106 protein-coding genes, 5 pseudogenes and 1 riboswitch are annotated in these 93,727 nt (G+C 65.4%); of the genes and pseudogenes, 53 read left to right on the forward strand and 58 right to left on the reverse strand.

Going from position 1 to position 93,727, the window contains the following annotated elements; all coding sequences use genetic code 11:
- Nucleotides 1-437 (forward strand): IS30 family transposase (locus tag ACZYZ4_RS13210; RefSeq protein WP_463861555.1); only part of this gene is annotated, 437 nt, incomplete at its 5' end.
- A gap of 48 nt (nt 438-485) precedes the next feature.
- On the opposite strand, the gene ACZYZ4_RS13215 is transcribed toward ACZYZ4_RS13210, so the two are convergent.
- From ACZYZ4_RS13215 to ACZYZ4_RS13230, 4 genes are all read right to left on the reverse strand, one after another.
- Complete coding sequence (locus ACZYZ4_RS13215) at nt 486-830, reverse strand: YunG family protein (RefSeq protein WP_463861557.1); 345 nt, start codon at nt 828-830, stop codon at nt 486-488.
- 506 nt (nt 831-1,336) lie between these two features.
- Nucleotides 1,337-2,056 carry a GntR family transcriptional regulator gene (locus ACZYZ4_RS13220; RefSeq protein WP_463861559.1) on the reverse strand — a complete coding sequence of 240 codons (720 nt, stop codon included), beginning with the start codon at nt 2,054-2,056 and terminating at the stop codon, nt 1,337-1,339.
- 5 nt (nt 2,057-2,061) lie between these two features.
- On the reverse strand, nt 2,062-2,541 hold the full coding sequence (locus ACZYZ4_RS13225; RefSeq protein WP_463861718.1) for a PTS sugar transporter subunit IIA: 480 nt from the start codon (nt 2,539-2,541) through the stop codon (nt 2,062-2,064).
- A gap of 2 nt (nt 2,542-2,543) precedes the next feature.
- Complete coding sequence (locus ACZYZ4_RS13230) at nt 2,544-2,774, reverse strand: PTS sugar transporter subunit IIB (protein ID WP_058930899.1); 231 nt, start codon at nt 2,772-2,774, stop codon at nt 2,544-2,546.
- Between the two features lie 186 nt (nt 2,775-2,960).
- On the opposite strand from ACZYZ4_RS13230, the gene ACZYZ4_RS13235 reads away from it, so the two are divergent.
- Genes ACZYZ4_RS13235 through nagB form a run of 3 tightly spaced genes read left to right on the forward strand, consistent with a single transcriptional unit; the run spans nt 2,961 to nt 6,292 of the window.
- The gene (locus ACZYZ4_RS13235) at nt 2,961-4,241 is read left to right on the forward strand and encodes a PTS transporter subunit EIIC (protein ID WP_463861561.1); all 1,281 of its coding nucleotides are present in this window, start codon (nt 2,961-2,963) and stop codon (nt 4,239-4,241) included.
- The gene (locus ACZYZ4_RS13240; protein WP_463861563.1) at nt 4,231-5,499 is read left to right on the forward strand and encodes an N-acetylglucosamine-6-phosphate deacetylase; all 1,269 of its coding nucleotides are present in this window, start codon (nt 4,231-4,233) and stop codon (nt 5,497-5,499) included. Before ACZYZ4_RS13235 ends, ACZYZ4_RS13240 begins: the two co-directional genes overlap by 11 nt.
- The gene (nagB, locus tag ACZYZ4_RS13245; protein WP_463861720.1) at nt 5,480-6,292 is read left to right on the forward strand and encodes a glucosamine-6-phosphate deaminase; all 813 of its coding nucleotides are present in this window, start codon (nt 5,480-5,482) and stop codon (nt 6,290-6,292) included. The genes ACZYZ4_RS13240 and nagB overlap by 20 nt, the downstream gene beginning before the upstream one ends.
- Here nagB and ACZYZ4_RS13250 read toward each other — a convergent pair.
- Nucleotides 6,282-6,461, reverse strand: a pseudogene (locus ACZYZ4_RS13250) (aldehyde dehydrogenase family protein); the annotation flags it as partial. The gene nagB and the pseudogene ACZYZ4_RS13250 sit on opposite strands and share 11 nt — an antisense overlap.
- Here ACZYZ4_RS13250 and ACZYZ4_RS13255 point away from each other — a divergent pair.
- Nucleotides 6,450-6,596, forward strand: a pseudogene (locus ACZYZ4_RS13255) (NADP-specific glutamate dehydrogenase); the annotation flags it as partial. The pseudogenes ACZYZ4_RS13250 and ACZYZ4_RS13255 sit on opposite strands and share 12 nt — an antisense overlap.
- Nucleotides 6,597-6,668: 72 nt before the next feature.
- On the opposite strand, the gene ACZYZ4_RS13260 reads toward ACZYZ4_RS13255, so the two are convergent.
- Together ACZYZ4_RS13260 and ACZYZ4_RS13265 are read right to left on the reverse strand one after the other, a co-directional pair.
- Nucleotides 6,669-6,800: a hypothetical protein gene (locus tag ACZYZ4_RS13260; protein WP_463861565.1), complete on the reverse strand. Its 132-nt coding sequence runs from the start codon at nt 6,798-6,800 to the stop codon at nt 6,669-6,671.
- A gap of 289 nt (nt 6,801-7,089) precedes the next feature.
- Entirely contained in the window at nt 7,090-10,581 is a 3,492-nt protein-coding gene (locus tag ACZYZ4_RS13265) for a DEAD/DEAH box helicase (protein WP_463861567.1), read from the reverse strand.
- A gap of 192 nt (nt 10,582-10,773) precedes the next feature.
- Between ACZYZ4_RS13265 and ACZYZ4_RS13270 the strand changes: the two genes are divergently transcribed.
- A complete protein-coding gene (locus ACZYZ4_RS13270; protein ID WP_463861722.1) occupies nt 10,774-11,625 on the forward strand; it encodes a DMP19 family protein in 852 nt (283 codons plus the stop codon).
- Nucleotides 11,626-11,676: 51 nt separating this feature from the next.
- On the opposite strand, the gene ACZYZ4_RS13275 is transcribed toward ACZYZ4_RS13270, so the two are convergent.
- Nucleotides 11,677-11,958, reverse strand: a complete 282-nt coding sequence (locus tag ACZYZ4_RS13275; protein ID WP_463861569.1) for a hypothetical protein — start codon at nt 11,956-11,958, stop codon at nt 11,677-11,679.
- Between the two features lie 204 nt (nt 11,959-12,162).
- Between ACZYZ4_RS13275 and ACZYZ4_RS13280 the strand changes: the two genes are divergently transcribed.
- The 3 genes from ACZYZ4_RS13280 (at nt 12,163) to ACZYZ4_RS13290 (ending at nt 14,332) form a co-directional block, all read left to right on the forward strand.
- Entirely contained in the window at nt 12,163-12,789 is a 627-nt protein-coding gene (locus tag ACZYZ4_RS13280) for a protein tyrosine phosphatase (RefSeq protein WP_463861571.1), read from the forward strand.
- A 156-nt stretch (nt 12,790-12,945) separates the two neighbouring features.
- Complete coding sequence (locus ACZYZ4_RS13285; protein WP_463861573.1) at nt 12,946-13,509, forward strand: RNA polymerase sigma factor; 564 nt, start codon at nt 12,946-12,948, stop codon at nt 13,507-13,509.
- On the forward strand, nt 13,502-14,332 hold the full coding sequence (locus ACZYZ4_RS13290) for a hypothetical protein (protein ID WP_463861574.1): 831 nt from the start codon (nt 13,502-13,504) through the stop codon (nt 14,330-14,332). The genes ACZYZ4_RS13285 and ACZYZ4_RS13290 overlap by 8 nt, the downstream gene beginning before the upstream one ends.
- A 12-nt stretch (nt 14,333-14,344) precedes the next feature.
- On the opposite strand, the gene ACZYZ4_RS13295 is transcribed toward ACZYZ4_RS13290, so the two are convergent.
- On the reverse strand, nt 14,345-14,605 hold the full coding sequence (locus ACZYZ4_RS13295) for a COG4315 family predicted lipoprotein (RefSeq protein ID WP_463861724.1): 261 nt from the start codon (nt 14,603-14,605) through the stop codon (nt 14,345-14,347).
- On the opposite strand from ACZYZ4_RS13295, the gene ACZYZ4_RS13300 reads away from it, so the two are divergent.
- On the forward strand, nt 14,579-15,076 hold the full coding sequence (locus ACZYZ4_RS13300; protein ID WP_463861734.1) for a hypothetical protein: 498 nt from the start codon (nt 14,579-14,581) through the stop codon (nt 15,074-15,076). The genes ACZYZ4_RS13295 and ACZYZ4_RS13300 overlap by 27 nt on opposite strands.
- On the opposite strand, the gene ACZYZ4_RS13305 is transcribed toward ACZYZ4_RS13300, so the two are convergent.
- Nucleotides 14,994-15,476: a type II toxin-antitoxin system RatA family toxin gene (locus ACZYZ4_RS13305; protein ID WP_463861575.1), complete on the reverse strand. Its 483-nt coding sequence runs from the start codon at nt 15,474-15,476 to the stop codon at nt 14,994-14,996. The two genes, ACZYZ4_RS13300 and ACZYZ4_RS13305, sit on opposite strands and share 83 nt — an antisense overlap.
- A 58-nt stretch (nt 15,477-15,534) precedes the next feature.
- Nucleotides 15,535-16,377 carry a DUF1206 domain-containing protein gene (locus tag ACZYZ4_RS13310; RefSeq protein ID WP_463861726.1) on the reverse strand — a complete coding sequence of 281 codons (843 nt, stop codon included), beginning with the start codon at nt 16,375-16,377 and terminating at the stop codon, nt 15,535-15,537.
- Between the two features lie 220 nt (nt 16,378-16,597).
- Here ACZYZ4_RS13310 and ACZYZ4_RS13315 point away from each other — a divergent pair, with 220 nt between their 5' ends.
- On the forward strand, nt 16,598-18,184 hold the full coding sequence (locus ACZYZ4_RS13315) for a hypothetical protein (protein WP_463861577.1): 1,587 nt from the start codon (nt 16,598-16,600) through the stop codon (nt 18,182-18,184).
- 108 nt (nt 18,185-18,292) lie between these two features.
- Nucleotides 18,293-18,739, forward strand: a complete 447-nt coding sequence (locus ACZYZ4_RS13320; RefSeq protein WP_463861579.1) for a hypothetical protein — start codon at nt 18,293-18,295, stop codon at nt 18,737-18,739.
- 71 nt (nt 18,740-18,810) lie between these two features.
- On the opposite strand, the gene trmB is transcribed toward ACZYZ4_RS13320, so the two are convergent.
- Nucleotides 18,811-19,734 (reverse strand): tRNA (guanosine(46)-N7)-methyltransferase TrmB, encoded by a 924-nt coding sequence (gene trmB, locus ACZYZ4_RS13325; RefSeq protein WP_463861581.1) that lies wholly within the window; start codon nt 19,732-19,734, stop codon nt 18,811-18,813.
- A 296-nt stretch (nt 19,735-20,030) separates the two neighbouring features.
- On the opposite strand from trmB, the gene ACZYZ4_RS13330 reads away from it, so the two are divergent.
- A complete protein-coding gene (locus ACZYZ4_RS13330; protein WP_463861583.1) occupies nt 20,031-21,371 on the forward strand; it encodes an MFS transporter in 1,341 nt (446 codons plus the stop codon).
- Nucleotide 21,372: 1 nt separating this feature from the next.
- Nucleotides 21,373-22,755, forward strand: a complete 1,383-nt coding sequence (locus ACZYZ4_RS13335) for an MFS transporter (protein WP_463861585.1) — start codon at nt 21,373-21,375, stop codon at nt 22,753-22,755.
- Nucleotides 22,756-22,821: 66 nt separating this feature from the next.
- Here the strand turns inward: ACZYZ4_RS13335 and ACZYZ4_RS13340 are convergent, their stop codons facing one another.
- On the reverse strand, nt 22,822-23,547 hold the full coding sequence (locus ACZYZ4_RS13340; protein ID WP_463861587.1) for an SAM-dependent methyltransferase: 726 nt from the start codon (nt 23,545-23,547) through the stop codon (nt 22,822-22,824).
- A gap of 322 nt (nt 23,548-23,869) precedes the next feature.
- Between ACZYZ4_RS13340 and ACZYZ4_RS13345 the strand changes: the two genes are divergently transcribed.
- Nucleotides 23,870-25,798 carry a DEAD/DEAH box helicase gene (locus ACZYZ4_RS13345; protein WP_463861589.1) on the forward strand — a complete coding sequence of 643 codons (1,929 nt, stop codon included), beginning with the start codon at nt 23,870-23,872 and terminating at the stop codon, nt 25,796-25,798.
- Between the two features lie 85 nt (nt 25,799-25,883).
- Here ACZYZ4_RS13345 and ACZYZ4_RS13350 read toward each other — a convergent pair whose 3' ends face one another.
- The 6 genes from ACZYZ4_RS13350 to ACZYZ4_RS13375 all read right to left on the reverse strand — a co-directional run bounded on the left by ACZYZ4_RS13350 (nt 25,884) and on the right by ACZYZ4_RS13375 (nt 29,832).
- Nucleotides 25,884-26,534: an MBL fold metallo-hydrolase gene (locus ACZYZ4_RS13350; RefSeq protein ID WP_463861591.1), complete on the reverse strand. Its 651-nt coding sequence runs from the start codon at nt 26,532-26,534 to the stop codon at nt 25,884-25,886.
- Between the two features lie 10 nt (nt 26,535-26,544).
- Complete coding sequence (locus ACZYZ4_RS13355; protein ID WP_463861593.1) at nt 26,545-27,540, reverse strand: aldo/keto reductase; 996 nt, start codon at nt 27,538-27,540, stop codon at nt 26,545-26,547.
- A 166-nt stretch (nt 27,541-27,706) separates the two neighbouring features.
- Nucleotides 27,707-28,102 (reverse strand): DMT family transporter, encoded by a 396-nt coding sequence (locus ACZYZ4_RS13360; RefSeq protein ID WP_463861595.1) that lies wholly within the window; start codon nt 28,100-28,102, stop codon nt 27,707-27,709.
- Nucleotides 28,102-28,425, reverse strand: a complete 324-nt coding sequence (locus tag ACZYZ4_RS13365) for a DMT family transporter (protein WP_248763758.1) — start codon at nt 28,423-28,425, stop codon at nt 28,102-28,104. Before ACZYZ4_RS13365 ends, ACZYZ4_RS13360 begins: the two co-directional genes overlap by 1 nt.
- A 9-nt stretch (nt 28,426-28,434) precedes the next feature.
- Nucleotides 28,435-28,500, reverse strand: a riboswitch (guanidine-III (ykkC-III) riboswitch).
- Between the two features lie 75 nt (nt 28,501-28,575).
- Nucleotides 28,576-29,106 carry a ferritin gene (locus tag ACZYZ4_RS13370; protein ID WP_463861597.1) on the reverse strand — a complete coding sequence of 177 codons (531 nt, stop codon included), beginning with the start codon at nt 29,104-29,106 and terminating at the stop codon, nt 28,576-28,578.
- A gap of 84 nt (nt 29,107-29,190) precedes the next feature.
- On the reverse strand, nt 29,191-29,832 hold the full coding sequence (locus tag ACZYZ4_RS13375; RefSeq protein WP_463861599.1) for a HutD/Ves family protein: 642 nt from the start codon (nt 29,830-29,832) through the stop codon (nt 29,191-29,193).
- 53 nt (nt 29,833-29,885) lie between these two features.
- Here ACZYZ4_RS13375 and ACZYZ4_RS13380 point away from each other — a divergent pair, with 53 nt between their 5' ends.
- The 3 genes from ACZYZ4_RS13380 (at nt 29,886) to ACZYZ4_RS13390 (ending at nt 31,890) form a co-directional block, all read left to right on the forward strand.
- Nucleotides 29,886-30,725, forward strand: coding sequence for an aminoglycoside phosphotransferase family protein (locus ACZYZ4_RS13380; protein ID WP_463861601.1), 840 nt, complete (start codon nt 29,886-29,888; stop codon nt 30,723-30,725).
- A gap of 87 nt (nt 30,726-30,812) precedes the next feature.
- Nucleotides 30,813-31,412, forward strand: a complete 600-nt coding sequence (locus ACZYZ4_RS13385; protein ID WP_463861602.1) for a phosphoribosylanthranilate isomerase — start codon at nt 30,813-30,815, stop codon at nt 31,410-31,412.
- Between the two features lie 76 nt (nt 31,413-31,488).
- Nucleotides 31,489-31,890: a YccF domain-containing protein gene (locus tag ACZYZ4_RS13390; RefSeq protein ID WP_463861604.1), complete on the forward strand. Its 402-nt coding sequence runs from the start codon at nt 31,489-31,491 to the stop codon at nt 31,888-31,890.
- On the opposite strand, the gene ACZYZ4_RS13395 is transcribed toward ACZYZ4_RS13390, so the two are convergent.
- From ACZYZ4_RS13395 to ACZYZ4_RS13405, 3 genes are read right to left on the reverse strand one after another with little or no spacing between them, the layout of a single operon-like run.
- On the reverse strand, nt 31,887-32,321 hold the full coding sequence (locus tag ACZYZ4_RS13395; RefSeq protein ID WP_463861606.1) for a VOC family protein: 435 nt from the start codon (nt 32,319-32,321) through the stop codon (nt 31,887-31,889). The genes ACZYZ4_RS13390 and ACZYZ4_RS13395 overlap by 4 nt on opposite strands.
- Nucleotides 32,322-32,380: 59 nt before the next feature.
- On the reverse strand, nt 32,381-33,250 hold the full coding sequence (locus ACZYZ4_RS13400; protein ID WP_463861607.1) for a DUF4031 domain-containing protein: 870 nt from the start codon (nt 33,248-33,250) through the stop codon (nt 32,381-32,383).
- A gap of 40 nt (nt 33,251-33,290) precedes the next feature.
- Nucleotides 33,291-34,625 carry an FAD-binding oxidoreductase gene (locus tag ACZYZ4_RS13405; RefSeq protein WP_463861608.1) on the reverse strand — a complete coding sequence of 445 codons (1,335 nt, stop codon included), beginning with the start codon at nt 34,623-34,625 and terminating at the stop codon, nt 33,291-33,293.
- 179 nt (nt 34,626-34,804) lie between these two features.
- Between ACZYZ4_RS13405 and ACZYZ4_RS13410 the strand changes: the two genes are divergently transcribed.
- From ACZYZ4_RS13410 to ACZYZ4_RS13440, 7 genes are all read left to right on the forward strand, one after another.
- Nucleotides 34,805-35,215: a TOBE domain-containing protein gene (locus ACZYZ4_RS13410; RefSeq protein ID WP_463861609.1), complete on the forward strand. Its 411-nt coding sequence runs from the start codon at nt 34,805-34,807 to the stop codon at nt 35,213-35,215.
- Nucleotides 35,216-35,259: 44 nt separating this feature from the next.
- The gene (gene modA / locus ACZYZ4_RS13415; protein WP_463861727.1) at nt 35,260-36,027 is read left to right on the forward strand and encodes a molybdate ABC transporter substrate-binding protein; all 768 of its coding nucleotides are present in this window, start codon (nt 35,260-35,262) and stop codon (nt 36,025-36,027) included.
- Nucleotides 36,028-36,083: 56 nt separating this feature from the next.
- Nucleotides 36,084-36,947 (forward strand): ABC transporter permease, encoded by an 864-nt coding sequence (locus ACZYZ4_RS13420; protein WP_463861611.1) that lies wholly within the window; start codon nt 36,084-36,086, stop codon nt 36,945-36,947.
- Nucleotides 36,944-38,005, forward strand: a complete 1,062-nt coding sequence (locus ACZYZ4_RS13425) for a sulfate/molybdate ABC transporter ATP-binding protein (protein ID WP_463861613.1) — start codon at nt 36,944-36,946, stop codon at nt 38,003-38,005. The genes ACZYZ4_RS13420 and ACZYZ4_RS13425 overlap by 4 nt, the downstream gene beginning before the upstream one ends.
- Before the next feature lie 192 nt (nt 38,006-38,197).
- Nucleotides 38,198-40,402: a choline BCCT transporter BetT gene (gene betT, locus ACZYZ4_RS13430; RefSeq protein ID WP_463861614.1), complete on the forward strand. Its 2,205-nt coding sequence runs from the start codon at nt 38,198-38,200 to the stop codon at nt 40,400-40,402.
- The gene (locus ACZYZ4_RS13435) at nt 40,399-41,964 is read left to right on the forward strand and encodes an aldehyde dehydrogenase family protein (protein WP_463861615.1); all 1,566 of its coding nucleotides are present in this window, start codon (nt 40,399-40,401) and stop codon (nt 41,962-41,964) included. The genes betT and ACZYZ4_RS13435 overlap by 4 nt, the downstream gene beginning before the upstream one ends.
- A 6-nt stretch (nt 41,965-41,970) precedes the next feature.
- Entirely contained in the window at nt 41,971-43,551 is a 1,581-nt protein-coding gene (locus ACZYZ4_RS13440; RefSeq protein ID WP_463861616.1) for a GMC family oxidoreductase, read from the forward strand.
- 75 nt (nt 43,552-43,626) lie between these two features.
- Here ACZYZ4_RS13440 and ACZYZ4_RS13445 read toward each other — a convergent pair whose 3' ends face one another.
- Nucleotides 43,627-43,845, reverse strand: a complete 219-nt coding sequence (locus ACZYZ4_RS13445; RefSeq protein ID WP_463861617.1) for a YciI family protein — start codon at nt 43,843-43,845, stop codon at nt 43,627-43,629.
- Between the two features lie 62 nt (nt 43,846-43,907).
- Here ACZYZ4_RS13445 and clpB point away from each other — a divergent pair, with 62 nt between their 5' ends.
- Nucleotides 43,908-46,565, forward strand: coding sequence for an ATP-dependent chaperone ClpB (clpB, locus tag ACZYZ4_RS13450; RefSeq protein ID WP_463861618.1), 2,658 nt, complete (start codon nt 43,908-43,910; stop codon nt 46,563-46,565).
- Between the two features lie 57 nt (nt 46,566-46,622).
- On the opposite strand, the gene ACZYZ4_RS13455 is transcribed toward clpB, so the two are convergent.
- Nucleotides 46,623-47,018 (reverse strand): VOC family protein, encoded by a 396-nt coding sequence (locus ACZYZ4_RS13455; RefSeq protein WP_463861619.1) that lies wholly within the window; start codon nt 47,016-47,018, stop codon nt 46,623-46,625.
- Nucleotides 47,015-47,164 carry a ribbon-helix-helix domain-containing protein gene (locus tag ACZYZ4_RS13460; RefSeq protein WP_463861620.1) on the reverse strand — a complete coding sequence of 50 codons (150 nt, stop codon included), beginning with the start codon at nt 47,162-47,164 and terminating at the stop codon, nt 47,015-47,017. The genes ACZYZ4_RS13455 and ACZYZ4_RS13460 overlap by 4 nt, the downstream gene beginning before the upstream one ends.
- A gap of 132 nt (nt 47,165-47,296) precedes the next feature.
- Between ACZYZ4_RS13460 and ACZYZ4_RS13465 the strand changes: the two genes are divergently transcribed.
- Together ACZYZ4_RS13465 and ACZYZ4_RS13470 are read left to right on the forward strand one after the other, a co-directional pair.
- Nucleotides 47,297-47,398: a GNAT family protein gene (locus ACZYZ4_RS13465; protein ID WP_463861729.1), complete on the forward strand. Its 102-nt coding sequence runs from the start codon at nt 47,297-47,299 to the stop codon at nt 47,396-47,398.
- Nucleotides 47,399-47,481: 83 nt separating this feature from the next.
- Nucleotides 47,482-47,754 (forward strand): GNAT family N-acetyltransferase, encoded by a 273-nt coding sequence (locus tag ACZYZ4_RS13470; protein ID WP_463861622.1) that lies wholly within the window; start codon nt 47,482-47,484, stop codon nt 47,752-47,754.
- A gap of 624 nt (nt 47,755-48,378) precedes the next feature.
- On the opposite strand, the gene ACZYZ4_RS13475 is transcribed toward ACZYZ4_RS13470, so the two are convergent.
- From ACZYZ4_RS13475 to fadE16, 11 genes are all read right to left on the reverse strand, one after another.
- The gene (locus ACZYZ4_RS13475; protein ID WP_463861624.1) at nt 48,379-49,008 is read right to left on the reverse strand and encodes a DUF4166 domain-containing protein; all 630 of its coding nucleotides are present in this window, start codon (nt 49,006-49,008) and stop codon (nt 48,379-48,381) included.
- Nucleotides 49,009-49,895: 887 nt separating this feature from the next.
- Nucleotides 49,896-50,111 carry a hypothetical protein gene (locus ACZYZ4_RS13480; RefSeq protein ID WP_463861625.1) on the reverse strand — a complete coding sequence of 72 codons (216 nt, stop codon included), beginning with the start codon at nt 50,109-50,111 and terminating at the stop codon, nt 49,896-49,898.
- A gap of 86 nt (nt 50,112-50,197) precedes the next feature.
- A complete protein-coding gene (locus ACZYZ4_RS13485) occupies nt 50,198-51,016 on the reverse strand; it encodes a hypothetical protein (RefSeq protein WP_463861627.1) in 819 nt (272 codons plus the stop codon).
- 161 nt (nt 51,017-51,177) lie between these two features.
- On the reverse strand, nt 51,178-51,852 hold the full coding sequence (locus ACZYZ4_RS13490; RefSeq protein WP_463861629.1) for a TIGR04282 family arsenosugar biosynthesis glycosyltransferase: 675 nt from the start codon (nt 51,850-51,852) through the stop codon (nt 51,178-51,180).
- Nucleotides 51,849-52,055 (reverse strand): hypothetical protein, encoded by a 207-nt coding sequence (locus tag ACZYZ4_RS13495; RefSeq protein ID WP_463861631.1) that lies wholly within the window; start codon nt 52,053-52,055, stop codon nt 51,849-51,851. The genes ACZYZ4_RS13490 and ACZYZ4_RS13495 overlap by 4 nt, the downstream gene beginning before the upstream one ends.
- A gap of 401 nt (nt 52,056-52,456) precedes the next feature.
- Entirely contained in the window at nt 52,457-52,870 is a 414-nt protein-coding gene (locus ACZYZ4_RS13500; RefSeq protein ID WP_463861633.1) for an Rv1678 family membrane protein, read from the reverse strand.
- Nucleotides 52,867-53,424 carry a TQO small subunit DoxD gene (locus ACZYZ4_RS13505; protein ID WP_463861635.1) on the reverse strand — a complete coding sequence of 186 codons (558 nt, stop codon included), beginning with the start codon at nt 53,422-53,424 and terminating at the stop codon, nt 52,867-52,869. Before ACZYZ4_RS13505 ends, ACZYZ4_RS13500 begins: the two co-directional genes overlap by 4 nt.
- Nucleotides 53,417-53,542: a hypothetical protein gene (locus tag ACZYZ4_RS13510; RefSeq protein ID WP_463861637.1), complete on the reverse strand. Its 126-nt coding sequence runs from the start codon at nt 53,540-53,542 to the stop codon at nt 53,417-53,419. The genes ACZYZ4_RS13505 and ACZYZ4_RS13510 overlap by 8 nt, the downstream gene beginning before the upstream one ends.
- 142 nt (nt 53,543-53,684) lie before the next feature.
- Nucleotides 53,685-54,692, reverse strand: a complete 1,008-nt coding sequence (locus tag ACZYZ4_RS13515; protein WP_463861638.1) for an Rv1681 family radical SAM protein — start codon at nt 54,690-54,692, stop codon at nt 53,685-53,687.
- Nucleotides 54,683-55,495 (reverse strand): Rv1680 family SBP-like protein, encoded by an 813-nt coding sequence (locus ACZYZ4_RS13520; protein ID WP_463861640.1) that lies wholly within the window; start codon nt 55,493-55,495, stop codon nt 54,683-54,685. Before ACZYZ4_RS13520 ends, ACZYZ4_RS13515 begins: the two co-directional genes overlap by 10 nt.
- A 12-nt stretch (nt 55,496-55,507) precedes the next feature.
- Nucleotides 55,508-56,671 (reverse strand): Rv1679 family acyl-CoA dehydrogenase, encoded by a 1,164-nt coding sequence (gene fadE16, locus ACZYZ4_RS13525; protein ID WP_463861642.1) that lies wholly within the window; start codon nt 56,669-56,671, stop codon nt 55,508-55,510.
- A gap of 629 nt (nt 56,672-57,300) precedes the next feature.
- On the opposite strand from fadE16, the gene ACZYZ4_RS13530 reads away from it, so the two are divergent.
- The 3 genes from ACZYZ4_RS13530 to ACZYZ4_RS13540 all read left to right on the forward strand — a co-directional run bounded on the left by ACZYZ4_RS13530 (nt 57,301) and on the right by ACZYZ4_RS13540 (nt 59,164).
- Nucleotides 57,301-57,447 carry a hypothetical protein gene (locus tag ACZYZ4_RS13530; RefSeq protein ID WP_463861644.1) on the forward strand — a complete coding sequence of 49 codons (147 nt, stop codon included), beginning with the start codon at nt 57,301-57,303 and terminating at the stop codon, nt 57,445-57,447.
- Nucleotides 57,444-57,917 (forward strand): DUF1990 family protein, encoded by a 474-nt coding sequence (locus ACZYZ4_RS13535; RefSeq protein ID WP_463861645.1) that lies wholly within the window; start codon nt 57,444-57,446, stop codon nt 57,915-57,917. The genes ACZYZ4_RS13530 and ACZYZ4_RS13535 overlap by 4 nt, the downstream gene beginning before the upstream one ends.
- Before the next feature lie 785 nt (nt 57,918-58,702).
- Nucleotides 58,703-59,164: a P-loop nucleotide/nucleoside kinase family protein gene (locus ACZYZ4_RS13540; RefSeq protein WP_463861647.1), complete on the forward strand. Its 462-nt coding sequence runs from the start codon at nt 58,703-58,705 to the stop codon at nt 59,162-59,164.
- Nucleotides 59,165-59,227: 63 nt separating this feature from the next.
- Here ACZYZ4_RS13540 and ACZYZ4_RS13545 read toward each other — a convergent pair whose 3' ends face one another.
- A complete protein-coding gene (locus ACZYZ4_RS13545; RefSeq protein ID WP_463861649.1) occupies nt 59,228-59,683 on the reverse strand; it encodes a GNAT family N-acetyltransferase in 456 nt (151 codons plus the stop codon).
- 278 nt (nt 59,684-59,961) lie between these two features.
- Here ACZYZ4_RS13545 and ACZYZ4_RS13550 point away from each other — a divergent pair, with 278 nt between their 5' ends.
- On the forward strand, nt 59,962-60,099 hold the full coding sequence (locus ACZYZ4_RS13550) for a hypothetical protein (RefSeq protein ID WP_463861651.1): 138 nt from the start codon (nt 59,962-59,964) through the stop codon (nt 60,097-60,099).
- Here ACZYZ4_RS13550 and ACZYZ4_RS13555 read toward each other — a convergent pair.
- The gene (locus ACZYZ4_RS13555; protein ID WP_463861653.1) at nt 60,096-60,737 is read right to left on the reverse strand and encodes a septum formation family protein; all 642 of its coding nucleotides are present in this window, start codon (nt 60,735-60,737) and stop codon (nt 60,096-60,098) included. The two genes, ACZYZ4_RS13550 and ACZYZ4_RS13555, sit on opposite strands and share 4 nt — an antisense overlap.
- Before the next feature lie 275 nt (nt 60,738-61,012).
- Between ACZYZ4_RS13555 and ACZYZ4_RS13560 the strand changes: the two genes are divergently transcribed.
- The gene (locus ACZYZ4_RS13560) at nt 61,013-61,246 is read left to right on the forward strand and encodes a DUF3073 domain-containing protein (RefSeq protein WP_463861731.1); all 234 of its coding nucleotides are present in this window, start codon (nt 61,013-61,015) and stop codon (nt 61,244-61,246) included.
- 232 nt (nt 61,247-61,478) lie between these two features.
- The gene (locus tag ACZYZ4_RS13565; protein ID WP_463861655.1) at nt 61,479-62,258 is read left to right on the forward strand and encodes a VOC family protein; all 780 of its coding nucleotides are present in this window, start codon (nt 61,479-61,481) and stop codon (nt 62,256-62,258) included.
- Here the strand turns inward: ACZYZ4_RS13565 and purM are convergent.
- From purM to ACZYZ4_RS13600, 7 genes are all read right to left on the reverse strand, one after another.
- On the reverse strand, nt 62,255-63,415 hold the full coding sequence (gene purM, locus ACZYZ4_RS13570; protein WP_463861657.1) for a phosphoribosylformylglycinamidine cyclo-ligase: 1,161 nt from the start codon (nt 63,413-63,415) through the stop codon (nt 62,255-62,257). The genes ACZYZ4_RS13565 and purM overlap by 4 nt on opposite strands.
- Nucleotides 63,412-65,100, reverse strand: coding sequence for an amidophosphoribosyltransferase (gene purF, locus ACZYZ4_RS13575; protein ID WP_463861659.1), 1,689 nt, complete (start codon nt 65,098-65,100; stop codon nt 63,412-63,414). Before purF ends, purM begins: the two co-directional genes overlap by 4 nt.
- Nucleotides 65,101-65,185: 85 nt before the next feature.
- Nucleotides 65,186-65,500: a hypothetical protein gene (locus ACZYZ4_RS13580; protein WP_463861661.1), complete on the reverse strand. Its 315-nt coding sequence runs from the start codon at nt 65,498-65,500 to the stop codon at nt 65,186-65,188.
- 99 nt (nt 65,501-65,599) lie between these two features.
- Complete coding sequence (locus tag ACZYZ4_RS13585) at nt 65,600-66,025, reverse strand: ATP-binding protein (protein ID WP_463861663.1); 426 nt, start codon at nt 66,023-66,025, stop codon at nt 65,600-65,602.
- Nucleotides 66,018-66,350: an STAS domain-containing protein gene (locus ACZYZ4_RS13590; protein ID WP_104061561.1), complete on the reverse strand. Its 333-nt coding sequence runs from the start codon at nt 66,348-66,350 to the stop codon at nt 66,018-66,020. The genes ACZYZ4_RS13585 and ACZYZ4_RS13590 overlap by 8 nt, the downstream gene beginning before the upstream one ends.
- Nucleotides 66,340-68,310 (reverse strand): glycosyltransferase family 2 protein, encoded by a 1,971-nt coding sequence (locus ACZYZ4_RS13595; RefSeq protein WP_463861664.1) that lies wholly within the window; start codon nt 68,308-68,310, stop codon nt 66,340-66,342. The genes ACZYZ4_RS13590 and ACZYZ4_RS13595 overlap by 11 nt, the downstream gene beginning before the upstream one ends.
- A complete protein-coding gene (locus ACZYZ4_RS13600; protein WP_463861666.1) occupies nt 68,307-69,419 on the reverse strand; it encodes a PP2C family protein-serine/threonine phosphatase in 1,113 nt (370 codons plus the stop codon). The genes ACZYZ4_RS13595 and ACZYZ4_RS13600 overlap by 4 nt, the downstream gene beginning before the upstream one ends.
- A 224-nt stretch (nt 69,420-69,643) precedes the next feature.
- Here ACZYZ4_RS13600 and ACZYZ4_RS13605 point away from each other — a divergent pair, with 224 nt between their 5' ends.
- Nucleotides 69,644-69,946 (forward strand): hypothetical protein, encoded by a 303-nt coding sequence (locus ACZYZ4_RS13605; protein ID WP_463861668.1) that lies wholly within the window; start codon nt 69,644-69,646, stop codon nt 69,944-69,946.
- A gap of 214 nt (nt 69,947-70,160) precedes the next feature.
- Here ACZYZ4_RS13605 and ACZYZ4_RS13610 read toward each other — a convergent pair whose 3' ends face one another.
- Both ACZYZ4_RS13610 and bcp read right to left on the reverse strand, forming a co-directional pair.
- Nucleotides 70,161-70,733 carry a GNAT family N-acetyltransferase gene (locus ACZYZ4_RS13610; protein WP_463861669.1) on the reverse strand — a complete coding sequence of 191 codons (573 nt, stop codon included), beginning with the start codon at nt 70,731-70,733 and terminating at the stop codon, nt 70,161-70,163.
- A 40-nt stretch (nt 70,734-70,773) separates the two neighbouring features.
- Nucleotides 70,774-71,253 (reverse strand): thioredoxin-dependent thiol peroxidase, encoded by a 480-nt coding sequence (gene bcp / locus ACZYZ4_RS13615; RefSeq protein ID WP_463861671.1) that lies wholly within the window; start codon nt 71,251-71,253, stop codon nt 70,774-70,776.
- 304 nt (nt 71,254-71,557) lie between these two features.
- Here bcp and ACZYZ4_RS13620 point away from each other — a divergent pair, with 304 nt between their 5' ends.
- Nucleotides 71,558-71,956 carry a cupin domain-containing protein gene (locus tag ACZYZ4_RS13620; protein WP_463861673.1) on the forward strand — a complete coding sequence of 133 codons (399 nt, stop codon included), beginning with the start codon at nt 71,558-71,560 and terminating at the stop codon, nt 71,954-71,956.
- A 29-nt stretch (nt 71,957-71,985) separates the two neighbouring features.
- Here the strand turns inward: ACZYZ4_RS13620 and ACZYZ4_RS13625 are convergent, their stop codons facing one another.
- Entirely contained in the window at nt 71,986-72,567 is a 582-nt protein-coding gene (locus tag ACZYZ4_RS13625; RefSeq protein ID WP_463861675.1) for a dTMP kinase, read from the reverse strand.
- A 137-nt stretch (nt 72,568-72,704) separates the two neighbouring features.
- On the opposite strand from ACZYZ4_RS13625, the gene ACZYZ4_RS13630 reads away from it, so the two are divergent.
- Complete coding sequence (locus tag ACZYZ4_RS13630) at nt 72,705-73,091, forward strand: hypothetical protein (RefSeq protein WP_463861677.1); 387 nt, start codon at nt 72,705-72,707, stop codon at nt 73,089-73,091.
- Nucleotides 73,092-73,308: 217 nt separating this feature from the next.
- Here ACZYZ4_RS13630 and ACZYZ4_RS13635 read toward each other — a convergent pair whose 3' ends face one another.
- Nucleotides 73,309-73,647: a hypothetical protein gene (locus ACZYZ4_RS13635; protein ID WP_463861679.1), complete on the reverse strand. Its 339-nt coding sequence runs from the start codon at nt 73,645-73,647 to the stop codon at nt 73,309-73,311.
- A 243-nt stretch (nt 73,648-73,890) separates the two neighbouring features.
- Here ACZYZ4_RS13635 and ACZYZ4_RS13640 point away from each other — a divergent pair, with 243 nt between their 5' ends.
- On the forward strand, nt 73,891-74,253 hold the full coding sequence (locus ACZYZ4_RS13640) for a hypothetical protein (RefSeq protein WP_463861680.1): 363 nt from the start codon (nt 73,891-73,893) through the stop codon (nt 74,251-74,253).
- Between the two features lie 77 nt (nt 74,254-74,330).
- Nucleotides 74,331-74,660, forward strand: coding sequence for a hypothetical protein (locus ACZYZ4_RS13645; RefSeq protein WP_463861681.1), 330 nt, complete (start codon nt 74,331-74,333; stop codon nt 74,658-74,660).
- A gap of 135 nt (nt 74,661-74,795) precedes the next feature.
- Here the strand turns inward: ACZYZ4_RS13645 and ACZYZ4_RS13650 are convergent, their stop codons facing one another.
- Entirely contained in the window at nt 74,796-74,996 is a 201-nt protein-coding gene (locus tag ACZYZ4_RS13650; RefSeq protein WP_463861683.1) for an SRPBCC family protein, read from the reverse strand.
- A 179-nt stretch (nt 74,997-75,175) separates the two neighbouring features.
- Nucleotides 75,176-75,310, reverse strand: a complete 135-nt coding sequence (locus ACZYZ4_RS13655; RefSeq protein ID WP_463861685.1) for a hypothetical protein — start codon at nt 75,308-75,310, stop codon at nt 75,176-75,178.
- A 167-nt stretch (nt 75,311-75,477) separates the two neighbouring features.
- Here ACZYZ4_RS13655 and ACZYZ4_RS13660 point away from each other — a divergent pair.
- Nucleotides 75,478-75,755 (forward strand): annotated as a pseudogene (locus tag ACZYZ4_RS13660) (NADPH-dependent FMN reductase); the annotation flags it as partial.
- 82 nt (nt 75,756-75,837) lie between these two features.
- On the opposite strand, the gene ACZYZ4_RS13665 reads toward ACZYZ4_RS13660, so the two are convergent.
- On the reverse strand, nt 75,838-76,311 hold the full coding sequence (locus ACZYZ4_RS13665) for a sensor histidine kinase (RefSeq protein ID WP_463861687.1): 474 nt from the start codon (nt 76,309-76,311) through the stop codon (nt 75,838-75,840).
- A 483-nt stretch (nt 76,312-76,794) separates the two neighbouring features.
- On the opposite strand from ACZYZ4_RS13665, the gene ACZYZ4_RS13670 reads away from it, so the two are divergent.
- Together ACZYZ4_RS13670 and ACZYZ4_RS13675 are read left to right on the forward strand one after the other, a co-directional pair.
- Nucleotides 76,795-77,844, forward strand: coding sequence for a glycosyltransferase family 2 protein (locus ACZYZ4_RS13670; protein WP_463861689.1), 1,050 nt, complete (start codon nt 76,795-76,797; stop codon nt 77,842-77,844).
- A 5-nt stretch (nt 77,845-77,849) separates the two neighbouring features.
- Nucleotides 77,850-78,014, forward strand: coding sequence for a hypothetical protein (locus tag ACZYZ4_RS13675; protein WP_181577441.1), 165 nt, complete (start codon nt 77,850-77,852; stop codon nt 78,012-78,014).
- Between the two features lie 90 nt (nt 78,015-78,104).
- Here ACZYZ4_RS13675 and ACZYZ4_RS13680 read toward each other — a convergent pair whose 3' ends face one another.
- Nucleotides 78,105-79,142 carry a LamG domain-containing protein gene (locus ACZYZ4_RS13680; RefSeq protein WP_463861692.1) on the reverse strand — a complete coding sequence of 346 codons (1,038 nt, stop codon included), beginning with the start codon at nt 79,140-79,142 and terminating at the stop codon, nt 78,105-78,107.
- Between the two features lie 410 nt (nt 79,143-79,552).
- Between ACZYZ4_RS13680 and ACZYZ4_RS13685 the strand changes: the two genes are divergently transcribed.
- The 3 genes from ACZYZ4_RS13685 (at nt 79,553) to ACZYZ4_RS13695 (ending at nt 81,608) form a co-directional block, all read left to right on the forward strand.
- Nucleotides 79,553-80,371 (forward strand): response regulator transcription factor, encoded by an 819-nt coding sequence (locus ACZYZ4_RS13685; protein ID WP_463861732.1) that lies wholly within the window; start codon nt 79,553-79,555, stop codon nt 80,369-80,371.
- 186 nt (nt 80,372-80,557) lie between these two features.
- Nucleotides 80,558-80,728, forward strand: coding sequence for a hypothetical protein (locus ACZYZ4_RS13690; protein ID WP_463861694.1), 171 nt, complete (start codon nt 80,558-80,560; stop codon nt 80,726-80,728).
- 130 nt (nt 80,729-80,858) lie between these two features.
- A complete protein-coding gene (locus tag ACZYZ4_RS13695) occupies nt 80,859-81,608 on the forward strand; it encodes a hypothetical protein (RefSeq protein WP_463861696.1) in 750 nt (249 codons plus the stop codon).
- Nucleotides 81,609-81,851: 243 nt separating this feature from the next.
- Here the strand turns inward: ACZYZ4_RS13695 and ACZYZ4_RS13700 are convergent, their stop codons facing one another.
- Both ACZYZ4_RS13700 and ACZYZ4_RS13705 read right to left on the reverse strand, forming a co-directional pair.
- Entirely contained in the window at nt 81,852-82,226 is a 375-nt protein-coding gene (locus ACZYZ4_RS13700) for a VOC family protein (RefSeq protein ID WP_463861698.1), read from the reverse strand.
- Nucleotides 82,223-83,764 (reverse strand): MFS transporter, encoded by a 1,542-nt coding sequence (locus tag ACZYZ4_RS13705; protein ID WP_463861700.1) that lies wholly within the window; start codon nt 83,762-83,764, stop codon nt 82,223-82,225. Before ACZYZ4_RS13705 ends, ACZYZ4_RS13700 begins: the two co-directional genes overlap by 4 nt.
- Nucleotides 83,765-83,848: 84 nt before the next feature.
- Here ACZYZ4_RS13705 and ACZYZ4_RS13710 point away from each other — a divergent pair, with 84 nt between their 5' ends.
- From ACZYZ4_RS13710 to ACZYZ4_RS13720, 3 genes are all read left to right on the forward strand, one after another.
- Nucleotides 83,849-84,232 carry a MarR family winged helix-turn-helix transcriptional regulator gene (locus ACZYZ4_RS13710; RefSeq protein ID WP_463861701.1) on the forward strand — a complete coding sequence of 128 codons (384 nt, stop codon included), beginning with the start codon at nt 83,849-83,851 and terminating at the stop codon, nt 84,230-84,232.
- Nucleotides 84,233-84,267: 35 nt separating this feature from the next.
- The gene (locus tag ACZYZ4_RS13715) at nt 84,268-84,663 is read left to right on the forward strand and encodes a hypothetical protein (RefSeq protein WP_463861703.1); all 396 of its coding nucleotides are present in this window, start codon (nt 84,268-84,270) and stop codon (nt 84,661-84,663) included.
- Between the two features lie 110 nt (nt 84,664-84,773).
- Nucleotides 84,774-85,229: a nucleoside deaminase gene (locus ACZYZ4_RS13720; RefSeq protein ID WP_463861705.1), complete on the forward strand. Its 456-nt coding sequence runs from the start codon at nt 84,774-84,776 to the stop codon at nt 85,227-85,229.
- A 610-nt stretch (nt 85,230-85,839) separates the two neighbouring features.
- Here ACZYZ4_RS13720 and ACZYZ4_RS13725 read toward each other — a convergent pair.
- A pseudogene (locus tag ACZYZ4_RS13725) lies at nt 85,840-86,012 on the reverse strand (CsbD family protein).
- A 153-nt stretch (nt 86,013-86,165) separates the two neighbouring features.
- Here ACZYZ4_RS13725 and ACZYZ4_RS13730 point away from each other — a divergent pair.
- From ACZYZ4_RS13730 to ACZYZ4_RS13750, 5 genes are all read left to right on the forward strand, one after another.
- The gene (locus ACZYZ4_RS13730) at nt 86,166-86,429 is read left to right on the forward strand and encodes a GlsB/YeaQ/YmgE family stress response membrane protein (protein WP_463861707.1); all 264 of its coding nucleotides are present in this window, start codon (nt 86,166-86,168) and stop codon (nt 86,427-86,429) included.
- Between the two features lie 352 nt (nt 86,430-86,781).
- Complete coding sequence (locus tag ACZYZ4_RS13735; protein ID WP_463861709.1) at nt 86,782-87,924, forward strand: glycosyltransferase family 4 protein; 1,143 nt, start codon at nt 86,782-86,784, stop codon at nt 87,922-87,924.
- Nucleotides 87,925-88,160: 236 nt separating this feature from the next.
- The gene (locus tag ACZYZ4_RS13740) at nt 88,161-88,583 is read left to right on the forward strand and encodes a hypothetical protein (RefSeq protein ID WP_463861711.1); all 423 of its coding nucleotides are present in this window, start codon (nt 88,161-88,163) and stop codon (nt 88,581-88,583) included.
- A 47-nt stretch (nt 88,584-88,630) separates the two neighbouring features.
- Nucleotides 88,631-90,364, forward strand: a complete 1,734-nt coding sequence (locus ACZYZ4_RS13745) for an ABC transporter ATP-binding protein (RefSeq protein WP_463861712.1) — start codon at nt 88,631-88,633, stop codon at nt 90,362-90,364.
- Nucleotides 90,361-92,403 (forward strand): ABC transporter ATP-binding protein, encoded by a 2,043-nt coding sequence (locus ACZYZ4_RS13750; RefSeq protein ID WP_463861714.1) that lies wholly within the window; start codon nt 90,361-90,363, stop codon nt 92,401-92,403. The genes ACZYZ4_RS13745 and ACZYZ4_RS13750 overlap by 4 nt, the downstream gene beginning before the upstream one ends.
- A 242-nt stretch (nt 92,404-92,645) precedes the next feature.
- On the opposite strand, the gene ACZYZ4_RS13755 is transcribed toward ACZYZ4_RS13750, so the two are convergent.
- Nucleotides 92,646-93,530: a DUF2971 domain-containing protein gene (locus ACZYZ4_RS13755; protein WP_463861716.1), complete on the reverse strand. Its 885-nt coding sequence runs from the start codon at nt 93,528-93,530 to the stop codon at nt 92,646-92,648.
- 81 nt (nt 93,531-93,611) lie between these two features.
- Nucleotides 93,612-93,727, reverse strand: a pseudogene (locus ACZYZ4_RS13760) (IS5/IS1182 family transposase); the annotation flags it as partial.

Genomic DNA, 93,727 nt, shown 5'->3' on the forward strand with positions numbered 1-93,727 from the left:
GGCGGGCGGTCAGGCAGCCCTGCAGGAAAGCCGGTCAGCGGAAGAACCGGATCCCGGGCATGATCAACATTTCCGAACGTCCTCCCGAGGTTCAGGACCGGGCCATGCCGGGGCACTGGGAGGGGGACTTAATCATCGGCAAGGGGAACCAGTCCGCGATCGGGACACTGGTGGAAAGAACCACTAACTACACGATGCTCGTGCACCTGCCGGACGGGTACAGGGCCGAGCAGATGCGTGATGCGCTGGTCGCGAAGATCAAGACGCTTCCCGAGGCGCTGAGGCATTCCCTGACCTGGGATCAGGGCATCGAGATGCAGGACTGGAAAACCGTGAAGATGGACACCGGCATCGACNAGGAACTCAACGACCGGCCACGCAAAAGACTAGAGTTCAAAAAACCGATCGAACTGATCGAAGGCCTCCTGTTGCAATGACCGCCTGAAACCGCCGTTCCTTCAACGGACGTTCCATGAGCGAATGGATCAGAAGTTCAGTGCGGACAGCACTCCTGTGCGAAGCAGCTGGTACTCGCTGGCGTACGCTCGTGGCCCTCCTGGAGGTCGGACAACGACGCGGGGCTCCCCGATGACGCGGTGACTTCTGAATTGCTCTCGGGTGAGGTCGTCCTCCTCGTTGCCGCCGCTGACGTCTGCGATGAGGAGATCACCGCCGAGCAGGTCTTGAACGATGAGAGCTGTGGGTCCGCACTGGCCGTGTGCCGCATTGTCGGGGTGCCACTTCGCGAGGCTCTTGGCGTCGAGGCAGGTCGTATCTGCGCTCCAAGACAGACGGAATGCTCGCTCGAGCTCGAGCAACGTATGAGACATGGCGACGGCGTACCAAGGGACTACTGAACGGTGAGGGATCGGCTAACGGGCGGCCGGGGTGACATTTATCGCTGCGATTCACACTGCATTCCGAGGCTGACAGAAGAAAGCGTCCCGTAGAGGGTTCCCCAAAACGGGACGCCTGGGGTTGCCCGCGAGCTGGTGCAGACGAGTGCGGACATTCCGTGCAAAAGGCTTCTGAAGCTGACATCCGGATCCGTGGGAGTTTCTCATCAGGAGTGTCCCGGTTCCAAGGACGTGGAACGCACATTACAGCGGGCTTTTAGGAAGCACCGCAGTCCCCTAATTGGCGCCACCCGTTCCGTTTGCGCCGAGATGTTCAGGGTCCCGTTTACTGGACTACCGTTCCCGGACGAATTCCCAATTCAGACTGCCGTCTATCACCGAGGGCCTGACGGAGAATTCTGGTCGTCCTGTTAGCGGGCTGGACAGTGTATCGTCCAGGAGTTCTTCAACCGATTAGGGGGACGGTCAGCAGTCCTGGCTTAGCCCACGCCCAACCGCATGGCGACCTGGTACCGGTCGGAGCGGTACGTTGAGACGGCGTATTCGATGGGCGTGCCAGGGTCTTCCTGGCCGGTGAACGAACGGCGCCGGAAGAGCAGGACGGGTGACCCGGGTTCGATGTCCAGCAGCGCGGCGGTCTCGGCAGGGGCGGCGGCGGCCTCGACGGTCTGTTCCGCATGCTGCACCGGGTGCCCCGCGGCGCCGAGGGCCCGGTATAGGGACCCCGTCAGGTCTTCCGAGAGCAGCCCGGGGACCAGCGCGGGCGGCAGCCACGATTCGTCCACACTGACGGGCGCGCCGTTCGCGAGCCGCAGCCTGAGGACGCGATAGGCCGCTTCCCCGGGCGCCAAGCCGAGGTGATCGGCGGCCGCCGCCGGCGGCACTGCCGTGGAGGCGTTGATGACCCGTGTGCTGGGTTCGAATCCGGCTGCCCGCATGTCCTCGTTAAACGAGGCCAGGTGCAGGGTGGAACGCACCAGCCCGTGGGAGACGAACGTGCCCTTCCCCTTGATCCGCACCAGCGCGCCGTCCTGCACCAGATCCGAAATGGCCCGGCGCACCGTGATGCGGGAGACGCCGAACTGCTCCTCCAGTTGCCGCTCACCCAGCAGGGCGTCCCCGGGCCGCATTGTGGTGGCCACCAGATGCTGGAGTTGCCTGCGGACCCAGACGTGTTTTAGTTCCCCTGCCGTTTCCATGCCTCCTATTTTCCGGGAATTTTGAACAGGTGACCGCCAGCTTCCACGCGGCCACCGGAGGCCGGAGGTTCGATGGCGTCCGCCGCGCTGTCCAGGACGACCACGGGACTGCACATGCTCAGGTCCTTTGAGCGGACGAATGTGACGTCCACGGTGATCATGGGATCACCGGCACGGACCTGGTCGCCCTTTTGCGCGATCACGGTGAAGCCTTCGCCCTTCAGCCCGACGGTGTCGATGCCGACGTGGACCAGCACTGCGGGCCCCGACGCGTGCTGGACGATGTAGGCGTGCGGCATGACCTTGATGACCCGGCCGTCCAGCGGTGCGACGGCGGTGAGGACGCCGGCGTCGTCGTCGGGAATTACGGCGGCGCCGCCACCTACAAGCCCCTTGGCGAACACGGGGTCCGGCACCTCGTTCAGGGGAATGAGCCGGCCCGGCAGGGGGGAGACAACGCTGACGACCTGGGCCGGTGCTTCCATGCTCACATCAGGTCCTGGATGTCTTCGGCGAGGCTTTCGGCTTCCGGGCCCACAACCACCTGGACCACCGTGCCGGACATCATGACGCCGTGGGCACCCGCGGCCTTGAGGGCGGCCTCGTCAACGCGGGAGGAGTCCACCACTTCGGTGCGAAGGCGTGTGATGCACCCTTCGATTTCTTCGACGTTGTCGGCGCCGCCAAGGGCGGCGAGGATGATTTCTGCTTTGGACATGTCCACTCCTGGAGTTGGTTCGCGGTGAATGACGCCGGGTCCGGAAGCCTTTTTACAGCTTGAGGTTGACAACTGAGGCCGGCGCCCTTCACAGTGATGGTTGTCACTGGTTATAACCAGTTAGCTAGACTCTACTGAATCAAGCATCCCCACACAAGCACCGCCCTCTTCGAGACGAGGAACATCATGACCACGGAAAACCCATCAGCATCCGCCGGGGCCGGCCCGCTGGCCGCCCCGGCCCCGGGCAAGGGCAAGGGCAAGGGCAGCGGAAAAGCGCTGCAGAACATGCAGCGCTTCGGCCGCAGCCTTATGCTCCCCATCGCCGCCCTCCCCGCGGCTGCGCTCCTTCTGCGCCTGGGCCAGGACGACCTGCTTGGCAGCTTCGAATCCCTGACCACCGTCGCCCAGGTCATCGGCGCCGCCGGCGGCGCCCTGTTCGAGAACCTGCCGCTGCTCTTCGCCGTCGGTATCTCCTTTGGTTTCGCCAAAAAGGGTGACGGATCCACGGCCCTTGCCGCCGTGGTCGGATACCTGGTCCTGACCAACGTCTTCAAGGTCATGGCCCCGCTGGTGCTGGGAGCCGCCCCGGAGGGCGGCAAGGATCCCGTCATCAACTACGGCGTCCTGGCCGGCATCGTGATGGGCCTGACGACGGCCTGGCTGTGGCAGAAGTTCCACCGCACCACGCTGCCGGACTGGCTCGGATTCTTCGCCGGCCGCCGCCTGGTGCCCATCCTGACGTCCTTCGCCGCGATCGTGATCGGCGTGGCCATGGCGCTGCTGTATCCGCTGTTCAACACCGGGCTGACTGCCGTGGGCAACACGGTTGCGGACAACACCGTGGTGGGCAGCGGAATCTACGGCACCCTCAACCGGCTGCTCATCCCGCTGGGCCTGCACCACATCCTGAACTCCATCGTCTGGTTCATCATCGGGGACTACGACGGCGCCCACGGCGACCTGAACCGGTTCTTCGCCGGTGACCCCACCGCCGGCGTCTTTATGACCGGCTTCTTCCCCATCATGATGTTCGCCCTGCCCGCGGCCGCCCTCGCCATCTGGCAGGAAGCCAAGCCGTCGCAGAAGAAGATCGTGGGCGGCGTGATGCTCTCGACCGGCCTCACCGCCTTCCTCACCGGCATCACCGAACCGCTCGAGTTCTCGTTCATGTTCGTCGCCTGGCCGCTGTACATCGTCCACGCCTTCCTAACCGGAACCTCCATGATGCTGGTCAACTTCCTGGGCATCCACCACGGGTTCGGGTTCTCAGCAGGAGCCATCGACTACGTCCTCAACTTCGGCATCGCACAGAATCCGCTGTGGCTCATCCCCATCGGCCTGGGCTACGCCGCGGTGTATTACGTGGTGTTCCGCTTCGTGATCCGTCGCTGGAACCTGCGCACCATGGGCCGCGAAGATGAAAACGACGAGAACGGCTCGATGGCTAAAGCCGATGCCAGCTGACCGGCCGTTGACCCTGGACGCCGGCGGCGGGGTGGGGCTGCGGGGCCGCCTCGTTACCGGCCGCCCGGGTGACGAAATGATCGACGACGGCACCGTGGTGATGGCCGGAGGGAACATCGCGTGGTGCGGCCCGACGGCGGACCTGCCGGTGGGAATCGGCGTCGACATCCTCCAAGTGCCGCTCATCCTGCCCGGACTCGTGGACGTGCACTGCCACGGTGCCGTGGGGCACACTTTCTCCGCGGATGCGGACGGTGCACGCCTGGCTGCCGGCCACCACGCAGCGCAGGGCACGACGTCGGTACTTGCCTCGCTCGTCTCGGCGCCGTCGCAGGTGCTACTGGAACAGATCGCTGTGCTGCGGGACCTGGTGCAGGACGGCACCCTGGCCGGCCTGCACCTGGAAGGGCCGTTCATCACCAAAAGCATGTGCGGGGCCCAGGACCCGGCAGCCATCATCGACGGCGACCCGGCGCTCCTGCAGCAGTGGCTTGAGGCGGGACGCGGGACCGTGCGGTCGCTGACGCTTGCCCCCGAAACCCCGCACTTTGCCGAGCTGGTGCAGCTCTGCCGGGAACACGGCGTCGTGCCTTCCCTTGGCCACACCGCCGCTACGGCTTCCCGCACCCGGGAAGTCCTGGGCGGCGTACACGGTGGGGTTGGCGGCCCGTGGTCGGCCACGCACCTGTTCAACCGGATGCCCCCGCTGGGCCACCGCACGCCCGGACCCATCGCGGTCCTGCTGCAGGCGGCCGAGCAGTCACCCGGGCAGATGGTGCTGGAACTGATTGCCGACGGCGTGCACCTGGACCCGGAGATCGTCCGCATGGTCTTCAACCTGGTGGGACCGGGCTCGATCGCGCTGATCACGGATGCCATGGCGGCGGCGGGCATGTCCGACGGACACTACACTCTCGGCAGCCTGGACGTGCTGGTCCAGGACCGCGTGGCACGGCTGACCGGCACCGCTGACACCGGTCCCGGGGCGATCGCCGGCGCGACGAGCCGCCTGCTGGAGAACGTCCGCCGCTGCGTTGAGTGGGGCATTCCCCTGGCCGATGCCGTCATGGCGGCATCCTCCACCCCGGCGCGGCTGATGGGCCTGGATCGGCCTGGCCCCAACCGGGTGGGCGCCATTGCCCAGGGTTACCGGGCGGACGTACTGGTGACCACCGAAGAACTTGAACTCGTGCAGGCCTACCGCGTCGGCACGCCACAAACGCAGGAAAGGAATGACGTTGCAGATAGTTCTGTGTGAGTCCGTCGATCATGTAGGAACCCGGGCGGCGGACATCATCGAGGCCAGGGTCCGGCAGGGACCGGCCGTCCTCGGATTGGCCACCGGCGGATCCCCGAAATCCACTTACCAGGAACTCATCCGGCGGCACCGCGAGGAAGGGCTCAGCTTCAGCCAGGTCACCGGCTTCACGCTGGACGAATACGCGGGTCTGCCGCCGGAACACGAGCAGTCGTACTACTCCACCATCCGGCGGGAGTTCGTTAACCACGTGGACCTGCCCCTGGAACGGCTCTTTACCCCGAAGGGAGACGCGCCGGACCTGGTGGCCGAGGCTGACCGCTATGACGCAGCCATCACCGCTGCGGGGGGTGTGGACATCCAGATCCTGGGCATCGGCGCCAACGGCCACATCGGCTTCAACGAGCCGACGTCGTCACTGTCTTCCCGCACGAGGGTGAAGACCCTCGCCGGGGCCACGCGGGCTGACAACGCGCGGTTCTTTTCCGACGGCGATGTTCCGCGGCTCTGCCTGACGCAGGGTCTCGGGACCATCCGCGAAGCCAAACTGGCAGTGCTGGTGGCGATGGGGGAGAACAAGGCCGCCGCTGTCCAGACCATGGTGGAAGGGCCGGTCAGCGCCCACTGCCCCGCGTCGGTGCTGCAGCTGCTCCGCCGGGCAGTTGTCATCCTGGACCCCGGTGCCGCATCCCGCCTGTCCATGCTGGAGTACTACCGGGAAGCCCAGGAATTCAACGACAAGCTGGGCCAAACACCCACAAGGCCTTGGCTCCAGCAGCCCGTCAGCCGTTGATGACCTGCGGCGTGCCGAGGGCTTTGAGGCCTTCGACGCCGAACTCCAGGCCGTAGCCGGACTGCTTGGCTCCGCCGAACGGGACGCGGGGGTCAACGGCGCCGTGTTTGTTGCTCCAGACCAGGCCGGCTTCGAGGCGTGAGGCCACTTCGCGCGCGACGGCCTGGTCGCCGTCGGCGAAGGCGCCAACATGCCCTCCACCCGTGACGCTGTCTCGGTGTTCCAGGATTCCGGTGTGCTGTTCGGGCCGGGCAAGGCCGCCAACGCAGGCGGCGTGGCGACGTCGGCGCTGGAGATGCAGCAGAAGCGCCTCCAGAGAAGCCGCCCCGGCGGGGTCGAGGTTGGTGGTTTCGTCCACAACGATCCGGGCATGCTGTCAGGAAATCGTCCCGGCCTGCAGCGCGGACATCGTCAACGGCAGGCTGGTGGTGAGTTCGTGCGCCTCGGACAGGAGCGCCCCGGCAGTGCGTTCGCTTACGGTCAGGACGCAGGCGACCTCAGCTATCACGGCCATTTCCTGGGCGCTGCTCTCCCGCGGCGCCACGGTCGGCGCAGCGGATCAGGTTCGCACGCGTCAGAGTCGGACCAGCATCCGATCCGGCCGAGCACGGACACGGACGCGGCGACGGACTCGAAGGCGTCCCTGCACTCCGCACCCCAAGCTGCTCTACGTCCCATGCCCAAAGCATCTCAGGGGGCGCCGACATTTTGAGGTTCAAAGGGTTCGGCAAGGAAGGAGCCAGTTCGCGCATTTTTGTGAGGCACAGGGCGGCAGTGGCTTAAGTATCCGTTCGCGCTCAGTCCTTAAAGAGCCCCGCGAGGTCCTCGGCCGTGATCGAACCGCTGGACAGGGCGTCGCCCTCCATCACATCCGCGAACAGCTGGGACTTCCGGGCTTTCAGGGCCATGACCTTTTCCTCGATCGTGTCCTTCGCCACCAGCCGGTACACCATCACATTCCGCGCCTGCCCGATCCGGTGCGTCCGGTCCACGGCCTGTGCTTCCGAGGCCGGGTTCCACCACGGATCCAGCAGGAACACATAGTCGGCCTCAGTCAGGTTCAGGCCAAATCCTCCGGCTTTCAGCGAAATCAGGAACACCGGCGCGCTGCCGTTCTTGAATTCATTCACGACGTCGGTACGGTTCCGCGTGCCGCCGTCGAGATAGCAGAACTCGATCTTTTCCTCCACAAGGCGTTCGCGGACCTTGCCCAGGAAGCCGGTGAACTGGCTGAAGATCAGCGCGCGGTGGCCCTCAGCAACCAGGTCCTCCAGCTGCTCGAACAGCACGTCCAGTTTGCTGGAGCGGACACCGGACAGCGACGGATCCACCAACGACGCGTCAAGGCTGAGCTGACGCAGCAGGGTCAGCGACTGGAAAATGGTGAACCGGTTCTTGTTCACGTCCTCGATCAGGCCCAGGATCTTCTGCCGTTCACGCTGCAGGTGCGTCTGGTAGACCTTCTGGTGGCGCGGGTTCAGCACCACCTCCAGGATCTGCTCCTGCTTGGGCGGCAGGTCCTGGATGACCTGGTCCTTGGTGCGGCGCATCATGAGCGGACGGACCCGACGGCGGAGCTTGTCCAGCTGCCCCTTGTCGCCGTTCTTTTCCACCGGCTTTTGGTAGTACTCGGCGAACCGCTTGGGGCTCGAAAACAGGCCCGGCGCCACGATGGACGTCAGCGCCCAGAACTCCATGAGGTTGTTCTCCAATGGCGTGCCGGTGATGGCCAGCTTGAAGGCCGCGGGCAGCTTCCGCGCGCACTGGTAGGCCTTGGACTGGTGGTTCTTCACGAACTGGGCTTCGTCGAGCACCAGACCCGCCCAGGTCTTGGAGGCATAGGAGTCGTAGTCGATCCTGAACAGTGCGTAGGACGTGATCACGATGTCCGCGCCGCCGAGTTCAACGGCCGCGTCCTGGCTGTTCTTGGCAAAGGTTTCGCTCACGATGCGGACCGTCAGGCCGGGAGCGAAGCGTGCGGCTTCTGCCGCCCAGTTGCCCACGACGCTGGTGGGGGCCACCACCAAAAAGGGAGTCCCGCCGTCGGGAGCTGCTACTTGAGCCGGCGCACCGTCTGCTGTCCCCGAAGTGGTGCCAGCTGCCGCAAGCTCAGCAGCCTGCTCCTTTGCGGCGCACATCAGGGCGAGCGCTTGCACGGTCTTACCCAGGCCCATGTCGTCCGCGAGGATCCCGCCCAGGCTGTGACGGTACAGGAAGCTGAGCCAGTTGAAGCCCTCCAGCTGGTACGGCCGCAGCTCCGCATTGAGCGAGGCCGGCAGCGGCAGCCCGTTGATTCCGCCTTCGAGGAGCCCACCAACGGCCTCACGCCAGGCGGCGGCCTGCTCGTCCACGATGCCCAGCTGCGCGAGCTCGTCCCACAGCCCGGCCTGGAAACGGCTGATCTGCAGCGGGGCGTCCTTATTGTCCTGCAGGGAGCGGGCTTCCTCGATCAGGGCGCGCAGCTGGTGCAGTTCGGGGAGGTCCAGCGAGAAGTAGGCGCCGCTGGGCAGGAGCATCTTGGTCTGGCCCGAGGCCAGTGCAGAGAACACAGCCGCGAACGACACCGGCTGGCCCTCGAGCGAAATCTGGATGCCAAGATCGAACCAGTCGCGCTGCTCCGTGGCCTTCGTGGAGATGGAAACGACCGGCGCTTCCTCGGCCTCGCGGTAGTCGGCGATGTCCCCCGCAGTATCCACTGAAACGTCCGGCGCGTTCCGGAGCTCGGGGAGGACGTCTTCGGTGAAGGCCAGCGTGTCCAGGCCGCTGAGTTCGGCGGACGCTGACAGGCGGGGCGTGCCCCAGCCGCCGGTGGCCGATTCGCCCAGGGCCGGAACAACGTTCCACGGCTGGCCGATGCCCTCCAGGATGCGAGCCTCGGCGGTGTCGTCGCGGTAGCCGTGGTCGCCGGGGTGCCGCCACAGCGGTTGGGCCGTGACCAGGTTTCCGGACTTGTAGTGCCATTCCCAATGCAGCCGGACGCGGTGGTCCGCGCCGTAATTGGCCAGCAGGGAGAGGGTCGGAAGGGCCAGTGCGGGCAGCGCCACCGACTCATCCGTCGCCGTGACCCGGGCCGCCTGCTTGAGCTTCGGGTAGAAGCCGGTGAGGAAGCGCGTCTCGTCCTTTGCCGGGATGTGCAGGGTGCTGCCGGCTGTCACGAAGGTCAGCAGTTCCTCGCTCAGCCCGTTTTCCAGCGGGGCCAGCGTGATCACGTTGTCCGCGGAAACACCGGGCAGCGCCTCCCCGCCCGTGGTCAGGAAGATGCCGTGCGCGGGGTGGCCAATGGTCCCCACCGACGCCGGATCAACGTCTTCCCCCTCAACGGTGATGGTGGGCGCGAGCTCCAGCCCGCCGTCGTCGGCTGTTTTCGCCGCGACCTCCGGAGCGGCCGCGGCGGGATCGCCGGCGTCACCGGAAAGCGAGCCGTAACGGCTCAAATTAAGCCCGACGGCGGCGGGGGACTCCGCGAGCCGCACCGGCTCAGTGCCGCGGCTGTGAACCAGGGCGAGGCCGATCTTTTTGGCGTCGGTGAGCAGGCTCCACATGTTCTTCCCGGCGAACGTGTTCAGCCCCAGCCAAAGCGCGGAGGAGTTATGAACCCGGTTGGCAGCGGCGGTGTGTGCGGCCAGGAATGCCTGCATCCACTCGATGTGCGCCTCGTTGCATTCCCGGCGGAAGTTCAGGTAGCTCAGAGTGTTCCAGGAGACGTCGCCGCGGATCCACTTGCCCTTGGCGCCCATGATCATGGGCCGGGCCTTGAGCTGGCGCACGCTGCGGAGCGGGTCGCGGCGGCCTGTGTAGGAGAAGTGCGGCGCCGGTTCCTCGATCTCGAACTGGAGGGCCAGCGGGATGCCGCTGATGGACTGGGTGATGCCGGGCTGCGAAATCAGCGGGCTGAGGGCCTGCTCCCAGTCGGCCAGGTCCACGCTGGCGGGTTGGCGGGAAAGCCGGGAAACTTCAGCGGGGGCCAGGAGCTGGACGCGGATGGCCGGGTTGTCCTCGGCGGCGAACAGCAGCGCGGCCACGTGCTTGCAGTCCTTGCGGACAGGGCAGCTGCAGACGCCCACCGTGCAGCTCCAGCCGCCCGTTTTCCGGACCAGCTTGGCCGTGGTGGAGTAAGGGACGTCGGCACCTCCCCGGACCTTGCCCAGCATCAGCCCGGTGGCGGCGTCGAACGACATTCCGGAAACCCGGCTGCCCATGGCATACGCCAATCCGGCCGCGAGGGAGCGGTCGTTAATGGCGGGGGTCTGTATTGCCAGTGCCGCACTCTCGTCCGGTTGGGATGGCATGGTGCGCGCTACTTTCAGCTGGTCACGGGGGTGCCGTGTCCGATCGGAGGTTATCTGCTTCATCTTAGTTCGCCCGGCGGGAGCCTGAAACTTCGCCTGACGTTCACTTCCGCCTCAACACACCGCCGCCCCCGCCGACGTAGCGTGAAAGTGTCCTGAGCAGCACCGAAGCATTCAGCAGTGAGGAATCCCATGACCATGAGCCAGAACCCTGTCGTCCTGACCCAGGCCAGCATCGATGCAGGCAGCGAGGAGGTTGTAGATGCCAACGTTCACGTGGTGAACGCCATGTACGGGAAACTGCTCGACGCCGGCGAGATCGCGCCCGCGGCGCTCGGCAGCTACTACGTGGACTTCTACGTCACGCAGTCCTTGGAGGGCGGCTTCGCCCAGTACGTGTTCACAGCGGACCGCGACGAAGTGGACCCGCTCATCCGCGAGGGCCTCGCCGGTATGGGTGCAACGGCCCACCTGGAGCTCTTCAACCGGACCGTTACGGCGTTTGATGCCTTGTCCGAGGAAGACGAAGAGCGCTACCTCGACGGCGACCTGGACACTGAGGAAGAGTCCACCGACGCCGTGCGCACCATCGAAGAGCTCGACGGCGAGTTCGAGGAACTGTTCGAAACCGAAAACATCACCGCACTCAACGCCGCCTGGCTCCTGCGCCAGGAGGGGTTGCTGGTACTCGACGAAGAAGAGCTGGACGCCTACATCGAGCGTCAGGTTGCGCTCATCCCCAACCTCGAGGAGCGCCAGGCCGCGGCCGACGAGGAAGCGCTGGAGGACGCCCCGGATTTTGAGGTCATCATCCGTGAACTGTGCGACATCGCCGGCTACACGCTGCAGAAGATCACCATGGGTGACCCCAACTACATGCACGACGGTGAGAAGGCGCTGGCCTGGCACTTCACTACGGACCACGGCGACTTCATCATGGTGGAGGACGACGAAGAGGCGTTCATGATCAACCCGGAGACCCAGGAGATCGTCGCCGCCGTTGAGTTCGAGGAAGCGGACGACGACGACATGATCGACGCGTAGGACCCCTCAACACGGTCCCGGGCCGGGTTCGTCGGGGTCGGTTCGCCCGGTTCAGATCGCCCAGTTCGCGGGAAATGTGCGGGGTCGCTGGAAATTTCCGGCGACCCTGCACTGGCCATCGATAAGCTCGTCGGCTTCGCGCAGCATAAATTCCGGGTAGCCGAACAGCTCCCAGGAGACGGCGTACTGTGCGTAACCAGTGACGCCGTGCACGTCGCGCATCCGGTGGCGGAGCTCGGCGTTGTTCTTCAACCCGGCGGAGCGTGCCTGCCCGGCCCAGTCGGCGACGTCGTGCCCCGCCTTCCGCAGGAGCAGGGCTTTGTTGCTGTCCACATGGTCTGCCAGGTCTTGGCCGTTTTCTGGTGTTCCGGAGTGATCGCCATGCCTCGATGCTAGGGCGGTCCATGGGTCCGAAGCCGGGCCCTGGAAAGAAATTTAGGAGGCGCCGTAACTTTCCCGGTCCGGCCAGCGATGTAGGGGGTGATGGGTTCCTCACGGAGCCGGATCTGAATTGTTCTCTAGGTTTTGGAGTGTCATATGTCGTTGTTCACTGTTCTCGCCACCAGCAAAATCGCCGCCGGAGTTCTCGCCGCGGGCACCCTGGCCGTCGGTGGAACCGGCGTCGCAGCTGTTTCCGGCGCCCTCCCGACCGACGCACAGCAGACCGCCCACGAACTGCTCGGCGCCCCCGCCCCGAAGCTGGCCGCTGACGCCACCGAGTCGGCCTCCGCAAACGCTTCCGGCGATGCAGCAGTATCCGGCGAAGCAACCGTCTCCGGCGATGAGGTCGCAGCCGAGGCCAACGCCTCCGCCGCCGCCGGCACCGCAGTGGACGCTGCAGGTGCCGCAGCCTTTGGCCTCTGCACCGCCTTCACCAACGGTGGACTGAACGAAGCCTCCGAGGGCTTCTCGTCCCTGGTCATCGCCGCCGAGGGCGAAAGCAACGTTGACGCCTTCTGCACGGACGTCGTCGCGCAGGGTGCCGCTTCCGCTGACGCCGACGCGGCTGGCGAGGGTTCTGCCGCCGCCAAGGCCGAGCGCCCCGAGCTGCCCGCCGTTCCTGCTGTCCCCGCCGTACCGGCAGTTCCGGGTATCGACGGCGTTCCTGCCGTTCCCGCGGTGCCGGGCGACGTTGTAGACGTTCCGGCCGTTTCGGGCCGCTAGGACCTGCTCAGCTATTGTGGACGGCGGGAACCCGCTCCGGACGGACCGGATTCCCGCAGTCCACATGGCAGCCAGATAGCTGACCGACACCAGCGGAGCACACCGCACCGAATACCGGGATGAGCGAGTCCGCTGCCCGGGATAGAGGAGCCACTGGTGCTAGACACTTTGGCCGAAGAAGACATAGATACATTTGCAGACACCGCCGGCGCTGATCCGGCTGTGCTCTTCGGCGCTGTCTATCGAACCTTTTCCGGAGCAGTCCTGGGCTACCTCAAGGCCCGTGGCGTGGACGATCCCGAGGCTGTCACCCAGGACGTGTTCCTGGCGTTTTTCCCCAAGATTGGTGAGCTGACCGGCGGGCTGCAGGGTGCCAAGTCGTTGGTGTTTTCCATCGCCCACGCCCGGATGGTGGACTACTACCGGCGGGTTGAACGCCGGCCGGACTTCACTCCTTACGACCCCCTGCAGGACGGGCGCAGCACGGCGTCCGCCGAGGACCACGCCCTGGGCCACAGCGGCGGCGCGGCCCACCTGCTGGCGGGCCTGAGCGGTGAACACCGTGAGGTCCTGGCACTGCGGGTGGTGGCTGACCTCTCCATCGAACAGGTGGCCGGCATCATGGGTAAGTCCCACGGTGCCATCAAGCAGCTCCAACGCAGGGCGCTGCAAAACCTCAAGGACCAGACTCTTAGAAGAAACCAGGCAGATCATGAGTGACACCGCAGGCTCACGCAACGGTTTCCGCGACGACGTGTCTGTTGACCGGCTGCTGCTGGAGGCAGGGCTGGACGACGACGCCGGCCTCCGACCCGTTCTGCTGGAGCTCCAAGCGCTCGCCGCCGAGCAGCCGGCGCCCTCCGATGCAGTCGCCGCGCTCATGAGGCCTGCGGTGAACCAGCCGGTGATCCAGGCTGCGGACCAACCGGAAGCCACCCGCCATCTGGCGGTGGTTCCTGCAACGACGGTTATGCCTGCAACGACGGTTGTCCGGCAGCTCCCTGAAACCGTTACTTCCCCTCAGTCAGAGCCCGCCGTCGCCCCCGCCGTGGCAACGGATGAGCTCACGGTGGCGACCGACGAGCTCGCCGCCCGCCGCCGTGCTAGGCGCCGGGTCACCCTCACCACGCTGTCCGTGGCCGTCTCGCTGGCGGCCGGCGGCGCCGTTGCTGTTGCCTCCGACCAGGGGATCAGGGATTCCATCGGCCAGGTCAACCACGCAGTTACATCGTTCGTGTCCACCGTTGGCGGCGGGCCTGCCCCCGCGCTGGTGGAGACCCCGGCTCCGGGGCCGGTCCAGCCCGGCGTCCCTGCCGTAGGGCCCGCCGGGCCGGCCGTCACTGTGCCGGTTCCGGCCGCTCCGGGGTCCGGTTCGAGCCAGGCCACGCAGCACGCTCCCGCCCCATCGGGTTCAGCGCCGGCAGTTCCCCTGCCAGACCTTTCCCTACCTGAAAACGTCACGCCGGGTGGCCCGCTGAACGGCGAGGGACAGCCCCCGGCTCTGCCCCTGCCGCCAGTCCCGCTGCCCGGCATCCATCCGTAAGCGCTTAACCTGTCAGTAGCCTGACGCCGCTGTCCGGATCATTTCCCCGGCCGGGGTGGCCAGATACCAGACGTCGTTGACGCCCTGCCCCAGGATGTCGCCGGGATTCTTGTCCTGCTGGTAGTAGTACAGCGGCAGTCCATTCAGAGTCACCTGCTTGGCCCTGTCCGGCGTCGTGATCGTCCCGAGCGTGCCGGTGACCCCTTCAGCGGCCGGCGTGGCTGCGGTGGGGGAGCCAGGTCCTCGATGAACTGGCCGCCCGGCGTCGTAAATTACGACGGCGGTGGGCGGCGGTGGGCGGCGCTGGTGGGCGCCGTCGCCGCCGCGTGCCTTGCCTTGGGCCTGACCGCGGGGCCGCTGCTCAGCCGGCCGCCGGCGCCGGACGCCAGCTACTCGGTCCAGTCCGGCAACGGACTGCAGTTCAGCATCGACCTCGCCCGGAAAACGTGGGGCACCGAGCTGGCCGTGAACGGCAGCAAACTGCCGCTGGACGGGACCCTCTCGCTCTGGATCCGGGACCGCGACGGCGGCGAGGACCGGGCGTGTGCCTGGACGGCCACGCCCAGCGGAAGGGTGAAGGTCATGGGCGCGACGCCGGTTCAGCTGGCCAGCATCGCCAGCCTGGAGCTGCGGGATGACACCCAGCAGGCAGTTGCTGTGATCACGGAGTTTGGAGGGCGCGGAACTCGGCCACCAGCCCGGGGTTCTCGCAGGCCCGGGCAAACGCTTCGATCCTCTTGTTGATCTCACGGCCCAGGAGCCAGGCGCCCATCCGCTCCGCCACCGGCCGCAACCAGGCCGGGCGGCACGAAAAGGTGTACTTCCAGACGGCGCGGGTGCCGCCGTCGTCCGCGGTGAAACGCCAGCCTCCGCCGAAATTCGTGAAGAACCACGGTCCGGTCACCATGGTCATGCCCACGTTCTTGGGTGGCGCATACGAAACGTATTCGCTCACCATTACCAGGCCCAGGCGGGACACGGTCCGTGTCCGGACGCCCTTTCCGGCGGACGTTGCGCTGTTCAAGAAACCTTGGGCAGAGATGAACGGGTCCCATTTGAGCCGGAACGCACCGATGGTCTGGGAGAGGGCAAAGACTGTCTCCGGATCGAGGCGGATGTGGCGTTCTGCGCGTACCTGGGGCATGGACCCACCCTAACTGGGGGCGGGGTATTCCGGGCCGGTCCCGGCGAAGGTGCCAGCCCTACATCTTGGCCAAGCGCGACCGGACCACCATGAACATGCCGTAGCAGATGAGACCGGCACCCACGGCGGCCAGTAAATACACGCCGAAGGGCTGGTCGCGCAGGGCCCTGAGTCCGCCGTCCAGGCCTGTGGATTCATCCGGATGGGCGCGCAGGGTGGCGATGGTGATGAGCATCCCGGTCAGCAGCAGGACTATGCCCTTGGCGATGTAGCCGGTGACGCCCAGTACTGTGACGGCTGTCCGGGCGGAGGGAGAGGCGGGCATCGTCAGCTGTTTCTCGAAGGTCTTCTTGATGCCGCGGATGGCGTAAATGATCCCGGTGATGGCCATGCCCAGTCCCACGAGGACCAGCAGAGCTACGCCGCCGGGGGCCTTCATGACAGCGACGGTGAGGTCGCTCGCGGATTGCTGGTTGTCTCCTCCGGACCCGGTGCCCATGGCGAAGCCGGCCAGGGTCACCGCGAGCCCGGCAAACACCACGGCCTGCGCGGCCGCTTTAGCCTTCTTGCCGGTCTTTTCCTTGGTGGGCAGCCGGTTGTAGTCGAAGACGGCATCGCTGACCTGCCAGAGGGCAAGGCCCGCGCAGGCGGCGAAGCTGGACCACAGGAGGAACGTCCCGGCGGGCTGGCTGGCCAGTTCGGACACAGCTCCGCTGAAGTCAGCATTCCCGGAGCCGCCCATGGCGAGGCGGATGGCGATGGCCCCCACCAGGAAGTGTAGGAGGCCGCTCGCTGCGAAACCCGCCCTCGCCAGCAGCTCCAAGGCGCGCGAGTTGGTGACGTCCTCCGCCGTGTCGGCGGCCTGCCTGAGTTCTCTTTTGATGACGGTTCCTTCGGCCAGCGCCGCTGAGGCGCAGATTTGCGTGCCCCCACACAATCCCCATGGTGCCACGCCAAGCGAGCCGCGAACAGTCCCGATGTTCTCGTCCCGTACCATCCCGAACCTGGTGACTGGCTCGGGGCTCCCGCGATGGGGAGTGTTCCCCATCGCGGGAGACTTGCCGCCGTGCAACGATATGTCCAGCGATAGATCTAACTCTTATTACTCCCGGGGAGACACCATGACTTTTTACGGCGCGGACGTCAGCCAGCTGCGGGAGCTGGCGAAGGCCGTTGACAAAGCGGCAGCGCTGCTCAGCAGCCGGGCCAGCTCCCTGCAGGGCCAGATCCAGGCCGCGCCATGGAAGGGCACCGACGGCGAGCTGTTCCGGCAGGACTGGTCCGGCAACCACCGTCCCAGCCTGGAGCGGGTGGCATCCAGCCTTCGCCACAACTCCAAGCTGCTCCTGCAGCACGCAAACGAACAGGAACAGTCCTCTGCCGAGACCGGTGGCGGCAGCGGTGGCGGGTCCAGTGCCTTGGGCAGGCTCAAGGACCTGGGCAGCCGCGCGAAGAACTGGCTGGAGGAACAGGCAGAGAAAGCAGCAGCGGCCGAGGCCCACCGCCAGGAGCTGAAGCAGGGCCTGGATGACATGCTCAAGGCCAGCCCGGAAGACCAGGCCAAGTGGTGGGCCGGCCTGTCCGAAGCGGACCGGAAGTACCTGATCGAAGGCGAAGACGAGAACGGCCCGTTCGCTGAGGACCTCATGCGGATGGACGGCGGTATTCCCCAGTCTGCCCAAGATCAGGCAAGTGCCCACCTTAGGGAACTCGCCAAGACGGAAACTCCCGTGTACACGGAAGTCGGCAAGGCCTCCCTTGACGCCCGGGTTGCCTGGTTCCACGCCGGCGCGGAGGTTGGCGCAGCGGTGGTGGAGAATGCAGACGGTTCGGCCACCATGAAGATCTATGGAAACGTGGGCGTGGGAGTGAACGACACCACCGGCACGGCCGGGGTTACGCTCAACGGGGAGGCCTCGCGCGAGTTCAAATTCGGCAGCCTGGAAGAGGCCATGGCCGCCCGCAACCAGATGTACACGGATCTCCCGCCGGACAGCGTCGGAGAGATCAAGGATGTGGCCGGCAACCCGCCGGGTTACATCCTGGACACGATCAACAATGCTGCGGACGACAACGGCTCCACCGGCCACGACGACAAAGCCAAGGGAACCCTCTCCTTCGAAGCCAAGGGCGAAGCCGGCCCCGCTTCGGGCTCGGCGAAGCTGGATCTTGCCTACGAGCGGAACATGACGGACGGCACGGCAAAGGCCACCGGCGAGGTGTCGGCGCAGGGCAAGCTGGACCTTGACGGCAAGGTGTTCGAGGCCTCGGGGAAGAGCGGCCTGGAAGTCAATCTGGATAAGTACGGCAGCATGGAATCGATCGCCGTATCCATGGAGGGCACGCTTGGGGCGGGCGTCACCGCGGGTCCCGACCTCCAGGGCGCCAAGGCTGAGTCCAGCGTGACAGTAGGTGCGCAGGGCAGCGTGAAGATCGATGTTGAGTATTCGCCGGAGAACGCCGCCGTGATCGACAGCTACCTGCGCAACGTGGCATTGGGAGACACAGTTGCGGCCGGCAAAGACGCCGCCAAACTCTACGAAGCAGGGTCTGCCACCGTCCAGGAGAACCGCGTGGCGACAGCGTCCAACGAGTTCGGCATTGACCTCAAGGCCGGCGAGGTGGAGGTCAAAACGGAGAACCAAGCAACCACCAACGTGTCTACGTACTATAAGGTCCCGAACGACACGAACCTCGAAAAGCTCTGACGTCCCATGCCGAATCCATCCCACAGACCTTTCCCCGCAGTTCTTGCGGCACCATATTGGGCACTACCGCCAGCCAGCCCGGCCAAGACTTACCGCTAAGGAGCAACCATGTCAGTGCACATCGAATCCCCCTTGGGGTTCACGGCAGACTTCCCCGAGCACACCCAGGTTCTGGAGGACTCCGCCGCCGGGCCAAACACCGAGCAGTATGGCCTGCTGGGAGGGGTTCTGGTCACAGTCATCAAGGATGACTCCTCGGTCACCGATGCCCCGCAGGCCAACGGCTGGGCACACCTCATGTCCGGCTTCTACCTTGAAGACCGCGCAGGGACCCTCCTGACCGAAGGCGAACTGAACCTTCCCGGCAAGTCCTCGTACGCCGTCGTGGTTGGATACACGGATCACTCGGGTGAGGCCAGAGTCGCGGCAACTGTCGGTGTCTGGGAGAACAACCGGTTCATCGGTGTTGTGGTGATCTGGCCGTACACGAACCCGGAGATCGAGCCGCGGCTGGGGATGCTCAAAGAGATCGTCGCCTCCATCAGCGTGAGCTGACCCCACCTGGGTAGCAGTGGGTGTCGTTACGAGGGCTCGTAACGACACCCACTGCTACCAGTTTTCGAGGCTCAGCGCCGGCGGTAGCAGAGGTCGAAGATCAGCCGGCCGGCCTCGTGGGCCTTCGCCTCGAAACTCGTGCGGATCCGGCCTTCAAAGCGTGGCGCCCAGCCGCCCGTTTCATCCACGCCCTCGTTGGGGCCGGTGTGCGCGGTGCTCACCGGCGCCCGGCCTTCGCGGACGGGCGCGCCGCCCACCAAAGTTTCGACGCCGGATTGCCACACCTGGGTGAGCGGGCTTTCGGGTCCGTGGCGCTCGCCGGTGTGGAGGTTTTCGAAGTCCGGCGAGTCCGCGAGGACGTCGCGGACATGGACGGCGTAGTTGGACCAGTCCGTGGCGACCCGCCACAGGCCGCCCTTGGTGAGTGCCCGTGCTGCCAGTTCGGCAAACTCCGGCTGGATGAGGCGGCGTTTGTGGTGCCTTGACTTGTGCCAGGGATCGGGGAAAAACACCCACAGCTCGCTGACTGAACCTTCCGGCAGCATGGTGGCGAGGACCTCAGGCGCGTTGGCTTCCACCACCCGGACGTTGTTCAACCCGCGGCTGTTGATCTTGATGATGGTGTTGGCCAGGCCCGGAGTGTACACCTCCACGGCCAGGAAATCCGTGTCCGGGTTCTCCTCGGCGGCGTGGCAGATGGCATCGCCCAGCCCCGAACCGATTTCCACAATCAGCGGTGCTTTGCGGCCGAACTCTGCTTCGGCGTTGAACGTGTAGTCCGGGTGGACCGAGGTGTTGGCGACGTGCCGGGGAACGTCCAGGGCCCACCGGTCCGCGTGCTCTTCCCAGGCCGTCTGGCGGCGCCCCTGCAGGCGGGTTCCGCGGCGCACAAAGCTCACCGGCCTGCCACCGTAAGTGCCGAAAGACGCCTGGGATCCGGGCGTCACCGGGCGCGGGACACGCGGAGGCTGGGGAGATTCTGGGGATTCGCTCATCCCCTCCAGAATACCCGGGCCCGCGCCCACGGTTCGGACCCTGCCGGTGCACCCCTGAGGGCAGCAAGCGCCAGCATCACGGACAGGAAGCCGAAGAGCAACGGCAGGCTCCAAAGCACAAGCGGCGCAATCCAGGGCCGATCCGATGGTCCCTCGTCGGGGTACGTCAACAATGTGGCCAAGGTAGCAGGATAGGCCGTCATGACCACGCCGAAGGGAGCGCTGATCGCAAACACCAGGCTGGTGGTACCTTCGCCGGCGCTGCCGTGCCTGCGGTTGCATTGAAGCCTGACAGAATGGGTCCCGTGACCCGTGCTGACAACGTTGACGTGCCTGGATTGCTGGTCGACGCCGAAATCGACGACATCACCCCAGCGGCCCCGACGCGCCTTCCGGGGCAAGCCGGCAGCGGACCGGAGAGCCCGCGGAGCAGCCGCCGGGCCCTGGCCTACCTTGGACTCTGCCTGGTGCTCATCGGGCTGAACCTCCGTACGGTTTTCTCCAGTTTCGCCGCGGTTCTTCCGGAGATCACGTCCGACGCCGGCCTACCGGGCTGGGCCGTCGTGGTGCTCACCACCGTGCCCGTCACGCTCCTGGGTGTTTTCGCGCCGCTGGCCCCTGTCCTGGCCCGCCGGTTTGGCGCCGAACGCGTCCTGCTCGGCGGCATGGCAGTGCTCACGGCAGGGCTGCTGCTGCGGCCCGCGGACATCGGCGGCCTGGTGCCCGGTGCCGGCCACCTCCCAACCTTGCTGGCGGGAACTGCTGCCTGCGGTGCCGCCATTGCCCTGTGCAACGTGCTGCTGCCAGGGCTGGTGAAGCGCGATTTCCCGCACCGGCTGGGCCTCATGGGCGGACTGTACACCACGGCCATCTGCGCCTCCGCCGCCCTCGGAGCCGGCTTTACCTACCCCGTCTTCACGGCGACGGGGGAGTGGACCTCGGCGTTATGGTTCTGGGCGGTTCCTGCCGCCGTCGTACTTTTGCTGTTCCTTCCGGTGGCGCTGCGCCAGCATCCCGTCCGGCACCAGGCCGGCAATCTCGGCGTCAACGTGTGGCGTTCGGCGGTGGCGTGGCAGGTGACCATCTTTATGGTGCTGCAGGCCATGATGTCCTTCAGCGTCTTTGCCTGGCTGGCGCCGATCCTGCGCGAGCGCGGCGTGGACGGCGGCACGGCAGGCCTGATGGTCTCAATTTCGATCGTGCTTCAGATGCTGGGCTCGCTGTTTGCCCCGGCGCTGGCGGCGAGGTTCCGTGACCAACGGGCCATCAACGTGGTGGTGGCGCTGATGACTGGCGGCGGGTTCGCGCTGAGCATCTTCGGACCTCTGGACCTCATCTGGGTGTGGACCGGGTTGCTGGGGCTGGGGCAGGGAGGCCTCACCGCGGTGGCACTGACCATGATCCTGCTGCGGACCCGCGACGGGCACACCGCCGCGCACCTGTCCGGGATGATGCAGGGCGTAGGCTACGGCCTGGGTTCCACCGGCACGCTGATGGTCGGCCAGCTGCACCAGGCCACGGGATCGTTCACTGCCGCAGGGATGCTGTTCCTGGTGGTGGGCTCGCTGGCTGCGGTGTTCGGCTACCGTGCGGGGCGGAACCGGTACATCGGCGGCTCCAACCGATCGGGCGGATAACGTGCACGATTCCGCCCTGCCGGCTACGCATCCCGCCGCCCCAGCCGGGATCCTGCATCGACCGTACCTGTGGGTGACCATCGGCGCGTGTGCCCTGGTGTTCCTCGCGGCGTTCGAATCCCTCGCGGTGACCACCATCATGCCGGTTGTCAGCCGCGAGCTCGACGGCGCCAGCCTATATGCGCTGGCTTTCGCCGGTCCGCTGGCCACCGGCGTGATCGGCATGGTGGCGGCAGGAAACTGGTCGGACCGCCGCGGACCAACCGTCCCCCTGTATGCCTCCGTGGCCCTGTTCGTGCTGGGCCTAATCATTGCGGGCACGGCCGTGTCCATGCCCATGATGGTTGCCGGCCGCCTGGTGCAGGGCCTCGGCGGCGGAGCGCTGACGGTTGCGCTCTACGTGGTGGTGGCCCGCGTCTACCCGGCCGTCCTGCACCCGGGGATCTTCGCCGCCTTTTCCGCCGCGTGGGTGATCCCGTCCCTGGTGGGCCCGTTCGCGGCCGGCATCGTGGCGGAAGTCCTGAGCTGGCACTGGGTGTTCCTGGGCGTGGTGGGGCTGGTGGTTCCCGCCGTGGTGATGATTGTTCCTGTGCTCCGCGGCATCGACCGGCCGTCTGAGCGGGCCGCAGTCCCGCCCTGGGCGCTGGGCCGGCTGGCCTGGGCTGCGCTCGCCGCGCTCGCTGTGCTGGGGCTTAACCTCTCCGCCGGAGTCACTATCGCGGGCATTCCCGCAGCCCCGGCACTCCTGGCCGTCGCGGCCGTCGTGATTGCCCTCGTGGCCGTGCGGCCGCTGGTGCCCCGTGGAACACTGCTCGCCCGCCGCGGCCTGCCCAGCGTGATCCTGACCCGCGGCCTGGCGTCCGCCGCGTTCTTCGGCGCCGAGGTCTACCTGCCGTACCTGCTGATCGAGGAGTACCAGTTCCCGCCGACGTTCGCCGGCCTGGCACTCACCGGAGGCGCGTTGTCATGGGCAGCCGCTGCCGCCATCCAGGGCCGCCTCGGCACCCGGCTGCAGCACCAGGCGGCGGTGCGCATCGGGTCAGCGCTGGTGCTGGGAGCCATTCTCCTCACGTTGGCGACGTCGGCGCTCCACTGGCCCGCCGCCGTCGCGATTGCCGGCTGGCTCTTCGCCGGCGGCGGCATGGGTCTGCTGTATCCGAGGCTCAGCGTGATGACGCTCGCCATGTCCACCAAGGAAAACGAAGGCTTCAACAGCTCGGCAATGTCCATTTCGGACTCGCTGGGCGGGGCGCTGGCGCTCGCCGCCACGGGCATCGTGTTCGCGGCATTTACGACGACGGCGGAATCGTTCGCGGGGGTTTTCGCACTGACGGCGGTGGTGGCGGTCGCCGCGGTTGCCGCGGCGCCGCGGGTTTCGCGCTGACCCCGGAGTTATTGTCCAGATCATTCGAGCTGCGCGCCCCGGAAGGAGCGTTATCTGGACAAAAACTCAAGCCAGGCGGGTGGCGCGTAGTACTGTATCGCCGATGATGGCCTCCTCGCCGTCCGGGCCTGTTGCCGAGCGCTCGCGCGTAGTGTTGACCTCCAGCTGCCAGTGACGCGAGTCCAGGCCGAGCTCCGCCACGAGCTGCGCCGGGGTGTAGAACATCTCCGGTCTGGTGTGGTTTCCCCACGGCGGCAGGCGGTCCGGATGATGGCCGACGATCAGCAGCGTGCCGCCTGGCTTGACCGCCGCAGCCGCCGTCCGCAGCGGGCCCTGCCACGCCAGATGCGGGGAATGCAGGAACTGGGAGGACACCAGATCGAAGGTTGCCGGGGGCTGCCACTCCTCCAGATCACACTGTTCCCAGTGGATGCGGCTGGGAATTTCACCCGCTCCCGCGGCGTGCACGCTCTCCCGGGCCAGGGCAGCCTTTTCGTGGACGAGCGCCCGTTCCAGGGCGACGGCGGAAACGTCGACGGCGGTAACGGTCCAGCCCTGCTGGGCAAGCCAGATGGCGTCGGCCCCTTCGCCGCAGCCCAGGTCCAGTGCCTTGCCCGGCCTCAGTCCCGCGCCTTCGCGCAGCAACTGGGGGTTTGGCTTGCCGCTCCAGAATTTCGGCTTGCTCCGGTACCTTTCGTCCCACGCCTCGGCGGCACTGCGGTGCGGTGCATCCCCAAGCCGGGCGCCGCCGTCGTCAGTTGTGTGGTGGTGGTCCGCACCCTGTTGAGTCATGTCTCAAGCCTGCCCTTGCCCGGCTTCGAAGGCAACGGTCTGGTTCGCCTCCTACCCGGAATCAGGGCTGCCCTCGCGGGGATGGTACGCTTATGGGACTTGATGTGCAGTGATGCCCGTTCGTCCCTCTATTTGGGAAGCGGGTTTTTTCATGTGAGAGGCACATCCTGCGTCGATGAACGCGTTCCATTTGGTCCCAGCCGCCGCCCTGATTTGGGCAGCAGCACGGTTGATCACCTGACTTTTCTTCGGCGAAACCCTTGAGCCAACCGGCATCGGGGGCCGATATCCGCACGGATACCGCCTGAAAGACCTTGCATATATGACTACTTTTGCTGCCCTCGGCACGCCCAAAGAACTTGCCGACACCCTCACCGCCCAGGGAATTGTTGAGCCGTTCCCCATCCAGGTCAAGACCCTCCCGGACACCCTGGCCGGACGCGACGTCCTGGGCCGCGGGCGCACCGGCTCCGGCAAGACCATCGCTTTCGCCATCCCGCTTGTAGCACGACTCGCTGAGCGGGAAGCCAAGCACTTCCGCAAGCCCGGCCGCCCCATGGGCCTGGTGCTCGCACCGACCCGCGAGCTGGCCACCCAGATCAACGCCACCATCGAGCCGATGGCCAAGGCCATGGGCCTGACCACCACCGTGATCTACGGCGGCATCTCCCAGGCCCGCCAGGAAAAGGCACTGCGCGCCGGGGTCGACATCGTCATCGCCTGCCCGGGCCGCCTGGAGGACCTGATCCGCCAGCGCATCCTGACCCTCGAAGGTGTCGAGATCACCGTCCTGGACGAGGCCGACCACATGGCCGACCTCGGCTTCCTCCCGGTGGTCAAGAAGCTCATGGACATGACCCCGAGCCAGGGCCAGCGCCTGCTGTTCTCCGCCACCCTGGACAACGGCGTGGACAAGATCGTCCAGCGCTACCTGTCCAACCCGCTGACCCACGCCGTGGACGAATCACAGGCCGCCGTGACCACCATGGAGCACCACGTCCTGGTGGTCAACGACCAGACGGTCAAGAAGCAGCTGATCGTTGAGCTCGCCTCGGGTTCCGGCCGTCGCGTCCTCTTTATGCGGACCAAGCACCACGCCCGCAAGCTGGCCAAGACCCTGACCGACGCCGGGATCCCCGCCGTCGATCTGCACGGCAACCTCTCGCAGAACGCCCGTGACCGCAACCTGGCCGAGTTTTCCTCCGGTGACGTCCGCGTCCTGGTGGCCACCGACGTCGCAGCCCGCGGCGTCCACGTGGATGACGTCGAACTGGTGATCCACGTGGATCCGCCCACAGAGCACAAGGCATACCTCCACCGCTCAGGCCGTACGGCCCGCGCCGGTTCGGACGGCACCGTTGTCACGCTGACCCTCCCGGAGCAGCAGTCCGACGTCAAGAAGCTGATGAAGGCTGCCGGCGTCGAGGTTAACTTCGAGCGTGTTACCGCCAACTCCCCGCTGGTTGCTGAACTTGTGGGCGACATGGCCGACAAGATCGATCCGCGCACCCGCGCCGCTCTGCTGGCCAAGAAGTCCGCACAGCAGGGTGGCGGCACCTCCACGGGTGCCAACGCCGAGCGCAAGCGCGCCCGCCGCAGCCAGGATGCACCCACCGCGGGTGGCCGTGGCGGCCGAGGCGGACGCGGACGCGTCGCAGCCGAGGCTCCCCGCACCGATCTGCCCCGCGCCGAGCGCCGCGCTGTTGCCTACGAAGGCCGCACCGAGGCACGGGCAGCATTTGACCGTGTAGCTGAGCAGAACGAGGACCGCGCCATTGCAGCAGCAACTGCTCGCCGCAATTCCCGCGGCCGCGGCGCTACAGCCTCGACGCACCGCAACGACGTCCCCGCAGCAGGTGGCCGTGCAGCGGCTGGCCGCGGTTCAGACGGTCGCGCGGATTCACGCGTTACCCGCAGCGATGCTCCCCGTGGCGGCACCGGCCGCCCGGCTACCACCGGCGGACAGCGTGGCGGACGTCCGGCAACGGGCCAGCGCGCAGCCGGAGCACGCACTGCAGGCGCCGGTGCAGGTGCAGGTGCCCGCACGGGTGGGTCCGGCCAGCGCGCCGGAGCCTCCACGGGTAACTCGGGCAACGGCGGCAACGCCGGCAACAAGGCTGTTTGGTCCTCCAACACCGGTGGCACGTCCGGTGGCTCGTACGCCGATAACGGTGGCGGCAGTGGCCGTCCGGCACGCAGCGGTCCCCGCCGCGCGTCGGCTCCGGCCTCGAACGAACGCCGCAGCCGCTAAAGTCCCTTAACCACCATCGAGTGCTCCGTAACCGCCGTTTAGAAGGTTCATAACGGCAGTTACGGAGCACTCGATGAGTTAAGCCCTACCAGCCGCGGGCGCGCCACTCCTCCAGGTGCGGGCGTTCCGCACCCAGGGTGGTGGGGCTGCCGTGGCCCGGGTGTACCAAGGTGTCATCCGGGTAGGCCTCGAACAATCGCGCGATGACATCGTCCAGCAGCGACGTGAACCGCTCAGGGTCCTTCTGGGTGTTGCCCACGCCGCCCGGGAACAATGAGTCCCCGCTGAAAATGTGGGCCGGCCCTTCCGGGTCCTGGTACACAAACGCGATAGAGCCCGGGGTATGGCCGCGCAGGTGCACGGCGGTGAGCTCGAAGCCGTCCACGGCGCAGGTATCCCCATGCTCCAGGATCCGGTCCACGGGTACTGGCAGCGCCTCGGCGTCGTCCTTTCCGGCAACGGTTGGCGCAGCGGTCGCTTCCACCAACGCCGGCAGTGCGCGGACGTGGTCCCAATGCTGGTGCGTCGTTGCAATCTGCACCAGCTTGGGCGTGGCCGCAGTATCCGCGGCCGAGTCCGCCAGCATCGCCTGGATGGCCGGAAGGTCGTCCGCGGCATCAATCAGCAGCTGTGCTCCGCTGGCCTTCGCGGTCAGCAGGTACACGTTGTTGTTCATCTCGCTGACGGAGATGCTGCGGATGGTGATGTCGCGGAGGTCGTGAATGAGCGTGTCCATGGGCTTCAGTCTATTCACGCCCCTGAGACACCCAGTTGGGGTCCGCCGAGCGGGAGCCGACGACGGCGTCCGCAGCCTGGTCCAATGCGTCGAGTTGCGCCGGGGTGAGGTCCAGGGACAGGGCGCCCAGGTTCTCGTCGATCCGGTGCGTCTTGCGCGTGCCGGGGATGGGGACCACGGCGAGTCCCAGCCGTTTGCCCTGCTCCAGTAGCCACGCGAGTGCAACCTGGGCGGGCGTAGCGGACAGCTCTGCTGCCACCGACCGCACGGCCGCCACGACTCCCTGGTTCGCGTCAAAGGCGTCCGCGGCGAACCGCGGGATCCGGCGTCGGAAGTCGTTGGCTCCCAGGCTTGAAGCGTCCACCGTGCCGGTGAGGAATCCTCGGCCCAGTGGCGAATACGGCACAAAACCCACACCCAGGCTGGCCGCGGCCGGAACTACGTTGCGTTCCACGTCGCGGCTCCAGATGGACCATTCGCTTTGGACCGCGGCAATGGGGTGCACGGAGTGGGCTTCGGCCAGCTCCTGCGCGGTCACCTCTGACAGGCCAAGGTGTTTGACCTTGCCCTGCTGCACCAGCCCCGCCATGGACTCCACGGTTTCCGCAATCGGAACGCGGAGGTCACGGCGGTGCATGTAGTAGAGGTCGATCACGTCCGTGCCAAGCCGCTTCAGGCTGGCGTCGACGGCCTGCCGGACGTACGCGGCATCTCCCCGGATATCCGTATAGCCATCAGCCGGCGAGCCCACCAGGGAAAACTTGGTGGCGAGCTGCACTTCGGCCCGGCGCTCCTTGAGCAGTTGCGCGATGAGTTGCTCGTTGCTGCCTCCGCCGTAGATGTCCGCGGTGTCAATGAAGCTGACGCCGGCGTCCACGGCATGGTGCAACGTTTTTAGAGCCTCGTGCGGGTCGACCTCGCCGTAGACCGGGGTGAGGGCCATGCCGCCGAAACCCAGCGGGCTGACGTTGAGGCCGTCGCCGAGGTGTACCAATGGTGCCGTCATGAGCGCTCCGTTCCTTGTGGATTCGTGTCCCAGCCAAGAACCCCACGGCGGGCCGCGGTATTCCTAGCTCTGAGGCTTCGCTGTACCGGCAGCTGATTCTCCCCGGCTTTCGCACGCGCGGGTGGGATTCCGACGGCGCGTCGCCCGGACACGCCGTCGGCAGTCCTCAGAGGTGGGGAGACTCAGCGGGGGCAGCGTCGGAAGCGGCAGCGGAGGGGGCTACCGCTGGTGTGGCTGGCAGCGCCTTGAGCCCCGCCGCGCAGCCCACAATCCCGGCGATGAACAGCACCTTCAACAGGTTGAAGGGTTCGACGCCGGTGGCCATGGCCCAGCCCACCGTCAAGGCAGCCCCGATCCCCACCCAGACGGCGTAGGCGGTGCCGAGGGGGATGCTGCGGATGGCCAGGCCCAGGCCAATCATGCTGAGGGTGGCCGTTATGCCGAAAACAAGAGTGGGCAGGGGCCGGGTGAAGCCGTCGGACTGGCCCAAGGCGGTGGCCCAGACGGCTTCCAGCACGGCGGAGGCCAGCAGCATCAGCCAGGCAGCGGAACGCTTGTTCATCACGCCACCACCTTCAGGCCAACCACGCACGCGGCGATGCCGGTGAGCAGCAGGAGGCGCGCCGTCGTCGGACGTTCCGCCTTGGTGATGATCGCGTAGGCGGAGGTCAGCACCACGCCCACGCCCACCCACACGGCGTAGGCGGTGCCGGTGGGGATGGACTGCATGGCGATGGCGAGGCCGGCCATGCTCGCGAGGACGGAGACCAGGAAGAGGAGCGCGGGGGCGAGCCTGCGCCGGCCGGAGGCTTGGAACGTCCGGTGCAGAGCTGCGGCCCAGACGGCCTCCAGTGCCCCGGAAAGAATTAGAATTAACCACGACATGACAGATCCTTTGGCCAGTCTTGTCGCGTGCCGGGTACTGAACCGTCGTCCGGAGGGTCCTGTGCGGAGCCTTGATACCAGCTTAGCAACGCCCGACGGCGGATGGCCGGGTTGGTGGCCAACCTCACCGCCGGCGGGCGCGGCGGGTTTCTAGAGCGCGCCGCCGGCAGTTTCCGGGGCGGAGGAGTCGCGGCCTCCGTTGCCCACGGTTTCGCGGGCGATGAAGTTTTCGATGTCGAACAGGTTGTCCGCGCGCTCGGCGATGTTCAGGAGGGTGGTCATGGCGGCAACCTCCTCCACCTGCTCCTTGAGGAACCAGAGCATGAACTGCTCGCCCAGGGCGTCGTCCTCGGTGCGGGCCGCACGGAACAGCGCCTCGATCGCGGCCGTCACTTCCTTCTCCTGCTCCAGCGCCAGGGCCAGCGGCTCGGTCACGGAGGAGAACTCGTTGCGCACGGTGGGGACGCCCGGGATGGTGAACTCGATGTCGCGGTCCAGCATGTACTGCACCATCATCATGGCGTGGTTCCGCTCTTCCACCGACTGCCGGTAGAAGTAACGGGCCAGCTGCGGGAGGTCCTGGTTGGCGAACCAGGTGGCCACGGCAATGTACTGCTGCGAGGCCGCGAACTCGTTGCCGATCTGGGTGGACAGGAGTGCATTAAAGGGTGTGGAGGTCATAGCCCGAGTCTAGGAGCGCCCCGCGCGGCTGACCAGTGTGGAAAGGCTCAGATAACGTAGGCGAGGCTGGCCTGCAGGGCTGGATCAGGCAGTCACGCGGTCGATCGAAACCACGGCCAGGAAGCCGCGGCCCAGGATTTCGGGCGTCCGGTTATCGGAACCGACGACGGCGTCATACCGGCTGAGTGCCTCGGGCTCCCCGGGCGCGGGGGCAGCTTCGTCGCCGTCGGCGTCGGCAGTGGTCGCGGCTTCCGCGCTGACGCTGAGGTTGCCGGCGCTGACGCTGCCCTGGCCCTGGAGCAGCACCGCGAGCTGGCCCTCAAAGACCGGGTGCGCGCGCTTTTTGGAGAGCTCGATGATGGACGTGAAGCCCCTGAATGAACCGGTCCGGGTGATGACATTCAGGTCGCGGATGTCCCCGGTGGGCAGAGCCCCATGCGCGGCAGCCTCGCCGGAGAACCTGAACGGCCGGTACTTTTCCAGCGGGTGTTCGGCGCCGTCCACGGTGAGAAGGAGCAGCTCGCCGTCGATCACGGTCAGCACGCGTTCCATGCCCGGGAACGCCGAGAAATCCCCGGCCTTGCTGACGTCGGCGATGCTGACGCGCCAGTCCCAGGCGCCGTCCTGCGCCGAGGCGGCCTTCGGGTGGCTGGCAAGCTCCCGGGTCACCCCGCCGCCGTTGCGCCACGGTTCGGACCTGAGTTCTGCGAAGCGGATGATCTCCATCGGACCAGCCTAGTTTGTTTGGGAGTCCCCGCCACGCGTGGCATGCTGGGCGAATGCGCCAGGGGATCACCGACGAACAGAGCCGGCTGCTGACATCCTGGCTTGGGGAATTCAGCGTGGTGCAGGATTACTCCTGGCCCCTGCAGGACACCAATGTCCTCCACGTTGCCACATCGCCGGACGAAGAATTCATCGTCAAGGCGAGCACCACAAGCCACCATATCCACCGCGAGATCGCCGCCCATGCCGGCGGGTTCGAAGGGCTCCACCGCCGGGTCCCAGCGTTGCGGCATGCCTCGGCGGAGGCCGGGATCCTGGTGACGGAATTCCTGCCGGGGACCCTGGTCGAGGGGACACCGGCCGAGGATGATCCGGAAACCTACCGCCAGGCGGGGGAGCTGCTGGCGAGGATTCACCGGCCAGCCGGGGTCTCGCCCACCTATGCAACAGCCCTCACGGCAAAGACCCGGGCATGGATGGACCGTGCCCACGAGCTGCTGCCGGAATCGCAACTCGACAGCCTCGCACAGGAACTGGATGCCCTCCACCCGGGCGTGGTGCAGCTCGTGGCAACGCACGGCGATTACCAGCCGAGGAACTGGCTGCAGGACAACGGTCAGATCAAGGTGATCGACTTTGGCCGTGCTGAACCGCGTCCGTGGGTGCACGATCTGGTGCGGCTCAGCCATCAGCAGTTCGTCCACCGGCCCGACCTGGCGGACGCGTTCCATGCGGGCCTGGGCAAAACGGTGGGCCCGGCGGACGCGGACGTGTGGCGGCTGGAGAACCTGAACCAGGCCATCGGCACGGTGGTGTGGGCCAACCAGGTGGGGGACACAGCCTTCGCCCAGGCCGGGCGGGAAATGGTGGACCGCGTCCTGTCCGGCCGCTGAAAGATCTGCGTCACATCAGCACACGGGACTCTTCCCTGCTAATCTCCTCCCGGGGGACATCACGAAGACAGCCTGAAGGAGCCGGGAATGTTCGTCAAAGTCTGTGGTCTCAGTACGCCCGAATCCGTCCGTGAAGCAATAGACGCCGGGGCGGACGCCGTCGGGTTTGTCCTCACCGCGAGCCCGCGGGTGGTCTCGCCGTCGCAGGTTTCCGCGCTGCTGGCCGACGTGCCAGCCACCGTGACCGCCGTCGGCGTTTTCCGGCATGAACCTGTCGCCGATGCCATTGCCATCGCCCGATCCGCCGGACTCGAGTGGGTCCAACTCCACGGGGACCTCACCCCGGAGGACGTCACAACAGTGCACGACGCCGGCATGAAGCTGATCAGGGCCGTCACCATGGCAGCCACTGCGGACGCGTTCGCCGACTGGGGCGAGGAAATCCTGTTGATTGATGCCGCCGTGCCCGGGTCCGGACAGGCCTGGGACTACGCCTCCATGGTGGACGTGACGGCGCTCCAGGACCGCCACTGGCTACTGGCCGGCGGACTGGATCCCCACAACGTTGACCAGGCTGCCGCAGCGGCAGGCGCCTGGGGCGTGGACGTCTCCTCCGGCGTCGAGGTTTCCCGCGGTGTGAAGGACCTGGAGAAGATCCGGGCCTTCGTAAAGGCCGCCAAAGGCTGAGGCCCAGTCCAAGTTTCAGGGGTAATCAGGGCAGACCCCTACGTTTTTGTCAGACCCCGCGGGGCACAATGGACAGATGAAGACACTGCTCAACATCATCTGGCTGGTATTTGGCGGACTCTGGCTCGCTCTGGGCTACTTCCTGGCCGGCATCATCTGCTGCCTGCTGATCGTCACCATCCCGTGGGGCATCGCGTCGTTCCGCATTGCCGCATACACGCTCTGGCCGTTCGGGCGCATGGTGGTGGACAAGCCGGGCGGAACGGGCGTGTTCTCACTCCTGGGGAATGTCATCTGGCTGGTGGTGGCCGGCATCTGGATCGCGATCGCCCACGTGCTCACGGCCATTGCCATGGCGGTCACCATCATCGGCATCCCGCTGGCCATCGCCAACCTCAAGCTCATCCCGGTCAGCCTGATGCCGCTGGGCAAGCAGATCGTTCCCACCAACAGCCCGTTCGTTACCGCATATCGTTAGCCAGCGGCGTTCCCGGAAGTTCCGTTAAACCCGGGGACCAGCCCTTGTGCTTCGAGCTCTTCTGACCGCAGCGCCCGCAGCACACAGAACTCATTGCCGTCCGGGTCAGCCATGACCACCCACGTGACTTCAGGTCCCTGGCCGACGGAAACGCGCGACGCGCCCAAGGCTTCCAGCCGCTGCACTTCCTCGGCCTGGTCCCCAGGCCGGAGGTCCAGGTGCATCCTGTTCTTGAGCTCTTTCCGCTCAGGCACTTTTAGGAACAGCAGGTCCGGGCTGACGCCGTCGGCAGGGCTGCCTGCTGGCGGCTCCAGCACGATTTCGTCTTCCACCTCGTAGGTGCGGCGCCAGCCCAGGGCCTTCTCCCAGAAATCGGCTGGCACTTTGGGGTCGGTTGAATCGATGCTGACGGCTTGGATGCGCAGGTTCATCCGAGCAGTCTTACACCGGCCGGGTCGCTCGTAAAGGTTCCTGGCGGTTGCGCGAAGAGTCAGGCCAGCTCGCCCTGCAGGTTCCGTCGGGCGGCGTCGAGCCACAGCTCCCGTGCGCGGTCGCTGTGGAACAAAGGGTCCAGTCCCAGCAGATGACGGACGACGGCGGCGCGGCCGGCTGCGAAGTCGGCGTCGCCGATGTGCGCGTAGTCTTCCCGGACGGCGGCCGCGTACCGGGCGTACGGCTCAGGTTCGCCGCCGAGGACTGACAGGTCCGCGTCGCAGAGGAGGGCGCCGTCGTCGTCCCCTGATTCCGGGCGGTGGTCCGACGTCAGCCTGACCAGCCGGACCACTTCCTCGACATCCGAAGCCGGGAGCCCCGCGTCCGCCAGGCGCTCCTCGGCGAGACGGGCCGATTCCTCCTCGTCCTGGCCGGTGATCCCGCGGTATACGGCATCGTGGAACCAGGCGGCGAGCAGCACTGTCCGCGGCGGATCGTCGGGGTCCGCGAGCAGGTCCAAAGCCTCCAAAACTGCCAGCAGGTGTGTGCAGCCGTGATACCGGCGGTGGTCCTCGCTCCAGCGGTCCAGCAGGTCCAGGAAGAGGGCGTCGTGGCCGGGCATGATGGCTTCCCAGCGGTTCAGCAGCGGCACCTTGAGGGACTTGTTGCGCTGCCGGGCCGGGATGCGCAGCCCGCTGGCGATCAGCTTGCGGACCAGGATCCGGGCCTCCACCGGGATGGCGCCCGCGGCCACGAGGTCATCGTACCGGCGCTCCGGGACGTCGTAATGGTCGCCGTCGAACGCCCGGTCCGATATGCCCGCCGCCGCGGCGAAGGCGTGCAGCTCAGCCAGCGAGGTGTCCGAGATGAGGTGGGAAAAATGCGTGCCGTGGGCCGGCCACAGCGGCGGATCCAGGTAAATCGCCATGGGGGAAGTCTAGTGCGGCCGTGGTCTGCGCCGGGGCCGGTCAGGAGCCGGCCGGCAGGATGTTCTGGTTTCCCTGGAAGATGTTCTGGGGATCGAAGTCCCGCTTGACCCTGGCCAGCCGCGCGTAGTTCCCGTTGCCGAACGCGGCACGGATGCGCTCCTGGCCTTCGTTGCCGATGAAATTGAGCCACACCCCGCCCGTGGCATAGGGCGCAATCTTGCCGCGGAAGTCCTTCACCCAGGCTTTGGCCAGCTGGCCTTCCTCGGGTGTTGGCGAGATGCCGTAGGGATGGCTCACCCAGGCCGCGTTCCGGTTGATCAGGGGCGTGGCCGCGCCAGCGTTCCCGCCGACGGCGCCGCCCCACCGGGCGATGAGCTGCATGGACGTGGCATCGGGGAGGTTGCGGGCCGATTCCTCGAACACGTCCAGGGCTCCATCGGGTAGTTCGTTGTGATAGTCCGCGCTCCAGTAGTTGTAGTGGTCCGGCGGATCATCCAGGGAGGACTGGAATTCGGCGTACGGGGTGTCGCCCACAAGATCAACGACCGGCCCGAGCTCGCGGAACGGCCTGGCGTGTTCGGAGCCTTCCTCGGGCTCGCCCGCGTAGAGGTAGGCGATGATGGCCGCCATCTTTCCCACCAGATGCGCCGGCACAAACGGCTCCGGCGGTGCCGTCAGGTACAGCAGCGCCAGGCCAACGCCGTCAGGGGCTGCCAGAGCCAGGTCCCGGAACGCCCGGGAAACGTCCGAGGCTGCCTCCCCGGGCCACAGCCACATCCCGGCGTGGACCACCGGGCCGAGCCGGTGCGCCTGGAACGTGAAGGACGTGGCCACCCCGAAATTGCCGCCGCCGCCGTGGAGCGCCCAGAAGAGTTCGGGGTTTTCCCGGGCGCTCGCGGTGACGCGCTCGCCGTCGGCCGTCACCAGGTCCACCGAGACGAGACTGTCGCACGCGAACCCGAAGGACCGCTCCAGCCAGCCTGACCCGCCGCCCAGGGTGAAGCCGGCGACGCCGGTGGTGGAGGCCCGCCCGCCGGTGACGGCCAGGGCATGCTCCTGGGTGGCGCGGTCGAACTCGCCCCATGTGACGCCTGCCCCAGCGGTGGCGATACCGGATTCGGGGTCCACGTCGATCGACTTCATGGGCCGGACATCGATCACCAGGCCGTCGTTGTTCGTGGACATTCCGGCCACTGAGTGCCCGCCGGCGCGGACCGCAATGGCGAGGGAGTGTTCCCGTCCGTAGCGCAGGGCTTCGGCCACGTCCGCGTCATTTGAACACTGGGCAATCACCGCCGGACGCCTGTCAATCATGGCGTTGAAGACCTTCCGGGCCGGGTCATAGTCGGGGCTGTTAGGCCTGATCCACTTCATCACAAACGCTCCTCAGCGACCGCGCCCCTCCCCTCCACATAGCGTAGGACTTCGGCCCACGACGTTCCATAAGCAGCCAACTGAAGCCTCGAGCGGGCGCGACACCAGCCGCAAAGTCACATTCGGATTCGCGGAGAAAACTTGTGAAAGAACCCGCAAATGAGGACTAGAATTACGAAATGCCCACTATTCGCGTATCCGAAGCCGCAAGGTTCCTCGGCGTCAGTGACGACACCGTCCGGCGCTGGACGGAGAACGGCAGCCTCACCCCGGTAAAGGACGACGCCGGCCGGCTCGCGGTGGACGGCCTGGAACTGGCCCGGCACGCCCAGAAGCTCGCGCAGCTTCCGGAGGACCCGCACCGGACCGGAAGCTCGGCCCGCAACCGGTTCGTCGGCCTGGTCACGGGCATCACGGCGGACAAAGTCATGGCCCAGGTGGAGCTGCAATGCGGCCCGTTCCGCGTGGTGTCGCTCATGAGCAGCGAAGCCGTCCGCGACCTCGGCCTGGAACTCGGCTCCGTGGCCACCGCGGTGGTCAAGGCCACCACCGTCATCATCGAAACCCCGCACGGAAAGAGCATCATTTGAGCACCCGCAAACACGGCACAGCCGCCATCATCACAGCCGCCGTCATGCTGGGCCTCACCGCGTGCGCGCCGGCTTCCACGACGCCCGCGGCCTCGCAGCCCGCCACCTCGCAGTCCCCGGACGCCACCGGTCAGGTCTCCGGGACGATCACAGTATTCGCGGCCGCCTCACTCAAGGCCACGTTCACCCAGCTGGCCACCGACTTCGAGGCGAAGAACCGGGGCGCCAAGGTCATGCTGAGCTTCGCCGGGTCCTCGGACCTCGTAACCCAGATCACGCAAGGCGCACCGGCGGATATCTTTGCCTCCGCAGACACCAAGAACATGACCAAGCTGGCCGACGCCAAACTTCTGGACGGAACCGCGAAGAACTTCGCCACCAACGTCCTGGAGATCGCCGTCCCGCCGTCCAACCCGGCGTCGATCGCGTCCTTCGCGGACCTGGCCAAACCAGGCGTCAAAGTGGTTGTCTGTGCCAGCCAGGTTCCGTGCGGGGCCGCAGCGGACACAGTCGAAAAAGCCGCGGGCGTGACCCTCTCGCCGGCAAGCGAGGAATCATCCGTGACGGACGTCCTGGGCAAGGTCACCTCGGGCGAGGCCGACGCCGGCCTGGTCTACGTCAGCGACGTCAAAGGCGCCGGAGACAAGATCAAGGGAATCCCGTTCGACGAATCCGGCACGGCAGTCAACACCTACCCCATCGCCACAGTAGGCTCGAGCCGGAACAAGGAACTGGCGGCAGCCTTCATCGCCATGGTGACCGGCGCCGACGGGCAGAAAACCCTCGGGGAGGCCGGCTTCGGCGCCCCGTAGCAACCCGCCCCGTAGGCAGCCCCGCACCGTAAGTAAGCCGCCCCCCAAAGGAGACCATGAAACAGGCCAGGAACGGCGGGTACGGCGGGATCCCGCGCTGGATTTACATCCTTGCGGCTGCCGGTGGACTGTTCGTTGTGCTGCCGCTTGCGGCCATGGTGGCCAAGGTCAACTGGGCCCAGTTCATCCCGCTGATCACGTCGGAAGCGTCGCTGCAGGCCCTTGGACTGAGCCTGCGCACGTCCGCGGCCAGCACCGTCCTGTGCATCGTCCTGGGTGTGCCGCTCGCCCTGGTCCTGGCCCGGGGCAGCTTCCCCGGCCAGCGCGTCCTCCGCTCACTGGTCCTGCTCCCGCTGGTCCTTCCGCCGGTGGTGGGCGGCATAGCCCTGCTGTACACCTTCGGGCGGCAGGGGCTCCTGGGCAGGACGCTGGAAGTGGCAGGCCTGCAGATTGCATTTTCGACGACGGCGGTCATCCTGGCCCAGACGTTTGTTGCCCTTCCGTTCCTGGTGGTCAGCCTCGAAGGCGCCTTGCGCACCGCCGGGAACCGGTACGAAGCGGTGGCCGCGACCCTCGGCGCCGGGCCCACCACCGTGCTCCGCAGGGTTACCCTTCCGCTCGTCCTGCCGGGACTCGCCTCCGGCGCGGTGCTGTCCTTCGCCCGCAGCCTGGGCGAATTCGGCGCCACCCTCACCTTCGCCGGCAGCCTGCAGGGGGTGACCCGGACCCTGCCGCTGGAAATCTACCTGCAGCGGGAAACGGACGCCGACGCCGCCGTCGCGCTTTCCCTGGTCCTCGTGGCGGTGGCAGTGGCCGTGGTGGCACTCGCGTACCGCAGCCCCCGCGCCGCCGAACGGGCCCCGGCACGTAGCGGCGAACGTACGACGACGGCGCCCGCCCCGGGAGGTGGAGTCCGGTGACGTTTTCAGTGCAGGCCGCCGTGGCTGACCGCGGGTTCGACGTCTCCCTCGCGGTGGGTCGGGCCGAAACAGTAGCCGTTATGGGAGCCAACGGCGCCGGCAAATCCACCCTGCTGAACGTCATCGCGGGCCTGCTGCACCCCGACTCGGGCACGGCCGAACTGGACGGCAGGACCCTGTTCCACCTCACCGCAGGGCGCGGCCAATGGACCGCTCCGCACCGGCGCGGCACGGCGCTCCTGGCCCAGGAACCGCTGCTCTTCCCGCACCTGAGTGTGCTGGAGAACGTGGCCTTTGGGCCCCGGAGTGCCGGCGCTTCCAAGCCGGCCGCCCGAGAATCCGCCCTGCGGTGGCTCGCAGAGGTGGAGGCGACGGAGCTGCAGTCCCGCCGCCCGGCCGAGCTTTCCGGCGGCCAGGCGCAGCGCGTTGCGGTGGCCCGGGCGCTCGCCGCCGACCCCGGGCTGCTGCTCCTGGATGAACCGATGGCCGCGCTGGATATCCATGCCGCGCCGCTGCTCCGGCGCCTGCTCAAGCGGGTGCTGGCCCGCCGGCGGGCCATCATCATCACGCACGACGTCCTCGATGCCCTGATGCTGGCAGACCGTGTGGTCATCCTCGAAAACGGGCGCATCAGCGAGGAAGGCCCAACCCGCGAAGTCCTCCAGCGCCCGCGCAGCCGGTTCGCGGCCGGGCTCGCCGGGCTCAATTTTGTGGCCGGCGACATCACCGAACACGGTCTGCGGGCCGGCGCCCTCAACCTCTATGGCCACCACGACGTAGCCGGCCCGCTCCCGACCGGACAGCAGGGCGTGGCTGTCTTCCCGCCGTCGGCCGTTTCCGTTTTCCCCAGCGAGGCGCACGGCAGCCCGCGGAACTCCTTCGCCGTGACCATCACCGACCTGGAGCCGCACGGGGACGGGATTCGGGTCCGCGCCGGGGACGGCGGGCAGCTGAGCGCGGACATCACCCCGGCGGCCTCGGCCGATCTTGGGTTGGCGCCGGGCATGCAGGTGTACTTCGTGATCAAGGCCGGCGCCGTCGCCATCTACCCCGCATAAACGCCCCCAAACTGCGTTAAACGGCACCAAACGAGTGATTAGTCTCATAAAACTTGGGGGTGCGGCGGACCGCGTTGATAGCGTCGAAAGCCAAGCCAGACTCAATACGACACCCGGCCCGGTTCGCGCGCCAACGCGCCGCGTAGGTTGAACGGGCGTCTGGACGCAGCTTCAAAAACTGAAATGGGACCGATGAGCCAGAACTCCACAGCGCCCTCCGGCGTGCCGTCAGGGCCGGAAGTGCCCGCAGGGCGGCCGGCCGCAGTACCGCCGGGGCGGGCATCCCCAGTGCCGGGCCGGCCGGCCGTGCCGGACACCGGACCGGAACGCACGACACGGGTCAACAAGACCGTCTTCATCGGCTCGGCGACGGGCGTGGTGGGAATCGCGTTGTGGGCCATCCTCGCCAAGGACAATGCCGAGGCCGTCATTGGCTCCATGGTGGGCTGGGTGTCCACCAACATGGGGTGGTACTACTTCCTGATCGTCACGGCCGTGGTGGCTTTCGTCCTCGTGACCGCGCTGTCCCGGGTGGGCAAGACCAAGCTCGGCCCGGACCATTCCAAACCCCAGTTCGGCATGTTCACCTGGGCAGCCATGCTGTTCGCCGCCGGCATCGGCATCGACCTGATGTTCTTCTCCGTTTCGGAGCCTGTTAGCCAATACCTGGCCCCGCCGCAGGGCGAAGGCGGTACCGCGGAAGCCGCACGACAGGCCCTGGTCTGGACCCTGTTCCACTACGGCATCACCGGCTGGGCGCTCTACGCGCTGATGGGGCTGGCCCTAGGCTACTTTGCCTACCGGCACAACCTTCCGCTGAGCATCCGCTCCGCGCTTTACCCGATCCTTGGCAAGAGGATCGAAGGCCCGGTGGGGCATGCCGTGGACATCGCCGCCCTGCTCGGCACGATCTTCGGGATCGCCACCTCGCTGGGCATCGGCGTGGTGCAGCTCAACTACGGGTTGAACTTCATGTTCGGCATCCCCGAGAACCTCACGGTGCAGATCGGCCTGATCGCGCTGTCAGTGGTGATGGCCACAGTCTCCGTGGTCTCCGGCGTGGAGAAGGGCATCCGGCGGCTGTCCGAACTCAACGTGATCCTGGCTCTGGCCCTGATGCTGTTCGTTCTGGTGACCGGCAAGACCAGTTTCCTGCTGGACGGCATCGTACAGAACATCGGCGACGTCATGAGCCGCTTCCCGTCCATGACCCTTGATACGTTCGCCTACGACCGGCCCACCGACTGGATGAATGCCTGGACCCTGTTCTTCTGGGCGTGGTGGATTGCCTGGGCGCCATTCGTGGGCCTTTTCCTGGCCCGCATCTCCCGCGGCCGGACCATCCGCCAGTTCGTGCTAGGCACCATGACCGTGCCCTTCATTTTCATCCTGCTGTGGATCTCGGTCTTCGGAAACTCCAGCATCGAGCTGATCATGAACGGCAACGCGGCCTTCGGGGAGGCCGCCATGAGCCACCCGGAGCGCGGCTTCTACAGCCTGCTGTCCCAGTACCCCGGCGTTCCGGTGACGGCTGCCGTCGCCACCTTTACGGGACTGCTGTTCTACGTCACCTCAGCGGACTCCGGGGCGCTGGTGATGGCGAACTTCACCTCGCACCTCAAGGACGCCGACGCCGACGGTCCGGAATGGATGCGTGTGTTCTGGGCGGTGGCCACCGGCCTTCTGACCCTGGCCATGCTGATGGCGGGCGGGGTGTCCACGCTGCATAATGCCACGATTGTGATGGGGCTGCCGCTGTCCCTCCTGCTGGTGTTCATCATGCTGGGGCTGTACAAAGCGCTGAGGGTGGAGAACTCCCTCAATGACAGCTACCGCGCCAGCCTGCCGGGTATCATCACCGGCCGTTCCGGTGAACAGCGAGGCGGCCGCAGCTGGCGCCAGCGGCTCACCCGGGCCATGAGCTACCCCGGGCGCCGGCAGACCACGCGCTTCGTGGAGTCCGTGGTTGTCCCGGCGCTTCGCGAGGTCAGCGAGGAACTGAAGTCCCAGGGCGCCGAGACGGTCCTTTCGGTGTCCACGGTGGATTCCTGCGGGATCGACAGCATCGACCTGCAGCTTGCCATGGGGGAGGAGCGGCCCTTCAAATACCAGATCTACCCGGTGCAGTACGAGACGCCGTCCTACGCGACCAGGCGGGCGGACCCGGATGACCGCTACTACCGGATGGAAGTGTTCTCCCTCGAGGGCAGCCACGGCTACGACCTCATGGGCTACACCAAGGAACAGGTCATCACCGATGTCCTGGACCATTACGAACAACACCTGGAATTCCTGCACCTGAACCGTGCAGCGCCGGGGAACACCGTCCTCGTCGAGGACCAGATGGCAAAAGACAATTGGGAATCAGACTTCGAAACGCAGGAGGCAGCGAAATGACCACCGCAACGCTATTCATCGGCGGCACCTGGAGTGCGGCGTCCGCCGGCGGCACCCGGGAGATCTGCTGCCCGGCCGACGGCGAGCCGGCTGGCGTCGTCTCCGAAGCCAACGCCTACGACGCGGTCCGTGCGGTCGCCGCCGCTAGGGCGGCGTTCGACGGCGGCGAGTGGGCCGGCGTCCCGGCCCTGGAACGCGGTTCGTTCCTGCTGCGCGTGGCCGCGAGGCTGCGGGAGCGGAAGGACGAATTCGCCCGCGCCGAAACGCTGGACACCGGCAAGCGCCTGGTGGAAAGCGAAATCGATATGGACGACATCGCCAACTGCTTCGAGTATTTCGGCAAGATCGCGGGCCAGGACTCCGGCCGGCTCGTGGACGCCGGCAGCGGCACCGTGGTCAGCCGGATCGAATACGAACCCGTGGGCGTTTGCGCATTGATCGCCCCCTGGAACTACCCGCTGCTCCAGGCCGCATGGAAGATCGCCCCGGCGCTCGCGGCCGGCTGCAGCTTTGTGCTCAAGCCCAGCGAGCTCACGCCCCACACCGCGATCCTGATGATGGAGGTTCTGGAAGAACTGGGCCTGCCCGCGGGCGTCGCCAACCTGGTACTGGGCGACGGCAAGACTGTCGGATCCGTGCTTTCCGGCAACCCGGACGTGGACCTGGTGTCTTTCACTGGCGGACTCGAAACCGGCAAGACCATCGCCGCCTCGGCGGCCGCCACGGTCAAGAAGGTGGCCCTGGAACTGGGCGGGAAGAACCCCAACATCATCTTCGCTGACGCCGACTTCGACGCTGCCCTGGACAACGCGCTCAATGCCGCCTTCGTGCACTCCGGCCAGGTGTGCTCCGCCGGCTCGCGCCTCATTGTCGAGGAATCCATCGCCGAACGGTTCGTGGACGAGCTGGTGCGCCGGGCGGAGCGGATCCGCCTGGGCGGTCCCTTCGACCCCGACGCCGAGACCGGGCCGCTGATCTCCGCCGCCCACCGCGACAAGGTGACCGCCTACGTCGACAAGGGCATCGCCGAGGGTGCACGCCTGCGCTGTGGCGGAAAGTGGGGCGACGGCGAGCTTAAGAAGGGCTACTACTACCTGCCCACCGTCCTGGACCAGGTCACTGGCGGAATGTCCGTCCTCAGGGACGAGGCCTTCGGCCCGGTGGTCACCGTGGAAACCTTCACCACCGAAGCGGAAGCCGTCCGGCTGGGCAATGACACCCACTACGGCCTGGCCGGTGCCGTCTGGTCCCAGGACGCCGGCAAGAGCCAGCGGGTGGCCCGCAAACTGCGCCACGGCACGATCTGGATCAACGACTTCCACCCATACCTGCCGCAGGCCGAGTGGGGCGGCTTCGGCCAGTCCGGCGTCGGGCGCGAGCTGGGACCCACGGGCCTGGCCGAATACCAGGAAGCCAAGCACATTTATCACAACATCGATCCGCAGGTGACGGGCTGGTTCGCGGACACCGCCGCAGGCGGGAACGCAGGCGCCGGCACCGCCACAGGCAACACCGCCGGCACCGCCACAGGCAACACCGCCGGCACCGCAGAGGGGAAGTAAGCGCACATGAAAGTCTTGGACAAGTCTGACTTCGACTACATCGTCATCGGCGGCGGCTCAGCCGGCGCGGCAGTGGCCTCACGGCTGAGCGAGGACCCTTCGGTGGAAGTGGCGCTGGTGGAAGCCGGGCCGGACGACCGCGGCGTAGAGGCCATCCTTCAGCTGGACCGCTGGATGGAGCTGCTGGAATCCGGTTATGACTGGGACTACCCCATCGAGGAGCAGGAAAACGGCAATTCCTTCATGCGCCATGCCCGCGCCAAAGTGATGGGCGGCTGCTCCAGCCACAACTCGTGCATCGCCTTCTGGGCTCCCCGCGAGGACATCGATGAGTGGGAACAGAAGTTCGGCGCAACGGGCTGGAACTCCGAGATGGCCTACCGGCTCTACAAGCACCTGGAAACGAACGAGGACGCCGGTCCGGACGCGCCGCACCACGGCGACAGCGGCCCGGTGCACCTGATGAATGTGCCCGCGGCGGACCCCTGCGGCCGCGCCCTGCTGGATGCCTGCGAGGAATCCGGCATCCCGCGCGTGCGCTTCAACTCGGGCGAAACCGTGGTCAACGGCGCCAATTTCTTCCAGATAAACCGGCGCGCCGACGGTACCCGATCGTCGTCGTCCGTTTCCTACATCCACCCGGTTATGGACCGGCCCAACTTCACCCTGCTGACCGGGTTGCGCGCCCGCGAACTGAAGTTCACCGCGGACAACCGCTGTGTCGGCGTCGACGTCGTGGACAATTCCTTCGGAAAGACCCATGCCTTGACCGCACGCGCCGAGGTGATCCTGTCCGCCGGCGCCATCGATTCTCCCAAGCTGCTGATGCTTTCCGGTATCGGCCCTGCCGCGCAGCTGGCAGACTTCGGCATCCCCGTCCGCTCCGATTCGCCTGGCGTTGGCGAGCACCTGCAGGACCACCCCGAGGGCGTCATCCAGTGGGAAGCCAGGAAGCCCATGCCAGAGTCGTCCACCCAGTGGTGGGAAATCGGGATCTTCACCACCACCGAAGCGGGCCTGGACCGGCCGGACCTGATGTTCCACTACGGGTCCGTGCCGTTCGACATGCACACCCTGCGTCAGGGCTACCCGACGACGGACAACGGCTTTTGCCTCACGCCGAACGTCACGCACGCAAGGTCGCGCGGAACGGTCCGGCTCCGCAGCCGCGACTACCGGGACAAGCCCAAGGTGGATCCGCGGTACTTCACCGACCCGCACGACATGCGCGTGATGGTGGCGGGCATCCGCAAGGCCCGGGAGATCGTGGCGCAGCCGGCAATGGCCGAGTGGGCGGGCAAGGAACTCTACCCCGGCGAGGCCGTCCAGAGCGATGCGGAAATCACGGACTACATCCGCAAGACACACAACACGGTCTACCACCCGGCGGGAACAGTACGGGTGGGCGCTGCGGACGACGCGATGTCCCCGCTGGATCCGGAGCTGCGGGTGAAGGGTGTTACCGGGCTGCGTGTAGCGGATGCCTCGGTCATGCCCGAGCTGACCACAGTGAACCCGAACATCACCACCATGATGATCGGGGAGCGCTGCGCGGAACTTGTCAGGGCCGCGCGGCAGGCTTCCTAACGCGCCTCGACTTCATCTTTGGCTTCGCGCCGCACGGGGGTCTGGCTGGTGATGGACTCTGCCAGCGCCTGGGCCTCACGTTCCGGGCATGTCCAGCGCCTCGTACGCCCGAATGCTGGCGCCGGGCATCATGAGGTGGGGATGGCCCTCCAGCAGCGCCTGGGCGCCCTCGAGATCATCGGCCTGGATGATGCCGTATCCGCCGATGTGGCTGGTGCGGTCGACTTCAGAGGCCCCCGTAGCCGTGATTTCCAAGGGTTCGCTGTTGGCAAAATTGCGCCAAAGAAACCGCATGTCAAAGTTGAGCGTAGTAGACTCAACTTAGCGACAACGCGCATCCCCGGAAGGAGCTCTCTTTGGACGTCAAATTCACCACCAAGAGCCAGGAGGCTCTTTCGGCAGCAGCCATGAACGCCTCCACGGCAGGGAATCCCCAGGTGGAACCCGCCCACTTGCTCAAGGCGCTGATGGATCAGCGGGAGGGCGTCGCCGTCGCGCTTCTCCGCGCCACGGGCGTAGACCCGGATACCGTAAGCGTGCAGGCGAGCGGCGCCATCAAGGCGCTGCCGGCAACGTCGGGCGGCTCCACCCAGCAGGCCCAGCTGTCCCGGCCCGCGCTGCAGGCCATCCAGAACGCCAAGAATGAGGCGGACAGGCTGGGCGACACCTATGTCTCCACAGAAGTGCTGCTGTTGGGGCTCTCTGCCGGGAGCGACGCCGTCGGGCGGTTAATGCGCGACGCCGGTTCCTCCCATGAGGCGCTGCTCGCCGCCCTGCCGGGTGTCCGCGGCGACCGTAAGGTGACCACACAGGATCCCGAAAACACGTTCCAGTCGCTGGAAAAGTTCGGCACCGACCTCACCGCGATGGCGCGCGCCGGCAAGCTGGACCCGGTGATCGGGCGCGACACCGAGATCCGGCGCATCATCCAGGTGCTGAGCCGCCGCACCAAAAACAACCCCGTCATCATCGGTGAGCCCGGCGTGGGCAAGACCGCCGTCGTCGAAGGACTCGCCCAGCGGATCGTGGCGGGCGATGTTCCGGAAAGCCTCCGGGGCAAGACCCTGATCGCCCTGGACCTCGCGTCCATGGTGGCCGGTGCCAAGTACCGTGGCGAGTTCGAAGAGCGCCTTAAGGCGGTCCTGGAGGAGATCAAGAATTCGGACGGGCAGATCGTCACCTTCATCGACGAGATCCACACGGTGGTGGGCGCCGGCGCCACGGGGGAGTCCTCGATGGATGCCGGCAACATGCTTAAGCCCATGCTGGCCCGCGGGGAGCTGCGGCTGATCGGTGCCACCACGCTGGATGAGTACCGCGAGAACATCGAGAAGGACCCGGCCCTGGAGCGCAGGTTCCAGCAGGTGTACGTGGGTGAGCCCAGCGTGGAGGACACCATCGGGATCCTCCGCGGCCTCAAGGAACGCTACGAGGCGCACCACAAAGTCACCATCGCCGACTCCGCGCTGGTGGCCGCCGCAACCCTGTCCAACCGCTACATCTCGGGGCGCCAGTTGCCGGACAAGGCCATCGACCTGGTGGATGAGGCCGCCTCGCGGCTGCGGATGGAGATCGACTCCGCGCCGGAGGAGATCGACCAGCTGCGCCGTGCCGTGGACCGGCTCACCATGGAGGAACTCGCCCTCGCGAATGAGAAGGATGCGGCGTCCGTGGAGCGCCTGGCGGCCCTCCGCGCGGACAAGGCGGACAAGAGTGAAGAGCTGGACGCGCTGAATGCCCGCTGGGCAGCCGAGAGGGCCGGTCTCAACCGGGTGGGCGATCTGAAAGCCAAGCTCGATGAGCTCCGTTCCACGGCGGACAAGGCTCAGCGCGAAGGCGATCTGGAGACTGCGTCGCGGATCCTGTACGGCGAGATTCCGGCAGTGGAGCGCGAGCTGAACGCGGCCGCTGCAGCCGAAGAGGCGGTGACGGAAAAGCCTGCCCAGATGGTGGCTGACGAGGTCACGGCGGACGACATTGCCGAGGTCATTTCCGCGTGGACCGGCATTCCCGCCGGGCGCATGCTGCAGGGCGAAAGCCAGAAACTGCTCCATATGGAGCAGGAGCTCGGCAAGCGCCTGATCGGCCAGGCCAAAGCGGTGGCCGCGGTGTCCGACGCGGTCCGCCGTGCGCGGGCCGGCATCAGCGACCCCGACCGGCCCACGGGTTCGTTCCTGTTCCTCGGGCCCACGGGCGTGGGCAAAACGGAGCTCGCCAAGGCGCTCGCGGATTTCCTGTTCGACGACGAACGCGCCATGGTGCGGCTGGACATGTCCGAGTACGGCGAGAAGCACTCGGTGGCTCGGCTGGTGGGCGCCCCTCCGGGATACGTCGGCTATGAGGAGGGCGGCCAGCTGACTGAGGCCGTCCGGCGTAGGCCGTACTCCGTGATCCTGCTGGACGAGGTGGAGAAGGCCCACCCGGAGGTTTTCGACATCCTCCTGCAGGTGCTCGACGACGGCCGCCTCACCGATGGCCAGGGCCGCACCGTGGACTTCCGCAACTCGATCCTGGTCCTCACGTCCAACCTGGGCAGCCAGTTCCTGGTGGACCAGTCGCTGGACGCGCAGGCCAAGCGCACCGCGGTGATGACCACCGTCAACGCCTCCTTCAAGCCGGAGTTCCTGAACCGGCTGGACGAGATTGTGCTGTTTGAAGCCCTGACCGTTGACGAGCTGGCGCAGATCGTGGAACTGCAAGTGGCCGAGCTCGGCAGAAGGCTGCACGAGCGCCGGCTCTCCCTGGACGTGTCTGACGGCGCACGCGCCTGGCTGGCCATGTCCGGTTTTGATTCCTCGTACGGTGCCCGGCCGCTGCGCCGGCTGGTGCAGCGCGAGATCGGTGACCGCCTGGCCAGGGCCATCCTGTCCGGCGATATCGCGGACGGCGACACGGTGCTCGTGGACACGGCGGCCGACGTCGACGAACTCACCATCGAAGGGCTGGAGGCACTCGCAGGGCCCGACGGCGGTGCTCCCGCCGGCATCGGCCTAGTGGTGCGGCGGAAGGAGTAGGCGGGTCCTGCGAGGCTCGGGCGGCACATATAGGGGGCGGTGCGGCTTGGACCGCCCCTATTTCAGGGCTGCAGATTCCCGTATTTCATAGCTGAGGTTTTGAAGGTCCGCGTCGATTTCGTTGACTTGGATGAGGTATCCGTCGGGGTCGTTGACGGTGATGAAACGGCCGAACGTTTCGTCCATGATGTCTGAGGGGGCATATCCGGCAGCCCTGAGTCGCTCGGCGGTGAGTTCCAGCTTTTCGTCAGTGGAGAAGTGCAGCGCTACCGCTCCGGCATCCGAGTGTGTAGTTCCCGTTTGGGCAATGTGGAGCCCAAGTTGACCGGCGTTTCCGCGCAGGTCCGCCCAGGTTCCGCTCGTTGCTGCAGCGTTCTCGTTCAGCCCAAGGGTGGCATAGAACTTGTTGGCGAGTTCGATGTTCCGCACGAAGCGGATTGGAGTGACTCTCATTTGGTTGAACCTTCCTTGTTGAGGGCCTGGGTAAGCGTTTCTTCGACGAACGACGACAGTGATAGTCCGCGTTCGATTGCCGCGTGTTTGACCTGTTTGACCAGATCAGTCGGCAGGTAGACGTTGAACTGTGTTTTTTCGGCCATGGCTAGAATGCTAGCAACCTAGCCACTGGTGCGCAAGAGTACATACTGGGGCGCCTGCAGGCTTCGTAAGTGATTCCTGGAAAGACGTCCCGGCTTCGATTCCGTCAGATGGCTTCAGCGGACCTGGATAACATGGCTGCGCTTCTGAGTGATCCTGCTGTCATGACCTATTACCCTGCGCCCAAGACGCGGGATGAGGCTGCTCGATGGATCGCTTGGAATGAAGCGAACTAAGCCACGCACGGTTACGGCCTTTGGATCGTGGAAACCCTCGATGGCGAGTTTCTGGGCGACTGCGGACTTACCTGGCATGGTTGATGGTCGCACCGAGTTGGAGGTCGGATTTCACATCCGAGCGGACTTGCGGGGCCGGGGGGTACGCGACCGAAGCGGCGGCGGCGTGCAAGGAATTCGCACGCGACGAACTCGATGTCGTGCAGCTCGTCGCCATTATCCATCCAGAAAACATGGCTTCTCGTCGGGTGGCGGAGAAAATTGGCATGAGTTACGTCGAGAACGATCATGGCGGCACCATCGCGACTCGGATGGTTCTCGGAGTTCAACTGGCGGCCGGTAGGGGTTCCACGTGAACGGTGCGGTGCCCGGGGGTGGTCGACAGCCAGGCCGCGGGTTTGTCCGAGGACTTTGCCGGTTCATCCAGTTCCCAAGCGAGTATGCGAACAATTTCGCGCCTCTTTGGTCTGCAATCATCCACAGTCACATTGTGGGGTCTGCCTCCTTGGGCTCGGATCGCGCTTGGAGCTAGGCTGCTGGGAAGTACCATCGTGCTTACACAAGAGCCTGGGGCAGCGCCATCAACAGCGGTAAATTCTTACTCTTAATCGCCATCCTCACATCGGGATTGCTCCTCAGCGGCTGCTCAGATGCCTCTGGCTTCCAAGCATTGGAACGCCCAGCCACGCCCAATGATGCGCTTCCTGAAGGTGTTAACTTCGGCCCGGAAACAAACCCCGACAAGGTACTCCTCGTCGCCGAAGCAAACGGCAAAAATACTTCCTTGGACAGGACGCCCAGGAGCTAACTGCATGCCTCGCCACCTTTCCCGTTGATAACCCAACAGGCTGGCACGCCGGATGCACAACCGGTGGAACACGTGAGGGAGAGCTCGTGAAGCCGGTGGACCAGACCAAGAATCGTCCATTCTTGTTTCCGACGGTTAGTGCCGCTCAACCATCTTCGCGGGCACCAGGCTGCTATTCGCGACTTTCCTCCCTTAGCGGCTTGAGGTGCGCCGGGATCGCTGTGCCGGAAAGGGGCGGATACGTGCAGGTGAACTCGCCCCGGTATCCGAAGAGAAACCCAACGACGGGGTTCCGCACCTGCATCTGAATCGTGAACACCCCACGGATGTCATCGAAGCTCTCGTACAGGTCTGCAGTACCTGTGCAGACGGCGGGAAACGTGAATCCTGCGAAGCCTTCGTAGAACCGCTGAGCCCCTGACTGCAGGTGCAGCGATCCATCGGCCAAGACGTCCAGCTCGAGGTCTGTGGCCAGGTGCTGGTGGGTGCCGAGGTAGTCGACAATCCCACCAGTTCGTTTGCTGTGCACCATGGTGGCGTCGAAGCGGCGTCTCCTGGACCGGGGTAGTTCCAATGTCCTTACGAACGTGACGGTAGGGCGGCCAAACCCGTCAATGTAGGGATAGTTCTCGATCGTGAACGGTATGTCATCGCCCTGGTCCGGGAAGAGAATATTGCGGTAGGCACCAAGTCGCAAAAACGGGACCGTCCACCACGCACCCCGGCGGACTTCTGAGAAGACCCCCTGTCCGACGCATCCGTAGCCTGCCTCGGTGTCAACGCCGAAGCGTTTCTGCAGCATGGGGTGAAGCCTTTGGAAGTCTGGCCCCAACGCCACCTCAAAGATCGAAGCCACGGCTACTCGCCTCCCTCAGTCTGACGGCCGAAACCGTCCGTGGCGGGTGCTGCCAAACCGGCCAAGGCAGATGGGGAACGGCCCGAGCGTGCATCCGGAGCCTGCCGCAGGCACCGCCCGGCCCTCGGCACAGTCCAATGGGACGGGAACATCCAGGTCGCCAGAGCTACCGTCGCCCCCAAGGCCGCCGGGCCAGCGGTTCGACTTGTGAAGGCTCTGCGGAGCAGGACGCCGGCTGCCAGAATGCCACTGGCTCTCGCTCCGGCGTCGACAAACCACCGGTTGCGGGAGTCTCTTGGATCCAGATCTGACTCCGCCCACATTCTCAGGCGGTCGAAGCTTATTGCTGTTGCCCAACCCAGAGCGGGCCGGAACACCTGCGAGTCCAGGACTCTTCCGACAGCCCCCATTCCCGGCTGATAGTTGTACCCCGTGATGAATCGAAGACCATCCGCTGTCGGCACATACCGCCAATACCCCGAACCGGATCCAATGGGAGACAACGGGTCGGCAGTGTCGAACTTCAGCACCGATGTGGCGCGCCCATCGGATCGATGCCTGTGCCCCAGCGATGTTCCTTTCCCCCGGATGATATGTACTGGAAGGCGGAACTCGTAACGAAAATGGAGAAGTCCCTGATCATCTCCCCCGGTGGGGATTATTCGGGAGAACCTCAGATCCCACCGGGCGTGCAGAGCCGGGTCCTGGCTAAGAGTCCATACGCGCTCTATGGGGGCACGAATGCTGGTCTCAACGTAGATCGGTTTGTGTTTCCCAGGCTCATTCCCGCTAAAGTTTTCCCCCATTCCAGCATCATAAAGTGCATCTTGAGATCATTCCCCCTCATGGGGCGCGACAATTATCTGGACGTCGTCTTCGTACAACAGCTTTCCCGGATCGTCTGAATGGTGCGCCTGCCACTCAACGTCATACCGGCTTAGAAGATCCGTATAGAACTCAACGCCCACGAGCAAATGCCCGGCTGTGCACTTGAACCAAGCCTCCGCTGTCGGGTTGATTGCATGGTCGTAAATCGATTTGTCCACCATCGACGGGTTCAAATATGCGGAGTCGTAATGGTCATTCGAGCGCCGCCAGGAAGCCCAGTCCTGGCTGCTGAGTCTGCCGTCGTTTGCTAAACCGTTGGCGAGAGCAAAGATGCCTGGGTGGCGTCCACGGCCATTGGGGATGCCTGCTTGGTAGCGCACATATTTTGATTCCATGGTTCCCAGCTAATCACCTGTCCGATATTTCGTAGGCGCTGGTCTATCTTCCGAAGGCGGTTCCGGGACCGGAAGGGTTTGCCGGTAGCCAGCAGCATCAGTGTGACGGCCGCACCGATCAGCAGCCCGCCCATCTGGAAAGGCAGGTAGCCCACAGCGTCAGGGACCGCTGCCCGGACAGCGAGGAAATAGACCTCGGCCATAGGAGGGTAAATCGTGGGAACATGCGGCCGGTTAATGGCCGTGCAGAGGGGGTTCCTGGACGGGAAACCCGTGGCGGCCACGGACTCCGTCGCAAACAGATCCACCTGACAGACAGTTTTCCCGTCAGGACCTGACGTGCCCGGGGCAAACAGCCAGGCCGGCCGGTGGTCGGCGAGGGTCTCATCGATGGGCACGATGGCATACGGGGAAACCCCGGCTTTCTGCACGATGCCGTCCCACGCATACCGGGCGGAGTCGTTGCTGGTCCGGGGCGCGGCAGTCATGGCAGCCAGCCCCAGCAGCACCATTCCTGCGATGACGATGACGATGACGATGACGATGACGATGACGATGACGATGACGATGACGATGGCGCCGACGATGGCGCCGACGCTCCGACGCTCCGACGCTCCGACGCGCCGCTGCGGCACGTGCCGCAGCGTACGCACAGCCGCGAGGAGAACCATCCAGGACAGGCAGGATCCGACGATGGGTGCCGAAGCAAACCGGTTGCCGGGCAGCACCATTCACCTCAGCAAGCACGCACCTGCCGCCAGCAGCGCGAGCAACTGCGCAAACGGCAGCGCCTGCAGCCTGAAGCGGGTGTCCGCCGCCGCTGCCGGCTCCGCCGTATCGGGTTCTACCCTTGATCCCGCACTAGGCCGTCCCGGAGACCGCAACCCGGTTTTCAGGCTTTGTCACCGCGGCCTCTAGTCTGCATTTGTTCGATGGCGGCCGCCACCGCGGCTGCGAATTCGGTGCCCGAGATTTCCGCGGCGATCTCCCGTGCATCGTCCATGTGTTCCATGTCCCTCAGAACCGGCAACAGCCCCACTGAGCGTCCGCCCGCCGCCAGCCGGGAGAGCTGGTCGGCCCCGGTCGTGTCCGTGGACATCGGCACGCCGAGGACCAGCGCGCCGTCGGGCCGGCGGAGGGCTAGCGCCCAGAAGCCGCCGTCGGCAGCCGGTCCCATCCAGGCATCGTGCTGGGGCGTGGCCGCGGACCAGTCCATGAGAAGCGGGGCAAGATGCGCCGCTGAAATCTGGGGTGTGTCCATGCCGACGATCAGCAAGGGGCCGGTGGCGTCGTCGCAGAATGCGGCGAGCCGTTCATCCAGCAGGCCGCCGGTTTGGGCCACAACGGCGAATCCTGCGGCATCCCGGGCGCGCGGTGTCCCGTCCATCACCAACAGCCGTTCGCGTACCTGCAGGAGCCTGATTGTATCGAGGGTCCTGCTGAGGCTGAGTTGTGCCAGTTCAGCGGCCTGATCGGGCGTCAACGGCGGAGTCAGCCTGGTCTTCACCCGACCCGGCAGGCACTCCTTGGCGAAGACCGCCACCTGCAGATCCAGCGTTGGCCTCATGGCTGTTCCTCGCTGCCGGGAAGGCCGCGGACCGGCCCGGCAGCAGCTGCGGCCGCTGCCGCCCGGGGCTGTGCCGACATATCGCGCACAGCCCTCACTGTGCCCAGGACTGTTCCGGTTACCTTGGACTTGCCCGTGCGTGGGGCATAAACCACCGGAAGTTCGGTGATTCGCCAGCCCCGCAGGCTGGCTTTGAGAAACATCTCGAGAGGATATCCGCTCCTGCGGTCCTCAAGCTGGAGGGACAGAAGTCCGCCGTAGCGGCGAGAAGGGCGGCATGGGCTGCCGCCCCGAATCCTCGCCGGTTTTTCCGGATCACCGTCGCGCCAAGCTCCGCCGCAAGTTCCGCCGAACCGTCGGTGGAGCCATGTCCACCACGATGGCCCGGTACCCATGAGGCATCCTGGCCAGGACCCATTGGAACGCCCCGAATTCATTCAGACACGGCAGAACAACATCCACAGTGGGCCCGGTCATGTTGCTCACCCCGCCACGCCATGGGTCCAGGCACGCGGATGCGGCCTTGTCTCTGGCCGCTTCACCGCATCGTGGGACTCGCATCGGGGCAGGATAGGCTCGCCGGCCACAGACACAGCCACAGTCATTAGTCCGGTCCGATGGGCGTGGATCGCCGTTCAGGTGTTGGTTGCTCACCTACGAGCATGATTCCGATGAAGGCCATGCCGAGTCCGGTCAGCAGCGCTGCCGTTCCGACGTCGCCGGCGATCAGCCCGAACCCCTGTCCGTAGGTGGCAAGGCGGAGGAGGCCCAGGACGATCATCCCTGCCCCGACAGCGAACAGTATCGGGCGCGATCCGAGCATGGTCCCGGCGAAGCCGATCAGGGCAAGAACGAGAAGAGTCACGGCCTGTGCCGGATTGACCGGCACCAGCTTGAGCGGATTGTAGTCGATGAGTCCGAAGAGGGCGGTTGCCCCTGTGGCGGCACTGAGCGTGAGCGCCCGGCGCCGGGTGCCCCGATCCAGCCTGCTACGAAAGGCGCCACGGGGACCGGTCATGATGCCCTCAGCGCCAACCAGGCCAGGCGGTTCGAGGAGGTCCGCCAGCGGGGACGGAGCAGTCCGTCGAGCCCCGCGGATCTGCCGGCGGCCGTCGCGATCAGCACCGCGTGCACGGCGAGCATGAGGTAGTAGGACCAGTGCCACTCGTTGGGTGCGTTCAGGACCGACATGGTGATCGCCAGGGTTTGGATGATGCCGATCGCGGCCCAGAACCGGGTGAGCAGGCCGGCGAGCAGGAACGCGCCGAGGCTGAATTCGACCAGCAGTGTGGCGTAGCCGAACAGTGTGAAGTTCGGTAATACGAGGTTCTGGACCAGCCAGGAGAACGGCGGGACGACCGGATGTTCAACAGCGTAACTGGTGAACTGGAAGAGTCCTGTGCCCTGTTCGCGTCCGAAGTCGGGGGGGCTCTTCCAGCCGACGTTCTGGATCCACATCAAGGCCACGGTAATTCGCAGGCCGGCGATGACGGCTCGGGCGGTCCGCCCGGAGTCGAGTTCTTCGGCGGCGGTCCTGCCGCCCGGCGTCGTGGTCGCGGCCAGATCAGACATGGTCGGAGACCTTGCTGGTTTCCTTCATGAGGGTGTCGTTGAAGGGAACAGCGCCGGCCGGCAATTCCACACGCCCGCCGTATGTTTGTACGACAAGCACCTCGTCGTTGGGGGTCATGGCTTCATGCTAGCCCCAAGGCGTGTCCTGGGCGACCGGCAAAGCCTTTCGGTTGGCTTACATCGGGTGCGTTCTGAAATGCACGCACGCACCGCGGATTTCGGTTGGTCAGCTGAGCCGGTCCGGACACTGTTGGCCTGTCCTACGCGCAGGGGAAAAGTTTGGCGGCGGCGCCGGCTGCAGCCCATTGTTCGGCGAAGAGCCGGTAGACCATGCTGAGCGCCGGTCCTAGGGGTTCGATCTGCGTGCTGACGAGGGCCTGGTCATCTGTCGCGGCTACGGGGTGCCAGTACACCCCGTCGGCGGTGACGGTGACTTCGGGGACCAGTGTTTCGCGGGTGAACTGGACTCCGGTGCTGGCGGCTCCCTGCTGCGCGACCGGGCGGATGACCTGATCGGTCCGCGGGATGCCCAGCCCGTCGAGAAATTCGTGCAGTGCGGCCAGATCGGTCGCGTGGGGCGATGCGATCGTGGCAGCCACCCGGACCCGGAAACCCTCGCCCAGTGCAACCTGGATGCCGGCCACCGCCCGGGCCCAGCTTCCGGCACCGCGGTGCCCGTCGTGGATCTCGGGGGTCGGGGAGTCCAGGCTGATCTGCAGGGCGAAGCCCTCGCGCGGCATCGCCTGCAAGGAACGAAGCCCGGGCCCCCGGAACAGCATGCCGTTGGTCAGCAGGGTGGTTGGCAGCAGCCGGACACAGTCTGTGGCAATCCGGGCAATGTCCGGCAGCAGAAACGGTTCGCCGCCGGTGAGATAAACCTCCTGGACGCCCCAGTCGGCGCCCGCCCGCACCAGGCGGGCGATCCGTTCGACGCCGAGCTCCCGGCGCTCGGCCCTGGGTGAGGAGGCGACACAGCAGTAGTCACAGGCCAGGTTGCAGTGGAAGTTCGTGTATAGCCAGAGCCGGGCCCCGGGCAGGCGGTCCGGTCCCAGCGTCACTGCCGGGTCCGGCAGTCGGCCGCGACGTACGACGACGGCGCCGGCGCCGGGACCGACGTCGGTCCACGACTTGGTGATGAGGGTGTTGCCCGTTCGTTCACACCAGCGTTGGACCAGGTCAAACTCGGTCGCGGAGCCAATAGTCACCGCACCGGTGGTGCCCTCGGCCAGGGTCCCCACCATGCGTACCAGGTCCAGGATCACCACCACTTGGTCACCCCCTGTTCCTCGACGGCGGCGAACAGCCCGGCGTAGCCGTCCAGTTCGGGCCGGACCCAGCGCCGCAGTCCCTCGAGCTCCAGGATCCGGCGGTGCTCGGGCCGTTCCCAGTCCATGGCCAGGAGCGTGCTGACCCACGGCTCGTAGCGTTCGGCGGGCAGGGTGTCCAGGGCGGTGAACATGCAATGGCAGTACGGTTCGGTCTGCCACACTGCCTCCAGTGCCTCCGGCATCAGCTCCCCGCCGCCGATGCCTTCCCAAGTGGTGATTCCGATGGCCGCGACGTCGGCCTCGCCGGCGAGTACCGCGTCGATGGCGTCCAGCTCGCTGCGCCCGGTGTCACCGTGCTTGCCGATGTCACTATCGAACCGCGTCACCTCCAGCAAGGTGAGGTCCAGGCCGGCCCGGGCCAGGTAGTACAGCGGTAGGATGGCGGCCTGGGCTGAGTCTGCGGACCCCAGGGCCAGCCGCTGTCCGGCGAGGGCGCCCGGGCCGGAGAGCCCGCTACCGGTGCGGGCGACGAACACGGTCGCGAACCTGGTGTCGGTGTCGCGCATCGCCAGTGCCCGGGCCCGGCCCCCGGTCTGCATGACCGTGCGCACGTAGGCCAGGTTGGTGTTCCAGATGATGTCGACCTGTCCGGTCCGAAGCGCCTCGACCTGGCGTCCATAGTTGGAGAACAGGACAAAGTCCATCGGCGCCGGCGACTGCGCGAAGTACTCGCGGATGCCTTCCCAGATGGGCACCACATTTGGGGTGTAGGCCACGGCCCCGACCAGCAGCTGCTCGGACATGATCCGGCCTCCTCAGAAAAGCGGCAGGCCGGTGACTGCCCGGCCGTAGAAGTCGTACAGCGCATCCGCCGTCGGCGCCATTACCGAGCCCGCCCGCGCATCACGGAAGGCCCGCTCGATGGGCAGGTGCTTGGAGAACGCCGCGCCACCGCAGACCCGCATGGCCGCATCGGTGATCTCAAGTGCCGCGTCATTGGCCGAGGCCTTAACCCCGAGCACATGCAGCATCGTGTCTTCCCCGGGAGCCGCGACGCTGCCCGCGGCATGCGCCAGGTAAGCACGCTGCGCCGCCAGGCTGATGCCCATCCGGGCGATCTGGGCCCGGATCGTAGGCAACCCAGCCAGTGACTGGCCCAGGTGTTCGAGCCGGGCAGCTCCAACGTGTTCGACAGCTGCCCGGGTAGCGGCAGATGCCAGACCCAGCGAGACCGCCGCATTGCCGAGATTAAACCACGGCAGCACCGTCTCCATCATCAGCGCGAAGCCCGCAGCCGGCCCACCCAGCCGGTAACCGACCGCTATTTCAGCGTCGACAGTCATCGGTGCGGAGTCGTTGCCGCGCAGCCCGAGCCCCCGCCAGGGACCGGCCACGTTCAAACCCGGCGTGCCGGCGGGAACGGCATACAGGTCCACTTCACCGGGCACCCCCGAGGGCGCACCGGTCGAGACCACATAGACATCGGCGTGAGCGGCCGACGTCACCCAACTCTTATCCGCGCGCAACCGGACAGAAGTCCCGCTGGCGGTCGCGATCGAGACGGGCGCCCAGAAATGCGACCGGGATCCCCGCTCACTGAAGGCCAGCGTGCCCAGCGTTGTCCCGCGCGCCATCCCTGCAAGCAGGTTCGGCAGATCCGGGGGCGGCGCGGCAGCAATCGTGACTGCGGCGGCGGCATGCATCAGATAGATCATCGCCGTTGAACCGCACGCCTCCGCCAGCGCACTGACCGTCTCGGTGAATACCTCCGGCCCGGCACCGGCACCGCCGGCCTCGACGGGAAGCACCAGCCCCAGCAGCCCGCCGGCCCGCAACTCCGCGACCGCCTCAAGAGGGTATACCCCGTCGGTGTCCACCCTCTCGGCGTGCTCCCGCGCGACCTTGACCACATCGTCTAGTGCCTGGCTCGTTGACAATCCACTCATCCGTCCGCCCAAATCGCCCTCGCGTGCCTGCATCGCATGCTGACGAGGGTCACGGCCAGCACGTGACGATTATGCGCTCCGTCCGGCCTCCACGCCAGAGACCAGACCTTACGGTCCCGTAACCTTCGGGCAGGCAACACCTTTTCCTCGAGGGAAGTGGAGCGCCAGATTAGGTACCCAGTCAAAACGGGACGACCAATCCGCCATTTGAAGCTGCAATTTGGAAGCCGAACGAAGTTGACAGTCACACAGGATGGGGGCGGGGTTTGGACGTTTGTGGGAATGCGACGACGTCAAATCCGGCGTGTCCGGCGTCCCAACGCCGGACCTCAACAGGGCACCCCCGGGCGGGAGTTTCTGGACGGCTCGATGACGGGCGAACGAGGGATCTCAAATCCAAGGGGTATTCCCTGCGGCGCCTCTGTAGTCTGTGGAAATCTCGACTGAACTTGTGGTGATTCTGCCCGCCAGTGTCGACAAGGACCGCCAATCCCGTACGGCAGTGGTCCCCGACAAGACTGACATCCCACGGTCAAGTGGGCTCAAATCAGGGTGACCAGACATTGGATCAGCGGCTGCTATGTCAGATGCCGGACTTAGTCATCTAACATAGGCTTTCAACGTCCGAACGGGACGGCAAACTTCTTGGGGAAGAACAACACATGGATATTCTCCTGTCTGCCGTGTTGGCGGCCATTTTCTTCTACATCCTTTATGGGGTTATTCGGGCGGCGACGCGGGATGGCATCATTGCGGCCCGCCGGCAATCCGAAAAGGCTGACGCCACTCAAACTGACGACTCGGCGTGACCAGCCCGGACCTACGGCGGTGGCCTCCCACTGACCGCAATTACCGTCGATCAGAAGTCACGGCGATCCTCGGAAGTGGCGACGTTGTTTGGCAGCGCGCCGCATCAGACGTGCTCCGTTGGAAGGTAAAAACCGCGAGTGGGTTTGACGTGGACACCACGGGTCCGGTGTCGCCAGGCGCCCGTGTGGTCGTTACGGCACGCACGTTCGGCTTCACCGTTGTAGAACCGGTCGAAGTGGTAGCTGTTGTGCAGGAGCCCGGCCGAAGCGGGTTCTCTTACCGGACCATGCCAGGGCACCCCGTCGACGGCGAAGAAGCTTTTATCATCCATCGTCGTGGCGACGAAGTGCACCTCACTATCCGCTCACTAACTCGAGCGGGCGTACGGCAACCGTGGCGAGTGCTCTACCCATTCCTACTGGTGGCACAGCGAATCGTGCGGAGGCGATACTTGCGGGCTCTCCGATGACTTGGGCGAACTAATCGCCCGTGAGAGTGACCGTTTCGGTCGTAGCATCTGCAGGCGTTCCGAAGATCCGGGTGGCCCGTTGTCGTTCATGACGCACGCCATCCCTCGACGTGTGCTGATCTGTCCAATGCACAGATACCTCGAAGGGTTGCCATCCGAGAAGGAGTGCACCGAGGTGATGACCTCCGTGACCTTCTCCGCGTCAGAAACGTCTCGTCGACCATCCACGCATGCCGGCTCGACTGCGGAGGAGTCCACAGGCGAACGCAGTACGTAGCCGCTCGTCCGTCGTCGCTGACTGGGTGGTCTACCGGAGCAGGTTCCACACGCATCTCATCAGCCTAAGCGCGGGAGACGCGGGTTCGCTTATAGGCGGGGGGCCGTTGGTCCGACGGACCGTTCATGCCCCTGTAATGTCGTGGCAACGACAGTATGGGGGGGGCTAGAAAATGTCACAGTTCAAGTCGCGCCGCCACCGGGGGTGGTGGATCCTACGGGCGATCTTCATTGTCGCCGGCATTCAGGTTCCAGGATCTTTCTAAGGACACTAAGGGCACTTTTGCGGAACGGCTCCGCCGGGCCGAAGGATCTCAGTGGCAGATGAATACGCTGGCGTTCAGCTACGGGCCAATGGCCTTCTGGCAGCGGAACCCCGCCAGGAATTCGAGACCCGCTTCGAAACCTTCCCTGGACTGACTCGGCCGGAGCCGCTGGAGAGCTGAGGCATCACCGTGGCCGGTGAAGATCCCCATCGGTGCGACAGTGCCCTGCGTACGATCGTGAGTATGAGTCGAGTCATCTTCATGTGCGGGCCGGCGGGCTCCGGCAAATCCGCTATTGCTCGTCGCTTGGCGACCGAGGGTATGGTCCGGCTGTCCTTTGACGAAATGGCGTGGCAGATGGGACTCCGTATCATGCCCGTGGAGGAGGGCGTCCGGCGGCAGATCGCGGCGGCGCTTCAGGCCCGCCTCCTGGATCTGGTCATGTCAGGTGCAGATGTTGTTCTCGACTTTTCCTTCTGGTCTAAGAGCATGAGGGAGGATTACCGTCTCCTACTAAGGCCGCTGGGTGTTGAGCCCGAGACCATCTACCTGGCCACGACCCGCGAGGTCGCCCTGGCCCGCGTCCGTGCCCGCATGGCGGGCCACGCGGACGATTTCCGGTTGAGCGCTGAACTGGCTGCCGAATATTTCGACCACTTCGAAGTCCCCACAGCAGAGGAAGGTCCACTCACTGTCATCTCATAGTGGCCCAACGATAGCGTTGATGTGGTCAGGTTCGGCATCAGATATCTACACCGGCAACGCGTTCTAACTCCCGTACCCGAAGCGTTTGACCAGCAGTTCCTCGGCAGGAGCAAAGCCGTACCTGGCATAGAAGGTCTGTGATTCGCCTGAAGGGGAGAGGACGATCCGGGCTGCCTTGATGCTCTGTGAGAACTGAATCGCCGCCTCCAAGAGCTGGCCTCCCACTCCACGGTTGCGATATTCGGCAGCGACGAATGCGTTCCCGAGATACACCCAGCATGTCGACTTCTTGCCGGGTTTAGGCATCCGCTCAAAGACCATGAGATTCAGCATTCCGAAAAGCGTGCCGTCCAGATCTGCGACGAACATGGTGCGCGCGTTATTTTCCTGCCAGGCTCGATAGCCACTCTCGAAGTCCGGATCCTCGGTCGATTCCCCTACTTGCTCTGCAACCCATGCGGCCCGCAGACGGATGAGACCGGGCGTATCAGCGGTGGTTGCCTGGCGAATGATGAGCATCCGCCTACTTTAGCTACCACGGGAGATCCTGTTCCCCGAGCGAACAGAACCGGGGCGAGGTAGGGTCATCCGAGTCGACGAGTTCTCTCAGCTGCGCAGCGGCGGTTCGCGGATCCTTGGACGCGTCAGCCTGCCCCATGTCGGTGGCCAGTTTGCTCGGGTGCACTGCCCAGCAACGGACATGCCACTAAAGGTCCTGAGCCAGCGCGATCGTCAGCATGTTCTGCGCCGCCTTGGAGATCTTGTAGCCATAGCTCGTTGAGCTAAAGCTCAAGGACATGATGGGTTACGCCGTGATCATGATGTTGTGGGTTGGCATCATCTACATCGCCGCCATCCTGCTTGCGAGTACTCCAATTACCCGGTCTTTGATGCCGAAAACCGATCCGGGCCAGCGTGTTTTGTGCGGTCTTTAGGGCAGCACGCTGGCGTTGATGACGTTTCCGCCGTCGGCTGTGACGTAGCAGTCCACGCGCCGGTCGCCCGATTCCCAACTGGTGCCGCTGGGGTAGGCCCGCTGGAAGTTCAGCGTGTACTCGTCGGCTGCCGGCGCCAGCTTGGCCGCCTGGCAGGCCTCCAGGGCCTTGGCTGCGAGAGCCTCCCGGCCCGGATATGAGCCGACGGCGGGGTAGCGGAAGACGGCGACGAGCTGGGCCGAGTGGCCGGTATCGCAGGCCACCACTGTTGACCGCAAGGCCGCGGCGTCAAAGTCCTTGAAGCAGTCGCCTAGCCGGTAGTCCGCTGGCTCCACCCCCTCGCGGGGGAGCGGGAGCGGGGTGGGCAGCGGAGTGGGCGAGGTTTCCACGATCCCCGAGCCGCCGTCGTCGGATGTCTCTGGTGCCCCGGAATCCAGCCACGTGGCGAGCCACACCAGGCCTCCCACCACGCCGAGCAGAACCACCACGAAGAGGGCCTTCAGGAGCTTTGGTACGACCCGCCGGGGCTTCCGGGCCGGGCGCTCCATTGAAGGCGCCGGGACAGCCGCCTGCGGCAACCCCGCGCTGGGCGGAGCGGCGGGTTTGGGCGGGGTGGGGCGAAATTCCTGGTTGTCCATCCGGATACCCTCCTGGGTTTCGCCTCGGGATGCTGCACGCCCCGTGCACTCGGACCGGCAGCTGATGTAGAGACTCTATCCAACAAAAAAGCCGGGAACCCCCGCGCATCGCGGCGGTAAGGGTACCCGACATGGCGTCCGCGCGCACGGGCCGGGGAGCATCGGGCGCGGAAAGCATGTAATCTAGGTGTTACGACAAATTGACCAAACATTCCGGGGCCTCACCGATAGCCAAGGTGACCACCTCCGGTCCGAGTACAAAAGGGGGTCACGCCATGGGGCGCGGCCGTCAAAAGGCAAAAGCTACCAAGCAGGCTCGGGATATTAAGTACTATTCCCCGAACACTGACTATTCGGCCCTTCAGCGCGAGCTCAAAGGTCCGGAAGGTCGTGCCACGAGCCATTTCGCGAATGACCCGGTTGAACCGGACTATTCGGCTTATGTGGATAAGTACGCGGACGATTTGGAAGAAGACGACGACGAGGTAGACACCCGTCGGATCGGCTAGTTGTGGCACGCCGGTTCCGCCGCAAGGTGCCCGGCCCGCGACGCTGCAGTACGGACGCCGCAGTTGTTCGTTAGTACAGCACTTCTCTTCAGCACCCCGGATCCCAGCGGACCCGCGGTGCTGGCCTCAGTTATCAGGCCCGTTGCCTGCGCCGGAACCCGGTGCCGGCGGCGGGCTTTTTGGTGTTGACTGGAGGCGTTGATGCGCTGTGCTGCCCGCGAAAGGACCTCCCATGCCAGGAAACTCCTCATCCCCCACCTACCGTCACGGTGAACCGTGCTGGGCTGACGTCCAGACCCGTGACGTGGCAGCAGCCAAGTCCTTCTACGCAGCGGTGTTCGGGTGGACCTTCAAGGACCTGCCCACGCCCGATGGCCGCAGCTACGCCCAGGCGTTCGTCGGGGAGGATCTGGTGGCCGTGGTGGCGCCGCAGAACCCGCACCAGGAATCACTCGGCACGCACGCCCAATGGAACATCTACTTCGCCGCGGAGGACGCCGGTGCGCTGGCCGAGGAAGTTCCCCACGCGGGAGGCGCAGTGCAGTTCGGCCCTGAGGAAGTGGCGGACACCGGCGTGATGGCGTTTGTGGATCCTCCCGGCGGCGGGACCACCGGCGTGTGGCAGCCCGGGACGCACACAGGCTCCGGCCGGTACAACGAGGCCGGTGCGCTGTCCTGGACGGAGCTGCTGACGCCCGAGCCGCGGGCCGCCGTCGGGTTCTTCCAGCAGCTGTTCGGCCACGAGGTGACCGAGTATCCCCAGGACGACGGCGGGACGTACAGCACGCTGATGGTGAACGGCGCGGAGGTGGCCGGAATAGTCGCGGCCGAAGCGCCTGCCCGGTGGCAGATCTACTTCGGCGTCACCGACGTGGCCGATGCTGTGCGGAAGGCCGTGGCGGCGGGGGCGGAAGTGCTGATCGCGCCCGAGGCTGCTGACGATGAGACGCCCGGCGCCACAGCCACCCTCAAGGACCCGCAGGGCGGTGTGTTCAGCCTGCTGGAGGTTTAGGCGTAGGCGTTGACCAAACGGACGGCGCCGCCGTCGACGCCCTTGGCGCCCTGGACGTAGTCCGGACCAATCTTGAGGATGGAATCCGAGTCCGCGGTGACGGTGCCCATGATCCAGGACGGCACGCCGCGGTCGTTGAGGCGGGCCACGGCGGCGTCGGCAGCTTCGGCGGATACGATGGCCACCATGCCCACGCCGAGGTTCAGCGTGCGCTCCAGGTCGGCCAGCGGCACGTTGCCCAGCTCGGAGACTAGCTTGAAGATGGCCGGAAGCTCCCAGGTGGCGCGGTCCACGGTTGCCACGAGGCCCTGCGGCAGCACGCGGGCCAGGTTGGCGGCCAGGCCGCCGCCGGTGACATGGCTGAAGCCGTGCACGGCGTTGGCGCTATTCACCGGGAAGGCGCGGGCCAGGTCCAGGCAGTCCGCAGCGTAGACGCGGGTGGGCTCCAGCAGTTCCTCGCCCAACGTGCGGCCGAGTTCGGAGACCTGGCGGTCCAGTGCCCAGCTGGCGTGGTTGATGACGCGGCGGACCAGGGAGTAGCCGTTGGAGTGCAGGCCGGAGGAGGCCATGCCAATCACAACGTCGCCAGCGCGGACGCGGTCCGGGCCCAGCAGGTCGGAAGCCTCGACAACACCGGTGGCAGCACCGGCAACATCGTATTCGTGCTCGCCCAGCAGGCCGGGGTGCTCGGCGGTTTCGCCGCCCACCAGGGCGGTGCCGGCGACGGAGCAGGCGGCGGCGATGCCACGGACGATGTCCGCGATGCGCTCCGGAACAACCTTGCCGCAGGCAATGTAATCGGTCATAAAGAGGGGCTCGGCGCCCACCACTACGATGTCGTCAACCACCATACCCACCAGGTCAAAGCCGATGGTGTCGTGGATGTCCATGGCCTGGGCGATGGCAACCTTGGTGCCCACGCCGTCGGTGGACGTGGCCAGCAGCGGGCGCTTGAAGGTCAGCAGACGCGAGACGTCGTACAGGCCGGCGAAGCCGCCCACGCCGCCGATGACGGAGGAATTGTGGGTGGCCTTCACGGCGCCCTTCATCAGCTCCACGGCGCGGTCGCCGGCTTCAACGTCAACACCGGCGGAGGCGTAGGTGATGCCTGCGGGGCTCAGTGGGCTATTGCCGGCGGCGGGGGTTGCGGAAGTCATACGGACTCTTTCTTGTCAGCGCCGGGGGTGGTGGCTTCGTGGTGGATCGCGGGCACGTGGTCTTCTTCGGTGAGCAGGTTCTCGAACTCGGCGTCCGGTCCGGGGTCGCAGCCGGTGGCGCCGGCCTTCTCCGCCGGATCTTCACTATCATCGAAGGAGGACACAGTCAGCGCGGCCGTTGCACCCGGGAGGGCAGAGCGCGACGGCGTGAGGCCGCCGAGGTCGGTGCGCTCCAGGAGGTTCTTGCCCAGTTTGTCCGCGCCCGGGAGCTCGATGGGGTACGTGCCGGTGAAGCAGGCGGTGCAGAGGCGCTCGCGCGGCTGCTTGGTGGCCTTGATCATGCCGTCTTCGGAGACGTACGCGAGGGAATCGGCGCCGATGGCCTGGGAGATTTCCTCGATGGTGGCGCCGTTGGCGATCAGTTCCGCGCGGGAAGCGAAGTCGATGCCGTAGAAGCATGGCCATTTGACCGGCGGGGAGGAGATCTTGATGTGGACGGACGCGGCGCCGGCCTCGCGGAGCATCCGGACGATGGCGCGCTGGGTGTTACCGCGGACGATCGAGTCATCCACCACCACCACGCGCTTGCCGCGGATCACGGACTCGAGGGCGTTCAGCTTGAGCCGGATGCCCAGCTGGCGCAGGGTCTGTGAGGGCTGGATAAACGTGCGGCCCACGTAGGAGTTCTTGACGAAGCCGTGCGCAAAGGGAATGCCTGATTCCTCGGCGTAGCCCACGGCGGCCGGGGTGCCGGACTCCGGAACCGGGATGACGATGTCCGCGTCCTGGGTGTTTTCGCGGGCCAGCTGGCGGCCCATCTCAACACGGGACTCGTACACGGAGCGACCCGCGATGGCGGCGTCCGGACGGGCGAGGTAGACATACTCGAAAACGCAGCCAGCCGGCGTCGCCTCCGCGAAGCGCTTGGAACGCACGCCGTCCTCGTCGATGGCGATGAATTCGCCTTGCTCGATTTCACGGATGAAGCTGGCTCCCACAGTGGCCAGGGCGGACTGCTCCGACGCAACTACCCAGCCGCGTTCCAGCCGGCCCAGGACCAGCGGGCGGATGCCGTAGGTATCGCGTGCTGCGTAGAGGGTGCCTTCGTCCATAAACACGAAGCAGAAGCCGCCCTTGATCTTCGGCAGCAGCTCCATGGCGGTCTGTTCGAGGGTCTTGCCCTCCTCGCCTTCGAGCAGTGCCGTGACCAGGGCGGTGTCCGAGGTGTTGCCCTGCTTCATTTCGCCGCTGAGCTGGCCGCCGTTGCGTTCCATGATCATGGCGTTGAGCTCGGCCGTGTTGGTCAGGTTGCCGTTGTGCGCGAGGGCAACCGTGCCGGTGCTGGTGGCGCCGAGGGTGGGCTGGGCGTTGGCCCAGTGACTGGCTCCGGTGGTGGAGTAGCGGCAGTGTCCCACCGCCAGGTGCCCGGTCAGGGTGTTCAGCGTGGTCTCGTCGAAGACCTGGGAAACGAGGCCCATGTCCTTGTAGACGTTGATCCGCTTGCCGTCACTGGTAGCTATACCAGCCGACTCCTGACCGCGGTGCTGCAATGCATACAGCCCGTAATAGGTAAGTTTTGCTACTTCTTCACCTGGCGCCCAGACCCCGAAAACGCCACAAGCGTCCTGAGGTCCCTTTTCGCCAGGGAGAAGATCATGAGAAAGTTTTCCATCGCCGCGTGCCACTGGTCGATTATCTCACGAGATGCGGTAAGACTTTTCCGCCGCGGCCATTGTGACTGGACCGCAGGCCGGGCGCCTGTGTTTGTGCCTACGGCTGGGTGCCGTCGTCGGGCTCGGAATCCGGGACCGCTTCGACGATGGCGCGTTTCTGGCGTTTGACGCTCCGCCGGTCCAGCAGCAGGGCCACCACGGCGCCCAACACCGCGCCGCCGGCGCCGAACATAACCAGGAAGAAGCCGAACACCGAGCCGCGCTCGAAGGATTCGTCACCGGGGAGACCGTACGCGACGGCGGCAGCCACCGCTGCGCCCACCAGGGCGCCGAGGATGAGGAACGGCACATATTTCGGTGCCCGGCGGACGGTGACCTCGCGGCGCTCAGCGGGGGTTTCTTCAAAAGCCATGCCCTCTAGCCTACTCATCATTGCCGTTGCCCTATCACGTACGGCTGCCAAACAGCCGAAGGGGAGCCGTACGTGATAAGGCATCCGGGTTGGGCGGGGTCAGGGCTGTGACGTCCGGGACAGGATCCAGGTGTTGGTGCCGTCCTGCCGTTCGAAGGTCACGGTGGTGACCAGCGCCTCGATGAGCGCCAGGCCGCGTCCGGACTCCGAATCGTCGTCCGGGGTTCCCGGTTCCAGGGGGCCGAACGGGGGATTGGCGAAGAACGCGCTGACCCGGGCCTGCAGGAGCGTGGGCTGGACGCTGATGTCCACTCCCAGTTCCACCGGTTTCTGCGCCTTGGCCGGTTGCGCGTGCTGGACGATGTTGGACGCGGACTCGATCACCGCCGTCGTAAAGGTCATCTGGTCCATGTCCTGGACGAACGGCGCATCCAGCCACAGGCTGTCGAGGTCGTTATGGACGGATTCGATGGCGTCTTCGGCGGCCAACCCCCGGAAGCTACGGGACGCAAGGGCCTCAGTCATTGCGGAACGCCTCGTCGGCGGAGGCATAGGAAGTCAACACCCGGTCCATGCTGGTCAGCTCCAGCACCATCTTCACCTGCGGCTGGACCGCTGCGATGCGAAGGTCCCCGCCGGCCTGACGGGCGGCTTTGAGGCAGCCGATCAGCGCGCCAAGTCCGGAGGAATCCATAAACGCCGTGTTCTCCAGGTTCACCACGATCCGGGAGGACCCGCCGGCGATCACATCGGTGACGAATTCGCGGAGCTTGGGTGCGGACACCATGTTCAGCCTCCCGTCCGCCTTGACCTCCGCGTACGAATCCTTGACCTCATAACTAAACTCCATCCGGTTTCCTCTCTCCAGCCTCGACGTCCCCAACGGGTTCGTAGCCCTTGTACAAAACAGCCCGGACCAGGATGCTCATGACCACCAAGTCAAAAATAACCCAGCCCACGTTCACCAGCGTGCCAAGCGGCTCGGCCAGTCCCGCGGTCAGGCGGATAATCCCGACGACGGCGGCCACCGCCAGCAGCACGCTCACCACGATCTGGGGGCGGATGAGGCTCCAGCCGGGGCCGCCGCTTTGGCGGGTCTTCGGGGTGACGGCGAACCCGAGGGGGCGGCCGAACCAGACGTTCCGGGCCGCCGTCGAGCACGCCTTGATCCAGGTGGGGAACAGCGCCAGGCTGTACTGCTGGCCGCGCCAGGTGGGGATTCCCCTGCCTGCCACGGCGAACAGCAGCTGGTTGGCGACCATAAACGGGATGAACCGGATGAAAAAGTCCCAGCTGAGGCTGGCGACGGGCAGGACGCCCAGCAGCAGATAAATGATCGGGGCCGCGAAGTAGATGACGGCGGCGTACCCGCTGAGATACGTCCACATGGTGGCGAAGTACATCAGCCGCTGGCCGATCTTCAGGCCCTTCTGGGCCAGCGGGTTCTCGCGGAGCAGCACTTGCATGGTCCCCTGCGCCCAGCGGAGGCGCTGGGTGAGCATGGTCTTGAGGTCCTCGGGCGCCAGGCCATAGGCCAGGATCTCGTGGTGGTAGACACTTTCCCAGCCCATGGCGTGCATTCGCATTGCCGTGGCCATGTCCTCGGTGACCGAAATGGTGGCCAGCGGCATCACCGGCTGGGCTTCATCGTTCCGCTCCACGTTCAGGGAATCCAGGACAGCCTGCACGGATTCCAGTGCGCCCAGCGGCGACCAGTCGCGGGCCGACATACGGTGGACGGCGTCATCGGCCATCACCGGGACGCCGGCGTCACCCACATGGGCGAGTTCCATGGCGGCGATCTCTTCGAGGTCGGCCTGCAGGGCGGACATGTCAGCCTGGACCAGCGTCTGCACGGCGGCGTCCACGCGGCGGCGGACCCGGTACGTGATCTCGCTCAGGGGCTGGCCGGCCGCCAGCTGTGCCTGTGCTTCCAGCGTGGCGGCCTCTACCGCGTCGAGCACTTCGGCCACGAGCGGGGTGTTTATGTCCGCGGATTTGCGTGCCTGGCGGATGGCGGAGCGGGAGGCCGTGAGGGCGCGGCGGATGCTCTTTTCGGTCTCCTTGACGTAGCCCACCAGGCCCAGCTGCATCAGGGCTTCGCGGCGCAGGATGGCGTTGGAGCCGCAGAAGAACGCCGCGTTCCAGCCGTCCTTGCCCTGCTGGATGGGCCCGTAGAACAGGGGCGCCTGGCTGCCGAGTGGATCGTGGGCGGGCACGTTGCTGAAGTACTGCGGCGTCTGGACCAGGGCCACCCGGCGGTTGTTGAAATAGCCCAGGGTCTTTTCCAGGATGTCCGGCTCGGGGATCTGGTCCGCGTCCAGGATCAGCAGGAATTCGCCGTGCGTGACCATCAGGGCGTTGTTCAGGTTGCCGGCCTTGGCATGGCGCGGCACCTTGGCGGTCCAGTCCTCGCTGCGCGTCACATAACCCAGCCCGTGCCCTTCGGCGAGGGCCTTCAGCTCGGGGCGGGCGCCGTCGTCGAGAATCCAGGTACTGTGCGGGTGCCGGATCTTCTGGGCCGCCAGGGCAGTGGCCATGACCATGTCCAGGTCTTCGTTGTACGTGGTGATGAAGACGTCAACGGTGGCATCGTGGGGCGGCGCGGGGGCTCCCTTACGGATCTTGAGCTGCCACACGGTCATCCCGAACAGCATCACGTCGATCAGGCTGTAGGTCTCAGCCACCACCAGTGGCACTGCGATCCACCAGGCATCCCAGTTCAGCGATACCGCCCAGCGCCAGGCCACGTAGTTCAGGCCGAAGATGACGGTCAGGACCACCACCAGGCGGGTCCAGAAGCGCGTCATGCAGCGGCTGGCTCAGGCAGACGGCGGACCACCACGACGGTGACGTCATCCTCAGCGGTTTCGGCCGGCGCCAGGGCCATGATGGCGTCGCTGGCGGACTGCGCGGAAAGCTGGCCGCGGGCGGCGGCGAGCACTGCCTTGGTGAACTGCTCCACCGAGTCGAAGACGTCCAGCACGCCGTCGCTGGCCACCACCAGGGAGTCGCCCGGGGAGAGACTGACGGCGGACTGGGGCCAGGCGGACCCGGCCCAGGCGCCCACAGGGGGCCCGCCGCTGGGAAGACGGTGCGCCGACCCTTCTGCGGTGACGTGCAGCGCAAGTCCATGGCCGGCGTCGACATAGCTGACGACGCCGGAGGCGGCGTCCAGGCGGGCGTGGAAGAGGGTGACAAACGAGCTGGAGGAATTCAGATCCGCCGCGATGGTGGCGCTGGCGGAGGCGAAGGCGGCGTCCAGGTCTTGGCGTTGTCCCGTGGACCGCATCACGGCCCGGACGGTGGCCGCGATGAGGGCGGCCCCCATGCCCTTGCCCATGGCATCGGCGAACGTCAGGTGTAGGCCCTCTGGCGTGCGGTACCAGTCGTAGAAGTCACCGCCCACGCTGCGGGAGGGGCGGAAGACGCCGGCGACATCGTACCCGTCTACCCGGACGTCCTCCTGGGGCAGCAGGCTCTGCTGGACCTCGGTGGCGCGTTCCACCTCGCTCGCCACGGCTGTGTCCGCGGCGGACGGCTGCCAGCGGCGGAACAGGGCGTTGATCCTGGATTGGAGTTCGCGGGGACTGAACGGCTTGCTGATGTAGTCATCGGCGCCGTTGTCCAGACCCGTGAGCTTGTCCAGTTCGTCGGCGCGGGCTGTGAGCATCACGATGAAGGCATCGGAGAATTCACGCAGGAGTTTGCAGACTTCCAGCCCGTCCACGTCCGGGAGGTTCAGGTCCAGTGTGATGAGATCCGGCTTGGCGCGGCGGACCTCCTCCACTCCGGGCAGGCCGGCCTCGGCCTGGGTGACCTCAAAACCCTGCTTGACCAGGATCCGGACAAGGAGGCCACGGATGTCCGGATCGTCCTCAATTACAACGGCACGGCGCGGTTCGGGCATGAAAGGCATGACTCTACTTCTACCGTATTAGGCCCCGTGAAGCATTTCATAGACCTGACAAAGAAGGTTGACAGTCGGTGCAGCACCGGGCATTCCGGGGCGGGCGGCCATGGCGTGGCCCGGTATTGCCGGAATACTTGCCTGCCCTTGATGGGACCTTGAGGCTCCTTGGCCAGACTCGAAGGACCAGCTATGAAGGAACATGCGGATTGCCGGAGGACGGTGCAGGAGTTATGGAACCAACGGAATCCGTCAGGCTGCCGGGCAGGCTGGCACGCTCGTGGCGGCGCTTGAAGCAGGGCCGCCGCCCGCGAAGCACCTTTCACTACCTGAGCCATTCCTGGAAACTCCGCTCACTGTCCCGCTCGCTGGCCCAAGCCCTGGGTGAGTCCTGGGAGGCCTCGAGCTGGCCGGGGGACCGGCTGGCCGTCGGCGTCGAGCTCTCGGAAAAAGTCGAACAGCTGACCCGCCTCCTCAACCGCGAGACGGAACTTCACGGCCGCCTGGCGTCGCTCGCAAAAGCCGTTCCCTGCTGACCCGTTCCGTGCCACACTGGAGGACAATCAAGTGGCTGGGGGATACCAGGTCAGGAGATTGCCGTGCATTGGTACACAGGGTGGGCTTACCTCTTAGCTGGGCTCTTGACCATGGACACGCTGCTGCTGGTCTTATGGCTGATGGACAAAGACTGGCCCAAACACTGGCGGAAGAAGCCCTGACTGAGCGCAGGCTCCGCCTGCTGGTCCCGCGTCAGCGCAGGTCCAGGCGCATCAGGACGCGCGGGAATCCGTTGAGCACCGAATCCGTATCAGCGGCCTTGACGAACCCGGCCTTCTCGAAGAGCTTGCGCGTGCCCACGTAGGCCATGGTGAGATCCACTTTCCTGCCGCCGTTATCCACCGGGTAGCCCTCAACCGCGGGCGCACCGTAGCTGCGGGCCAGCTCCACGGCACCTTTGAGCAGGTGATGGGAGATGCCTTTGCCGCGGTAACCGGGCCTGACCCGAATGCACCACACACACCAAACGTCCAGGTCATCCACGTGCGGGATCCTGCGGTTGCGGGCAAAGCTGGTGTCGGCGCGCGGGTGGACAGCCGCCCACCCAACTACCTCGTCGCCGTCGTACGCCAGAACCCCTGGTGGAGGATCCTGCGCCACCAGTTCCTTCACCAGGTCGCCGCGGGCCGTCCCGCGCAGCTCAAGGTTCTGTTTGGACGGAATGCGGTAGCTCAGGCACCAGCAGACGTTGGCATCGGGCCGCTTAGGGCCAACCAGCGTTTTGACGTCCTCGAACAGCGTTCCCGGACGGACTTCGATCGCCATGCCTGACTCCCGATTGGTGGGCTACCTGTGCCCAGCCAGACTAGACCCCCAAGGACTCCCTGAGAGCAGCGACGTGGCCCTGCGCCTTGACCTGGTACTGCGCAAGCGCCACGTTGCCGTCGGGGTCCACCACCACGGTGGAGCGGACGAGGCCTTCGACGATCTCGCCGTTGACCAGCTTTTCGCCCCATGCGCCGTAGGCGAGGGCTACTGCGTGGTCCTCGTCGGAGAGCAGCGGGAAAGTCAGGTTAAAGTCGCCGGTGAAATCGGCCAGCTTCTCCGGGGCGTCGGGGGAGATGCCCAGGACTTCGTAGTGGGAGCCTTGCAGGGATGAGAGGCTGTCGCGGAAATCGCAGGCCTCTGTGGTGCAGCCGGGGGTTGCCGCCGCCGGGTAGAAGTACACGATGACGTTCTTTCCGCGGTAGTCGGCCAGGGAGGTTTCCTTGCCCTCGGCGTCCTGCAGCGTGAAATCGGGGGCCTGGGTACCTGGCTGAAGTTTGATGGTCAGTTGGGGGCTCATGGCATTCCTTTGGGAGACTCTGATGGCAAAAGGCAGGAAACCAGTGAATCGGCTTTCCACTTTGAACAACAACTCCGGCGTCATTTGAAGTATTCCGGCTGGTCCAGGGCCGGGACGTCTACAGGGGACATTGTCCAGTTCCGCGAAGGTCCGGGCGGTCCATTGACTTGAGGCGCCGTATGGATACCGTTAGAGATGCACCTTGTTGGTCTCCGCACTTCGTCGCCGCCTGCCGGCATCCACTCACAACCGCTTGGTCCCAGCCCCAAGCGCCCGCCGAAAATGATCCCTAGGCTGTGTCCCCATGACCGCAAATTTCATCAGAGCTCTGGCCGTTAAATCCTTTGATGTTCCGGATAAAAAGCGGTGTCCGGATAAGGCCGAGTTCGATCTCGTCACGGTCGATGACTACTCCGTGGCCCGCCTTATCCTCGCTCCCGGCTGGCGCTGGTCCGAGTCCGCCAAGCCCATGGAACTGACGGACTTCTGCGAGCACAACCACCTCGGCTACTGTGTCTCCGGCAGCCTGGAGATTCAAACGTCCGACGGCGTGAGGTCCACCATCCATGCCCATGACACCTATGCGCTGCCTCCCGGGCATGATGAGTGGGTGGTTGGGTCCGAGCCGTTCGTCGCCATTGAATTCCTGGGGGCGGCGTCCTTCGGCCGGCCGCGGAGCAGGGGACTGCACGCGCTGATTTGAGCGGGAGCTGATCTACTCAGGAGCCGGGCCTAAAGGGCGACGGCGGTCTCCGCGCGCATGATCCGCTTGAGCCTGGCCACAACCTCGGCCGGCGGGGAGTCCGCTTCGAGCTGGACGAAGCCCGGGTATTCGGGCATGGAGCGGTAGGCGTCGCGCAGGTCCATCAGGTCAGCCAGCGTCTCCGAATCGGTGCCGCGGGCCACGATGCGCTCGTGTGCCAATCCAGGCTCAACGTCCAGGTGCACCACTGCGTCAGGTTCCGGCAGGGACGAAATCAGCCAGGGGAGCAGGCGGCCGCGCGGCAGACCTTTGGCGGTACGCAGGGCCAGCTGGCAGTGGAGGTGCCGGTCCATCACCACCAGTCCGTTGAAACGGCTGGCCCGGGCATGGGACACAAGCACGTTGGCCACGCGGAGGGTGGTCTCCACGGCGTCGGCAAGGCGCCGCGGCCAGCGGATGCCCCACCGTTCAGCCAGCACGGACATGCTCCGCCGGCCGGCGTGGTTGCTGAGCAGCAGGGCGTTTTGGCCGTCAGCCTGGGCCGCATCTACCAAGGCGTGGGCGGCTGTGGATTTTCCTGATCCGTCGATTCCGGTTAAGACAATGAGCACATGGCCTCCTTTCGCCAATGTTTTTAACGGAAGGGAGCGCGTGATCGTCCCATCATGAGGCGGAGGTCACACTAAACTGACGTCCGGACGGCGCATGCAAAGGGCCGGCAGCGACACCAGGGGAATGGGGATCTTCGATGCAGTTAGCCCAGCTTGCCGCGATTACCGTGTGCGTACTTTTGGCCGCGCTCGCCGTTTTTCAGGCAGCCCTGGTTGCGGGAGCACGGCTGGGAAGGTTCGCGTGGGGCGGCCAGCACATCGTCCTGCCGGCCAAGCTGCGGATCGGCAGCACCATCTCGATCATCCTTTATGTCCTCTTCGCTTATGTTGCGCTGGCCAACGCTGGCATGGCGGCTCCGCTGGCGAACCAGAGCTTCACGGACGTCTTCTGTTGGGTGTTGACGGCCTATTTCGCGGTGGGCATCGTGCTGAATGGAATCTCCCGCAGCAAGCCGGAACGCCGGGTCATGACACCCACAGTGGTTATCCTGACAGCCCTCTACCTGATTCTGTCCCTGAACTAGGGCCGGCACAGGAGATGCCAAAGGCCGTGGTGAGGGCGAAACCGCGGGTCCTGGCGAGGGAGGAACGGAGCACCAGCGCCGTGTCGATGCCCGGAACCAGCGCTAGGAGTCCGGCCAAGGCCGAACGAGAGCAGTGACCGAAAGAGATCCACGAGCCAAGGATAAGCCGACGACGGCGGCCAAACGGCCGCCGTCGAACGTTAACGCAAGAGGCGCCTTAGCTGCAGAACTTCGTGAAGGCGGCGCCGGCTTCCTGGTACTCAGCCTCCAGCCCGGTGAGCTTGGCCTCGTCCGGGGCTTCCTTGGCGGACTCATCGGTGAACTTGATGATGGACCCGAGCGCAGGCTTGAGGTCATCCGATGCCACAGCTTCGATGGGCCGGATCTGGTTGGCGAGACGCACCAGGCCGGTCTTACCCACGTTGTTCGCGGGGTTCGACAGGACAGCCTTGACGCGGTCGCAGGTTTCGGTGGTGGAAAGTTTGGTGGGAGTTGTGCATGCCGAAGCGGAAAGCACGAGGCCGGCGGCGATCAGGGCGGTGGCGAGTTTCTTCATGGGTCCCTCAGTAGTTGATTGAGGTTTCGATTGTAAGCAGAGACCGCGGCAGCTTGCCGATCCGGGGGCTCAGGAGGGCGGAGTGTGACCGCGCAAGGAGGGGGCTCCGGACTCTGGCGGGCCGGTTCTCACGGTGCATAGACCGGCAGGATAATCGTGCGGGCCTGCCGCAGGTTGGTCCGTGCGGATCACCCAAATTCAAGGAAAGTACAGTGCCGTGCCGCCATTGGGTTCATTGCACTCATGGGGCTGTTGGCACCTGTCCTCCCGGCGTCCGCTTCGCCGCCGGCAGACTCAGTCATTGTGCTCGAGGGCGCCACGTCCGCCGAGGGGATCACGGCCGGTAGGGGAACCACCTTCTACGCCGGCGACCTGGCACTCGGAGACATTTACCGCGGCGACATCCGTGAAGGAAAGGCTCGGTTGTTCATCGACGCATCGGACTTTGATTCGCAGCCCAGGGCCGCCGTCGGTATGAAGGCCGATACCCGCAACAATCTGCTGTTTGTAGCGGGCGGCGGCACCGGCAAGGCCTTCGTGTACAACACCGAATCGGGCGAGCCCGTTGAGGATTTCACGCTCGCTCCTGGTTTCATCAACGACTGAGCGGGCCCGCTTCTGAGCTGACTGGTCCCTTCAACCTCAACGGCATCGCAGCCGCCGAAAACGGCCGTGTCCTGATCGTGGCTCACTCGAACAACAAGGCCCTCTACACCGTTGATCCTGAGACTGGCGACAGCGCGGTTATCGCGGGCGTGGAGGTGGAGAACGTTGACGGCATCCTGGTCCGCGGCCGGACGGTCTGGGCTGTGCAGAACTTCTTGAACCAGATCAGCCGCATCAGGCTCTCCGGCGATCTGTCCTCCGGCGAGGTCAAGGAAGTCATCACCAGCAAGTACTTCGATGTTCCCACCACCATTGCGAGGTTCGGGAACACACTGGCTGCCGTGAATGCGCAGTTCCAACAGCCCGCCAGTCCCCATGAAGTGGTGTTGGTGCCGGCCCGCAATTAGGCCGCCTACGTAAGGCACCACAGGTAAGGACGGTGCTGCCCCGCATAAACGGTGCGGGGCAGGGCCGCTTGTGCGGGGCAGGGCAGCTGATGCCGCGTACGACGGCGGGTGGCGCCTTAGGTGCGGCTCGGTTCGTTAACGGTCGCCCAGGTTGCCCTCCGGCTGGTACTCCAGGGTGAGGGACAGCTGGGGTTTTGTTGCCGCCGGCGTCGGAGAATCCACGGCGCCGGAGTTAGTGGCGCCTTCGGTGGACGCCCACTCAATCCTGCGGTCCGGGATCTGCTCCACGATCCTGGCTTCCCATTCCCGCCGGACCCGGCGATGTGGGCCACCCACTTCAGGCGGTCGTCCCTGAGCTGGGTCACGCTCTCCACGCCACCCATGAACTGGGGGAAATCTTAGAACTGGGTCCACTGGTTGCAGGCCGTGCTGAGCGGTACATCGACCACAATCCGCTTCTCCATTTTGCGGCTCATGGCGTCTCCTTCGACTGGAACGGGCTGATGACAAACTGGCTAGTCTTCGTCGGTGTCGGCGCCCTCGGCGGGTTCCTGCGAGTGCACGCGGATGTCGGTTGGATCCGCCGTCTCGTCCCCTTCGGCCGGAGCCTCGCTGTGGATGCGCTGTGCCGCTACTGGCTTTTCCTTCATGTCAACCGCTCCCGTGGTGTGTGGAATGTGCCTCAATCATCATTCAGCGCCTCTCAAAGCAGACTGTCAACAACCCCTAAGGACCCATGGCCGTGGCACGTGCTCTGTGCTGGACTGGGGACGCACTAAGCCCGCTTCATCCTGTAAAGCTCTATGGCCAGCCGGTTCTGCCGGCTGTTGGGAAGGAACAATCTCATGGCAACGCAGAAATCGGATACTTCGTGGGGAGCCTGGCCACCGGCTCCATCAATCGCACACTCGCCAAGGCCGAATTTCCGCCGGCAGGCCGCGCCCTCAAGGAAGCGATCGAGGCCTCGGCCGGCATCCTGTTTGTGTCCCCCGAATACAACCGCTCCATTCCGGGAGCCCTCAAGAACGTTATCGACTGGGCACGGCCGTGATGCAGTCCTCCATGCGCAGTGTGGTGAGCTTCCTGGACGCCCCCGGGCCACACCGGTGACCTTGAGCCGGACCCGGAAAAGCTGTCCCGCGAGGCCCACCGCGGTAGATCTGCCGCGGTAAGGGCGTTAGTCCAAGGGAAGGGTTACCGTCACGGTGGTGCCCTGCCCTGGCTTCGAACAGACGACGACCGTGCCGCCGGCCTCGTGCACGGCCACGGACATCAGGCGCAGCCCGTACCCGTGGTGCCGGCCGCTGAAGGCGAGCTGGCTGTCAAAGCCCGTGCCGTCGTCGGACACCACAAGACGGATGCCGTGGCCAACCGCGGATAACTGGACGGTGAGCTCGCCGGCGTCGGAGTACTTGAAGGCGTTGCTCAGCGCTTCGCGCGCCGACTGGTAGAGGAGGGACGCGCAGTCCGCCGGGATCTCGATGCCCCAGTGCGGAGTATCCCAGCGGACTGCCGTTCCTTGCTGACGGAGAGGCCCGGTAAGCCGGTCAATGCAACCGGCCAGCCCCAAGCTGTGAAAGTCGAGCGGGTGGTGATCAGTGATCACTCCTCCCACCGCGACGACTTCTTCCAGAGCTGATTCGTTCCCCATGAATCTTCCTGCTTCCCCGCCGTCTTTTGTGGTGATATATCCACAGTGGACCCCCAACTGCAGGGGATCCGAAAAGATGCCTCAAGATAGGCTCAAATTTTCCGGAAGATTCCGTGTCGTTTTGCCCGTGTCAGCGTCTCTGCCGGGCCAGATCTTCGTTAATCAGGCGGGCAAGTGCGCCAGCGAAGTTTGCGCGTGCGACGGCGGGCGGCAGCTCAGTGCGACCTGCGGCTTCTCAGTACCACCCGCGCCAAACCGGGCTGTGTTGAGTTCTTCTTTACCAGAGTTTGCGCCTTCGTTGTTGGTTCTCTGCTGATGGATTGAGCTGGCACTGGAAAAGTCATGGGAAATAAGAAATTCGACGACTTTTCCCGTGGGGACAATTTACCAAATGCGCGTTGCGTCAAAACTATATATAACTGTCTGCGCTTTCGAACGGAATTTCCCGGCTTCCGCCGGCGCCCTTTCCGGGCCCGGATCCCTGTGATCACGGTACTTATTCCGGCGCACAATGAGGCTGTGGGCATCCGCGAAACCCTGAAATCGCTGAAACTGCAGAGCCGCCTTCCGGACAGGGTGATTGTTGTGGCGGACAATTGCACGGATGCCACCGAGGAAATTGCCCTCACGGAGGGCGCAGAGGTCCTCCGCACCGAGGGTAATTCCGATAAGAAGGCTGGCGCCCTGAACTTCGTGCTTGGCCGTCTCCTTCCCTATGCCGAACCCGAGGACATGATCCTCATCCAAGATGCGGATTCTCAGCTGTCCCGTGACTTTGTCGAGCGGGCCGTTGCCCATCTGCAGCGCGATTCCCGGCTCGGCGCCGTCGGCGGTGTTTTCCGTGGCGGTCACGGCGGGGGCTTCGTGGGGCACCTGCAGCGGAATGAATACGCGCGGTATGCCCGCGACGTAAAACGGCTCAAGGGCAAATGCCTGGTGGTCACCGGAACCGCAGCCCTGTTCCGCGCCCGGACACTGCGCGATGTGATCGCGGCCCGGCTGGACGGGTCACTGCCGCCGGGGAATGGCCGCGGCGGGGTCTATGACACGTCCGTCCTGACCGAGGACAACGAGCTGTCGTTTGCCCTGCTCACGCTGTGTTATCGCATCAAATCGCCTGCGGACTGCACCTTGGTGACCGAGGTGATGCCGTCCTGGCGCGATCTGGGGGCTCAGCGGCTCCGGTGGAAGCGCGGAGCGGTGGAGAACTGCGTGCAGTACGGCTGGACCCGGGTCACATGGCCCTACTGGGGACGGCAGATCCTGGCAATGCTGGGCATCCTGGTGACGCTGGGCTACTTCAGTACGGTGGCGATTGCACTGGGCACGGGGGCCGGGCTGAACATTCAGCCGTTCTGGCTGGCCGTGACCGGTGTCTTCGTGATCGAACGTGTGGTCACGGTGCGGCTGCGGGGATGGAAATACATGCTCGCCGCCGCCACCATGTACGAACTGGTGATCGACCTGTTCCTGCAGGTGGTCCATGCCAGGGCGTACCTGGACGCAGCCCTCAACAAGAAGAAAGCCTGGTAACAACCATGTATGACAACCCAGCAGCTCCTGCCGCGGCAGGAATTGGCTCCGGAACCCTCGCTATGACCGGTGCCGGCGACCTGTTCTGGCTGGCCCTTGCCGCCTTCGCGCTCCTCGCGCTAGGCCTGGCCATCAAGCGGATCGTCCCCGTCCGCGGCGACAAATCCTAGGCTGTTCCGCCGCAAGAGCTGATCAGAGCACAAGACTGCAGGGCGCCCGGTGATCCGGACGCCCTGCCCTTATGTCTGGGCGGAAAGGCGTCAGGTGACCACGCGGAGGACGCTGGAGCAGCCGCCGGTGTCGCACACCTTGTAAGTGGTGGTGTTGCCGCCCTTGAACTTGTTCACGTAGCTCCCGTTGTTGGGCACGGTCTTCTGGACCCCGTTGATCCACAGCGTCACGTCGGAGCCCGTGGCGCCGGTCCATTTCAGCGTGGTGGTGTTCACGCCCGCGGCCTTGGTGGTGGTGGCGGACAGTTTAATGGCCGACGCCGGTGGGGGCGGCGGGGCGGTGGGGACGAAGGAGAAGTCGCGGACCACCACCGATTCCGGCTTCACGTGGGCGGGATCCCCGCCTCCGCCGCCGGTGACCCACAGGTTGAAATGGACCTGCTCCTTCGCCGGCACCGGAACTGTGGTTCCCTGCAGGACCGTGCGCTTCAGGAGGGTGCCGGTGAAGCCCTGGCCGGCGAATGTTTCGAATGTCAGCTTGCCCGGTTCCCACACCATCCGGTGCGTGGTGATGGGGCTGGCGGTGACATCGAAAACTACGGTGTTGTTGCCCTGGCCGGGAGGCTTGGTGGCGTCGAACCAGTACCCGTGGCCCTGGCTGACGGGCCACGATTCGCCGTAGGCTGCTCCGCCGCCCCAGGCTGATGCCTCGCAAAGGTCGATTTCGTTGTAGCCGGGCTCGGCCAGGGGGTCGTAGGTGAACAGGCAGCCCCAGACCACTTCTTTCTGCAGCACGCTGAGGTTCTTCTCCACGGTGGTGCTGTAGGTTCCGTAGCCGAACCCCTGGCGGGTGGACTGGAATTCCGCGCCCACCGGTGCCCCACCCGTGGGGTTGGTGAGGTTCAGGGTGACGTAGCCGTTTGCGTCGGGGTTGCTGACGTTGGCGGCGTCAAACAGCCTGTTGTACTGCGGCGCCCCGCCCCAAAAACGCTTTTCCCAGTTGAAGCCCTTCCACGCGAAGTTCCCGGCCGGGCCGGGGTCCGGCGGCGTGGTTTCGGCGGCCTGGGCGGACGGGATGCACCCCAGCATGGCCAGGCCCGCGGCCGCCACCATGGCCAGGGCTCTCATCGGACGGATGGAATGTGAGACAGGTAACCGAAAAGAAGCCATGCAACGCCCCTTGCGTCTTGCTCCCCAGCGAGCAGCTTTGCGCCCCATTGAGCACACGTTGATCATCAGCCACAGCAGTCACAGAACGCAATAGCCTAAATGCAACTAATTTGAGCCAACCAAATCCTCAATAAATACGCAATATTTTCCGAACCTCAAGAATTCTGCAAATTCTTGCGAAGTGGAATTTTGCTCCCGGAACGGTGTGTAGGCTCACTCATTAGGCCGACCCCTCCGTATCGCTGAAATACCCATCCTCTTGGTACTCACCGGCGATAGACCACGATAGTTGGGATGGTGCGTTGCGTCGGCAGGAAATTATCAAACTTTGGGGGCAAAGATGAAATTATCAAACTTTGGGGGCAAAGATGGTGGAGCGGGGCGTTGCTGTTGTTGTTGAAGACGACGACGACATTAGGACATCGCTGAAGGAGGTGCTGCTGCAGTCCGGGTTTGCCGTGTTTGAAACGTCCTCCGGTTCGGAAGGGGTAAAGGCGGTGCGGGAACACAACCCCGTCATTGTCACCATGGACGTTGGCCTACCGGACTTCGACGGCATTGAGGCCTCGCGCCGGATCCGGACATTCAGCGACGCCTACCTCATCATCGTCACCGGCCGGGTGGAAGAAGCCGATGCGCTGATGGGGTTCGAGGCTGGCGCGGACGACTACCTCACGAAGCCTTTCCGTCCCCGGGAACTGCGTGCCAGAATCGCCGCGATGCTCAGGCGTCCGCGGTCGATTAGTTCCGTTCCCGGGGACAGGAACGCGGCGCCCCGTGCGCTGGCCGCACCGCAACCGGCGGCTCCCGCCGTGCCCGCCGCCGCCGTCGGCGCTCCATCCGCCCACGCCGGCGCCGTCGTCCTGTGCGACTTCGAGCACAGGGGCCTGACGCTGCACGAAGGATCCCGTTCCGCAGCCATCCACGGCGTACCGCTGGACCTGACCCGCACACAGTTTGACCTGCTCCTGGTCCTGATGGAGAACGGCCGGGTGGTGCAGACAAAGGCCGACCTGGTCCGCCGCCTCCGGAACGAGCCGTACAACACCGGTTCGTTCGTCACCGCCGGCGAGGAGCGCGCCGTCGAGGTCCACTTGGGAAACCTGCGCAAGCGCCTGGGCGACAGTTCCCGGTCACCGCGCTGGGTTGAAACGGTGCGTGGCGTGGGGTACCGCCTGGCGCCGTAGCGGCGTCCCGAGGGTCGATACTTCAGTTCGGCGAGGACTTTGGCGACGATTTTTGGACCAGTGGCCATGGACCGGCGCACCGGAAGCACGCGTCTGGACCTTGGCCGGAAGGCCAGCAGCCGGCACGCACTATCTCCACGGACGACGTCGACGATTGGCTGACGGTGATCGGCAGCGGCGAGGCGCTTGCTGGGCGTCACGGCAGAATCAACGGCGCACCCGTACCGGCGCAAGGGTGTTGTGTACCGGCATGTGCGCGACGCCGCCCCTGTCCCCGTCTATGCCGCCTGGTCCAAGACTGACCCGCCTGTGGGCTTCCAGGTCGTCGTCGAGCTGCTCGCAGCCCTCTACTCCTGACCCCGGCCGGTTGTGGGATCCGTTTGTTATCCCGGCAACGGTTCGGCGCCAATCGGGCCGCCGGTGGATCCTTATGCGCCCGCCAGCTCCACAATTTAAGGACCAAAAGCCAGGCCCAAAGGAGGGTGTGATGCGCAGTCCGGCCATTCCAGGCGCGGTAATTCCCCTAGCTATTCTGATGGCGCTGCTGCTGGCGGGGTGCGGCCCGCAGGAAGGACCGACGGCGACGTCGAGTCCCAGCCCCACCGTCACCTCCCCGGCCGCCGGAACCACAACTGCCATGCCGACGGCGACAGTCTCGCCGAGCGCCACCGGCACCGCACCGGCGTCGGCCGCCTGGACCGCCTACACGACGGCGGACGGGCAGCTGATGTTCGATCACCCGGCGGCCTGGAGCGTCAGGGATCCGGCCGGGGAGCTGCCCGAGGGCGGAGGTGCGTTCGCGGAGGTGACCAACGAGGCCGGCAAACCGCTGGCGACGCTCCGGACCAACATGGCCACCGGGTCCACGTGCTTGGAGCGGTTCCCGTACGAGGTGCTGGAGTCTGAAGAAATGCCGCTGCTGGCGCAGGGCGGCGTGGCGCCCTGGTTTGTTTTTGAGACCCGCGGTAACGATGCTGCGCCGGGTCCGGCCAACACGCCGGCCGCGGCCTACGGCATCGCCTGGGCGGCGCCCACGGGCGACTCGGCATGCGCCATCTTCCATTTCTTTACCTGGCCGCCCACCGCTGCCATGTTCGGTGCGTTCTACAACCCCGAGAACAACGTGACGCCGGGGGCCGGGTCCCTGCCGTATCTGGAGCAGGCCAAGAAGTACGCAGAGACCCCGGAGTACCAGGACATCAAACGGATGATCACCTCATTGAGGCCAGCGGGTTAGGCGCCCGGGGGCTCGATGCGAGCCGGCTCAAGGTTCACACAAGATTTGTGGGAGACAGCCATTTTCCGTTCTTGCGCCCGCGTGGAACCGGTAGATTGATCCCGGTTTCGGTCCCCCCACCGAAACCCGGAAGCCCCCGCGCTCGAGTTCAGCTCGCGTGGGGGCTTCCAATCAAGTCAAGGTCCGACGGCGGTGGCTGGATAAGGCGGCAGCCTCGCCGCGCGCAGAGGGGAGGGCCAGGGGTCAGGCGCCCGACGCGTTGTCATCCAGAAGTTGTTGACCGCACAACGCACCATTCATTCCCTCCTGATCTTGGAGTACTTGGAACGTACCCACAGCACTTGCATGGATTGTGCCCACTCTGACAGTTCCGAGAGCTTCAGCGGCAACGGAGGCTGCCGGCACATCGTCAACGTGGACGTCAATATGAAGACGGTTCTTCCCTTGCTTGGTCTCGGGCACGCGTTGGAAGGCTAGGCGCGTCCATCCCGGCGGATCGACGAAAGACCACGCATCGCTTCGATGCACTGGTTCGCCACCGAGGACCGAGGACCAGAACTCCGCGAGTGCGGCGGGCTCTTGGCAATCCACTACGATTTCATCAACGCGTCCAATCATTTCCTGAGCCTATCGCCGCGCCGGGCATCCACGGCAGAGAGCACCACGCCGTCGCTTTCAACTCCCGGCTGTAGCCTCGTGCCCAGCGAGAACTTGGGCGTCGCTGCGATCAGGAGAGCAGCCACGGCCACCGCGGCGCTCAGGATCAGGCCCGGCCGGTACTGTTCCAGCATCGCGGCCGCATCCACGGTGGCACCTGCGTCGGGCGCATTGCCGTGACCGCTCACCATTGCCGTGGTGACGGCCAGCACCAGGGCGGCACCGACTTGGGTGCTGGTCTGGATCAGGCCTGCGGCCAGACCTTGCTCGGCATCCCGGATGCCAGTGGTGGCCTGGACGTTGATGGACGGGAAGGCCAGGGCGAAACCGACCCCCAGCAGCAGGACGGACGGCAGAATGTCGGTCACGTAATTGGGCGAGGTGCCTACGCGAAGGAACAGCACGTATCCGAGCGTCAACGAGGCCAGTCCGGTCAGGATCAGCCGCGGGGCGCCGAATCTCTCGATGAGCCGGTCCGCGAAGGGTGCGCTCGAGGCAACCAGCAGGCCGGTCGGGAGGAGCGCCAGGGCCATGCCAAGGGGGCTCCATCCCAGCACGGACTGCAGGTAGAGCGTCAGGATGAACTGGAAACTCAGGTAGGAACCGAACAGCCCCACCGCGCTGAGGTTTGCCCGGGCAACCCAGCCTTCCTTGAGGATGCTGAACCGGATCAGGGGGTGTTTGACGCGGTTTTCGATCACGGCGAACGCTGCCAGCACTGCGGTGGAGGCCACGAATCCGGCGATAGTTGCCACAGATCCCCAGCCGTTCCCTGGTGCGGATACCAGCGTGTAAACGAGCCCCAGCATGCCGCCCGCGAGTGTGATGGCGCCCCAGACGTCATGCCCGCTCTCTTGCTCCCCGTCTGCGGCCTGGCCTGCGGCTGAGTCCCGGGGGATGTACTTCAGGCCAAGGATCACGACGGCGACTGCCACCGGAACGGAGACCAGGAAGGTCCAGCGCCAGCTCAGGGCGGTCATGAGGCCACCTACAACCAGGCCGAGGGAGAATCCGCTTGCGCCGAACGTGGTGAAGATGGACAAGGCGCGGTTGCGTTCGGGCCCTTCAGCGAAGTTGGTGGTGATGATCGAGAAGGCAGCGGGAGCCGTGAATGCTGCGGCCAGGCCCTTGACGAAACGGGTGGCGATCAGCAGTGCCGGGTCATCCACCAGCCCGCCGAGCAGGGATGCTGCGGCGAAAACGCTGAGCGCAATCAGGAAGATGCGCCGTCGGCCGAGCAGGTCCGCCATTCGTCCGCCCAGCAGGAGCAGGCTTCCGTAGCCGAGCACGTAGGCGGAGACGATCCACTGGAGGGATTCGGTTCCGAGATGAAGTTCGGTGCCGATCGAGGGCAGGGCCACACCGACCATTGATACGTCCAGTGCGTCGAGTGCCAGAACGGTGCACAGGACCAGGAGGAGCATCCATTGTGCACGGGTCCAACGCACAGCTGTAGGCCGGTCTCCGGCTGATCTTTCAAGGGTGGTAGTTGAAGTCATGACAACAACTTATATGACGCGTCATTGAATGACAAGGAATATTATGACGTGGACTTCTAATTGGTCATGAACTAGAATCGCTGCATGGCAACACCGCAGGACCGCCAGTTGGTTGAGCAATGGCGCAGCATCCAAACCACGTACTTCAACACGGCGGGGGCACTGGAGCGTGCGCTGGAATCGAAGTTCAGCATCGGCCTTACGGAGTTTGAAATCCTGGACCTCGTGGCCGAAAGCGCCGACGCGGCATGCCGTATGAAGCAACTCGGTGAGCGCACGCCCATGACCCAGAGCGCCATGTCCAAGGTTGTGGACCGGCTCGACAAAGCCGGACTGATTTCCCGCCAGTCCTGCGAAGATGACCGGCGCTCACTGTTCCTGGAACTCACCGACGCCGGCCGCGCGCTCCACAGGCAAGCCGCCATCGAACACCGTGCCCTGCTCAGGGAAAACCTGGGCAAAGAGTAGCCGTCAGCCATTGCCGTCCTGGCTGGGGCTCTTCGTTGTCCGAGGTCGCGGATTTGATTGCGTGCGTTGCCGACGACGAAGGTGATCAAGTAAGCGACTCCCAGGAGTGCGGAGAAGACCGCGATATCGACGTCGTACGCGACGAGGCCAACAGCGTCGGCGACGACGTAGGCGAATCCGCCGACCCACCCACTCCGAGGGTGACCGCCAGCGCATCCTGGATGATCTTCCGTTGCAGCTCATCAATTCCTCGGAGAAATAGCGTGAAGGCGACGATCCATCCGATGCCGACGACAGGATTGGCAGCCACCGCGGCCCAGCTCGCCACCGGCTGCGAATCCCACAAGAGTTCGGGACCGAACTTGGCCAAGGCAAGGGAGGGTGGCCCCGAGCAGGGCCGCATGGTCGCGAGCATCCTAGGATTCGACTAGTGAGAAAAAGACCGGTGTTCCCGGTGGCCAGGCCCCGGTCACATAGCCTGGATGTCAAGCCTTCAGCGGCCACCGACAATTCTTCGACGCGCGCGATTTAGACTGCATCCATGTCCGAAACTGAACGAACCATCACAGACCCGGTTTTCGAGGCTGCCTACGAGGCCGCACAAAAGAGCCTCCGAGAGGGCGGCATCCCGATCGGTGCTGCCTTGGCCCGCGGCGGGGTCGTCATTGCCAGCGGCCACAACGAGCGTGTTCAGCATGGCGATCCAATCGCCCACGGCGAGATGTCTGCGCTGCGGGCCGCCGGACGTCAAAAGAGCTACCGGGACACAACCCTTTACACCACCCTGGCGCCGTGTGCGATGTGTACCGGGACGATCATCCAATTCAAGATTCCGCGCGTGGTGGTGGGCGAAGCCGAGACGTTCCAAGGCGAATTCGAACTTCTGCGCTCACGCGGCGTCGACGTGGTGGTGTTGAATGATGCCCGATGCGTTGAGATGATGCGCACCTTCCAGGACGAACACCCTGAACTGTGGGCGGAGGACATCGCCGAGTAGTCAACGCATAAAGGAGCTCCGGTGAAATAAGTCAGACCCGGCCAAGGCTATCGAGTCCGCGAAATCGTATCTCTGTAGCCTGGCGGTCCCGCACCGCCAGGCGTTCTTCTCCAGATTTGCCATCTGCCGATGGCGACAACCCCGCCTGGAGCCTACGCCGCAGCCCTCACGGCGCTGACAGGCATCGTGCGCAAAACTCAACACCGGGCGCAACACTGCCATGACCAAGGCGTGAGCGGGACGACGGCTCGACTACAGCCAAGGAAGGGGGCCCCTCCCCTGACCCACGAAGGAGCCTATAGCCGATCTTTTGTAAGGCTGGGGCGTGCAGGGCGCACCCGTGGACTTTACTTTTCCGGGGAAGGCTTCGCACCTGCGGGACGGATAGACTCGGGCGTGCCGGGGCGGTGCTGCCGGCTTCGCGGTCGGCTTGCTCGGAGAGACCCAAATCATCGGAGCCGTGAGCTGTGAGTATCGGAGTCGATTTTCTTGCCACGTTTGTCGGCAGGTTGCCGCATTCGTTAGCAAAGGCATCATCCGCATAGCCGGACTTTGGTCCGTTAAGTGGTGCCGCCCGTGTTCGGGCCCACCCTCCCCGGTCTGAGGCGGATTACTCTTTGAAGGCGTCCTTGACCTGCTCGCCGGCCTGTTCGGATCTGCTTTGGCCTGGTCGCCCTTGCCTTCGGCTTTCAGGCCCGGATCGTCTTTGGCTTCACCGGCAGCTTCCTTGCCCTTGCCGCCAAGCTTCTCGGCGGCGTTCCCGATCTTGTCGTCCAAACCCACAGTGTCACTTCCTCAGGTTGGTTGCCGCCTGCGGGCTGCCTGCGGCTCACCCTCTCCTCGTAAATCGGACCTTGCCAGTTGCTAAGCATGCTGATTAAAATCGTATCCATAGCGCCACTACGACGCTGATGGTCCTTTGGAAGGAAGTACGTCATGGGAATTCTCGGTTTTCTTCTGCTCGGCCTGATTGCGGGAGCCATCGCCAAAGCCATACTCCCCGGCCAGCAAGGCGGGGGCTGGCTGATCACCCTGGTTCTGGGCGTCGTCGGAGCGATCCTCGGCGGATGGATCGGCTCACTGATCTTCGGCGGAGGTCTCGCGGAATTCTTCGACCTCAGGACCTGGCTGCTGGCCATTCTTGGCGCCTTGATCGTCCTGGGAATCTACGGGGCAGTGACCCGCAGGAGCCGCGTCTGACCCGGACGGCCTTGCCCCGGGATACCGATAACGTCCCTATGCTGTTGTCCGGGAAGGGGACCGGCGTCCCGTTCACCCGGCCGTACCGGCCTGCCGCAGGGGTGGGGCTTGTTTGTTGTAGAGTAGCCGGTCCGGTTGAACCGGGGTGCAAGCGGTCTGCCCTCCGGCCAGGGCGCCAGAACTACGAACGGGGCTTGAACATGATCGTCGAACGCTCATTGGCTGCGTACCTGCACAGGCACCTGATAGCGGCGGCGGCAGTTGAGCCCCTCTTCGGGCAGCCCGTCAGGACCTGGCCGGGCCCCTTTGGGACGGCCATCCTTTCGTCACTGCCAGGAACTAGCCTGACGCTATGCGCATCGGCATAGTGGCCCCGCCCTGGATTCCCGTTCCGCCACCGGGATATGGGGGAATTGAATCGGTGATAGACACCTTGGCCCGCGGCTTGGTGCGGGCGGGCCACGAGGTGTTGCTGGCCGCGCCGCAGGAGAGCACCTGTCCGGTACCGAAAGTTCCCGGGACCGGGTCAGCGAAGGGCGCCACCATGGGCAACACCCTCGACGAGATGGATCACGTCATTCGTGCGTACGCCGCCATGGCGGGCACCGACATCATCCATGACCACACGCTCGCCGGTTCCGTTTACCGGCACAAGCCTGCCGGCGTTCCTGTCGTGACGACGGTGCACAGCCCTTTCGGGGCAAAGGTCCGGTCGCTTTGCCGGGCTTTGGCTGCCGATGTGGCCATAGTGGCGATATCGGATCACCAAGCCGGAACGGCGGGTGTCATTCCGATCGCCGCCGTCATCCACCATGGCCTGGCGATGGAGGGTATCCCCGTTGGCAGGGGAGACGGGGGCTATGCGTGCTTTCTGGGTCGAATGCATCCGTACAAGGGAGTTACGCAGGCCATCGAGATCGCACGGGCGGGCGGGGTTCCGCTCCGCATTGCCGCAAAGATGCAGAATCAGCAGGAGCATGAATATTTCAACACGCAGGTCCGGCCAAAACTGAGCTCCAATGAGGAGTTTCTCGGCGAGGTGGGCGGCATGGAGAAATACCAGCTGCTCGGCGGAGCACTTGCCCTAATCAATCCGATCCAATGGGCAGAACCTTTCGGGATGGTCATGATCGAGTCGCTGGCGGCGGGAACCCCGGTGCTGGCCACCACCAACGGTTCGGCCCCTGAAATTGTCGAAGACGCGGTGACCGGCTTTCTTAGGTCCACGCCTGAGGGGCTGGCCCGCACCCTGCCGGACTGCGAACGGTTGGACCGCACGGCGTGTCGCCGGGCCGCGGAGAAGAATTTCAGTGCCGATCGAATGGTCGCCGCCCATCTTGACCTCTACACCAGAATCTGCGCTGGCACTGCGGCGCCGACAGTCCCTGCAGCCGCTCCGGAGCCCATCGATGCGTGGCCGTTCCCCGACCGACAAATGGGGCGGGCCGGTTCCCCCGTTTTTCTTGACGACCGCGGCGCCGAACCCGCCCGATGACGAGCCACGCTTCGGACCCGACCTTTACGGGCTGGTCCACCTGTCCCGCGGCCCGGGGTGCGCGGCGAAACCGACGCCGGCAGGGGTGTCGCCGATCGGCGCTTCTCCCCCGTGATTCAGGGGATTTTAAGCGCCGATAATCGACGTTACGTTTATCGGAGGAGCCCCCTCTCCGTAGTCGATTAGTAGGAAACCGCGGCGAACTCTTGGGGGCCGGCATCAGCTACCGTCAATCCATGAGCCGGATCCGTTGGGCCGAAGGGGCGTGGGCGCTGCTTGTCCTAATCGCGGCCGCCACAATGGCCTGCGGGCTGGCCGACGCGTTCACCGTCATCCTTGCGCCACCCACCTATCCGGTGGGGCACCGGCTGGTGCTGCTCGGATCGCTAGGGTTTGCCGGCGCCGCGGTGTGGGCCTGGCTGCGGCCGGTGCCCAGATGGGTACCGGTTCTCACGGCCCTGCCCGCGGTGGTGATCGGCGGGCTCGCCCTGCAGTTGGAGGAGGGTGGCTGGGGCGTCCCAGCCGGGCTCATCCTCCTCCCCGCCGCGCTCATCGCGATGCTGGCAGACCTGATCAGCCCGTACGACGCCGGCCGGCCGGGCGGCGCATGCAGGAATCCCACCAAAATAGTCCGCGTAGTTCCCAGCCTCCGGACGTAAACTGACCTCCGCACCAACTCTTGCGGGACAGAACCCTTGGAGCCGCCATGCTCTGGAAACTGCTTGTTGAATACCTGCGGCCGCACCGGCAGCTGCTGATCGCCGTCGTGATTTTCCAGCTGGCGCAGTCCATCGCATCGCTGTACCTGCCCACGCTGAACGCGGACATCATCGATGAGGGCGTGGCCAAGGGGGACACCGGCGTCATCCTCAGCCTGGGCGGCCTGATGCTGGGAATCACATTGCTGCAGATCGTCTGCGCGGTCATTGCCGTGTACTTCGGGGCGAAAGCGGCCATGGGTGTGGGCCGGGACCTGCGCGGCGCCATCTTCACGCGGGTGGGGGAGTTCTCCGAGCAGGAAGTGACCCGGTTCGGCGCGCCTAGCCTCATCACGCGGTCCACCAATGATGTCCAGCAGGTCCAGCAGCTGGTGCTGATGGCGGCCACCATGATGGTGGCCGCGCCCATGCTCGCCATCGGCGGCGTGATCATGGCCGTCCGGCAGGACGTGCAGCTGTCCTGGCTGATCGCCGTCGCCGTGCCGGTCCTCATGATCGGGGTGGGGCTGATCATCATCCGGATGGTGCCGCTGTTCCGGAAGATGCAGAAGCGGATCGACACCGTGAACCGGGTCCTCCGCGAGCAGCTCACCGGCATCCGGGTGGTGCGCGCGTTCGTCCGCGAGGACATCGAGACTGCCCGCTTCGCCCAGGCCAACGAGGACGTCACGGATACCGCGCTGCGTGCCGGCCGGCTGATGGCGCTCGCGTTCCCCGTGGTGATGCTGGTGCTGAACGTCTCCAGCGTGGCGGTGATCTGGTTCGGCTCGTTCCGGATCGAGGACGGCTCCATGCAGGTGGGCACGCTCATCGCGTTCCTGAGCTACCTCATGCAGATCCTGATGTCCGTCATGATGGCTACGTTTATGGCGGTGATGATCCCGCGCGCCGCGGTCTCGGCCGACCGGATCGGCGAGGTGCTGGACACCGAGTCGAGCGTCCGCCCGCCGAAGAATCCCCTGAGCAGCGCCGTGCGCCGCGGGGAACTGGAAATGCTCGACGCCGGATTCGCCTACCCGGGTGCCGATCAGCCCGTCCTCTCCGGGATCAGCTTCACCGCCAGGGCCGGGCAGACGACGGCGATCATCGGCAGTACCGGCGCGGGGAAGACCACCCTGGTGAACCTCATGCCGCGGCTGTTCGACGCGACCACCGGCTCGGTCCGGATCGACGGCGTGGACGTGCGCGAGCTGCACCCGGACCTGCTTTGGGGGCACATCGGTCTGGTCCCGCAGCGGCCTTACCTGTTCACCGGCACCGTCCGCAGCAACCTGCAGTACGGCAAGCCGGACGCCACTGAGGACGAGCTCTGGTCCGCGCTGGAGATTGCCCAGGCGCGCGACTTCGTCGCGGAGATGGAGGGCGGGCTGGACGCGCCCATCTCCCAGGGCGGCACCAACGTCTCCGGCGGACAGCGGCAGCGGCTGGCCATCGCCCGGGCGCTGGTGAAACGGCCCGAGCTGTACATCTTTGACGACTCGTTCTCCTCGCTGGACACCGGCACCGACGCCCGGCTGCGGCAGGCCCTCAAGCGCAACACCGCCGGCGCCACCCTGGTGATCATCGCCCAGCGCGTCTCCAGCATCGTGGACGCGGACCAGATATTAGTGCTCGACGACGGCAGGATCGTCGCGCGCGGAACGCACAGTGAGCTGCTGGAGACGTCGGAGACGTACCGGGAGATTGTCTCCTCCCAGCTGGCAGCGGAGGAGACGGTATGAGCACGCCGCACCGGCCGCCGTCGGGCGCCACCCACCATGCCGCCCAAGGCGGAACAGCACCGGCCTCGAAAACCGGGACTGCCGACGTCGTACGCATTCCCCGTCCGGCGGGCGGGCCGGGACGCGGCGGACCGTTCGCGGGGATGAACGTGCCGGCGGAGAAGGCGATGAACTTCTGGCCGTCGGCCAAACGGTTGCTGGGCACGCTGCGGCCGGAGCGGGCGTGGCTGCTGCTGGTGCTGATCATGGGGGTGGCCAGCGTGACGCTCTCGGTGATCGGGCCGCGGCTGCTGGGGGAGGGCACCAACCTGATTTTCGCCGGGGTGGTGTCCCGGGAGTTGCCCGCCGGGGTGAGCAAGGCGGAGCTGATCGCGCAGCTGCGCGCCGCGGGGGAGAACCAGAGGGCGGACATGCTGACGCCTATGGCGCTGACGCCGGGGGAGGGGATCGACTTCGCGGCGCTGTCCGGCGTGCTGCTGTGGGCGCTGGTGCTGTACGTGCTGGCGTCGGCGTTTATGTGGGTGCAGGCGTATGTGCTGAACGGGGTGGTGCAGCGGACGGTGTTCGGGCTGCGCGAGGAGATCGAGGCGAAGATCCACCGGCTGCCGCTGCGGTATTTCGATTCGATCCAGCGCGGTGAGCTGCTGAGCCGGGTGACGAACGACGTCGACAACATTTCGCAGAGCCTGCAGCAGTCCATCAGCCAGGCGGTCACGTCGGTGCTGACGGTGGTGGGCGTGCTGGTGATGATGTTCATCCTCTCGCCCACGCTGGCGCTGATCGCGCTGGTGACCGTGCCGCTGACGCTGGGGATCACGGCGCTGATCGCCAAGCGCTCGCAGAAACTGTTTGTGGCGCAGTGGAAGAACACGGGGGAGCTGAACGGGCAGATCGAGGAGACGTACACCGGGCATGCGCTGGTGAAGGTGTTCGGCCGGCAGCGCGAGGTGGAGGAGCGGTTCCGGCAGAAGAACGTGGAGCTGTACGACGCGAGCTTCGGCGCGCAGTTCATTTCCGGGCTGATCATGCCGGCCATGACGTTCATCGGGAACCTGGTGTACGTGGGGATCGCGGTGGTGGGCGGCCTGCAGGTGGCGTCCGGGGCCATGCAGCTGGGCGACGTGCAGGCGTTCATCCAGTACTCGCGGCAGTTCACCATGCCGCTGGCGCAGCTGGGGTCCATGGCCAACCTGCTGCAGTCCGGGGTGGCTTCCGCCGAGCGGGTGTTCTCGTTGTTGGATGAGGACGAGCAGTCGCCGGATCCTGCTGGTGGGGTTTCTGTTGATGGCGCGGGGCGGGGACGGCTCGTGTTTGAATCTGTTTCCTTCTCGTATTCGCCGGACAAGCCGCTGATTTCTTCGCTTTCTTTGGTGGCGGAGCCGGGGCAGACGGTGGCCATCGTCGGGCCGACCGGTGCAGGGAAGACCACCCTGGTGAACCTGATGATGCGGTTCTACGAGCTGGACGCCGGGCGGATAACGCTCGACGGCGTGGACGTCACCTCAGTCTCCAGGCGCGAGCTGCGCTCGCGGCTGGGCATGGTGCTGCAGGATACGTGGCTGTTCGGCGGGACTATCCGGGACAACATCGCGTACGGCCGGCCTACCGCTACCGAGGACGAGATCCTGGAGGCGGCGCGGGCGACGTACGTGGACCGGTTTGTGCACTCGCTGCCGGAAGGATACGACACCGTGCTGGAGGACGAGGGCTCCAATGTGTCCGCAGGCGAGAAGCAGCTGCTGACGATTGCGCGGGCGTTCCTGGCGCGGCCTTCCGTTTTGATTCTGGACGAGGCGACGAGCTCGGTGGACACCCGGACAGAGGTGCTGGTGCAGAAGGCCATGCGCGCGTTGCGGTCCGACCGGACGAGCTTTGTGATCGCACACCGCCTGTCCACCATCCGCGACGCCGACCTCATCCTGGTGATGGAGGCCGGCCAGATCGTGGAGCAGGGGACGCACGCTTCGTTGCTGGCTGCCGGTGGGGCTTATGCGCGGCTGTACGAGGCGCAGTTTGCGGCTCCCGTGGCAGAGGTTTAAGGGCCCTTCGTAGGGGGAGTCTGGTTAGGGGCGTCCGTGCGATTCCTGTTGCCGCACAGTGCGACCAGAAGTTGGATTTTGAGAGCCGCGACGCACTTCGTGCGCTTCCCAGATCCAGCCGAGTATCAGATTCGAATGCGTGCCATCGCTGGAATCCTCACTTCAGCAGCGACTCGCGCGAGGCCTGGTGCCGCGAAGCTTATGCCAATGATTGAGGCGAACAACCTTCCGTCTCCGTTGATCTACCGAAGGGGGACCTGCGACATTTTGACTGTGATGGCTGATGCTGCGGTTCCCAAAGTTTCTCTAAGTAGTTCTCGGACAGCCCTTTCGCGTAGTTTTCGGTCTCCTCCTGGTCCGATAGTCACGGATACAAGCGCTTTCGACGGAAATTTGCGGCTGACATAAGGAGTTATGCCAAGCGGACCAGTCCTGAAATTCAGGTCAACTGCTGAATCTTGCGGAGCGAAAGCTGCCGCTCGGTATCTGGAACGGACCATGTGGGAAGTGATCATTGTTCGCCATTCGCGTTCTTCTGCGAAACCCGGATTCTTAATGGAGGCCAGCAGTCTTAGGACAAGTACTTGTTGATGCCGGGCTTCAACACCGGCGTGGATGCCCTTTGTCGGCGCAAGCTCCGAAACCATGTGTTCCAAGCTTGAGGATGCCTCGTTCACGCCATATCTAATCCACGTAAGTATCGGAGAGAACAAGAGGTCGCTGAGGGTCGGATCCAATAAACGCGGTTCGAAACCGAGTGCGTATCCACCGGGCCCGGCGTAGCCGCGCCATTGGCTGAGTAGATCTCCATCCTCACAGAAGCATGTGACATAGGCCCGCTCGTCGCTTTCGAGGCGTTCGATCGACCGAACATACGAGCTGAGCTCCCGCAGGATCAGAACTTGAGAATGCCCCGGATGGCCTGGGCTATGCTCGGCCGCCGCTCCTCCCAAACTGCATACTTTCGCTTCGATCTTCCCCAGCAGTTCCGAAGAAGCGTGGGTCAGTTCTTCCGCATCGTTTAGGAACTCAATGTCGGTTGCCCACAAAGCGCGAGAAGTGAGGATGCCGACCAATCCCTCGGTAGAGGTGTAGTGGTACAGGATGCCTGGAAAAGCTCTTGCCAATGTCTTACTTGCCTTTGTGATTGATGACCGGCGGCCAAATCGTTACCGGCCTACAGTTGACGTGCGGCGACGGGTCCCGGATTAGGGCATGTCTCCTAATTCCTTGAGCCAGATGGTGATGGCGCGGAGGACGACTCCGCCGCGGTAGGTCAGAGCGAGCTTGTCGTAGCGGGTGGCGAGGCCGCGCCATTGCTTGA

Source organism: Pseudarthrobacter adonitolis, from assembly GCF_055412845.1.

Excerpts from the sequence above, each read along its gene's own strand:
- fadE16 (WP_463861642.1), bottom strand. The coding sequence starts at position 56,671 with ATGCAGGCACGCGAGGGCGATTTGGGCGGACGGATGAGTGGATTGTCA.
- ACZYZ4_RS13600 (WP_463861666.1), bottom strand. The coding sequence starts at position 69,419 with ATGCCTTTCATGCCCGAACCGCGCCGTGCCGTTGTAATTGAGGACGAT.
- ACZYZ4_RS13585 (WP_463861663.1), bottom strand. The coding sequence starts at position 66,025 with ATGACTGAGGCCCTTGCGTCCCGTAGCTTCCGGGGGTTGGCCGCCGAA.
- ACZYZ4_RS13370 (WP_463861597.1), bottom strand. The coding sequence starts at position 29,106 with ATGACCTCCACACCCTTTAATGCACTCCTGTCCACCCAGATCGGCAAC.
- ACZYZ4_RS13685 (WP_463861732.1), top strand. The coding sequence starts at position 79,553 with ATGGTGGAGCGGGGCGTTGCTGTTGTTGTTGAAGACGACGACGACATT.
- ACZYZ4_RS13545 (WP_463861649.1), bottom strand. The coding sequence starts at position 59,683 with ATGCTCATCATTCGCCAGGCAACCACCGCTGATACGCCCGGTCTCATC.
- ACZYZ4_RS13300 (WP_463861734.1), top strand. The coding sequence starts at position 14,579 with ATGAACTGGCCGCCCGGCGTCGTAAATTACGACGGCGGTGGGCGGCGG.
- ACZYZ4_RS13360 (WP_463861595.1), bottom strand. The coding sequence starts at position 28,102 with ATGAACAAGCGTTCCGCTGCCTGGCTGATGCTGCTGGCCTCCGCCGTG.
- ACZYZ4_RS13595 (WP_463861664.1), bottom strand. The coding sequence starts at position 68,310 with ATGACGCGCTTCTGGACCCGCCTGGTGGTGGTCCTGACCGTCATCTTC.
- ACZYZ4_RS13390 (WP_463861604.1), top strand. The coding sequence starts at position 31,489 with ATGAAGACACTGCTCAACATCATCTGGCTGGTATTTGGCGGACTCTGG.
- ACZYZ4_RS13355 (WP_463861593.1), bottom strand. The coding sequence starts at position 27,540 with ATGACGGCACCATTGGTACACCTCGGCGACGGCCTCAACGTCAGCCCG.
- ACZYZ4_RS13550 (WP_463861651.1), top strand. The coding sequence starts at position 59,962 with ATGATGGGTTACGCCGTGATCATGATGTTGTGGGTTGGCATCATCTAC.
- ACZYZ4_RS13385 (WP_463861602.1), top strand. The coding sequence starts at position 30,813 with ATGTTCGTCAAAGTCTGTGGTCTCAGTACGCCCGAATCCGTCCGTGAA.
- ACZYZ4_RS13320 (WP_463861579.1), top strand. The coding sequence starts at position 18,293 with ATGTCAGTGCACATCGAATCCCCCTTGGGGTTCACGGCAGACTTCCCC.
- ACZYZ4_RS13225 (WP_463861718.1), bottom strand. The coding sequence starts at position 2,541 with ATGGAAGCACCGGCCCAGGTCGTCAGCGTTGTCTCCCCCCTGCCGGGC.
- ACZYZ4_RS13490 (WP_463861629.1), bottom strand. The coding sequence starts at position 51,852 with ATGAGGCCAACGCTGGATCTGCAGGTGGCGGTCTTCGCCAAGGAGTGC.
- ACZYZ4_RS13605 (WP_463861668.1), top strand. The coding sequence starts at position 69,644 with ATGGAACCAACGGAATCCGTCAGGCTGCCGGGCAGGCTGGCACGCTCG.
- ACZYZ4_RS13305 (WP_463861575.1), bottom strand. The coding sequence starts at position 15,476 with ATGCCCCAGGTACGCGCAGAACGCCACATCCGCCTCGATCCGGAGACA.
- ACZYZ4_RS13405 (WP_463861608.1), bottom strand. The coding sequence starts at position 34,625 with ATGAAGTGGATCAGGCCTAACAGCCCCGACTATGACCCGGCCCGGAAG.
- ACZYZ4_RS13240 (WP_463861563.1), top strand. The coding sequence starts at position 4,231 with ATGCCAGCTGACCGGCCGTTGACCCTGGACGCCGGCGGCGGGGTGGGG.
- ACZYZ4_RS13470 (WP_463861622.1), top strand. The coding sequence starts at position 47,482 with ATGGTCGCACCGAGTTGGAGGTCGGATTTCACATCCGAGCGGACTTGC.
- ACZYZ4_RS13590 (WP_104061561.1), bottom strand. The coding sequence starts at position 66,350 with ATGGAGTTTAGTTATGAGGTCAAGGATTCGTACGCGGAGGTCAAGGCG.
- ACZYZ4_RS13510 (WP_463861637.1), bottom strand. The coding sequence starts at position 53,542 with ATGACCCCCAACGACGAGGTGCTTGTCGTACAAACATACGGCGGGCGT.
- ACZYZ4_RS13640 (WP_463861680.1), top strand. The coding sequence starts at position 73,891 with ATGGGGCTGTTGGCACCTGTCCTCCCGGCGTCCGCTTCGCCGCCGGCA.
- ACZYZ4_RS13420 (WP_463861611.1), top strand. The coding sequence starts at position 36,084 with ATGAAACAGGCCAGGAACGGCGGGTACGGCGGGATCCCGCGCTGGATT.
- ACZYZ4_RS13750 (WP_463861714.1), top strand. The coding sequence starts at position 90,361 with ATGAGCACGCCGCACCGGCCGCCGTCGGGCGCCACCCACCATGCCGCC.
- ACZYZ4_RS13740 (WP_463861711.1), top strand. The coding sequence starts at position 88,161 with ATGAGCCGGATCCGTTGGGCCGAAGGGGCGTGGGCGCTGCTTGTCCTA.
- ACZYZ4_RS13610 (WP_463861669.1), bottom strand. The coding sequence starts at position 70,733 with ATGGCGATCGAAGTCCGTCCGGGAACGCTGTTCGAGGACGTCAAAACG.
- ACZYZ4_RS13500 (WP_463861633.1), bottom strand. The coding sequence starts at position 52,870 with ATGACCGGTCCCCGTGGCGCCTTTCGTAGCAGGCTGGATCGGGGCACC.
- ACZYZ4_RS13485 (WP_463861627.1), bottom strand. The coding sequence starts at position 51,016 with ATGGTGCTGCCCGGCAACCGGTTTGCTTCGGCACCCATCGTCGGATCC.
- ACZYZ4_RS13555 (WP_463861653.1), bottom strand. The coding sequence starts at position 60,737 with ATGGACAACCAGGAATTTCGCCCCACCCCGCCCAAACCCGCCGCTCCG.
- ACZYZ4_RS13265 (WP_463861567.1), bottom strand. The coding sequence starts at position 10,581 with ATGCCATCCCAACCGGACGAGAGTGCGGCACTGGCAATACAGACCCCC.
- ACZYZ4_RS13375 (WP_463861599.1), bottom strand. The coding sequence starts at position 29,832 with ATGGAGATCATCCGCTTCGCAGAACTCAGGTCCGAACCGTGGCGCAAC.
- modA (WP_463861727.1), top strand. The coding sequence starts at position 35,260 with ATGCTGGGCCTCACCGCGTGCGCGCCGGCTTCCACGACGCCCGCGGCC.
- ACZYZ4_RS13435 (WP_463861615.1), top strand. The coding sequence starts at position 40,399 with ATGACCACCGCAACGCTATTCATCGGCGGCACCTGGAGTGCGGCGTCC.
- ACZYZ4_RS13520 (WP_463861640.1), bottom strand. The coding sequence starts at position 55,495 with ATGTCCGAGCAGCTGCTGGTCGGGGCCGTGGCCTACACCCCAAATGTG.
- ACZYZ4_RS13720 (WP_463861705.1), top strand. The coding sequence starts at position 84,774 with ATGTCCGAAACTGAACGAACCATCACAGACCCGGTTTTCGAGGCTGCC.
- ACZYZ4_RS13655 (WP_463861685.1), bottom strand. The coding sequence starts at position 75,310 with ATGAAGGAAAAGCCAGTAGCGGCACAGCGCATCCACAGCGAGGCTCCG.
- ACZYZ4_RS13730 (WP_463861707.1), top strand. The coding sequence starts at position 86,166 with ATGGGAATTCTCGGTTTTCTTCTGCTCGGCCTGATTGCGGGAGCCATC.
- bcp (WP_463861671.1), bottom strand. The coding sequence starts at position 71,253 with ATGAGCCCCCAACTGACCATCAAACTTCAGCCAGGTACCCAGGCCCCC.
- ACZYZ4_RS13290 (WP_463861574.1), top strand. The coding sequence starts at position 13,502 with ATGAGTGACACCGCAGGCTCACGCAACGGTTTCCGCGACGACGTGTCT.
- ACZYZ4_RS13705 (WP_463861700.1), bottom strand. The coding sequence starts at position 83,764 with ATGACTTCAACTACCACCCTTGAAAGATCAGCCGGAGACCGGCCTACA.
- ACZYZ4_RS13580 (WP_463861661.1), bottom strand. The coding sequence starts at position 65,500 with ATGGCTTTTGAAGAAACCCCCGCTGAGCGCCGCGAGGTCACCGTCCGC.
- ACZYZ4_RS13400 (WP_463861607.1), bottom strand. The coding sequence starts at position 33,250 with ATGGCGATTTACCTGGATCCGCCGCTGTGGCCGGCCCACGGCACGCAT.
- ACZYZ4_RS13215 (WP_463861557.1), bottom strand. The coding sequence starts at position 830 with ATGTCTCATACGTTGCTCGAGCTCGAGCGAGCATTCCGTCTGTCTTGG.
- ACZYZ4_RS13540 (WP_463861647.1), top strand. The coding sequence starts at position 58,703 with ATGAGTCGAGTCATCTTCATGTGCGGGCCGGCGGGCTCCGGCAAATCC.
- ACZYZ4_RS13315 (WP_463861577.1), top strand. The coding sequence starts at position 16,598 with ATGACTTTTTACGGCGCGGACGTCAGCCAGCTGCGGGAGCTGGCGAAG.
- ACZYZ4_RS13695 (WP_463861696.1), top strand. The coding sequence starts at position 80,859 with ATGCGCAGTCCGGCCATTCCAGGCGCGGTAATTCCCCTAGCTATTCTG.
- ACZYZ4_RS13350 (WP_463861591.1), bottom strand. The coding sequence starts at position 26,534 with ATGGACACGCTCATTCACGACCTCCGCGACATCACCATCCGCAGCATC.
- ACZYZ4_RS13220 (WP_463861559.1), bottom strand. The coding sequence starts at position 2,056 with ATGGAAACGGCAGGGGAACTAAAACACGTCTGGGTCCGCAGGCAACTC.
- ACZYZ4_RS13530 (WP_463861644.1), top strand. The coding sequence starts at position 57,301 with ATGGATATTCTCCTGTCTGCCGTGTTGGCGGCCATTTTCTTCTACATC.
- ACZYZ4_RS13505 (WP_463861635.1), bottom strand. The coding sequence starts at position 53,424 with ATGTCTGATCTGGCCGCGACCACGACGCCGGGCGGCAGGACCGCCGCC.
- ACZYZ4_RS13565 (WP_463861655.1), top strand. The coding sequence starts at position 61,479 with ATGCCAGGAAACTCCTCATCCCCCACCTACCGTCACGGTGAACCGTGC.
- ACZYZ4_RS13635 (WP_463861679.1), bottom strand. The coding sequence starts at position 73,647 with ATGAAGAAACTCGCCACCGCCCTGATCGCCGCCGGCCTCGTGCTTTCC.
- ACZYZ4_RS13460 (WP_463861620.1), bottom strand. The coding sequence starts at position 47,164 with ATGGCCGAAAAAACACAGTTCAACGTCTACCTGCCGACTGATCTGGTC.
- ACZYZ4_RS13340 (WP_463861587.1), bottom strand. The coding sequence starts at position 23,547 with ATGACTCAACAGGGTGCGGACCACCACCACACAACTGACGACGGCGGC.
- ACZYZ4_RS13410 (WP_463861609.1), top strand. The coding sequence starts at position 34,805 with ATGCCCACTATTCGCGTATCCGAAGCCGCAAGGTTCCTCGGCGTCAGT.
- ACZYZ4_RS13345 (WP_463861589.1), top strand. The coding sequence starts at position 23,870 with ATGACTACTTTTGCTGCCCTCGGCACGCCCAAAGAACTTGCCGACACC.
- ACZYZ4_RS13440 (WP_463861616.1), top strand. The coding sequence starts at position 41,971 with ATGAAAGTCTTGGACAAGTCTGACTTCGACTACATCGTCATCGGCGGC.
- ACZYZ4_RS13745 (WP_463861712.1), top strand. The coding sequence starts at position 88,631 with ATGCTCTGGAAACTGCTTGTTGAATACCTGCGGCCGCACCGGCAGCTG.
- ACZYZ4_RS13395 (WP_463861606.1), bottom strand. The coding sequence starts at position 32,321 with ATGAACCTGCGCATCCAAGCCGTCAGCATCGATTCAACCGACCCCAAA.
- ACZYZ4_RS13280 (WP_463861571.1), top strand. The coding sequence starts at position 12,163 with ATGTCGTTGTTCACTGTTCTCGCCACCAGCAAAATCGCCGCCGGAGTT.
- ACZYZ4_RS13365 (WP_248763758.1), bottom strand. The coding sequence starts at position 28,425 with ATGTCGTGGTTAATTCTAATTCTTTCCGGGGCACTGGAGGCCGTCTGG.
- ACZYZ4_RS13480 (WP_463861625.1), bottom strand. The coding sequence starts at position 50,111 with ATGGTGGACAAATCGATTTACGACCATGCAATCAACCCGACAGCGGAG.
- trmB (WP_463861581.1), bottom strand. The coding sequence starts at position 19,734 with ATGAGCGAATCCCCAGAATCTCCCCAGCCTCCGCGTGTCCCGCGCCCG.
- ACZYZ4_RS13665 (WP_463861687.1), bottom strand. The coding sequence starts at position 76,311 with ATGGGGAACGAATCAGCTCTGGAAGAAGTCGTCGCGGTGGGAGGAGTG.
- ACZYZ4_RS13475 (WP_463861624.1), bottom strand. The coding sequence starts at position 49,008 with ATGCTGCAGAAACGCTTCGGCGTTGACACCGAGGCAGGCTACGGATGC.
- ACZYZ4_RS13270 (WP_463861722.1), top strand. The coding sequence starts at position 10,774 with ATGACCATGAGCCAGAACCCTGTCGTCCTGACCCAGGCCAGCATCGAT.
- ACZYZ4_RS13675 (WP_181577441.1), top strand. The coding sequence starts at position 77,850 with ATGTATGACAACCCAGCAGCTCCTGCCGCGGCAGGAATTGGCTCCGGA.
- ACZYZ4_RS13445 (WP_463861617.1), bottom strand. The coding sequence starts at position 43,845 with ATGCGGTTTCTTTGGCGCAATTTTGCCAACAGCGAACCCTTGGAAATC.
- purM (WP_463861657.1), bottom strand. The coding sequence starts at position 63,415 with ATGACTTCCGCAACCCCCGCCGCCGGCAATAGCCCACTGAGCCCCGCA.
- ACZYZ4_RS13330 (WP_463861583.1), top strand. The coding sequence starts at position 20,031 with ATGGGTCCCGTGACCCGTGCTGACAACGTTGACGTGCCTGGATTGCTG.
- betT (WP_463861614.1), top strand. The coding sequence starts at position 38,198 with ATGAGCCAGAACTCCACAGCGCCCTCCGGCGTGCCGTCAGGGCCGGAA.
- ACZYZ4_RS13235 (WP_463861561.1), top strand. The coding sequence starts at position 2,961 with ATGACCACGGAAAACCCATCAGCATCCGCCGGGGCCGGCCCGCTGGCC.
- ACZYZ4_RS13465 (WP_463861729.1), top strand. The coding sequence starts at position 47,297 with ATGGCTGCGCTTCTGAGTGATCCTGCTGTCATGACCTATTACCCTGCG.
- ACZYZ4_RS13455 (WP_463861619.1), bottom strand. The coding sequence starts at position 47,018 with ATGAGAGTCACTCCAATCCGCTTCGTGCGGAACATCGAACTCGCCAAC.
- ACZYZ4_RS13700 (WP_463861698.1), bottom strand. The coding sequence starts at position 82,226 with ATGATTGGACGCGTTGATGAAATCGTAGTGGATTGCCAAGAGCCCGCC.
- ACZYZ4_RS13620 (WP_463861673.1), top strand. The coding sequence starts at position 71,558 with ATGACCGCAAATTTCATCAGAGCTCTGGCCGTTAAATCCTTTGATGTT.
- ACZYZ4_RS13380 (WP_463861601.1), top strand. The coding sequence starts at position 29,886 with ATGCGCCAGGGGATCACCGACGAACAGAGCCGGCTGCTGACATCCTGG.
- ACZYZ4_RS13495 (WP_463861631.1), bottom strand. The coding sequence starts at position 52,055 with ATGTTTCTCAAAGCCAGCCTGCGGGGCTGGCGAATCACCGAACTTCCG.
- ACZYZ4_RS13560 (WP_463861731.1), top strand. The coding sequence starts at position 61,013 with ATGGGGCGCGGCCGTCAAAAGGCAAAAGCTACCAAGCAGGCTCGGGAT.
- ACZYZ4_RS13230 (WP_058930899.1), bottom strand. The coding sequence starts at position 2,774 with ATGTCCAAAGCAGAAATCATCCTCGCCGCCCTTGGCGGCGCCGACAAC.
- ACZYZ4_RS13710 (WP_463861701.1), top strand. The coding sequence starts at position 83,849 with ATGGCAACACCGCAGGACCGCCAGTTGGTTGAGCAATGGCGCAGCATC.
- ACZYZ4_RS13680 (WP_463861692.1), bottom strand. The coding sequence starts at position 79,142 with ATGAGAGCCCTGGCCATGGTGGCGGCCGCGGGCCTGGCCATGCTGGGG.
- ACZYZ4_RS13735 (WP_463861709.1), top strand. The coding sequence starts at position 86,782 with ATGCGCATCGGCATAGTGGCCCCGCCCTGGATTCCCGTTCCGCCACCG.
- ACZYZ4_RS13630 (WP_463861677.1), top strand. The coding sequence starts at position 72,705 with ATGCAGTTAGCCCAGCTTGCCGCGATTACCGTGTGCGTACTTTTGGCC.